The sequence below is a fragment of the Nostoc sp. genome (genome assembly GCF_036916735.1).
Taxonomy (GTDB): domain Bacteria; phylum Cyanobacteriota; class Cyanobacteriia; order Cyanobacteriales; family Nostocaceae; genus Nostoc.
Window position 1 is genome coordinate 1 of record NZ_JBALFV010000016.1, and the last position, 115,343, is coordinate 115,343.

Annotated in this window: 94 protein-coding genes, 1 other RNA gene, 6 pseudogenes and 2 riboswitches (1 of these 103 running past the window's edge); of the genes and pseudogenes, 55 read left to right on the forward strand and 46 right to left on the reverse strand. The window is 41.2% G+C overall.

The annotated features are described in order from the left end of the window. Positions 1-358: 358 nt before the first annotated feature. Positions 359-1,732: a phosphomethylpyrimidine synthase gene (gene thiC, locus V7L20_RS04100; protein ID WP_334742841.1), complete on the reverse strand. Its 1,374-nt coding sequence runs from the start codon at positions 1,730-1,732 to the stop codon at positions 359-361. Between the two features lie 7 nt (positions 1,733-1,739). Then, positions 1,740-1,836: riboswitch (TPP riboswitch) on the reverse strand. Between the two features lie 45 nt (positions 1,837-1,881). Next, positions 1,882-1,995 (reverse strand): annotated as a pseudogene (locus tag V7L20_RS32490) (molybdopterin-dependent oxidoreductase); the annotation flags it as partial. Between the two features lie 130 nt (positions 1,996-2,125). On the opposite strand from V7L20_RS32490, the gene zwf reads away from it, so the two are divergent. From zwf to V7L20_RS04115, 3 genes are all read left to right on the forward strand, one after another. Next, positions 2,126-3,664 carry a glucose-6-phosphate dehydrogenase gene (gene zwf / locus V7L20_RS04105; RefSeq protein WP_334742842.1) on the forward strand — a complete coding sequence of 513 codons (1,539 nt, stop codon included), beginning with the start codon at positions 2,126-2,128 and terminating at the stop codon, positions 3,662-3,664. 66 nt (positions 3,665-3,730) lie between these two features. After that, positions 3,731-4,132, forward strand: coding sequence for a fasciclin domain-containing protein (locus V7L20_RS04110; RefSeq protein ID WP_334742843.1), 402 nt, complete (start codon positions 3,731-3,733; stop codon positions 4,130-4,132). A 294-nt stretch (positions 4,133-4,426) separates the two neighbouring features. Next, positions 4,427-4,588 carry a hypothetical protein gene (locus V7L20_RS04115; RefSeq protein ID WP_334742844.1) on the forward strand — a complete coding sequence of 54 codons (162 nt, stop codon included), beginning with the start codon at positions 4,427-4,429 and terminating at the stop codon, positions 4,586-4,588. On the opposite strand, the gene V7L20_RS04120 is transcribed toward V7L20_RS04115, so the two are convergent. From V7L20_RS04120 to rplU, 8 genes are all read right to left on the reverse strand, one after another. After that, complete coding sequence (locus tag V7L20_RS04120) at positions 4,563-5,756, reverse strand: NADH:flavin oxidoreductase/NADH oxidase (RefSeq protein WP_334742845.1); 1,194 nt, start codon at positions 5,754-5,756, stop codon at positions 4,563-4,565. The two genes, V7L20_RS04115 and V7L20_RS04120, sit on opposite strands and share 26 nt — an antisense overlap. Before the next feature lie 385 nt (positions 5,757-6,141). Then, positions 6,142-6,858, reverse strand: a complete 717-nt coding sequence (locus V7L20_RS04125; RefSeq protein WP_334742846.1) for a molybdopterin-dependent oxidoreductase — start codon at positions 6,856-6,858, stop codon at positions 6,142-6,144. A 7-nt stretch (positions 6,859-6,865) separates the two neighbouring features. Continuing rightward, on the reverse strand, positions 6,866-7,462 hold the full coding sequence (locus V7L20_RS04130; RefSeq protein WP_334742847.1) for a cytochrome b/b6 domain-containing protein: 597 nt from the start codon (positions 7,460-7,462) through the stop codon (positions 6,866-6,868). Between the two features lie 101 nt (positions 7,463-7,563). Continuing rightward, the gene (locus V7L20_RS04135) at positions 7,564-8,256 is read right to left on the reverse strand and encodes a cytochrome c biogenesis CcdA family protein (protein WP_334742848.1); all 693 of its coding nucleotides are present in this window, start codon (positions 8,254-8,256) and stop codon (positions 7,564-7,566) included. Between the two features lie 8 nt (positions 8,257-8,264). Continuing rightward, positions 8,265-8,873, reverse strand: coding sequence for a thioredoxin family protein (locus V7L20_RS04140; protein ID WP_334742849.1), 609 nt, complete (start codon positions 8,871-8,873; stop codon positions 8,265-8,267). 137 nt (positions 8,874-9,010) lie between these two features. Continuing rightward, positions 9,011-9,322, reverse strand: a complete 312-nt coding sequence (locus V7L20_RS04145) for a hypothetical protein (protein ID WP_334742850.1) — start codon at positions 9,320-9,322, stop codon at positions 9,011-9,013. Between the two features lie 681 nt (positions 9,323-10,003). Then, positions 10,004-10,300: a 50S ribosomal protein L27 gene (rpmA, locus tag V7L20_RS04150; protein WP_334742851.1), complete on the reverse strand. Its 297-nt coding sequence runs from the start codon at positions 10,298-10,300 to the stop codon at positions 10,004-10,006. A gap of 27 nt (positions 10,301-10,327) precedes the next feature. Beyond that, positions 10,328-10,735, reverse strand: coding sequence for a 50S ribosomal protein L21 (rplU, locus tag V7L20_RS04155; protein ID WP_334742942.1), 408 nt, complete (start codon positions 10,733-10,735; stop codon positions 10,328-10,330). Between the two features lie 454 nt (positions 10,736-11,189). Here rplU and V7L20_RS04160 point away from each other — a divergent pair, with 454 nt between their 5' ends. Then, positions 11,190-11,423, forward strand: coding sequence for a Nif11-like leader peptide family natural product precursor (locus V7L20_RS04160; RefSeq protein WP_334742852.1), 234 nt, complete (start codon positions 11,190-11,192; stop codon positions 11,421-11,423). 385 nt (positions 11,424-11,808) lie between these two features. Continuing rightward, a complete protein-coding gene (locus V7L20_RS04165; RefSeq protein WP_334742853.1) occupies positions 11,809-12,897 on the forward strand; it encodes a nucleotidyltransferase domain-containing protein in 1,089 nt (362 codons plus the stop codon). A 92-nt stretch (positions 12,898-12,989) separates the two neighbouring features. Here the strand turns inward: V7L20_RS04165 and V7L20_RS04170 are convergent, their stop codons facing one another. Both V7L20_RS04170 and bchI read right to left on the reverse strand, forming a co-directional pair. Then, the gene (locus V7L20_RS04170; RefSeq protein WP_334742854.1) at positions 12,990-13,286 is read right to left on the reverse strand and encodes a hypothetical protein; all 297 of its coding nucleotides are present in this window, start codon (positions 13,284-13,286) and stop codon (positions 12,990-12,992) included. 161 nt (positions 13,287-13,447) lie between these two features. Then, positions 13,448-14,572: a magnesium chelatase ATPase subunit I gene (gene bchI / locus V7L20_RS04175; protein WP_334742855.1), complete on the reverse strand. Its 1,125-nt coding sequence runs from the start codon at positions 14,570-14,572 to the stop codon at positions 13,448-13,450. A 346-nt stretch (positions 14,573-14,918) separates the two neighbouring features. Between bchI and V7L20_RS04180 the strand changes: the two genes are divergently transcribed. Then, positions 14,919-16,184: a glycoside hydrolase family 10 protein gene (locus tag V7L20_RS04180; RefSeq protein ID WP_334742856.1), complete on the forward strand. Its 1,266-nt coding sequence runs from the start codon at positions 14,919-14,921 to the stop codon at positions 16,182-16,184. A 567-nt stretch (positions 16,185-16,751) separates the two neighbouring features. Here the strand turns inward: V7L20_RS04180 and V7L20_RS04185 are convergent. After that, positions 16,752-17,489 carry a Ycf66 family protein gene (locus V7L20_RS04185; protein ID WP_334742857.1) on the reverse strand — a complete coding sequence of 246 codons (738 nt, stop codon included), beginning with the start codon at positions 17,487-17,489 and terminating at the stop codon, positions 16,752-16,754. 541 nt (positions 17,490-18,030) lie between these two features. On the opposite strand from V7L20_RS04185, the pseudogene gndA reads away from it, so the two are divergent. Then, a pseudogene (gndA, locus tag V7L20_RS04190) lies at positions 18,031-19,452 on the forward strand (NADP-dependent phosphogluconate dehydrogenase); the annotation flags it as partial. A gap of 178 nt (positions 19,453-19,630) precedes the next feature. Beyond that, a pseudogene (locus tag V7L20_RS04195) lies at positions 19,631-20,005 on the forward strand (NADP-dependent phosphogluconate dehydrogenase); the annotation flags it as partial. Between the two features lie 156 nt (positions 20,006-20,161). Here the strand turns inward: V7L20_RS04195 and V7L20_RS04200 are convergent. From V7L20_RS04200 to V7L20_RS04235, 8 genes and pseudogenes are all read right to left on the reverse strand, one after another. Then, positions 20,162-20,332: a hypothetical protein gene (locus V7L20_RS04200; protein WP_334742858.1), complete on the reverse strand. Its 171-nt coding sequence runs from the start codon at positions 20,330-20,332 to the stop codon at positions 20,162-20,164. A gap of 42 nt (positions 20,333-20,374) precedes the next feature. Beyond that, complete coding sequence (locus tag V7L20_RS04205; RefSeq protein WP_334742943.1) at positions 20,375-20,773, reverse strand: JmjC domain-containing protein; 399 nt, start codon at positions 20,771-20,773, stop codon at positions 20,375-20,377. Between the two features lie 520 nt (positions 20,774-21,293). Then, positions 21,294-21,452, reverse strand: a complete 159-nt coding sequence (locus tag V7L20_RS04210; RefSeq protein ID WP_334742859.1) for a hypothetical protein — start codon at positions 21,450-21,452, stop codon at positions 21,294-21,296. A gap of 776 nt (positions 21,453-22,228) precedes the next feature. Beyond that, complete coding sequence (locus V7L20_RS04215) at positions 22,229-23,506, reverse strand: mechanosensitive ion channel family protein (RefSeq protein ID WP_334742860.1); 1,278 nt, start codon at positions 23,504-23,506, stop codon at positions 22,229-22,231. A 108-nt stretch (positions 23,507-23,614) separates the two neighbouring features. Continuing rightward, positions 23,615-24,017 (reverse strand): annotated as a pseudogene (locus V7L20_RS04220) (hybrid sensor histidine kinase/response regulator); the annotation flags it as partial. A 167-nt stretch (positions 24,018-24,184) separates the two neighbouring features. Further along, the gene (locus V7L20_RS04225; RefSeq protein ID WP_334742861.1) at positions 24,185-24,589 is read right to left on the reverse strand and encodes an EF-hand domain-containing protein; all 405 of its coding nucleotides are present in this window, start codon (positions 24,587-24,589) and stop codon (positions 24,185-24,187) included. Next, positions 24,526-25,119: pseudogene (locus V7L20_RS04230) on the reverse strand (urea transporter); the annotation flags it as partial. The pseudogene V7L20_RS04230 and the gene V7L20_RS04225, both read right to left, overlap by 64 nt. A gap of 275 nt (positions 25,120-25,394) precedes the next feature. Continuing rightward, a complete protein-coding gene (locus V7L20_RS04235; protein WP_334742862.1) occupies positions 25,395-25,577 on the reverse strand; it encodes an urea transporter in 183 nt (60 codons plus the stop codon). A 967-nt stretch (positions 25,578-26,544) separates the two neighbouring features. Here V7L20_RS04235 and V7L20_RS04240 point away from each other — a divergent pair. The 4 genes from V7L20_RS04240 to V7L20_RS04255 all read left to right on the forward strand — a co-directional run bounded on the left by V7L20_RS04240 (position 26,545) and on the right by V7L20_RS04255 (position 29,054). After that, positions 26,545-27,540, forward strand: a complete 996-nt coding sequence (locus V7L20_RS04240; RefSeq protein ID WP_334742863.1) for a nucleoside hydrolase — start codon at positions 26,545-26,547, stop codon at positions 27,538-27,540. Between the two features lie 115 nt (positions 27,541-27,655). Further along, positions 27,656-28,282 (forward strand): hypothetical protein, encoded by a 627-nt coding sequence (locus V7L20_RS04245; protein WP_334742864.1) that lies wholly within the window; start codon positions 27,656-27,658, stop codon positions 28,280-28,282. 184 nt (positions 28,283-28,466) lie between these two features. After that, positions 28,467-28,619 (forward strand): hypothetical protein, encoded by a 153-nt coding sequence (locus tag V7L20_RS04250; RefSeq protein WP_334742865.1) that lies wholly within the window; start codon positions 28,467-28,469, stop codon positions 28,617-28,619. A gap of 120 nt (positions 28,620-28,739) precedes the next feature. After that, complete coding sequence (locus V7L20_RS04255; protein WP_334742866.1) at positions 28,740-29,054, forward strand: metallophosphoesterase; 315 nt, start codon at positions 28,740-28,742, stop codon at positions 29,052-29,054. Between the two features lie 400 nt (positions 29,055-29,454). On the opposite strand, the gene V7L20_RS04260 is transcribed toward V7L20_RS04255, so the two are convergent. Next, positions 29,455-31,026, reverse strand: coding sequence for an adenosine deaminase (locus V7L20_RS04260; protein ID WP_334742867.1), 1,572 nt, complete (start codon positions 31,024-31,026; stop codon positions 29,455-29,457). A gap of 736 nt (positions 31,027-31,762) precedes the next feature. Here V7L20_RS04260 and cobW point away from each other — a divergent pair. The 3 genes from cobW to V7L20_RS04275 all read left to right on the forward strand — a co-directional run bounded on the left by cobW (position 31,763) and on the right by V7L20_RS04275 (position 37,071). Next, entirely contained in the window at positions 31,763-32,821 is a 1,059-nt protein-coding gene (cobW, locus tag V7L20_RS04265; RefSeq protein WP_334742868.1) for a cobalamin biosynthesis protein CobW, read from the forward strand. Between the two features lie 420 nt (positions 32,822-33,241). Further along, on the forward strand, positions 33,242-34,216 hold the full coding sequence (locus tag V7L20_RS04270) for a helix-turn-helix transcriptional regulator (RefSeq protein WP_334742869.1): 975 nt from the start codon (positions 33,242-33,244) through the stop codon (positions 34,214-34,216). Positions 34,217-34,407: 191 nt separating this feature from the next. Continuing rightward, the gene (locus V7L20_RS04275; RefSeq protein WP_334742870.1) at positions 34,408-37,071 is read left to right on the forward strand and encodes a TonB-dependent siderophore receptor; all 2,664 of its coding nucleotides are present in this window, start codon (positions 34,408-34,410) and stop codon (positions 37,069-37,071) included. Positions 37,072-37,450: 379 nt separating this feature from the next. On the opposite strand, the gene V7L20_RS04280 is transcribed toward V7L20_RS04275, so the two are convergent. Beyond that, entirely contained in the window at positions 37,451-37,684 is a 234-nt protein-coding gene (locus V7L20_RS04280) for a hypothetical protein (RefSeq protein WP_334742871.1), read from the reverse strand. Positions 37,685-37,846: 162 nt separating this feature from the next. Here V7L20_RS04280 and V7L20_RS04285 point away from each other — a divergent pair, with 162 nt between their 5' ends. The 15 genes from V7L20_RS04285 to V7L20_RS04355 all read left to right on the forward strand — a co-directional run bounded on the left by V7L20_RS04285 (position 37,847) and on the right by V7L20_RS04355 (position 62,171). Next, a complete protein-coding gene (locus V7L20_RS04285; RefSeq protein WP_334742872.1) occupies positions 37,847-38,857 on the forward strand; it encodes an AraC family transcriptional regulator in 1,011 nt (336 codons plus the stop codon). Between the two features lie 192 nt (positions 38,858-39,049). Beyond that, positions 39,050-41,773 (forward strand): TonB-dependent siderophore receptor, encoded by a 2,724-nt coding sequence (locus tag V7L20_RS04290; RefSeq protein ID WP_334742873.1) that lies wholly within the window; start codon positions 39,050-39,052, stop codon positions 41,771-41,773. A gap of 29 nt (positions 41,774-41,802) precedes the next feature. Beyond that, positions 41,803-42,942: a PepSY-associated TM helix domain-containing protein gene (locus V7L20_RS04295; RefSeq protein ID WP_334742874.1), complete on the forward strand. Its 1,140-nt coding sequence runs from the start codon at positions 41,803-41,805 to the stop codon at positions 42,940-42,942. Between the two features lie 677 nt (positions 42,943-43,619). Beyond that, positions 43,620-44,624, forward strand: coding sequence for a helix-turn-helix domain-containing protein (locus V7L20_RS04300; RefSeq protein ID WP_334742875.1), 1,005 nt, complete (start codon positions 43,620-43,622; stop codon positions 44,622-44,624). Positions 44,625-44,743: 119 nt separating this feature from the next. Beyond that, complete coding sequence (locus V7L20_RS04305) at positions 44,744-47,290, forward strand: TonB-dependent siderophore receptor (RefSeq protein ID WP_334742876.1); 2,547 nt, start codon at positions 44,744-44,746, stop codon at positions 47,288-47,290. A gap of 23 nt (positions 47,291-47,313) precedes the next feature. Continuing rightward, complete coding sequence (locus V7L20_RS04310) at positions 47,314-48,360, forward strand: PepSY-associated TM helix domain-containing protein (protein WP_334742877.1); 1,047 nt, start codon at positions 47,314-47,316, stop codon at positions 48,358-48,360. A gap of 265 nt (positions 48,361-48,625) precedes the next feature. Then, positions 48,626-49,621 carry a helix-turn-helix transcriptional regulator gene (locus V7L20_RS04315; RefSeq protein ID WP_334742878.1) on the forward strand — a complete coding sequence of 332 codons (996 nt, stop codon included), beginning with the start codon at positions 48,626-48,628 and terminating at the stop codon, positions 49,619-49,621. Between the two features lie 152 nt (positions 49,622-49,773). Further along, positions 49,774-52,389: a TonB-dependent siderophore receptor gene (locus tag V7L20_RS04320; RefSeq protein ID WP_334742879.1), complete on the forward strand. Its 2,616-nt coding sequence runs from the start codon at positions 49,774-49,776 to the stop codon at positions 52,387-52,389. 282 nt (positions 52,390-52,671) lie between these two features. Continuing rightward, on the forward strand, positions 52,672-52,854 hold the full coding sequence (locus tag V7L20_RS04325) for a helix-turn-helix domain-containing protein (protein WP_334742880.1): 183 nt from the start codon (positions 52,672-52,674) through the stop codon (positions 52,852-52,854). A 150-nt stretch (positions 52,855-53,004) separates the two neighbouring features. Beyond that, entirely contained in the window at positions 53,005-53,652 is a 648-nt protein-coding gene (locus V7L20_RS04330) for an AMIN domain-containing protein (RefSeq protein ID WP_442943505.1), read from the forward strand. 96 nt (positions 53,653-53,748) lie between these two features. Then, positions 53,749-54,852: a PepSY-associated TM helix domain-containing protein gene (locus tag V7L20_RS04335; protein ID WP_334742881.1), complete on the forward strand. Its 1,104-nt coding sequence runs from the start codon at positions 53,749-53,751 to the stop codon at positions 54,850-54,852. Positions 54,853-55,258: 406 nt separating this feature from the next. Continuing rightward, entirely contained in the window at positions 55,259-55,324 is a 66-nt protein-coding gene (locus tag V7L20_RS04340; protein WP_334742944.1) for a hypothetical protein, read from the forward strand. Positions 55,325-55,568: 244 nt separating this feature from the next. Further along, positions 55,569-58,145 (forward strand): TonB-dependent siderophore receptor, encoded by a 2,577-nt coding sequence (locus tag V7L20_RS04345; RefSeq protein WP_334742945.1) that lies wholly within the window; start codon positions 55,569-55,571, stop codon positions 58,143-58,145. A gap of 80 nt (positions 58,146-58,225) precedes the next feature. Beyond that, positions 58,226-60,916, forward strand: a complete 2,691-nt coding sequence (locus tag V7L20_RS04350) for a TonB-dependent siderophore receptor (RefSeq protein ID WP_334742882.1) — start codon at positions 58,226-58,228, stop codon at positions 60,914-60,916. Positions 60,917-60,968: 52 nt separating this feature from the next. Then, positions 60,969-62,171, forward strand: coding sequence for a PepSY-associated TM helix domain-containing protein (locus V7L20_RS04355; RefSeq protein ID WP_334742883.1), 1,203 nt, complete (start codon positions 60,969-60,971; stop codon positions 62,169-62,171). 227 nt (positions 62,172-62,398) lie between these two features. On the opposite strand, the gene V7L20_RS04360 is transcribed toward V7L20_RS04355, so the two are convergent. The 3 genes from V7L20_RS04360 to V7L20_RS04370 form a co-directional block, all read right to left on the reverse strand. Then, a complete protein-coding gene (locus V7L20_RS04360) occupies positions 62,399-62,545 on the reverse strand; it encodes a hypothetical protein (protein ID WP_334742884.1) in 147 nt (48 codons plus the stop codon). A 436-nt stretch (positions 62,546-62,981) separates the two neighbouring features. Continuing rightward, complete coding sequence (locus tag V7L20_RS04365; protein WP_334742885.1) at positions 62,982-63,392, reverse strand: DUF1636 domain-containing protein; 411 nt, start codon at positions 63,390-63,392, stop codon at positions 62,982-62,984. A 333-nt stretch (positions 63,393-63,725) separates the two neighbouring features. Next, complete coding sequence (locus tag V7L20_RS04370) at positions 63,726-63,848, reverse strand: hypothetical protein (RefSeq protein WP_334742886.1); 123 nt, start codon at positions 63,846-63,848, stop codon at positions 63,726-63,728. Positions 63,849-64,103: 255 nt separating this feature from the next. After that, a riboswitch (cobalamin riboswitch) is annotated at positions 64,104-64,246 on the reverse strand. Between the two features lie 302 nt (positions 64,247-64,548). Between V7L20_RS04370 and V7L20_RS04375 the strand changes: the two genes are divergently transcribed. From V7L20_RS04375 to V7L20_RS04400, 6 genes are all read left to right on the forward strand, one after another. Then, positions 64,549-64,704: a hypothetical protein gene (locus V7L20_RS04375; RefSeq protein ID WP_334742887.1), complete on the forward strand. Its 156-nt coding sequence runs from the start codon at positions 64,549-64,551 to the stop codon at positions 64,702-64,704. Positions 64,705-64,746: 42 nt separating this feature from the next. Next, on the forward strand, positions 64,747-65,055 hold the full coding sequence (locus V7L20_RS04380; RefSeq protein ID WP_334742888.1) for a hypothetical protein: 309 nt from the start codon (positions 64,747-64,749) through the stop codon (positions 65,053-65,055). A 333-nt stretch (positions 65,056-65,388) separates the two neighbouring features. Beyond that, positions 65,389-65,580 carry a CbtB-domain containing protein gene (locus V7L20_RS04385; RefSeq protein ID WP_334742889.1) on the forward strand — a complete coding sequence of 64 codons (192 nt, stop codon included), beginning with the start codon at positions 65,389-65,391 and terminating at the stop codon, positions 65,578-65,580. 38 nt (positions 65,581-65,618) lie between these two features. Continuing rightward, a complete protein-coding gene (locus V7L20_RS04390) occupies positions 65,619-66,836 on the forward strand; it encodes a hypothetical protein (RefSeq protein WP_334742890.1) in 1,218 nt (405 codons plus the stop codon). Between the two features lie 173 nt (positions 66,837-67,009). Further along, entirely contained in the window at positions 67,010-67,411 is a 402-nt protein-coding gene (locus V7L20_RS04395; RefSeq protein WP_334742891.1) for a DUF1636 domain-containing protein, read from the forward strand. 905 nt (positions 67,412-68,316) lie between these two features. Then, positions 68,317-68,517, forward strand: coding sequence for a hypothetical protein (locus tag V7L20_RS04400; RefSeq protein ID WP_334742892.1), 201 nt, complete (start codon positions 68,317-68,319; stop codon positions 68,515-68,517). 1,387 nt (positions 68,518-69,904) lie between these two features. On the opposite strand, the pseudogene V7L20_RS04405 reads toward V7L20_RS04400, so the two are convergent. Then, positions 69,905-70,064: pseudogene (locus V7L20_RS04405) on the reverse strand (IS66 family transposase); the annotation flags it as partial. A gap of 374 nt (positions 70,065-70,438) precedes the next feature. Here V7L20_RS04405 and V7L20_RS04410 point away from each other — a divergent pair. Further along, positions 70,439-70,918 (forward strand): hypothetical protein, encoded by a 480-nt coding sequence (locus V7L20_RS04410; RefSeq protein WP_334742893.1) that lies wholly within the window; start codon positions 70,439-70,441, stop codon positions 70,916-70,918. Positions 70,919-71,295: 377 nt separating this feature from the next. Here the strand turns inward: V7L20_RS04410 and V7L20_RS04415 are convergent, their stop codons facing one another. Both V7L20_RS04415 and V7L20_RS04420 read right to left on the reverse strand, forming a co-directional pair. Next, positions 71,296-72,432 (reverse strand): glycosyltransferase family 4 protein, encoded by a 1,137-nt coding sequence (locus V7L20_RS04415; RefSeq protein WP_334742894.1) that lies wholly within the window; start codon positions 72,430-72,432, stop codon positions 71,296-71,298. Between the two features lie 63 nt (positions 72,433-72,495). Further along, positions 72,496-73,662: a glycosyltransferase family 4 protein gene (locus tag V7L20_RS04420; protein WP_334742895.1), complete on the reverse strand. Its 1,167-nt coding sequence runs from the start codon at positions 73,660-73,662 to the stop codon at positions 72,496-72,498. A 516-nt stretch (positions 73,663-74,178) separates the two neighbouring features. On the opposite strand from V7L20_RS04420, the gene V7L20_RS04425 reads away from it, so the two are divergent. Both V7L20_RS04425 and V7L20_RS04430 read left to right on the forward strand, forming a co-directional pair. Continuing rightward, the gene (locus V7L20_RS04425) at positions 74,179-76,554 is read left to right on the forward strand and encodes a hypothetical protein (RefSeq protein WP_334742896.1); all 2,376 of its coding nucleotides are present in this window, start codon (positions 74,179-74,181) and stop codon (positions 76,552-76,554) included. 530 nt (positions 76,555-77,084) lie between these two features. Next, positions 77,085-78,452, forward strand: coding sequence for a pentapeptide repeat-containing protein (locus tag V7L20_RS04430; protein ID WP_334742897.1), 1,368 nt, complete (start codon positions 77,085-77,087; stop codon positions 78,450-78,452). Positions 78,453-78,464: 12 nt separating this feature from the next. On the opposite strand, the gene V7L20_RS04435 is transcribed toward V7L20_RS04430, so the two are convergent. Next, on the reverse strand, positions 78,465-79,343 hold the full coding sequence (locus tag V7L20_RS04435) for an aspartoacylase (protein WP_334742898.1): 879 nt from the start codon (positions 79,341-79,343) through the stop codon (positions 78,465-78,467). A 172-nt stretch (positions 79,344-79,515) separates the two neighbouring features. Between V7L20_RS04435 and V7L20_RS04440 the strand changes: the two genes are divergently transcribed. The 7 genes from V7L20_RS04440 (at position 79,516) to pstS (ending at position 86,442) form a co-directional block, all read left to right on the forward strand. Next, positions 79,516-80,760 (forward strand): AGE family epimerase/isomerase, encoded by a 1,245-nt coding sequence (locus V7L20_RS04440; protein WP_334742899.1) that lies wholly within the window; start codon positions 79,516-79,518, stop codon positions 80,758-80,760. A gap of 167 nt (positions 80,761-80,927) precedes the next feature. Further along, positions 80,928-81,077 (forward strand): hypothetical protein, encoded by a 150-nt coding sequence (locus V7L20_RS04445; RefSeq protein ID WP_334742900.1) that lies wholly within the window; start codon positions 80,928-80,930, stop codon positions 81,075-81,077. A gap of 402 nt (positions 81,078-81,479) precedes the next feature. Then, entirely contained in the window at positions 81,480-82,121 is a 642-nt protein-coding gene (locus V7L20_RS04450) for a hypothetical protein (RefSeq protein ID WP_334742901.1), read from the forward strand. A 10-nt stretch (positions 82,122-82,131) separates the two neighbouring features. Next, a complete protein-coding gene (locus tag V7L20_RS04455; RefSeq protein WP_334742902.1) occupies positions 82,132-82,938 on the forward strand; it encodes a pentapeptide repeat-containing protein in 807 nt (268 codons plus the stop codon). Between the two features lie 72 nt (positions 82,939-83,010). After that, positions 83,011-83,751: a cytochrome c biogenesis protein CcdA gene (locus tag V7L20_RS04460; RefSeq protein ID WP_334742903.1), complete on the forward strand. Its 741-nt coding sequence runs from the start codon at positions 83,011-83,013 to the stop codon at positions 83,749-83,751. A 30-nt stretch (positions 83,752-83,781) separates the two neighbouring features. Then, entirely contained in the window at positions 83,782-85,182 is a 1,401-nt protein-coding gene (locus V7L20_RS04465; protein ID WP_334742904.1) for a cytochrome c biogenesis protein, read from the forward strand. Between the two features lie 180 nt (positions 85,183-85,362). Further along, positions 85,363-86,442 carry a phosphate ABC transporter substrate-binding protein PstS gene (gene pstS, locus V7L20_RS04470; RefSeq protein ID WP_334742905.1) on the forward strand — a complete coding sequence of 360 codons (1,080 nt, stop codon included), beginning with the start codon at positions 85,363-85,365 and terminating at the stop codon, positions 86,440-86,442. 261 nt (positions 86,443-86,703) lie between these two features. Here the strand turns inward: pstS and V7L20_RS04475 are convergent, their stop codons facing one another. From V7L20_RS04475 to V7L20_RS04515, 9 genes are all read right to left on the reverse strand, one after another. Further along, positions 86,704-86,859 carry a hypothetical protein gene (locus tag V7L20_RS04475; RefSeq protein ID WP_334742906.1) on the reverse strand — a complete coding sequence of 52 codons (156 nt, stop codon included), beginning with the start codon at positions 86,857-86,859 and terminating at the stop codon, positions 86,704-86,706. 171 nt (positions 86,860-87,030) lie between these two features. Continuing rightward, complete coding sequence (gene queF / locus V7L20_RS04480; RefSeq protein ID WP_334742907.1) at positions 87,031-87,450, reverse strand: preQ(1) synthase; 420 nt, start codon at positions 87,448-87,450, stop codon at positions 87,031-87,033. Between the two features lie 116 nt (positions 87,451-87,566). Next, on the reverse strand, positions 87,567-87,956 hold the full coding sequence (locus tag V7L20_RS04485; protein WP_334742908.1) for a hypothetical protein: 390 nt from the start codon (positions 87,954-87,956) through the stop codon (positions 87,567-87,569). Between the two features lie 156 nt (positions 87,957-88,112). Beyond that, complete coding sequence (locus tag V7L20_RS04490) at positions 88,113-88,499, reverse strand: phasin family protein (protein ID WP_334742909.1); 387 nt, start codon at positions 88,497-88,499, stop codon at positions 88,113-88,115. Between the two features lie 25 nt (positions 88,500-88,524). After that, positions 88,525-88,621: signal recognition particle sRNA small type (ffs, locus tag V7L20_RS04495), an RNA gene on the reverse strand. Between the two features lie 38 nt (positions 88,622-88,659). Continuing rightward, positions 88,660-88,926 (reverse strand): YciI family protein, encoded by a 267-nt coding sequence (locus V7L20_RS04500; RefSeq protein ID WP_334742946.1) that lies wholly within the window; start codon positions 88,924-88,926, stop codon positions 88,660-88,662. A gap of 266 nt (positions 88,927-89,192) precedes the next feature. After that, positions 89,193-90,638, reverse strand: a complete 1,446-nt coding sequence (locus V7L20_RS04505; RefSeq protein WP_334742910.1) for a PQQ-dependent sugar dehydrogenase — start codon at positions 90,636-90,638, stop codon at positions 89,193-89,195. A 254-nt stretch (positions 90,639-90,892) separates the two neighbouring features. Then, the gene (locus V7L20_RS04510) at positions 90,893-92,236 is read right to left on the reverse strand and encodes a DVUA0089 family protein (RefSeq protein ID WP_334742911.1); all 1,344 of its coding nucleotides are present in this window, start codon (positions 92,234-92,236) and stop codon (positions 90,893-90,895) included. 786 nt (positions 92,237-93,022) lie between these two features. Then, a complete protein-coding gene (locus V7L20_RS04515) occupies positions 93,023-93,148 on the reverse strand; it encodes a hypothetical protein (protein ID WP_334742912.1) in 126 nt (41 codons plus the stop codon). A gap of 327 nt (positions 93,149-93,475) precedes the next feature. Between V7L20_RS04515 and V7L20_RS04520 the strand changes: the two genes are divergently transcribed. After that, complete coding sequence (locus V7L20_RS04520) at positions 93,476-96,061, forward strand: GAF domain-containing protein (protein ID WP_334742913.1); 2,586 nt, start codon at positions 93,476-93,478, stop codon at positions 96,059-96,061. Positions 96,062-96,505: 444 nt separating this feature from the next. Here V7L20_RS04520 and V7L20_RS04525 read toward each other — a convergent pair whose 3' ends face one another. Next, complete coding sequence (locus tag V7L20_RS04525; protein ID WP_334742914.1) at positions 96,506-96,691, reverse strand: hypothetical protein; 186 nt, start codon at positions 96,689-96,691, stop codon at positions 96,506-96,508. A 76-nt stretch (positions 96,692-96,767) separates the two neighbouring features. On the opposite strand from V7L20_RS04525, the gene V7L20_RS04530 reads away from it, so the two are divergent. From V7L20_RS04530 to V7L20_RS04540, 3 genes are all read left to right on the forward strand, one after another. Next, positions 96,768-98,213: an MFS transporter gene (locus V7L20_RS04530; RefSeq protein WP_334742915.1), complete on the forward strand. Its 1,446-nt coding sequence runs from the start codon at positions 96,768-96,770 to the stop codon at positions 98,211-98,213. Positions 98,214-98,589: 376 nt separating this feature from the next. Next, complete coding sequence (locus V7L20_RS04535; RefSeq protein ID WP_334742916.1) at positions 98,590-99,393, forward strand: phytanoyl-CoA dioxygenase family protein; 804 nt, start codon at positions 98,590-98,592, stop codon at positions 99,391-99,393. Positions 99,394-99,407: 14 nt separating this feature from the next. Then, a complete protein-coding gene (locus V7L20_RS04540; protein ID WP_334742917.1) occupies positions 99,408-99,530 on the forward strand; it encodes a hypothetical protein in 123 nt (40 codons plus the stop codon). Here the strand turns inward: V7L20_RS04540 and V7L20_RS04545 are convergent. Beyond that, positions 99,527-100,438: a beta-1,6-N-acetylglucosaminyltransferase gene (locus tag V7L20_RS04545; protein WP_334742918.1), complete on the reverse strand. Its 912-nt coding sequence runs from the start codon at positions 100,436-100,438 to the stop codon at positions 99,527-99,529. The genes V7L20_RS04540 and V7L20_RS04545 overlap by 4 nt on opposite strands. 162 nt (positions 100,439-100,600) lie before the next feature. Between V7L20_RS04545 and V7L20_RS04550 the strand changes: the two genes are divergently transcribed. After that, entirely contained in the window at positions 100,601-101,866 is a 1,266-nt protein-coding gene (locus V7L20_RS04550; protein ID WP_334742919.1) for a glycosyltransferase family 4 protein, read from the forward strand. Between the two features lie 88 nt (positions 101,867-101,954). Here the strand turns inward: V7L20_RS04550 and V7L20_RS04555 are convergent, their stop codons facing one another. From V7L20_RS04555 to V7L20_RS04570, 4 genes are all read right to left on the reverse strand, one after another. After that, positions 101,955-102,998, reverse strand: coding sequence for a D-alanine--D-alanine ligase family protein (locus V7L20_RS04555; RefSeq protein WP_334742920.1), 1,044 nt, complete (start codon positions 102,996-102,998; stop codon positions 101,955-101,957). A 230-nt stretch (positions 102,999-103,228) separates the two neighbouring features. Next, complete coding sequence (locus V7L20_RS04560; RefSeq protein WP_334742921.1) at positions 103,229-104,626, reverse strand: ATP-grasp domain-containing protein; 1,398 nt, start codon at positions 104,624-104,626, stop codon at positions 103,229-103,231. A gap of 59 nt (positions 104,627-104,685) precedes the next feature. Next, entirely contained in the window at positions 104,686-105,519 is an 834-nt protein-coding gene (locus V7L20_RS04565) for an O-methyltransferase (protein WP_334742922.1), read from the reverse strand. A 4-nt stretch (positions 105,520-105,523) separates the two neighbouring features. Next, the gene (locus tag V7L20_RS04570) at positions 105,524-106,753 is read right to left on the reverse strand and encodes a sedoheptulose 7-phosphate cyclase (protein WP_334742923.1); all 1,230 of its coding nucleotides are present in this window, start codon (positions 106,751-106,753) and stop codon (positions 105,524-105,526) included. Between the two features lie 1,702 nt (positions 106,754-108,455). Here V7L20_RS04570 and V7L20_RS04575 point away from each other — a divergent pair. Then, entirely contained in the window at positions 108,456-108,947 is a 492-nt protein-coding gene (locus V7L20_RS04575; RefSeq protein ID WP_334742924.1) for a hypothetical protein, read from the forward strand. 1,496 nt (positions 108,948-110,443) lie between these two features. Beyond that, complete coding sequence (locus tag V7L20_RS04580; RefSeq protein WP_334742925.1) at positions 110,444-111,526, forward strand: response regulator; 1,083 nt, start codon at positions 110,444-110,446, stop codon at positions 111,524-111,526. A gap of 483 nt (positions 111,527-112,009) precedes the next feature. Here the strand turns inward: V7L20_RS04580 and V7L20_RS04585 are convergent, their stop codons facing one another. After that, entirely contained in the window at positions 112,010-112,981 is a 972-nt protein-coding gene (locus V7L20_RS04585; RefSeq protein WP_334742926.1) for an SGNH/GDSL hydrolase family protein, read from the reverse strand. Positions 112,982-113,536: 555 nt separating this feature from the next. Here V7L20_RS04585 and V7L20_RS04590 point away from each other — a divergent pair. Together V7L20_RS04590 and V7L20_RS04595 are read left to right on the forward strand one after the other, a co-directional pair. After that, a complete protein-coding gene (locus tag V7L20_RS04590; protein ID WP_334742927.1) occupies positions 113,537-114,889 on the forward strand; it encodes a helix-hairpin-helix domain-containing protein in 1,353 nt (450 codons plus the stop codon). A gap of 217 nt (positions 114,890-115,106) precedes the next feature. Beyond that, positions 115,107-115,343: the start of a hypothetical protein gene (locus tag V7L20_RS04595; protein ID WP_334742928.1), read on the forward strand. Its footprint extends 360 nt past the window's final position; the window shows 237 of its 597 coding nt (coding positions 1-237); its start codon is at positions 115,107-115,109; its stop codon lies beyond the right edge, outside the window.

The following is a 115,343-nucleotide window of genomic DNA, read 5'->3' on the forward strand; positions in this document are numbered from 1 at the left end:
GCAGCTTCCGCCTTGACGTTTCGGTGTTACGCGCAGTCTGTAGGAACTTTCGTCTTGACGTTTCGGTGTTACGCGCAGTCTGTAGCAGCTTCCGCTTTGACGTTTCGGTGTTACGCGCAGTCTGTAGGAACTTTCGTCTTAACGTTTCGGTGTTACGCGCAGTCTGTATCAACGCAATTGGATTACTCTTGTACAAAGTAAAAGTGCGATCGCAAAACCTAACCTTACATTTTGAGAGAAGCAAAACCATTTTGTCTCATTCCCAGTCCGAGACTGGGAATGAGGTTTTAAAAGAGTTTTAACTTATAGTTGATACCAGTTACAGAGGTTTTTCGACTTTTGCAAGAGGTCTAATCTGTTAACTTTGAGTCACAGCCTCTTTCGCCAAGAACTTCTCTAATTCTGTCAGTGCATCAGCATCAACCTTAGTTTGCATTGGGCAAAACTTAGGCCCACACATCGAACAAAACTCAGCAGTTTTATAGATATCTGCTGGTAAAGTTTCATCGTGATATTCCTTAGCTCTTTCTGGGTCGAGCGATAATTCAAACTGACGGTTCCAATCGAAGTTGTAACGCGCCTTAGAAAGTTCATCATCTCTATCTCTTGCACCAGAGCGATGTCTAGCAATATCAGCCGCATGAGCCGCTATTTTATAAGCAATCAACCCATTCCGCACATCTTCGGCATTTGGTAGACCTAAATGTTCTTTAGGTGTTACATAACACAGCATTGCAGTACCGTACCATCCAGCCATCGCAGCTCCAATAGCTGAAGTAATATGGTCATAGCCGGGAGCAATGTCTGTTACCAATGGCCCCAAAACATAGAAAGGTGCTTCAGAACACTCTTCCATCTGCTTACGGACGTTGAACTCAATTTGATCCATTGGGACGTGTCCAGGCCCTTCCACCATCACCTGTACATCATCTTCCCAGGCTTTGCGAGTTAACTGTCCAAGAGTTTTCAATTCAGCTAATTGTGCTTCATCTGAGGCATCATGGGTGCAGCCAGGACGTAGGGAATCTCCTAAACTGAATGAGACATCGTACTTTTTGAAAATCTCAATAATATCTTGGAAGTGGGTATAAAGCGGGTTTTGTTTGTGGTGATGTAGCATCCACCGCGCCAAAATCCCGCCGCCGCGAGAGACAATACCAGTGATGCGGCTTCTCACCAAAGGTAAATGCTCAATCAAAATCCCAGCGTGGATAGTTTGATAGTCTACTCCTTGCTGGGCGTGCTTTTCGATGATATGGAGAAAATCATCAGCAGTTAGATTCTCAATAGTGCCGTGGACGCTTTCTAAAGCTTGGTAAACCGGCACTGTACCAATGGGAACAGGTGAAGCCTTGATGATGGCGGTACGAATTTCATCCAAATTACCGCCGCCTGTGGACAAATCCATCACGGTATCAGCACCGTACTTCACGGATAGATTCAGCTTATCAACTTCTTCCTGAAGATTAGAAGAGTTGGGAGAAGCACCAATATTAGCATTTACCTTACATTTAGAGGCGATGCCAATAGCCATCGGCTCTAAATTAGTGTGATTTATATTAGCCGGGATAATCATTCGTCCCCGCGCTACTTCGTCACGAATTAGATCAGTAGGGAGATTTTCGCGCTGGGCGACGTAGTGCATTTCTTCGGTGATAACACCTTGGCGGGCGTAGTGCATTTGAGATACATTACTGTGCCCACGTCGTTTAGCAACCCATTCTGTCCGCATATTGTAATTCCTCAATAAACAGCTTCCCTCCGCTGGTATTACCCAGACTCAGGTGTTAAGGGTGTGATCTCAGCCTGCTTATATAGGCACCCCTAGCATGGATGTAGTGTACCACTTTGGTTCTATCTGGGGGCAAGAGTATTAAAAATTTATCCCTTACGAGGTAACAAATTGCTGAGGAATGTAATTTGAGTTACCCACTTGCTTTACTTATAGCCGAGTTTAATTGGGGATGCTAGGCGCATGGGCGCACCATTATCAACTGATCAGGTGTACTCGGTGCCTCACTATACTAGCATAGCTCTACAGGTGAAGGTAAGTTTGCAGATAAACTGCTGTCTGCAATGCGCTATAGTTTGGTGGATATCTTGAAGAACATGCGGAGATTTTATCATGACGGCTGCCACTACACCTCAGGTTCCTGTTGAAGCCTCAATCCGTCCGGCAGAACCCTGCGTGATCGTTATCTTCGGAGCAGCAGGAGATTTGACCAAGCGTCTGCTGCTTCCCGCCCTCTACAACCTCAAACAAAGCAATTTGCTGCCGCAGGAATTTGCGATCATTGGAGTCGCACACACTTCAATGAGTCAGGACGATTTTCGTAGCAAACTCGCCCAAGACATTCAGGAATTTGCAACGGTTTCGGTAGAGGATGATCTCTGGCAATCGCTTGAGCAACGACTCTACTATCTTGCTGGTGAGTTTGAGTCAGCTGACACTTACCATCAGTTGCAAGACTTACTCACTCAAATTGATCAAGATTGTGGCACTCAGGGAAACTATTTGTTCTACCTGGCAACTGGCTCTAACTTTTTTTGCGACATCATTACGCAGCTTGGCGCGGCAGGATTAGTCCGCGAAGAGGGCGATCGCTGGCGGCGAGTTATCATCGAGAAACCGTTTGGGCACGACTTGGACTCGGCTCGTAGCCTGAATAAATCCATTGGTGCTGTCCTTCAGGAAAAACAGATTTACCGCATTGATCACTACCTGGGCAAAGAGACTGTACAAAACATTCTGGTGTTTCGGTTTGGTAATGGCTTGTTTGAACCGATTTGGAATCGTGAACATATCGATCATGTACAGATTACCGTAGCTGAAACGGTTGGAGTCGAAGGCAGAGGCAACTTTTATGAAGGCACAGGCGCAGTGCGAGACATGGTGCAAAACCATCTGTTTCAACTGCTGGCAATGACGGCGATGGAACCGCCAGTATCGTTTTCAGCCGATGAGGTGCGTGATGAAAAGTCAAAACTATTGAAGTCCATCATTCCGCTCACTGCTGAAACTGTGCAAACTCATACTGTACGGGGACAGTATGGTGCGGCAACGGTGAAGGATACCCAAGTACCTGCTTATCGGTCAGAGCCACGAGTTGCGTCAGACTCTACCACTGAAACTTATGCTGCCTTAAAGCTGAACATCGACAACTGGCGCTGGGCAGGAGTGCCATTTTATCTCCGAACCGGCAAGCGTTTGGCTAAACGCGTGACTGAAATTGCAATTCAGTTTAAACAAGTACCTTCATTACTATTTCGCCAAACCTCAATTGAGCGTCTCACGCCTAATTTCTTGACCATCCGCATTCAACCACAGGAAGGAATTCATCTCCAATTTGGTGCAAAGGTGCCTGGCCCCGCTATGACAATGGATGCAGTGGAAATGGACTTTTGCTACAGTGATTACTTTGGCAAGATTCAGAGTACTGGCTATGAAACTTTGCTGTACGACTGCATGATCGGTGATGCGACTTTGTTTCAGCGATCAGATAACGTAGAACTGGGCTGGAGCGTCGTCACCCCCATTTTAGAGGCTTGGGCAACCACATCACCTGAAAACTTTCCCAACTACGCAGCAGGCTCATGGGGACCATCGGCAGCAGATGATTTGTTGATGCGCGATGGTCGGCAGTGGCACAAGATTGACCCATAGTCTAAACATACACTTATGTGCTAAATCTCTTAACATCAGGTTTTTGCACAATTGAGGTGACATCAGATGCCAGATATTATAGATACTGCAATTAATGCGGGTTCTTTCAACACCTTGGTAACAGCTATTACTACCGCTGGTCTTGATACTGCACTTAAGGGAGATGGACCATTTACTGTCTTTGCCCCAACAGACGAGGCCTTTTCCAAGCTTCCATCAGGAGCCGTAGAAGAACTTTTACAGGATGTGATTAAGTTAAGACAGGTTTTAGAGTACCATGTGGTTTCTGGCAAGATTAATGCAAGTGAACTAAATCAGGCGCAAAATATAACAACAAGCCTGGGAAAAGATATCAAAGTTAATACTGAGAATAATGTTAAGGTGAATGATGCTTACATTGTGACTCCGGATGTGGAAGCTGACAATGGTGTTATTCATGTTATTGATAATGTATTATTCCCTGAATAACTTTGTTTAGATGACTCGCTTTGATTGAATTTTGTCATTCAGATCGGATGAGCATTTAATTTTTTGCCTTTGTTAGCAATCAAAATCACCCAAACCAAATATGCTCATTCAGATTGAGTAGTTAATGTTGTATATTTGTTGCTGATAATTGGATTTAAATAGTTAAACATTTTCAATGAATCGTCAATAGATATACAACATATTTATATCGTTCAATATTCACCGCCCCTTTTGCTGAACCGTCGGGAGCAAGTACTCAAAGGCTGTAAATAGTTGGAAACAATCGTCTAACTTGTGAAGTTGCAAAAATTACATTGGGAGCAGGAGGCGATCGCCATAATATCATCTGCGGTTAAACACAAATCAATTGCGATCGCAGCGTGGCAATCTCAAACCTTACCATTGCGATCGCACCACCTGCTGTTTAGATTTATTTCCCCTGTCTCCGTTGTTTAACTGCATAGCCGTAGGGCAAAGCCCAGTTCGGTTCTTCATCTAAATGGCAACGCGCATGAATCGACCAATATGGATCGCGGAGCATTTCTCGACCGATGAGAACTAAATCCGCACATCCACGAGTAATTACTTGGTTGGCATACTCAGCCTCCTTTATCATCCCCACAGCCCCTGTTCTAATCCCAGCCTCTTCTCGGATTTTGGCAGCAAAAGGCACTTGATAACCTGTCTGCACGGGAATCCTGGCATGAGGGACTAAGCCTCCTGTGGAAACATCGATCAAATCAACGCCTAATTCCTTTAGTTCACGGGATAATATCACTGACTGCTTGAGATCCCAACCTCCCTCTACCCAGTCGGTAGCAGAGAGGCGTACAAAAAGCGGCATCCCGCTTGGCAGAATCTCTCTGATTCGTGTTGTCACCTCTAGTAACAAACGCATTCGGTTTTCCAACGAACCTCCATAACGATCTGTTCGTTGATTACTTAGCGGTGAAAGAAAAGAATGCAGTAGATATCCATGAGCCGAGTGGATTTCGATAATTTGAAAGCCCGCTTGAACCGCACGCTGCGCTGTGGCAACGAAGGCTTCAATCACCTCTTCAATCCCAGCCTCATCGAGGGGTATGGGAACGGGGCCGCCCTCTTGAAACGGGATTGGGCTTGGCCCGACTACCGGCCAAGCGTCTTGGTCTGGTGTCAAGGGTGTACCACCCAGCCAGGGAAGATTGCAACTTGCCTTCCGCCCAGCATGGGCTAATTGAATTCCTGCGATCGCTCTTTGCTCACGAAGAAAGCGGACAATGCGAGCTAGTGGCTCGATGTGCATATCGTCCCAAAGACCAAGATCGCCGGGGGTGATTCGCCCTTGGGCTGTCACGGCTGTCGCTTCTACTACAATCAGGTGAGTACCTCCAGCAGCCCGACTTCCCAAATGGACAAAGTGCCAATCATTTGCGAATCCATTCTCTGCCGAGTATTGACACATGGGTGACATCGCTATGCGATCAGCCAGCGTGATATCTCGAATTTTCAGTGGACTAAACAAGTCCACTTCCGGTACATCCGAATCGTGCAGACTGGTTGATTGACAACCGGGAGAATCTATGAATTCTATTTCGGTCTGGGCTGGGGATGATGGTAAGGTAGTTAGGTTCTCTGTAGTCATGCTGTTACTTTTGTGTGCTTTGTGGATTAACACCCGTGTCCTTTGTTAGCTCGTCAACATCAATGCTGGATAACGAGTCCAGATATTGGGTGTCCGATATTGTGTCACTTCCCAAACGATTTTTAACTAATCCCCATAATTCCCCATCCCTCTATAGTGTAGAGATGTAAGGAACTTCCAAATAAAAAAGCATCCTATCGCTGTGGAGGCAGGGGGGCAGGGAGCAGGGAGCAGGGGGAGAAAGAAAAATATTATCTGAGTAAATTGGATAATTTATTTTCTGGAAGTCCCCTAAAGAACTTCCAAATAAAAAAACATCCTATTGCAAACAGACAAGGAGAACAAGGTAAGATTTCCTTCCCATCTCCCCCTGCCCCCTGCTCCCTTATAGCCCTGCAAACCACTCATAGCCCTGATCCTCCCAATAGCCTTTACGAGGTAATAAATTGCTGAGGAATGTAATTTGAGTTACCCACTTGCTTTGCTTATAGCCAAGTTTAATTGGGGATGCTAGACGTATAGGCGCACCATTATCAACTGATAAAGGTTGTCCATTCTTTTGATAAGCCATGAGAGTTTGCGGATGTACAGCAGAGGCAATATCCCAGCTTTCATAGTAGCCATCAGCAGATTTGAAGTAGACATAGCGGACGTTTGGCTTCGGCTGTACCAGTGCTACTAAGTCTTGTAATCGCACACCTCCCCATTGAGTGATCGCAGCCCAGCCTTCAACACAGACATGGCGAATTACCATTGAAGTCAAGGGAAGTTTTTGAATATCTGCCATACTCAATTGCATCGCGTTACTAACTTCGCCATCAATTTTCAAGCGAAACTGCGCCGGATCAATTTGCGGCGTGAAGTCAAAGGTATTAATCAGCAACTTGTCTGGTTCTATGGCACTAACAGGAAATTCACCTACTGGTTTTTGACTTAGCAAGAGTGCTTCAAGATTTTGGTTTAGTGGCTCAGATATTTGCCGCAGATTATCTGAGAACAAATTTGTTCCACAGCCACCTAAAAGAAAACCTACCCCTGAAAGTCCAGATACTTGCAGTAACCGACGACGGGATAGGGTGCGTTTGGGAAGAATCAGACTCATATTACCTCTACAGGAACATAGACTTAACTAGACGGATGCTTCCTACCTTTAGGGCAAGTAAGGAATGACCAATTGTAAACAGTATGACTGTGGGAACAGTGATAAAGTGAACAGTGCGTAGAGTTTGCCAATTACCAAACAACTCGGAAAGCCAATGCAGTTGAGCAGGTTTATACATCGCCAGACCACTCAAGATTGCTAGCAGCAGCACTGGAATAATAGCAGTATAGACTAGCCGATGCCATGCGTAGTTTTTGCGCTTTGGGTTCTGGCTGACTTGCAATGCTTTTAAGTCACTGCGATCAGCAAAGCGACGCTGCCAACGACGAGTTACAAAGATATAAAGTCCATACCAAAGTAAGTTCAGTGAAAACAGCCACATAGCAGCAAAATGCCAATGTCTGCCACCCGCTAACCAACCTCCTAGCAACAGAAAGTCAGGAAAATGCCAACCTGCACGCCCTCCAAATACCGGATTGGCATTATATATTTGCAGTCCGCTAGCGATCATTAAGATGAGACTGATGATATTAATCCAGTGAAAGGTTTTTGATAGAAAAGTCTGATTTGGTGTTGAGTGGCCTTTGCGTTTAGATGAGATCATACCAATTTTGGATTTTGAATTTTGGATTTTAGATTTTTAGATTGTTCCCAGTTAGACTTTCGGATTGAGTCTTCTAATCTAAAATCTAAAATTGGCACGTTTCACAGAGATTGAGCAGGAAAAAATGGAGCCAGCCAAAGTTGTATCTGGACATCCCAACCGAGAAGAATAGCAATTGCTGTGGCCGCGATCGCTACGCCACCAATCCTCTGCAACACTGCACTATGGGAGCGGAGATTGAGGATTCGTTGGCTGAGTACTCGCCCACCGTAGGCGATCGCTAAAAGAGGCAGACCTGCTCCGATTCCATAAGCAAGCAGTAGCCAAAATGCACCTATGATTTGATGATTAACTGCTGCTAGTACTAAAATTCCCCCCAAAACCGGCCCAGCACAGGGAGTCCACAAAAGCCCCAACTGAGTCCCTAACAAAAACTCTCCCATGAGTCCGATTCGTCGAGTTTTCATAGCCCAATTGCCAACTGGAATGTAAGTAAATATTCGGTAACTCCAGGTAGGGAAAATTGCAAGTAATCCCAAAAATAAAAGGAGTGCGATCGCACCATTTCGTAGTAAATTAGCCAAGCCTGTAAACCAGCTTGCTGTAACACCTAGTAAACTACCTGCCAGTGCAAAACCAGCGATTAATCCCCCTAACAGTGATACTGGGCCATAAGTATGGGATTGGAGCGATCGCCCCAATAGCATAGGCAAAATCGGTAAAACACAGGGTGAAAGGACATTCAAAACTCCTCCTAATAAAGCCAGACTAATTGATAAAGTAGAAGTTGTCATAATTCCTTCTACCTCAATAGCTGGCGGATAGTTTGCTCTATTTTTTCGTATGCCCCTTCACCAATATGGTCATATTGTAGTAAACCCTGGCGATCGGCCAAAAACGTATGGGGCCAATACTGATTTTCGTAAGCATTCCAAGTTTTATACTCGTTATCAACTGGAACCGGATAAGTAATTTGGTGTTGTCGTAACGCCTTTTTTATATTGTTCGGATCTCGCTCAAAAGCAAACTCTGGTGTGTGGATGCCAATCACTTTAAGTCCCTGCGACTCATACTGTCGATGCCATCTAGTAATATAGGGCAGAGTACGCTGGCAGTTAATACAAGCAAAAGTCCAAAACTGGATTAGAACAACACTGCCTTTGAGGTCAGCGATCGACAAAGGAGTAGAATTAAGCCACTGACTAATACCCTGAAACTCTGGCAGACTCTTATCTGTGGAAGTTTTAACTGTAATAGCTTCCAAGTCTTGCGTATTATTACTTTTTGCAGGAGAGATAGAAGGGGCATCCACTTTTCTGAAGTTAGAAAATGTTGTGGCTGCACCAATTCCTACAACCCCCAACCCAAGATAAAAAAGTAACTGACGCCGACGGAGTAGGTTGTGATTCATCAGAATTTCTCCTCTTGAGGTCAGCCCCCTTTGGGAAAGTCAAAAGTCAAAAGTCAAAAGTCAAAAGAATTGTATTTTAAGCTCTTGCAGCATTTAAAATGGTATGTTTATTTACGCGCCCGCTCTACTAGTTGTGGTTAAGGCTTGGTGGAAGCCGGAGGTTGCTTCATAGCATCGCCAGCTTTGTCTTTGCCCATAGCATCTTTGCCCATAGCACCGCCAGCTTTATCTTTGCTCATCGCATCGCCAGCTTTGTCTTTGCCCATAGCATCACCAGTTTTATCTTTACCCATTGCATCTTTACCCATAGCATCACCGGCTTTATCCTTGCTCATCGCGGGAGTGGCTTCAGGAGCAATTTGATTGTTGCTTGCAGGACTGTTAGAGCAAGCAGTGAGACTAGTGGTTAAACTTAAACCAGCAATTAAACAAAGTATTTTCCAGTTCATAGTCTTCTTTTGTCCTTTGGATAGTTGTTTTTGTATTGATTGATTGAGAGGAAATTAAGCTACAACAGATTTATTAAGGCTATTGATCTAAAGAAGATACCTTCTTGTAGAGGACTTCATCAGAATTTTGCTACTGATGTTTGAGTTATCCCGAACATCCAAAGTATCTCAGTTAGAGTTGAGAGCTTATTGAAACGAAGGCATGATTTTCATAAAATTATCCCTTGATAAAATTTAGTTAATTCTCAGCATTTTCTCAGGTATTCATGGTGGCTCAAAGCCAGAATCTAATTTAGGTATTATTTCAGCAAAATCTCATACTGAAGAATGTAGAGACGTAGCAGTGCTACGTCTCTACAAGAGTTGTGGATAACGCACATTTAATTTATAAAGATGTTTAATCTAAAGAGTTTCAGAACAAACGTATCTCTGGCTGCCTATCCTAAACTTTGGAACATCCAAAAAAATTGGTGCTTAAGATTTGATATGGGATGCCTACGGCAGCAAACTACATAACCCAATTTTCTTGTGTAATATTTTTTTCTTGAAGAATATCAGCACTTTGATGCTCCTGATATTAATCTATGGGCAACAGACGAACAAAGCGACTTTTAAGCAACGGCTGGAATATGCGATCGCTAACTAGCAATTAGGGTGGGTAACAGTGCCCACCCTAACACTCTAACTTGCTACTGCCTCAGCAGGGACTGCCTCAGCAGCGGTTATAGGAGAATAAACACTAACTTTTTTACGAGTTTTGCCTTTTCTCTCAAACTTTACAACACCGTCGATTAAGGCAAACAGAGTGTCATCGCTACCAATACCGACGTTGTTACCAGGGTGAAATTTTGTGCCGCGCTGACGCACGAGAATGTTTCCTGCACGTACAACTTGACCGCCATAACGCTTGACACCCAGACGTTGGGCATTAGAATCACGACCGTTGCGTGTACTACCTGTTCCTTTCTTATGAGCCATGATTTCCTCTTGTGTATCTTCTTATTATTATTCAGCAGCGGTTTCAACTTCTTCGGCAGGAGTCTCATCTAAAACGGGGGTTTCCTTCTCCGTTTCTCCTTGGAAAGCAAATACTGCACCATTAAGGGTGATGGAGTCAATCATCAGTCTAGTAATTTCTTGACGATGCCCCCGCTTTTTGCGGGTTTTCTTTTTCGGCTTCATCTTGTATACCAGGACTTTACGACCTCTGTAATGTCGCATTACAGTCCCTTCCACAGTCGCACCTGTCACTAATGGCTGTCCAATGGTAACTTCACCATCGTGCTGCACGAGTAATACAGAGTTTATTGTAACTTTTTCATCTGGTTCAGTCGGAAGCAGTTCAATATCGTAAAACCTGCCTGGCTCTACTCGTATTTGTTTGCCGCCAGTTTCAATAATCGCGTAGGTCATGGAATTGTCCTTGAGGTTGCCGTACAGGTAGCTGGTTTTCATCTCTTATAAAGATGCTTTTAGCAGCTTTTGTAATATGTCTACCTGATCCGAGCGGGAGTTAGACAGACAATCTCACATCATATTTTATTAATATGTGTTAAGTCAAGCTCTTATTTGCCAAAAGTCGTCATGGCTGAATCACCCGCCCAAAGAACCTAAAATCTATTAACAATTGAAAATTGATGTTATTTAATTCAATACTGCTTCCATCTTAGGGCTGAGTTTTAAAAATTAGCAAAAATATTTAGACTAAAACTTATATTTTCTTGACAGAATCTACACAATTTTCTTCATTGTTTTTAAAATTAAACTTAACACGGTTCATCTAAAAGTTCTTCACAAAATTGAGTGATTCCACAGGAGTCAAATTACTAGATTCAAACCTGATATTTAAAACAGGAGATAGATTGTCATGACACAGCAAAATGCTACCCGACTTTTTAAAGCTGTAAAACAAGATCAAGCATTACAGCAAAGACTCAAAGCAACAGCTGATCCAGAAGCCTTCGTCAAGATTGCTCAAGAGCGTGGCTATGATTTCAGCGTCGAAGAACTGGAGAGTGAAATCAGCAAATTGTCTGAAGAAGATTTAGCTGCTATTGTTAATCCAGGATGGGGGAATAGACAGCACCTTAATCCTAGATAATTCCTGTTTTAGGAAAGCGAAAGTATAAGAACAACTGAATTAATAAGTTTTGCTCCTCAAAGGGATAGTGTTGCATCATCTCCTTTAGGAGCATTTCTGTTAAACTAAACAACTTTTGGTATTAATTATTAGTCATTAGGCACTTGTACTGAGCTTGTTCTGAGCATAGCCGTAAAGCCTGCGGCATAGCTACGCTTAGGGCGCAGCCTAAGAAGAGAAGGGCGTAGTCGTAAAGCCTACGGCATAGCTACGCTTAGGGCGCAGCCTAAGAAGAGAAGTATTGGGCATGGGGATTGTTATTCTAAATCCATTGCATCACCATTTCCCACTCACTTACCACCTGGTTAACTCATAAGTTAGGATGGCTATATTTTAATCAGGTGATATGAAAAGAATAGAAGTTGAGCAAAGAACTATTTTAATTGGTTTGGCAGGTAGCCACGGCTATGGTTTAAATCGTCCTGATTCAGACTTTGATTATCGAGGAGTATTTATCGCACCCAAAAGGTACTACTTGGGATTTGATCTTATAGAACAAAAAGATGCTGGTTGGGATGAACCAGGAATATTTCCATTCGTTGATAGCAACAAAGACACAGTTATATATGAATTAAGAAAAATCCTTCAGTTATTAGCAGGTGCGAATCCCAATGTTTTAGAATTGCTGTGGTTAAATAACTATCCTTTTTTAAACGCAGTTGGACAGCATTTAATTAATTATAAACAGCTATTTTTGAGTAAGAAAGTAAAACATACTTACACTGGTTATGCTTTTGCCCAAATCAAAAAAATGGAAACTCATCGTAAATGGTTGTTAAAGCCACCCCAAAAAAAACCAATACCATCTGATTTCGCCATAGAAGACGAAATGCCCCTCAGCAAAGATGAGTTAAATGCTTTTCTGGAATATCTTTATAACCTAATTAGAGGACGGATTGAGTTTTTGGAAGAAGCAGAACAATTATATCAATTGCTGACAGCAGATATTGATTTTAAAGGAGTGTTGAAACAATACACTTTACCTGATGAAACTTTGGAGTATACTCAAAAGTTAACCAATAGCCGTAAAGATTTTATCCGCCTGCTTCAGAAAAGCCAAAATTATCAAATTGCTTTAAGAGAATGGAAGGCTTACTTATCTTGGCAGAAAAATAGAAATCCGGCTAGGGCAGAAATGGAAAGAAAATCGGGTTTTGACCTCAAACATGGAATGCACTGTATTAGATTACTACGCAGTGGAGTAGAAATATTGCGACGAGGTGAAGTGATTGTAGATAGAAGAATAGCTGGTGATTTTGAGGATTTAAAAGCTATTTTGAAAGGTGAGTATTCTTATGAGGAGGTGATGAAAATTGCAGAAAATTTGGTTGCCGAAATGGAAATTGTTTATGAACAATCTACCCTACCTCACAAACCTGATTTAGAGCAAATTAATGATTTGTGTATGGAATTGGTGGAAATGCAGAATTGGTAAATGAAAAGTTAGGAGTAGAGACGCGATTAATCGCGTCTGTACAGGAGTTAGGAGTTTTTAATTAATTTCTTGCTCATAACTCATAACTAATTTTATGGAGCGTACATTAAATCAGCAAAGCCATAAAGGCTGATAATCAGCAATAGCGATGCTGTTAGCTGGGTAATTCGCGTCTGAGGTGAGGGCGCGATCGCTTCCCGCACTAAGATAGAAATAGATGCCCCAACTACTAAGCTCAAGCCTAAAATTAAATAGGGTCTGTCGGGTAAAATACTGGCAATAGCCAGCATAGCGATCGCTAATAAGAGCATCAATAATTCTACAAATCTGGGCGGGTTGTATTGGCTAGATAGAATAAAGGTGTTTAACCAAAAAGACCAAAATCTCATAATCACTTTTGAGTGCTAAATATTGAGTTAGACTCTGCCAAGTTTAGATTTTGAATTTTTGATTTTGGATTGAAGGAAAAATGCAAAATCGTTCGACTGAGCAAAGTGGAAGTCCAAAATCTAAAATCGTTCGACTGAGCGAAGTCGAAGTCCACAATTAATTAGCTCTTAGCCCCTAACTTTTGACCTGTGCCGTTTTTTTGTGCAGTATCACTTTCTGGTAGTTCAACACCAAAAACGCGGCTAAAAACTTTGGCGACTTTGTAGCCAGAATCAATCGATTCTAAGGGGTCTTTCCGCAGCCTGTGACGCAAGCATAGTGTAATTACGCGGTGGATATCATCAAGTGTAACTTCTGTGCGTCCTTCATAAGCTGTTAAAGCTTTAGCAGCGCGGTTACTAACAATGTCACCCCGTAAACCATCTACATCCAGTTCTGAACAGACTTCAGAAATTTTCACCCGTAGTTCATAGTCAATTTTCACTTCTGGCAAAAGCTGTTGAGCATTGACAATTTGCTCTTGCAGTGCTTCTTGCTGGGATTTGTAATTTTCGAGAAATACTAGAGGATTTTGGTCAAAATCCGCCCGTTGTTCCACGATTTGCACCCGCAAGGTTGGTTCTTTTACGGTGTGAATTTCTGCGTGCATCCCAAAGCGATCGAGCAATTGCGGGCGTAGTTCGCCTTCTTCCGGGTTTCCAGAACCCACAAGAACGAAACGCGCAGGGTGACGGATAGAAATACCTTCTCGTTCTACAGTGTTCCATCCACTCGCGGCGGAATCTAGTAGCACGTCTACGAGGTGGTCATCTAGTAAGTTGACTTCATCCACATAAAGAATGCCTCGGTTAGCCTTTGCCAGCAGTCCCGGTTCAAAAGCTTTGACACCTTCAGATAAAGCTTTCTCAATGTCGATTGTGCCACAAACTCGGTCTTCAGTAGCTCCTAGCGGCAGGTCTACCATTTGGACTTTTTTGTGAGTTACAGAAATTTGGGCCCCTTGTTCTAACAGTTGGCGGACTTCATCGCTCATCAAGTCGGGGTCGCTAGGATCGCTACTGAAGGGGTCATTGGCAACCACAGAAATTTCTGGCAGTAGATCCGCCAGCGCCCGGATAGTTGTGGATTTACCGGTACCGCGATCGCCCATGATCATTACACCACCAATTTTGGGGTCAATCACGTTCAATAGGAGCGCCAGTTTCATTTCTTCCTGGCCCACAATTGCCGTAAAAGGAAATACCACGCGACGCGCACTTGCCGTGGATTGAGCAGTTGGACTCACTAAATTACCTTAACAATATTTTTCTTATTACAGTTTTCTATTGTGACACAGGTGGGGTGTGGAGGAGTGTGAATATCAGGGGGCAGGCGGTAGGGAAGGCAGGGGGAGCAGGGAAGGTAGAGGAAGTTAAAGAAGAAAATTTTACTTTGTTCCCCTTGTCTCTTCCCAATCCCTCATGCCCAATGCCCCATTCCAATATCTATTGGGCACAAATGCCTACTAGCTGCGTCAACTATCTTAATTTGTCTGCTTTAGTTTTTCTGGTGCAAAAGTTCCATCCATAGGCAGGAAACGAACAACTACCAACTCACCAATTCAATACTAAGCATAAATACTTATAGACTATATGGTTAGTAGATTCAATCATAAAAACGAGCAATCGCGTGTGTGGGTAGTTAATGCATCATTCAAATTTATGAAATCATCTTTTATTGTTCAAAGTTGGCGACGATTACTCAAGTCTCTTTTTCCGATTCTCATTTTAATATCCTTTTTTACTGTATTGTTGGTGGACAGTTTCACCCCAGCGAGCGCACAGATACCCCGTCAGGAAATTCGTGGGGTTTGGATGACCACTAATGATTTTGACACTCTTAAAAATCGGGACAAAGTGCAGGATGCGGTGAGTCAACTGCGACAGATGAACTTCAACACAATCTATCCTGTGGTGTGGAATTCTGGCTATGTGATGTATCCTAGTGCGATCGCACAACGTGCAGGGATTCAACCTTTTGTCTACAAAGGTTTAGATGGACATGATATTCTAGCAGACCTCATTACCCAAGCCCATAGCCAAGGATTGCTAGTAATTCCTTGGTTTGAGTTTGGTTTTATGGCTCCCCCAACGTCGGAATTGGCAATGAATTATCCTGATTGGTTCACACAAAAGCGGGATGGTAGCCAAACTTCGATTAGTGCGGCAGGTGAGGTTATGTGGCTTAATCCGTTCCTTCCGCAAGTGCAACAGTTTATTACCAATCTCGTGCTGGAAACTCTCAGCCAATATGATGCCGATGGCATTCAGTTTGACGATCACATGAGTTTGCCTCACGAATTTGGCTACGACCAATATACAGTTGCTTTGTACACCAAAGAAACGAAGAATCCTCCCCCAACTAATTCTCAAGATGCGGCATGGGTAAAGTGGCGGGCTGATAAAATTACGGCGTTCATGGTACAACTTAACCAAGCCGTGAAGCAGAGAAAACCCCAGGCGATTTTCTCTATTTCTCCTAATTACTATGATTTTGCTTACAAGTTTCACTTGCAAGATTGGCTCAGTTGGATACGGCAAAATATTGTGGATGAGTTAATTGTGCAAATTTATCGTCCGAATCTGCAAAGTTTTGTAGCTAATCTTTCCTGTCCAGAAATTCAAGAAGCACAACAAATAATTCCGACTGGAATTGGCATTATGACAGGGTTACGAAATAATCCAGTTCCCATCCAGCAAATTAAGTCTCAGGTGCGGGCTGCTCAAGAACGCGGTTTAGGCATAACCTTCTTTTATTATGAAACTCTTTGGAACGATGCTCTAGAACCTTTAAACGAGCGACAAGCTGGATTTGCAACTTTCTTTCGATCTCCTGCACTCCGCGCCAAAGTTGAATAACTTTTCTGTTGAAGATGATGTTATAGTATTTCACTTTAATCATGATACAAATACGCTAGTAAGAGGATGTGTGAAAAGTTTTCTTCTCGGGAACAAAACGTTCTATATACCCCTAAATCCCCCGATAAATTGGGGGACTTTGATTCTGCTTCCCCCCTTTTTAAGCTACCGTGTATACACAAGTCGAATTACCCCCTTTAATCCCCCGATGCATTGGGGGGAAAAAGAAATCTAGTTCCCTTCCCTTTATAAAGGGAGGGTTAGGGTAGGGTAAAATCCAGGTTCGCAAGCTATTCAGACTTATGTATACACGGTAGCCTTTTTAAGGGGGGCTAGGGGGATCAAGTTAGTACCTAAAATCACAGCCAACCACTTTTCAAACAACCTCTTAACCGAACAGTATTGTTAGTAGCCCAAGCTGTAACTATTATCGGTGCAGATGTTGCGATCGCAATAACTAATGTTGGTCATTTATCAAGGTTTATTGCAGCCAATTTATGGCAGAACATTAAAACAAGTTGAGTGAAACCCAACATTATATTAGGTTAACGTTAGGTTTTACTAAATTCAACTAGCTTGATTAGGCGGTATTTTGTCAGGTGGCGTTTCTGCTGGAGGAGCGAGTACCGCATCTGGCGCAATTTCTTCTACAGGAATCGGTTGCTTCTCCTCAATTTCAAAATCTGCTTGCGCTGCTTCCACCAATTCAGGAGATGGGGGATGTGGTGGAATCGCTTCCGGTACACTCTCGGTTTTGACTTCGGTGTCAGTAGTAACTGTCTTTTCTGCTGGTTGTTCTGGTATAGTAGTAGTTTTGTCGATAATCTCAACAGCAGGTTTCTCTACTAGTACAGAGGTAATGTCTTCAGGTTTGGGGGTTGTGGGTGTTTTTTTACTCCCAGTTTGTTGCACTTTATCTTTCACGCCACTAAAGGTGCTACCAAGACCTTTTTGCAACTGGCCCAGCCGTTCCTGAAGGGAGAACTTATTTACCTGTTCCTGAATGCCAGTTTTCACTGTCTCAGGACTGGGTACTTGGGTTTGTTGTGCTTGGGGGGTCAGTTGGCGACGTAATGATAGAGTTTGCCAGCCAAACCAGACCAAAAGAGCCACACTAGCCACATGACCCAGCAACAAACCTCCAGTAATGCGTGGTGCAAACACCCATAAAACTAAGGCATAGAAAAGTCCTACACCACTCCAGATAAAGTCGTTCTTGCGGTGGATTTCTGGAAAAAAGAAAGCTGCTATGTAAATGGCTAAACTACCAAAACCGACTACCAAAGCTAGGACAAATGCCAGCATTATTTGGTTACTCCTTTGACTAGGGACTGGGGACTGGGGACACAACGACTGCGCTCAGTGCATCGCTGGGGACTGGGGATTGGGGATTGGGGATTGGGGACTGGATATTAGGTATTAGGAAGAAAAACTAATTTAGTGAATTATACCAAGTTGTGATAAATAGTATTATTTGCTTGAAGCTAGTCCAGCAGAGCTTAGATACTAAACAATACTAGCTTTGGCAACTTGGTATTAAATTTCTTCCTAGTCCCCAATCCCCAGCGATGCACTGAGCTTCGACTGCACAAAAATCGAGTTTCGGCTACGCTCAACTGCCGCGAAGTCGAGATTCAACTAGCGCTTGTCGAAGTGTCTCCAGTCCCTTAATTAAACAATTTTGCAAGTCAATTGTTGATTTAGATACAAATTAAAATTAATTATCCGTGTTAATTGTGGATTTTTATCATTTATTCAAGTCTTAAGGTCTTCTTTAGGAGAGAAGGGAAAATATCGGACTACCCTTAAAGTAAAAGGATCTGCAAGAGTTAGCCAGAAATTTTTTATGACACTACAAAGCTTTGGTGTGATTGGATTAGCCGTTATGGGTGAGAACATCGCTCTAAACGTGGAGCGCAATGGCTTCCCAATTGCAGTTTACAACCGCTCCCGAGAAAAAACGGATGCCTTTATGGCGCAGCGTGCGCCAGGACGGAACGTCAAAGCCGCTTTTACCATAGAAGAATTTGTTGCCGCGTTGGAACGTCCCCGTAAAATTCTAGTGATGGTGCAAGCTGGTAAGCCAGTAGATGCGGTAATTGCTCAACTCAAACCCTTGTTAGACGAAGGCGATATCATTATCGACGGTGGCAACTCTTGGTTTGAAGATACAGAACGACGCACTCAGGAATTAGAACCCGCTGGACTTCGGTTTATCGGTATGGGTGTTAGTGGTGGTGAAGAAGGTGCGCTAAATGGCCCATCTTTGATGCCTGGAGGTACAGAAAGCTCCTACGAGTATCTCTCACCAATTTTTAATAAAATTGCTGCCCAAGTTGACGATGGGCCTTGCGTAACCTATTGCGGTCCTGGTGGTGCCGGTCACTACGTCAAAATGGTACACAACGGCATCGAGTACGGCGATATGCAGTTAATTGCAGAAGCATACGACTTGCTGAAAAATGTTGCTGGACTAGACCATAATCAGCTACACGAAGTTTTTACCGAATGGAACACCACCGACGAACTCAATTCGTTTTTGATTGAAATTACAGCAAAGATTTTCCCCTACATTGACCCAGAAACAAATCTACCCTTAGTCGATTTGATTGTTGATGCCGCAGGGCAAAAGGGAACCGGACGCTGGACAGTGCAAACTGCAATGGATTTGGGAGTTGCTGTACCGACAATTATTGCAGCTGTGAACGCCCGGATCATGTCTTCCTTCAAAAAAGAGCGGGTAGCAGCATCCAAGATACTCACAGGTCCTTCTGGTAAGTATGAGGGGGATACCAAAGCCTTTATCAATATGGTGCGAGATGCCCTGTATTGCTCGAAAATCTGTTCTTACGCTCAGGGCATGGCGTTGTTAGCTACAGCTTCAAAAACCTACAATTTTAACTTGAATTTAGGTGAAATGGCGCGGATTTGGAAGGGTGGCTGTATTATTCGTGCTGGATTTTTGAATAAGATTAAGAACGCATTTAGCGAAAATCCAGCGCCACCTAACCTGCTATTGGCTCCGGAATTCAGGCAGACAATTCTCGACAGACAAACAGCTTGGCGGGAAGTGTTGGCAACAGCAGCAAAACTGGGAATTCCAGTACCAGCATTCAGTGCGTCATTAGATTATTTTGACAGCTATCGACGCGATCGCTTGCCCCAAAACCTCACTCAAGCCCAGCGCGACTACTTCGGGGCGCACACCTACGAGCGACTTGATAAGCCTGGAGCCTTCCACACCGAATGGACACCGATTTCTGAAGCATCCGTGCACACTTCCACACCGAAACCGATGCAAGCTACACAACCTACAACACCTACAACACCTACAACTTCTCCAAAAGTTTAGAGAGTTTTAGTTGGTAAATTTGAAAGTGGCTCTTTCAGAGTCACTTTTTTTGTCACTTATCACTATTAATTGTTATTGGACTTTGGACAAAACTTTGAATATGGGCGAAATGGCGCGGATTTGGAAAGGTGGTTGTATTATTCGCGCTGGCTTTTTGAATAAGATTAAGAAGGCTTTTAGCGAAAATCTAGCTTTGCCTAACCTGTTATTAGCTCCCAAATTTAAGCAAACAATTCTCGACAGACAGACTGCTTGGCGGGAAGTGATTGCGACAGCTGCAACACTGGGAATTCCAGTACCCGCATTTAGCGCATCTTTGGATTATTTTGACAGCTATCGTCGCGATCGCTTGCCTCAAAACCTAACTCAAGCACAACGCGACTACTTCGGCGCACATACCTACTTGCATCTTGATAAGCCCGGAACTTTCCACACTGAATGGGTACCCATTGCTGAAGCTAAGAAGTAAATTCTTACACATCTACACCAGGATATTGTGAAAAGTTAAAAAGTTTCAGAATACAGTTTTAAGGGTGGCTCTGATTTTCAGAGTCACTTTCTTTTTAGGGATTTCCAACTAAAAAAATATCCTATAGGGGTGTAGGCAGAGGGGCACTTAGCTCTATCACAAGTGAATACTCGATCTAATAGCTTTATATTTTGAATTTTCTGAACTTTTAATAAAATCAATATATTCAGCTGGGATATCATCATTATTAGTAATATCTTTAACAAGATTTTGGATTAAATTATCCAAATGCTCAGAAGCAGAAGCTTCATCTGTAATTAGAGGCATACTTTTACGCCACTCTTCTTTATAAGATAATTCACTAATTAGTCATTCTAAAAAATCAATACCTGTTTTACAGTGTACTCCAACAGTTAAGTGTAAAGAAGGTTGATCGAGAGCAACTGCATAGTGCCAGTGTCTTCGTGGTATATACAAAATATCTCCTGGTTTTAAAACACAATTTAAATATGGCTGTTCATCAGGTGGTGAAAATAAATCTGATTTTTGAATTGGCAATGGATATTTAAATGTATCATTAAATATTTGCCATTCTTTTTGACCATCAATCTGTAATATGAAAACTTCATGGAGATCATAATGACAACTGAAACCTTGTTGTTTTGCAAGTGAACAATATAAGTTCACATGAACTCTACATCCTAGAGAATGCCGAAGTTTTGAAGCAAAAGTAGCAATTTCAGGTACTAATTTATGTATCCTATCAATAACAAGAGTTGCTCACTCTTGACAGTGTTTAAAAAAAAATTATTCTCATTTTTGTCTAAAACTTTTCCATTTTTTGATAAACGCAACCTGGGAAACTCAAACTCATGGTAATTAATTAAATCTGTAAGTTTGTCCCACGAAAAAAGATTATTGAAATTTCTTTCTCCATCACTATGTAAAAAAATGGCTTCTTTTGTCCAGTTTTTTTCTAGGAAAGTATCGATTTGATATGGTTTAATTAAATATTTCAGACTTAGCACAGCTGATCCTACATTAAAAAAATTTAAAATCTAGCTAATTATTTTTTAAATATTTAATTTTAACATTAGAAAATTATCTCTTACTGAATCTAAAACTCAATTAAAAATCACGTTATTAGTGGTCTATCCTTTACCGTAACTTCCATAAAGAAAAATACTGTATAATGAGACTCGATTTTTTTTAACGAATCATTAGTCATTTGCTTTTAAGAAAATTTAATGATTAATGACCAATGACATTCTCTTAGATAAGGTACAGTTTAAATGCTGATTAGCTTAGTACCATTTTCTTCAGAACAATCCGAACCATCAGAACCTTGTCCATAGGAGTTTAAAAGCTGTACATTCTGCTGTAGAACATCCTTAACTTCAATGCTAATTTTGCTAACATTAGCTGTTTTTTTCAATTGAGTTGTCATATCAGAAACTCCTGAAATTACATACAATATGTTTATTTTATATCAAATCTAATTCATTACAAATTGAACGAGAATAAAATTTGTTTAGTATTCTTATAGATAAATTTTCGATACAATCTAAGAGATTGTTTGAAAAGTCGGGAATACTGTAGAATTAGTATGAAATATAACATAAATTTTGTAGAACACTGAGAGAGTGTTTTGGATAAACCACTTCTTCCATCTACTTGAAATATAAGAATGTTGCAAGCAAGGTACTTTAGTTGGTTGCGCGATCGCTTTAAAACTGACAAATCAACATCTACACTGGACTTGCCGTGATACTCAAAAGGATTGTCGAGATCGTAGATGAGGAGCAACAAATATATAAATGATGAAAATAACAAGCCTGAAACAATCAAACTCAGATTAAAATCGTCAGCACGCGTCATTAACAAAGCCAAGCTTGAGGCAACTACCAAAATTTGCAGCTAAGTTATACCAACTCTCTAAAATCTGACTTTCTTAATTACAAACTTGTACTGAGCGTAGTCGAAGTATTACGAATTAGTATTTTCGCCTTGAACAGTGATAGTTGCATTTGATTTTATTACTTCGCTGGCGCTGTGCTTGAGGTATCGCACAACCTCTTCATAAATTTGGCTGCTAACGCGATCGCCCCGACGACCGTTTTCTAGTCTGATATCATCAATGAAGAAATTCAGGTTGAACTGAACGTAAGTTATCGCGTCACTATTTTCGATTCCTTTGATTAAAACTTGTGGCTCCTGCCACTTTTATCGGGGTTCTTTAAACCGTTCTCGTAACCATCGGTTCAGTTCCATTACATAGTCATCTAATCGGGTTTCTTCACTTTGAGGATTAGAAATTTTTTGATATAAACGCTGCACTCTCCGCTTTAACAAATTGATTTTGTGTTCCCATTCTTCAGTAAGAATACTGCTATCATTATCTAAAAGATGAAAATCCCAAATGTAAATACGATACCAATTTCGGATTAGTTCAATCAAACTGTCTTGAGAACGATTTTCTTTAAGTAGAAAAACTGAGCGATTGTGATAGATTTCGGGAACAACTTCTAAACCGAGCGCGCTTAAAATCCCTCGATACTCTTGTTGTACATTCTCAATTTCTTCCTTGGTCATGCCACCTTTTTCAGCAAACTGCAAGGTGACGATAAGTGCCTCAAGTGCAGGTGTAATTTCTTCTAGTTTAAAGTTCACTTCCTGTTCGGCAAGCAGACGCAATTTACCAATCTTCTGTTGGTTTTCTAATCCTTCTAACTGATAGTAGCGATCAATCTGTGCTAATTTCTGGTCAATATCGCCTAAAGTATCGGGATGAGCCTGGATAACCTCTACCATCACGTACTTTACTTGTTCAACATTCAGCGGGATCGGCACTTTCATGTCGGTAGAGTAATGATAGTACGAGGTCGGACGGCTGAGATTTGTAATATTTTGACTTTGCAGTGTGCTATTAGGAATATAAATATCACAATGCTTAGATGGTATATAAAGTTGAGTTACTCGCACCCCAATTTTTCGCAGCATGGCAATGGAGCCATTCTCCAGCAGCAAGACATCACCAAATTGAAAGGGAGTATCAATCAGTAATACAACTCCACTAAAAAAGTTAGCTAAAATTCCCTGAGCCGCAAAGCCAATTACAAAGGTTGCTCCACCTAAAGCTACCCGAATTCCTGTTAGATCCACACCAAAGGATTTCAGCACAAAAACAGTGGTCAGCGTGAAAACGATTACGGGAACAACTGCTTCTAGCAGGGGCAAAAGTACATCATCCCACATAGATTCAGTTTCTTGGGTATACCCCCACAGGTAATAGATGAAAACCTGAGTAAATAGTTGAACTAGCCAATAACTAATCGAAACAATTAAACTAGCTGCTAATAAATTTTCAATGCCGTCAATTAGCTTCACAGAGGGCAACTGATGGAAGGTAAATTTAAGAATACCTAGAATAAAAACCGCGAGAGCCGGATACGCAGATACATTCAGTGTCACCAAGGCAATGTCTCGTTCAAAGTCCTTCAATTTCCAATTCTTCTGGTTGGGGCAAAATCATCTGTTGCAACCGTTTAGTCACCTCTAGTTCAGCACCCATTCGGAGATTTTCAGCTGTGAGTTTTTCATTTAAGAGTTTGATTTCCTGATTTGCTCGTTCTAATTCAGCTGGGCTAGGAAGTGCTAAGACTTGTGGAACTAAGGGGATAAGTTGTACGGTTGTAAATACAGATATTATTGCTGTTAGCGCTTTGATTAATCCTGATACCTAATAAGTTGGAAACCAAAGCGTCCTAATCTCCATGATGTGAGTAGTGCCACAAGCTACGATAAATCCACTAAATAGCAGAAAAATCCAATTAAAAGGCAAATCCTTACGCTTACTAACGAAGTAGAAAAGTGTAACGGGAATAGAGTAATAAGATAAGGCAATGAGTGCGTCAGAGATAACGTGTAGCGAAACTAAACTGGGTTTCCAAAGATAGCAATGACCATGAGGAATAAAATAAAATGTCAACAATTCAGAGCCAAGATGCCACATAAAAAAATTCTCTGTACTAATAAAATTCAACACATTGAGTTATTTTCTTGAAAAATGCCCAAGCTGCGTAGGCGTAGCCCGCACTTCTCTACGAGACGCTGCGCGTAGCTTGGCTTGCTTCTCCGTAGGAGTACGACAAGCTCAGTGACCATCGTAGACATCGCTATTTAAATCACTAGTATCGCTTCAATAAATTGATTCCAAGTCAATAGTTGCCCTTTGCGATCACACAGAAACATAATTTCATCTTTTGTCAGTGGTGATTCTCCGACACTTGCCATTGCGATATTCATTTCATCAAGGCTGATAAGATTGTCTTCATCAGCATCGATTGGTAAAAAATAAGTGAGAAAATCGTTGTATTCTGCCATCAACTGACGATGACGCAGCATTAACTCACCGAATTCTTCAAAGTCGATTGTGTTGCTGCGATCGCTATCCATACTTGTGAATAACAGCGCGATTTCGTTATCCGACAACCCCTTGCCTGCCTGGTTTAAATGATTGGTTAATTCTTCAATACACAGATGTCCGCTTTGGTCTTGGTCGATGGCATCGAAGATATAGCGCAAGTCTCCTTTAAAGCTAGAAGACGCTTGTTTAAACAGCAGTTGACGCGGCTTGCTTTGAATGGCAGCTGCAAGATACGGCGAAAGTTAGAAATAATCCGCTTTGCCACTAAAAACCTTTGCCGATGTTCTTCGGGACTGGCAACTGTATGCAGTGCTACTGGTACGAGCGAGGGTAGCGATCGCCGTAAAATCAGAAAACAGCTAATAGTTACAATTACAAATGGCAGCGCCAGTACAGGCAATTTTAACGGAGCAAACAACGCTGCCAAGCCCCAACTAGCAAGCGATGCAACAAAGGCACAACCCAAACCAATAGAAATACTGAATAGATTTGGCGTGTAGAATACTCCACCAATGGCGATCGCCGTTAGCACAGCATTATAACCCCATAGCCCAGTATACAAATCGTCAGGAGTCACTTGCAGGTTTACTGCTGCAAGTAAATACATTACGCATCCCAGCAAGCCAACAATCGCACTAATCGGGGTGCAGATGACAATCCCCAGAACAACCAAAATTCCTACAACCCAGCTATTGGAAAAAACACCTGCCCAATACTAAGCGGTAGCGACCCTGCGAGTCGCAAACCGTTAAATTGACTAGGAGAAACAGGCGGTAAAGATCCAAAATTAAAGAAAGTTTGGGGTAGAAATAGCACGATCATCACAAAACTCAGCAACACGATATGAAATGGAATACCGAGTGGAGCTACTCGGAATTTACTAGCAAACCAGACTCACACAGTTTCCATTAATACCGTTGACAAAGAAGCGAATATAACTACTGCGATCGCCCAATTCAGATTCTATGTACCATTGCCAAATAGCCCCAATGATGCGATTGCCGCTCCAGTGAGTAATCCATTCAGACCAAAAATGCCATTTTGAATGTCATCCCGATTCATCTGGAAAGTTTTCGCAAAGTGTTTTTGTAAAATAATTGCTGTTAATGTTGCGATTGCAGTTCCTAGCAAGCTCATTGTCCCCAACCAAGGAGCCTAAATGAACATGGCAATTAAAAATAGTAGACCGCTTACAGGATTATTCACAAAAATCTGTAAGAGGTTATTTATAAATTCAATCTCAAGATAAGTAATTAATTAAAGTTGTATCATAAAATAATAGTTATACAAGGAGTTTACATACATTTAATTACTATAAACACTTACTATTATATGGACTTAGCAGCGTTTTTGTAAAAATATAGTTTTTATAAATTGTCTAATTTTATACAAGTATTTTTTAAAATAATCTTTATGACATTGTAATAAAATCAGCGTTAAAAAATCAACCTATGTAATGAAATGCAAAATCAGCAAACAGCATATAAATAAGTGATTTTACAGCTTTTACAAAACTAAACATAGATGCATTTTATCATGCAGACTTACTTATCTTCAAAGTTAGAATACTTATGTATTGACAAAAAAACTAGTCTGTAAAACATTAACGAAAAATATCTGATAACAGAGAAAAATATATGACATTCATATGCTTGTTTTGTCTCATATAAAAATGCTTTAATAAACTGCTAAAGCAAAGGTATTTGCAAAATTGCTCTAAAAGTCATAACCGAGGTATAAAATTTTTATGTTTGCTTAAGACAGTTCAAGACTCAGTTGTACTTACGAATAAACTAAAAAGATACATAGCTTTGTAATTAGACCCTTGAGCAAATCATCACCCTCCAGGGCTGCTTGACCAGAGCGTAGGCGTAGCCCGTCGTAGACATCGCCTAATGTCAATAAAATAATTTATTCTCAATAAGCTAAAAAATAGTCGCATTTATCGCTGCTTATTGACACAAGTATAGTAATTACTTTGAATTTAGAGAATTAACCCAATTCAGAGCAGTTCTATGGAGCAGCAATTAGCATGATAACTCGGCAAAAGTTGCTTTTGATAATGCCCGATTAGACTTTTATACAATCATCCTTTACTTAAACAATTTTTACAATGACAACTCAACTTAAGCATCACAAAATTATTCTCGACACCGACCCAGGCGGAGATGATATCTATACCTTACTGTGGCTTCTGAGCTTGGTAAAAAGAGGACTCGCTGAACTTGTCGCTGTTACTTCCGCAGATGGTAATGTCGCTGCCAAATGCACGTTTTCTAGTGCTAGCCAAATTTTAAATTTAGCAGGATTTCCACACATTAAAGTGGGTCGCGGTGTCCTTGCAAAAAGAGAAATTATAGAAGATGCCAGCCATATTCATGGGTCGGATGGGATGGGCAATCTTTCTCATACTTTACCCCCTGCCACACACAACATTAAAGACGCTCCCTACTCCGATGAACTGATTATTGAGGAGTTGAATGCTGCTCCAGGAGAAATTACCATTGTAGCGATCGCACCCTTGACCAACCTCGCGGCAGCGGAAACAAAAAGTCCCGGTATCCTTAAAAAAGCCAAGGAAATCGTGATTATGGGGGGTGCTTTCTTCTGTGCTGGTAATGTGACTCCCCATGCAGAATTCAATATTTGGTTCAATGTTGAAGCTGCTCAGATAGTATTTGATAGCCGAGACGATATTGTTGTGCTGCCATTAGACGTGACCCGACGCTTAATTTTTACGCGAGATATGACTGTGGCAGCCACTCAGGCGAATCTAGAGAGTAAACTTTCTCAGTTCATGAGGGATCTTTGTGAGTTCATGATTGGCACAGCCTTGGATTATCGAGAGACAGCAGGAATTCCAGCTTTTCTTGTTCATGATGCGGCAACATTAGGATACTTGTTTTATCCAGAAACCCTGATGTTGAAAAGAGCAAAAGTCCAGGTTGAAACAAAGGGACAGTGGACACTAGGACAGACATTGATTGATAGTCGTCCTGCCACGAAAACAACAGCAAATGCCTGGGTGGCGTTACAGGTAGATGAAGGTAAATTTTTTACTAGCTTGATTGAAGATTTGAAGCACCTATTTATAACCGCCAAACTCTAAGCTTCTCTTGTAGAGTCGCTCTCTCTTGATTTTGGGTTAGTAGTTAGTGGCTATTATTGACTAGTTATTTCACAAATGTGACCACTGGCGATCGTAAGAAGGAACTTATTCAAACATGGAATTCTTTAGACAACTAATTTTCTATTTGACATTTGCTTCACTTGGATTCACGATTACAGATATTTATCTGCGGGCAAACAAGCTCTGGAAGCGCAAGCATGATAAAACGGTTGCTGAGAGTATTTCGATTACGGCGATGTTCGTTAGTATAGTGCCAGGTAGCGTATTTACATTAAATTATCTGTTTGTTGGTCAGTGGCAGGGATTTATTCAAGAGGCTCTATATCTATTGCTCGTGACATTTAATATTTCAGTGGGAATAGAACTATGGGTTCCTGGAGAACGTCATAAAAACTTTTTCACATTACTAAAGCAAGCTCTCAATTTAGAGCGAAAGGAAGTTGGAGATTTAACAATAGCTTTATTTAAACCGCCTCAGCATAAAACAATCATTGATATTCTCTGCCAGATTGCATTAATTGATGAAAGGTTGGATGAACGGGAACAAAAATTTATTAATACGTTCGCACATAAATGGAATATTGAATTTTCTTGGAATATGCTTCAGTCACGAAGCTATGATTCAGATATGAATTTTATTAGGCTGTGGCAAGATGTTGAGAACTACCTAGAACACCGATTCAGTAATCAGATTTATCATGATAAAACCAAGTCTTGTTAGGTTTCAATAAGAAAAGTTTAATTGGAAAAGACTTAAAAACAAGGCTTTTCAATCTTATGTTTTATTAATGAATCGGTGTTCTAGCAACCTCTCCTCCAACTGAACAGATAATTCAATTACAGGACTTGATTAACATACTCATTAGGATTGATAAAAATGTTTAGTAACGACAGAATCGCTGTATATGATGGTTGAAACCGAAGGACGATTCACAACAGGAATGTCACTAGCCGATCGGCGCGATCGCAGAGATGAGGAAACCAATCCGCCCAATGTAGAGGCTTGTTTAGATGTAGATACTGAACGGTTTATGCAGCTATTCGCTCAACTTGTCTGACGAGTGACAAAGGTTGGGCAATGTCCAATCGCACTTTTACACAATCATTCCAAAATTATTCTGGACACCGATTTGGGTGAAAATAATATCTATTTAGTTTTACAAAGATAAAAGATGATAATGACCACAGAGCGGTTTAAAAAGTTCACGATTTTGCATTCAAATGATATGCATGGAGACTTTCTGGCAGAGGCTGGAGGTGAAGAAGGTCATCTGATTGGCGGAGTGGTGCTGCTTTCTGGCTATATTAATCAGGTGCGCCAATCAGAGAAAAACGTGCTTTTTGTAATTTCTGGTGATATGCTCCAGGGTTCTCTGATTGATAAGGAATATAAAGGTCTTTCAACCATAGAAATCATGAATTACCTCGCTCCAGATGTAGTGACTCTGGGGAATCACGAATTGGATTATGGATTGCCTCACTACCGCATCTGATTTAGCACAAGTTAATATTGATACTTGGCTCGAATTAGCTCTCAATTGCAAAAATACCACAAAGCTAGAATTGAACAGTATCGATTTCGCACAGACCCCAAGGGTTAATTGGCTAATTTAGAGAGTCGTTTTTTCTACTAAATTTTACCACACTAGTACCGCAAGGCAGAATTCAAAAATCACGCATTCAAAAGTCAAAAGTATTATAAAATAAGCTCTTTAGGGATTTTAGATGGTTACTCTATTTACGCCGTGGCGTACTAGTTTATTAGTGATTGTCTCCTTGAATCATCTAAACAGAGTCCAATACTGGCTCTTCCTAAACTTAATTGTCTGAAATAATTTTTAAAGAGTAAATAGAGATTAGTAACTTTACTGAGTTATGTCGCTGGGTTTTAAGTTATAACCAGTTTTGCAATGACTCAAACCGAGCAAATTCCGACTCTAGTTGCCATTGAATCCGTGCGTGTTCGCTCTTTTGCAAAAAAGCACTGCACCCAGTAGAAACAGTGGTATCACCAGGGGTATCGCTTGCACAAGCTGGAACCCTTGCCTTAAACTCAGGCGACTTCCAGAGACTATTTCCAGGAGCGAAACTATATTCTAAGCTATTGCGAGCTAGTCGCTTGAGGTCTTTATATCCCAGCCCATATCTAGTTGCCGCTAACAAATACTCATGACTTAAATCGATGCGGGAAATGCCTTCATCATCTGAGGCAAGAGTCATTGGTACTCCAGCTTTCCAATACTCCATAAAAGGATGCTGATTTCCCTGGACATTCAAAATGACCTCATTACTGGTCAGGCAGATTTCTACCAACACACCGCGTCGTTGCATTTGCGCCATTAACTCGAAAGGACGCTCTTCAAAAAGAATATCCACACCATGTCCAATGCGAGATGCGTGTGCTACTTCTACAGCTTGTCGAATATGAAAACGTAAATCCTCGGTCGGAACCAACCCTAAGGTTAACTCTCCGGCATGGAGTGCGACCTTAACATTAGGAAATTGGCGTTTTAAAAATTGCAGCATCTGCATTTGCAGGGTGTAGTCACGTAGTGCAATCGGGTTGTCTTCTGGGGCGACGAGATTGATACCAACAACTCGCTTTTGTGATGAAGCTAGTGCAAAGGCATAAGCTAACTGAGCAAATACTTCAACAGGCGATTTTGTTCTTGTAGTTTGCTGCAAATAGCGCACCGTCACTGTACATCCAGGCTGTGCCGATGGAGTGCCGCAACTGAGTGTTTTGGCAACTTCACGCTCCAACTGTGTTAATTGCTGATTGCCGAGTGTCACTAGCTCGGTTAATCCTCGCTTGAGCAATTGACGGTGCATCAGAGCAAAATCTTGATTCCAACCAACTTTACGCCCTAGCTGTCGAACCTCACTGCCCCCAACGGTAAGCATTAATTCTAGATAGGTAATATGCTGCGAAGCTGCCCGATTTGCAACTTCCGCGACCATATCATCCCGACGGCTTGCAGAATCTGATATTGCCCCAAAACCAGTAAAAGCGTCAAAAAATTGGTCATGTCCGGATTTTCCAGCAAATTGGAGGTTGCGAGTAGACCAACGATTTATTAGGGAATCATAAACAGATGTTCGGTTTAATAATTCTGAGGCGGGAAAATAGCTACTGTCTTGACTGCAAGCACTAGGTTCAACTAAAGCCCCCACCTTTGGATTCACACAATATCCATCGGTGGCAGCCCACTCCAGATAGTGTTCTGCGTACACAGCCCCGCTTAGATGACTGTGGATATCTCCTCCCTTCGGCATTCGCTGTACAAATGCTCGTAAAGCGGCAGGTTGCGCGCGATGGGCTTCAAACCAACTAGCAGCTTGAGCTTCACTCCGAGTCGAGGACTGCTGCGAATTAGATGGGACTTGGGCTGCTACACTGAAGATAAAACAGCTAGAACTCGTTAATACTCCTAAAAACAAATATAAGCGCGATCGTCTATGCATATAGATTTATTTTTTTTGTAAAATATGCCTAGAATTATCTGGTTTAATTGCCGCGTCATTGTAGCGTTTATCTGCGGTAATAAGCATTGAAACACTGATAAAATGTCCGGCATAGGCTGCAAGTAGTTTTTGAGTTGTCATGGTGAGAAACAATAACTCTACTGCGAAGTTCTTACCTCTTCATGCTCTTATTTGGGCAACGCTATTGTACTTATGATCTAATCTCATGGTTTTTAAGTTAAGAATATATGCTTATAGATTGAAAAGGATGATACTCAGTATGAGTGTAGTTATCATGCTGTTCAAAACCATCAACTATCAATTTTTCTAAGCTAGATAAACTATAACCTAAGATAGATACGTATTAATTAATTTTATATATTTTAATTAGAAATTATCATTTTTTAACATTGTATTAAACTCTGAAAAGAAGATTATTCCTAAAAATCAGGATACTGTTAGGCGTTGATTTGGGTTTCGTTATTATAAATTTATGATTGGATTGGCAGTTTGTTTTTCCTTCTAGTAGCATTTCCTTTGGCAAGCTTTGGTAAAGAATGAGACTTGCCGCGATTAATGACGAATGCCAGTATAGATCGACCATTGATTTTTATGCAAGCAGATCGCAGTTGTGTTAGTATTCATTTGAATTTTAACGCCTGCTGAATATGTGATATCTGCGGTTTGAACAACCTCTAACACATCGCAAAATTAATCAACAAACGACACACTTTATATGCAAAAAATTCCCGTCACAGTAATTACAGGATTTCTAGGTGCAGGCAAAACGACGTTAATTCGCCATTTACTCCAAAATAATGAGGGACGACGCATTGCTGTTTTGGTGAATGAATTTGGAGAAATCGGCATTGATGGCGAACTTTTGCGTGACTGCCGAGTTTGTGACGATGAAGAAGACCCCAACAATAATATTGTGGAACTCACCAACGGTTGTCTGTGCTGTACGGTGCAAGAAGAATTCCTCCCAGCGATGCAAGAATTACTGAAACGACGCGCCAGCCTTGACTGTATGTTGATTGAAACCTCTGGACTAGCACTGCCAAAACCATTGGTGCAAGCATTTCGCTGGCCGGAAATTCGCACAGGCGCAACAGTAGACGGCGTAATTACTGTGGTGGACTGTGAAGCGTTGGCAACTAATCAATATGTAAGTGATTTAGCAGCCCTAGAAGCACAGCGACAAGCCGACTCTAGCCTAGAACACGAAACGCCCATCGAGGAACTGTTTGAAGATCAGCTGGCTTGTGCTGACCTAGTATTGTTGACTAAGAGCGATCGCGTTGATTTGCCAACGCAAGTTAAGGTGCAGGAGTGGCTAAAACAGAACTTATCCCCTGGTGTAAAAGTCATTCCTTGCCAGGATGGGAAAATTAGTAGCGATTTATTACTCGGTTTCAACGCTGCGGTAGAAGACAACTTAGATAGTCGTCCCAGTCACCACGACAACGAAGCCGAACACGAACATGATGACGGGATTAATGCCGTGCAACTACTCTTAGACCAAGCATTTGAGCCGACTGTACTAGTCAAACGCTTGCAAACATTAGTGCAACAGCAAGAAATTTATCGAATTAAGGGATTTGTAGCAGTTCCGAACAAAGCCATGCGTCTGGTATTACAGGGTGTCGGTAATCGATTTGACTACTTTTATGACCGGATTTGGCAACCCCATGAACCGCGTCAAACGCGATTAGTATTGATTGGACGGGAGCTTGAACAGGTTCGCATTGAGTCAATTGTATTGGGGGAGGAAGTCAATGCGACCATCCAATAGTGTTTGGCAAGGAAATATTTGGCTACTGGTAAAACAGCTTTAAGCTGTTACGCATTTAATTTGTATATTTAGTCGTGAGAGTTGTCATTGGTCATTGGTCATTAGTCATTTGTATTTCAAAGGACAGATGACCAATGACAAAGGACGGTCTAAATGCAAAAATGTACAATATAGACGCGCATCAGCTTATCCATAACAATATATTGAGTAATCGGTTACACAGGATGGAAAGGATTTCAGTCATTTGGGTGGGGAGTTGTTATTTGTATTGAACAATTATTTTGACAATTTTTCAACTTGATTGAAGTATGAATTGGGCGATGTCTACGACGGGCTACGCCTACGCACAGATGTAATATATCTAAACAACAGCGATCGCCACCGGAAAGGGCGAGTACGCCATCGCATAGTACACCCACGATGACAATTAACATCACTGTATATGATTTTTGGGATTTGAGAAAAGCAGCAAATCCACAACTCTTAATTGATCCAATTCATCAAGAAGATCGTCTTTGTCGGTATCCTAAAGAACTTGGTTCAGGCTATTATCGCTGGATACCTCTGCGTGAAGGTATTCTCATTGAAATTCTTGAAACCTATTTGCCACAGTCAATCAAGTGGATTACTCATCATCACCAAAACAGTTTAGAATTTGGATTTATTTTAGCTGGAGCGGGACAAGATTATGCTGGACAACCGACAAAGTCAGGAGAAGACTATATTTTTGGCGGTGTGTATCCACAGTCGAATAACAGCATTGATGGAGCAGGTAATCTGAGGTGGGTAAGTTTGATAATTAAACCAGAAACGCTAAGGACGTTGATCGAAAGTTATGGAGAACAACTACCGCAAGATTTAGAAAAAGCGATCGCAGGTGTACCAGAGTATTTTAATCTACGTCCTAGTCTGATTACCCCAGCCAAACAAATCGCGCTCCAGCAAATTCTTCATTGTCCTTATCAGGGACTAACGCGCAAAATGTATCTGGAGAGCAAAGTGCTAGAATTAGTTTCCCTCAAGTTAGCAGATCGAGTAGCAGCACCAACAGAAAAGCTGTTACGGCTTCAAGAAATTGATCGCATCCATCACGCTAGAGAGATTCTATTACAAAATATCAATAACCCACCTTCATTAATTGATCTAGCTAAACAGGTAGGTATTAACGAATACACTCTAAAACGCGGGTTTCGTCAAATTTTTGGGACTACAGTGTTTGGTTACTTATACGACTATCGCATGGAACAAGCCAGGCAATTACTGCTGTCAGGGCAAATGAAAATTGAACAAATTGCTCAAATTGTTGGTTATGTTAACCGCAGTCGCTTTGCGAGTGCGTTTAGGAAAAAATACGGTGTAAATCCCAAAGCGTATCAAATGCAAAAGAATATTTAGACCTATTACTTGTATTAATCTACCCCGAAATTCCAATTAGGGCGCAAAAAAATTCCGTTTTGGAGCCATTTTTTTTACATAAATGCTGTATTGTACTAGCAAGAGCAATTTGAGAAAACTTCTCGACTAACGAGCAAATATTTTTGCTCTGTTGCTAACGCCTGCTCTCTTTATCTTGGTGTGAGGAAAATATGTGGAATTTGCAACTGCCATTGTTGGCGGCTACTTTAGTATCGGTGTTTTTTGCACAGACTGTATTGGCACAGGAAATGAATCCTAGCCAGAATCTCACAGACAACCAAGAAAATCCAAGCTTACACCAGATAAATTTGACAACAACTCATGCAAATAGGAAAATTAGGCAATTAAGTGAGCTAGAACCCGTTTTTACTAGCGCCCAAATGTTATTAGTGCAGTCGCCAACACCTACATCAGAAATTGTCCAAGTTACCCAAGTCAAAGCAAACCCCACCTCCAAAGGTGTGGAGGTAATTTTACAGACATCTAAGGGGCAACAGTTGCAGCTAGTAAATCATTCTACTGGCAATAATTTTATCGCTGATATTCCAAATGCCCAACTGCGCCTACCGTCGGGCGATACCTTTACTTTTCGCTCGAATAAACCAATAGCGGGTGTTAGCGAAATCACGGTGACAAACCTTGATGCCAATACTATCAGGGTGAGTGTCACAGGTGAAGTGAGTCAGCCAGTTGTGGAGTTATTTGATAGTCCAGATGAGGGGATAATTTTCTCTGTTGCAAGTGCTTTATCTGCCACGCCTTCACAGCAGCAACCGCAAACACAACAGCCACAAACTAGTCAGCCAGAGAATCAGACACAACCAACTCAACCATCAGCTTCGGGTGATGAGCCAATTGAGTTAGTAGTGACTGGTGAGCAAGATAATTATCGTGTCACAGATAGTTCAACTGCAACCAGAACCGACACACCGTTGCGCGATATTCCTCAGTCGATTCAAGTAATTCCGCAAGAGGTAATCAAAGACCAGCAAATCACACGGATTAGCGATGCGACCCGCAATGTGTCCGGCGTGTCCCCGTTAACAGGCTTTGCCAATGCATTTGATATCTACACGATTCGAGGATTTACCAACTACAACATTCTGACAAATGGTTTCAAAACCGGCAGCTATCCTCCAGCTACAGCCAGCGTAGAGAGAGTTGAAGTTCTTAAAGGTCCTGCTTCTGTATTGTATGGTCAGATTGAACCGGGCGGTGTCGTCAATTATGTGACTAAGCAACCCTTAAGCGATCCCTACTACGCAGCAGAATTTACAGTAGGTAGTTTCAGTTTTTATCGGGGTACCATCGACTTTTCTGGACCACTCACCACCGACAAAAAATTACTCTATCGCTTGAATGTTGCTTACGAAAATTCCGGCAGTTACCGGGATTTCTATAATTATGATAATTTCACTGTGTCCCCTGTCATCACTTATAAGCCTAGTGAAAACACAGCTCTCACTTTTGAATACCAGTATGGTAGACGACGTGGAGGATTTGATCGCGCCTTTCCACCGAACAGCCCCGCTCTGACGCTTCCCATCACTCGCAACTTCGGAGAGCCTAATGACTTTAACAATCTAGACTATCATCGCGCATCTTTAACGCTGGATCAGCATTTCGGTAAAAGTTTACAACTGCGAAGCGCTCTTTTTTTCCAATCATTTGTTGATAACAGTGCCTATGTCAACATTAACATCATTGAACCAGATGGTCGTACTTTGGAGCGCGACTACTCAGTAAACGACAATCTCCTCACTAAATACTACTCCTGGCAAACTGATTTAATTGGTAAGTTCAACACTGGTTCAATTGCCCATCAACTCCTGCTAGGTTTGGAGTTGAGTCGAAACACATCACCACCTGGTCTTTTATCTAACTATAACTATAGTACTGGCTTAATCAATATTTTCAATCCTGTCTATGGTGCTGGCCGTCCTACAACCCTAGAAAATGCTACTTATTATTCTGGCAAAACCGACACACTAGGTCTTTATTTGCAAGATCAGATAACTCTACTATCTAATTTGAAGTTGCTGGTTGGTGGTAGATACGATTTTGTTGATAGCGTCAATAGTACAAGACCATTAGGTGGAGACATCAATAGCTCTGAGTTTAACGGTAATGCCTTTTCGCCCCGTGTGGGATTAGTCTATCAACCCATAGAGCCGATTTCGCTCTATGCTAGTTACAGCCGTTCCTTTGTTCCCAACACTGGCAGAACGGCTAGTGGAGAAATACTCGAACCTTCTCGCGGTACACAGTACGAAGTTGGTATCAAATCTGAGCTTTTTGATCAACGGCTTTCAGCAACGCTAGCCGCCTATGATATTACCAAAACAAACATACTCACAACAGACCCTAACAATACCGACTTCTCAATTGCGGTGGGAGAAGTGAAAAGTCGAGGGATTGAACTGGATGTAGCAGGAGAAATTTTACCAGGTTGGAAGATTATTGCTTCTGGGTATTTGAATGATGCATTTGTTAGTAAGGATAACAGCATTCCAGTAGGACGCAGACTGGAAAATGCAGCCTATCATGGCGCTTCTTTATGGACAACTTATGAAATTCAAAAAGGTGACTTGCAAGGATTACAGTTTGGTGCAGGTATCTTTTTTGTTGGCGATCGCATTGCCAACCAGAGCGATCCCTTTACTATTCCTTCTTACGTCAGAACTGATGCCGCAATCTCCTACAAACATGATAATTGGCGGGCTGCGCTCAACTTTAAGAATATCTTTGATGTCAAATATTACGACACGAATGGCTACTATGCTTTCCCTCAAGCACCATTGACTGTGCTGGGAACGATTTCATTAGAGTTTTGACCTTAGTAGTTAGAGCCTTCTTCTCAATACATTGGGCGATCGCATTACTACCACCTAAACAACCAACTATATGATAATTAGGAGAAAATATCAATAAATTACAAAGCATTCCCTACTATGTAGCATAATTTACCGTAGGCAGCTTTAGTTTCTATCGCAGTTCTGTAGACTTTTCTGGACCACTCACTGACGACAAAAAATTACTCTATCGCTTGAATCTCGCTTATGAGAATTCTGGCAGTTTCTGAGATTTCAATATGTAAATTCTTGGTGGTTACCCGAATTCAATCAACGACTGCCCGAATTCAATAAACGACTGTCCGAATTCAATAAACGACTACCCGAATTCAATAAACGACTCCCCGAATTCAATAAACGACTACCCGAATTCAATAAACGACTGTCCGAATTCAATAAACGACTGTCCGAATTCAATAAACGACTGCCCGAATTCAATAAACGACTGTCCGAATTCAATAAACGACTGCCCGAATTCAATAAACGACTGCCCGAATTCAATCAACGACTGCCCGAATTCAATAAACGACTGTCCGAATTTAAGAGGTTGTTTGAAAAGTGGTTTGCTGTTGCTTGATTCGACCGCTTCAATCATCGCGATCGCTTCTAGAGTCAGTCTAAACTGATAGCACGCTACAAACAATTTTCAAAACTGCCTCTACCAGACTTGCAAATTCGCAAAGGTATTATTTAACCTAGCAAAAAACATGAGATTATTTTTCAATAAACTTAATAAAAAACTTAATTAACTGCAACAATGACAATTACCCTTTCATCCTCAAACTATGATGAACTATGGGAGCAAAGCTGGCAGAATACCCATCGTTTATACCAATCAGACGACTTCGACGATATCTTTGATTACCCTAAACAGTTAGGAACAGGATACAGGCGATTAATTTGGCTTCAGGATGGGTTTTGGCTTCGCGTTCGGGAATTTGAATGCCGAGAATTTATTTGTTGTGATGATTATGAAGAAGGATGGACGGCATCAGTTCTGACATTTTTTATTTGCGGCGATGCTGGAGTAGTGATTCACAAGACAAACGACTACTTCAACGAAATTGCTGGACAGAATTGTTTCGGATTTGGCTCTGCTATGGAGACAGAAGAGTGGCCTGCCAATCAACGAATCTTCAGAGTCCAGATTTGCATGGAGCCTTCTTTCCTCAAATCATACGGCAGCAACCAGCTTGACTCTCTGCCATTGCAGTTAAAAAATTTGATTGAAGGAAACAAACAGGAAGATTTCAATCTACTGGGAACAACGACTCCAGCGATGCAGCTAGCAATTGGGCAGATTCTAACTTGCCCTTATCGAGGATGGATTAAACAGCGATATCTGGAAAGCAAAGCCCTAGAATTATTAGTTTTGCACTTAGAGCAAACTGTCAAGCGCGAACAGGGTTTAAATTTGGTCACAAACCTCAAGTCTACTGATATTGACCGCATTTATGATGCTAAAAAAATTTTACTGCGGCATTTGGATAATCCGCCATCTTTACTAGACTTGGCAAAGCAAGCTGGAATTAATCACAACAAGCTTAAGCGAGGCTTTCGTGAGATTTTTGGCACAACTGTATTTGGCTACCTGCACGATTATCGTATGGAGAAAGCCCGGCAGTTGCTTTGTGAAGGGAAGTTGAGCGTAGCGACAGTGGCAAATATAGTGGGCTATGCCAATACTGGTCATTTTGCTGTGGCTTTCAAACGCAAGTTTAGCATTAGTCCTAGTGCATGTCGCTTAGGAGAAAAACCTGATATTTAAAATTTATCAAAGATTTAGTCTTCTTAGAGTCGCAAGCGGTCTTCTTGGAGCGGAAATAGTCGCTGAAATCCTGTATGCTCCCTATAACTTGATTATTTGCCAATTAATTTCAACAACTTTGTGAGTCAAAGAGGAAGTTTTCCTGGATGAGTTGCCAAGGAGGGTATTGGCTTTTTTGATGTGTGAGGAGCTATGAAGGTTCAGCGATCGCCTAATTTCTTATTTTTTGTTGTCAGTTTATCTGGATGCATCACGAGTATCTTGATGTCACTTGTTGCTCAACCTGTTTGGGCGCAAAGTACAAGAACTGCTTCTATTACAGCATCCACTAAGGTTAGTGGAAAATCTACTCAACTGATTACCAAAGCACAGGTTATTGAACCAATTAAAAAGATTCAGCAACTCAGGCAGATAAAGCATTTTTTCACCAGCGCTCAACAGTTAGTGCAATTGCCAACACCAGTAACAGTGCCAACTCCTGAATTAGTGCAAGTGACTGGAGTTAAGGCAAATCCTACCTCTAAAGGTGTGGAGGTGATTTTACAGACTAGCAAAGGGCAAGAGTTGCAAATCACAAATCGCAGTGCTGGCAATAATTTTATCGCTGATATTCCCAATGCTCAACTGCGTCTACTTAGTGGTGAGGCGTTCACATTCCGCTCCCAAAAACCAATTCAAGGGGTTAGAGAAATCACAGTCACAAACTTTGATGCCAATACTATCAGAGTAACGGTGACAGGTGAAGCGAGTTTGCCTGCTGTTGAGTTGTATGATAGTCCAGATGAAGGTGTTATATTTTCTGTGGCGAGTGCAGTATCTTCCGCACAACAACCTCAAACGCAACCAAGTCAGCCAGGGAATCAAACACAGCCAAGTCAACCATCGGCACAAAATGATGAACCAATTGAATTGGTGGTAACGGGTGAGCAAGATGGATATAATATACCAGATGCTTCATCTGCAACTAGAACTGATACACTCATCCGCGATATTCCTCAATCGATTCAGGTAATTCCCCGCCAGGTGATTGAAGACCGGGTAGTTACCAACCCCGATGATGCAGTTAGAACAGTGAGCGGTGTGATTCCATCCAATCCCTCCTATGAAGGAGGGTTAAGTGCCTTTTCTATTCGGGGCTTTGATTATGGCTCGAATGTTCTTAGAAATGGTGTCAGAGATATCGATTTCGGCTCAATATCTAGAAACGATCTCACCAATATAGAGCGCGTTGAAATCTTGAAAGGCCCGGCTTCTGTGTTATATGGTCAGGGATCTTTAGGTGGCGCAGTGAATATTGTTACCAAACAACCATTACGTGACCCTTTCTATAACCTTGAGTTTCTCGCTGGAAGTTACGACCTCTACCGGGGTGCAGTAGATTTTTCCGGGCCACTCAACGATAGCCGCACTGTGCTATATCGCTTAAATGCTTTTTACCAAGACTCAAATACCTTCATTGACTTTAGTCGTAATAATCGTTGGTTAGTCAATCCGGTTGTTAGCTGGCAGATTAGCCCTAATACCAAACTGACTATCGAAGGAGATGTGTCGAAAACGGTAAATCAAACTTCTGCCGGCTTACCTGCTGTGGGTACAGTGCTGCCCAATCCTAATGGTAAGATTCCCATTAATCGCTTTATAGGTGAACCAAATGACATCGAGACTGCCTCGTTTGCCAGAATTGGGTACGACTTGCAGCATCAGTTTAGCAAAGATTGGTCAGTACGAAATGTATTTCGGTATGAAGTTTTAAAAAGAGGAGGGGCTGAATTTACTGCTGGTAGCAGCCTTGACCCTAATGGTCGAACTCTTAGCCGCTTTTACTTCGACGATCCAAACCCAAAAACAGATGATACCATAAACGGCTTTATTGTGGCGACTGACTTAACTGGTAAATTCCAAACTGGGTCGATTAAACATACACTTTTGTTTGGAACCGAGGTATACAACACCAAACGCACAAATAATGAGTATATCTCCGGCGATGCTGCACCGCTTGACCTGTTCAACCCTGTCTATGGCTCTCCCAGAGGTGCTATTGAAGATAGAGGTAATAGTACTCAATCAGGGGGGTTTGTTGGGGTTTATCTTCAAGATCAGATTGCTTTAGCAGATAACTTGAAATTAGTGCTAGGCGGACGGTATGACTGGGCTAATCAGGACTCGAAAGATTTGATCACAGACACAAAAACTAGCCAATCTGATCAAGCTTTTAGCCCACGGGTCGGGATTGTCTATCAACCCCTACCGCCAATTTCCCTTTATGCTAGCTACAGTCGCTCGTTTAACCCTAACAGTGGCACTGATGCCAATGGCAATTTATTCGAGCCAGAAAGTGGAACTCAGTATGAAGTGGGCATTAAGGGAGATTTGAGTAACAAACTGTCTGCAACTTTGGCATTGTTTGACTTAACTCGCTCTAACGTGCTGACGACCGATCCCAATAATTCTAACTTTTTGATCCAAACTGGCAAACAACGCAGTCGCGGTATTGAGTTGGACATTAGTGGTGAAATCTTGCCAGGATGGAGCATTGCGGCTGGTTATGCCTACATTGATGCCCGCATCAGCGAGGACAACGATTATCCTGTAGGCAATCGCTTGGTTAATGCGCCAGAAAATTCCTTCGGCTTGTTCACATCCTACAAATTTCAATCCGGTAGTTTACAAGGATGGGGGTTAGGCTTGGGTTTATTTTATGTTGGCGAAAGAGAAGGGGATCTGAATAATAGTTTTACCCTACCGAGCTATTTTCGCACTGATGCTTCTATTTTCTACAAACGCGATCGCTTGCGAGCTGCTGTCAGCATCAAAAATCTCTTCAACGTTGATTACTACGAATCATCTTCTGACATTCTAAGAGTCTTTCCAGGCGAGCCACTGACGGTACAGGGAACAATTTCGTGGCAGTTTTAACCCCAATAGAATACAAAGGAGTATTCTTTATGCATTCAAAAAAACTCCGAGACTTTGTATTCAGGCTACACCGTTATATCGGGTTAGTTGTAGGTCTGATTGCAATTATCATCGGTCTAACAGGTAGTTTGTTAGTCTTTCATGATGAGATTAGTGATTTTTTATTGCATCGTCAAATTGCAACGATTACTCCTGGTGGCGAACGCTTGCCTGTGGAAGTTATCCTTAATCAGGTGAAAATATCGTATGCAAATCAACCAGGCGTAACAATTGATCGGATTTATATATCTGCAAAGCCAAATGCTCCGGCGGTCGTTGTTCCCAGGAAACAGGACACCGATTTGGCTGAACTCTATGTCAATCCTTATACCGGAGTAGTTATTGGAAACAGTCAGGAAATTTTTTCAGAAAAATTTTTTTATGCTGTCTACGAACTCCACTACAGTTTGTTAGCAGGCAAAACTGGATATGCGACCGCTGGGATTGCTGCCTTATTGATGTGTATCCTCAGTATTACAGGCATCCTCCTCTGGCCTGGTTGGAGAAAACTGTTCAACGGCTTCAAAATCAAACTTGATGCTCATCCGAAACGGGTTAACTTTGATATTCACAAAGTAGCAGGTATTGTTACAGCTATATTTATTGCTCTTACAGGCTTCACTGGTTTCTGCTGGAATTTCTCTGATTTTACTAAACCCATCATCTATGCAGTGACATTTACCCACAAGCCAGCATCGGAACCTGTCTCTGTACCTGTTGCTGGTAAAACTCCACTGCAACTAACAGATCAATTAAAAACTGCTCGTGCTACATTCCCAAATGCAATGTTGGGTACAATTTACTTTCCTCGTAAACCAGAAGATGCTTTGAGTATTCGCTTTAAGTTGCCCCAGGATGATGATGAAAATGGGCAAAGCTATGTTTATCTCGACCAGTACAGTGGTAAAGTGTTGCGAGTGGATAACATACTGGAGATCCCGTTGGGCGATCGCATTCTCAATTCATTTACTCCCTTACACTACGGTACTTTTGGAGGATTGCCTACACGCATTCTCTACGTGTTCGTAGGACTTGCGCCGTTAATTTTGTTTATTACTGGCTTGGTGATGTGGCGGTATCGCAAAAGACCTACAACTAATTTACTCACAGAAGCATTCACGCAAAAGTAGAAACGCTGCGATTTTATCTGTTAAAAATTTTTACATAATCAAGAGAATTGCCAGCAAATCTTTACCTGTGCTGATCAGAGTGTTGTTACCGTTTTGGCTGATGATCGAGTTGCCAAGGTTAAACCATCAGTTATACCAATTCTCTAAAATAAGACAACAGATGTAAGCAGGGATTGCCTTGCTACATCTAAATTTCTCAATTGCGAACTTGTACTGAGCTTGTCCTGAGTTTAGCCCGAGCTTGTCCTCTTGGTAGTCGTAAAGCCTGCGGCATAGCTACGCTTAGGGCGCAGCCTAAGAAGAGAAGGGCAAAGTCGAGGGGCGTAGTCGTAAAGCCTGCGGCATAGCTACGCTTAGGGCGCAGCCTCTGGTAGAGTTGGGCATAGCCGAAGTATTGCGAACTTGTACTGAGCGTAGCCGAAGTATTGCGAATTGGTATTAAACTGATGCGATCGCTTTCTTCAAACTTAATAATTGTTGCAATGCCATGCCCCTTAGGGAAAGCAAGCTACGCGTAGCGGCGACCACAAAAGAAGCGGGAACACTTCAATAAAAGAGACATTTTCTTTCTCTGCGTCTTCGTGATGATACATAGATATATTTTTACATCATCAGTTAGCCAAAAAAATTATGAGATAATTTCTCAAGAATATTGAGAAAAAGCTTAATTGACTAAAATGGCGAAAGTTTATACAAGTGCCCAATGGGCTGAAATTTGGGAAGAAGGCTTACAAACTAAAAAGATTACTTACTATTCTGATCAGATTGAAAGCGTTGAGATTTGGCAGCATCTACTCATAAAAGGTCAAATTAGTAACATTCCACTTTGTCTGGGACTGCGAGCAGACATTGCTAATTTGGAGTTACCAGAGACTGTTGGTTGGGATTTTGTGGATGGTGATACCTACATGACTCTGGTTTTTCGTAGCGCAGGGGTACTGAAAGAGGAAATTGAAGATATTTGCGAACAACCTGGAGAAAGCTATTTATCCTACAGCTTAGGAGAAGTCAGAGAGATTGAGAAATTGATGGCCGGACAAAATGTCAATGTCAGAGTCCGTTTGGAACCGCATCTGCTGAGATTATTGAGTATGGGTCAGGAAGCATATTTACCCAGCAAACTCAAACCATTTTTGGAAACAGATACACCACCTTCTTTTCATCAATCACTCGGCAAAATGACCCCGGCAATGCAATTAGCATTACACCAACTGCTTCACTGTCCGTTTCAGGGAATCATGCGACGTACTTATTTAGAAGCTAAGACACTGGAACTAATTACCTTACAATTTGCTCAACTGTTTAATGATGGTACACCCTCCCAGCAATTGGTTAATTTTAAGAAAAATGATGTTGAGCGCATCTATCAAGCCAAAGATATTTTGCTTCGAGATATTACCAACCCACCCTCATTAATTGAATTAGCAAAACAAGTAGAGTTAAACGATCGCAAACTCAAGCAAGGATTTCGTCAAATTTTCGGTACAACAGTGTTTGGATATCTGCATGATTATCGTTTAGAAAAAGCTTGTCAATTCCTTATGGAAGGACGGATGAATGTAGCTCAAGTGTCCTATGCTGTGGGATTTGCCAATAGAGGTTACTTTGCTGCTGTATTCCGCAAAAAGTTTGGTATGAATCCCAGCGATTATCAAGCACAATGGCAAAAACAGTCCGGCTAGCGATCGCTTTTGACCCTGTAGAGATCACCTGAAATCAGAAAATGCCCTATTGTACCTAAAAGTTATTGAAATTGAGTTGCAACTGTTCTAGGAGTGCTGCGATCGTGGTGTGTGGAGCAATGGGTCAAAAATCTTATATTCTTTTCCTAGTGGGTGTGTTCTCAATTTTGACGATGCAACCTGCTCAAGCAGATTCAGATATTTCTCGCCTTCAGGATGTTATTCATCCCCAGAGAAGTGCTGCACTGCTGGCTCAAGATGGTGTAACGGTAGTACAGGTGACGGGAGTGAAAGCCAATCCCACGAATCAAGGCGTGGAGATAATTTTACAAACGACTAAGGGGCAACAGTTGCAAGTTATAAATCGCAGTGGTGGTAATAGCTTTATCGTTGATGTTCCCAATGCTCAACTGCGTTTACCGTTGGGTGAAGCCTTTATATTTCGCTCCAATAAACCAATTGCAGGTATTACTGAAATAACAGTTAGTAACTTTGATGCCAATACTATTCGGGTGACAGTTATCGGTGAGGGGAGTGTCCCAACAGTTGAGTTATCTGACAGTCCAGACGAGGGTCTAATCTTCTCTGTTGCTAGTCCTGCATCTAGAGCGCAAAATCCCACCCCGCCTGCACCAGGGTCACAACAAACCCAGCTAGAGCAACCAACACCTCAGGATGAGCAGCCGATTGAATTGGTAGTCACAGGTGAACAGGATACAGGATATAATGCGCCAGACGCGTCAACTGCTACTAAAACCGATACACCCCTGCGGGACATTCCCGCTTCAATTCAGGTGATTCCCCAAGAGGTGATCCGCGATCAGGGTGCAATCAGCGTCAGAGATGTAGTGCGTAACGTCAGTGGTGTCACCTATGGCAGTTCATTTGGCAATCGTACAGAGGGTTTTACTGTTCGGGGCTTTAATGCCGAGACTTTCCTGAATGGATTTCGTGGTGAAGGCTTCTCGCGAACTCAAGAGGAGAGTGCAAACATCGATCGCATCGAAATCTTGAAGGGGCCTGCATCCATTCTGTATGGACGGGTAGAGCCATCGGGAATCATCAATCGGGTTACCAAGAAACCGCTATTTGATCCTTTCTACGAATTGAATTTTACAGCCGGGAGTTATAGTTTTTACCGTCCAACCTTAGACTTTGCTGGCCCACTCAACGACGAGAAAACATTAGCTTATCGCTTGAACATTGCTTACGAAGATGCAGGGAGTTTTCGCGATCGCGTACAAACTGAACGATTCTTCTTTGCGCCATCTTTTACCTATCAGTTAGGCAAAAATACGACCTTAAACCTAGATGTATCGTATCTAAGAGACGCACGACCGATTGATCGGGGCCTAGTGGTACTGAGTGACAATAAAGTTCCTAATATTCCAATCGGTCGCTATCTGGGCGACCCGACCAGGCAAGAAAAATTCACCCAAACCCTAGCAGCCCTCTACCTTGACCATCGCTTTAATCCTAATCTCTCACTCCGGTCTTTATTTCGCTATACCGCAAGTACTGAAAGTGGTCCCGGTGCTACTCTACAAATCTTCGGTGATACAGAAGATGATCGCACCTTTGAACTGGGCGATTCTATTGGCGATCAATACTATGAAACCTACTCCTGGCAAAATGACCTGACTGCCAAAATTAAAACGGGATCAATTCAACATACGGTATTGTTGGGCTTAGAACTCACACGACAGAAGAGCTTCTTCTATGGGACAGGTCGCTCGGCAGGATTCATTGATGTTTTTAACCCCAACTACGACTTTACTTATGGTGAGTTTGCTCCCTTGAGTACTGGTAATGATGTCACCGAGACTTTTGGTATCTACTTACAAGATCAAATTACCTTGCTGAATAACCTCAAACTGCTGGTAGGTGGAAGATTTGATACTTATCACTATGAATCCACTTCCAACGATATTGCAAATGCACCCGACAATGCAGATGCATTTACCCCGCGTGTAGGCATTGTTTATCAACCGATTCAAGAAGTGTCACTTTACACCAGCTATAGCCAGTCTTTTACCCCTAGTAACGGTAGAAGTATCAGCAATCAACCCTTTGATCCCCAACGTGGTACAGGCTATGAAGTTGGAGTCAAAACAGAGTTGCTCAATGGTCGGTTATCTTCAACATTAGCGTACTACAATACGACGCTGAAAAATGTTCTCATTGATGATCTAGATAATCCTGACTATTCACTTCAAGTTGGTGAACAACGCAGCCGAGGTGTTGAGTTTGATATTGCAGGTGAAATTCTTCTAGGCTGGAAGGTGATCGCATCCTACGCTAACACCGATGCAAAAGTTATTGAAGACAACATATTGCAGGTCGGCAATCGACTCAATAATGTGCCGCGCAATAGTGGCAGTTTATGGACAACCTACACCCTGCAAACAGGTAGTTTGAAAGGATTAGGCGTTGGGTTTGGGGCATTTTTTGTCGGTGAGCGAGCAGGAGATTTAGCTAATTCCTTTTTGCTTCCCGGTTATACTCGCTTGGATGCAGCGCTGTATTACCAAAAAGATAATTTGCGAATTGGACTTAATTTCAAGAACCTCTCTGACATTAGGTATTTTGAGGGGTCACAAGGTCGAAATCAGGTTATTCCAGGCGCACCCTTTATCGTGCAAGGTACAATTTCATATTCATTTTAATTGGTACAGCAGGAGTATCTACTATGACATCTAAAGCAGTACGTAAAGCGATTTTTGGTTTACATCGCTACATTGGGTTAGCGGTGGGAGCGATTACGATTATTATTGGTTTAACTGGTAGCTTGCTGGTCTTCCAATCCGAAATTAGTGATTTTCAACGGCATAACCAGATTGGAATGATTACGCCTAAAGGGGAAATGCTGCCGATCGAGGTGGTTCTGAATACAGTCAAAAAGAGCTATACCAACCAACCCGATGCCAAGCTCAACCGAATATATGTGCCGACAAAACCAGATGAACCATTTGATGTCATCTATGTAATCAAGGAAAATGATTGGATTGACAATTACGTTCATCCTTATACAGGAGCAGTTCTCGGTAATAGTCTCAATCCCAACTCCATAGACAGCCTTTACAAGGTTATTTATGCACTCCACTACAGTTTGCTAGTAGGCGACATTGGATACAAAATTGTTGGCACTGTTGGTTTACTAGTGTGCATTTTAACGATTACAGGAATATTTCTTTGGCCTGGGTGGAGGAACTTACTCACAGGCTTTAAAATCAAGTTTAATGCTCATCCCAAGCGAGTGAACTTTGATATTCACAAAGTTGCTGGTGCGATCACAGGTGTGTTTCTTTTTTTCACATTTTTCACAGGCTTTTGCTGGAATTTTAATGAATTTAGTGAGCCTGTGATTCGGGCAATTACCTTTAGTTTGAAGCAAGAAGCTGTTTCTCAAGTTATCCCCGGTAAGTTACCTCTAAAGCTTACTGAGCAATTGAAGACCGCTCAAGCTCAATTACCGAGTGCAGAACTCAGAAGCGTTTATTTTGCTCAAAAACCAGACAGCGCTTTGATGATTCGCTACAAGTTTCCTCAAGAAATAGAAGACGGTGGAAACAGCTATGTCTACCTCGACCAGTATAGCGGCAAGGTTTTGCGAGTAGACAATGCTTTAAAACCGTTATTGGGCGATGGCATCCTCGACTCCTTCACTCCCCTACACTACGGGACATTTGGTGGTTTGCCCACCCGCACTATGTATTTGTTGGACTTGCGCCGTTAATTCTATTCATCACTGGTTTTGTAATGTGGCGGTATCGCTATCGGCAAAACTTAGTACAGCACGGCATGAATAAAGCTACCATCACCAGATAAGTAAGAAATTTGCAGAATCTTGATTCATTCTTTTGACTTTTGCCTTGTTATATTAGCTGCGATCGCCTTAATTGTTCGGATACGCCATTATACTCATGTTGCACAATATTTCAGTTGCGATCGCTTTCCTTACTAATAGATACTTTTCTCAATAATTAGTTGAGAGTATTACCATGACTATTCGCCTAACTGGGACAGAAGACTTTGGGGAATTTTGCCAGGATGAGCAGTTTAATGACTATGAAGGAAAAGCACAATTGTCTACTTGGTTTGGTCAAAGCAGCTTTCACTGGACTTTTCTTCGTTCTAACCTTGAGCTAGTAATCTCTGATAATAACTATTCTCAACCAGTGATTTCTGAGGAAAAACACGATGATTCGCCTTTTCTGACATCTAAATTTTTTATGTCTGGTGGTACAAGAACTGTGACACCAAATGTAACTGGAGTCAGTAACGATTACGAAGAAGTTGCAGGCTACAACTACTTGTTTTTCTTACCTGATGTTCGAGAGTTTGAGCATCATACCGCAAACCAGCACGCTCAAAATATTAAAATTTATTGGCATCTTAATTTACTTGACAGTTTTCAGGGAAGCTTTGAAAATTTGCCTGCTTTGCTTGAGCAGTTGAGAGAAAATCCAATCAAACAGCCCTTCCATCAGCCGTTAGGAGTGACTACACCTGCAATGCAGTTAGTACTCAAACAAATATTGCAATGTCCGTTTCGAGAAACACTTAGACTAATGTATTTAGAAGCAAAAGTTTTGGAATTACTGGTACTTCAAATTGCACAGTGGGGGGAGAATTATCAGGTCTTGAGGCGATCACTCCATTTCCGTGCTGATGAAATTGAACGTTTACATCACGCTAAAGCTATTTTAAATCAAACGCTGCCGCATCCACCTTCTCTATTAAATTTAGCTAAACAAATCGGACTCAATGACTTTAAGCTCAAGCGGGGATTCCGAGAAGTATTTGGGACTACAGTGTTGGGATATGTGCAATCTCTACGACTAGAGCAAGCACAACAGCTACTTCGAGGCACTAATCTCACAGTTACAGAAATTGCTTCTCAAGTAGGGTACGAGAGCATAGGTCATTTCGGCTATCTGTTTAAGCGACAATTTGGCATCACACCCAGAGAATATCGTCATCACAAAAGCTTGTAGCAAAAAGGACATCCCGATTCCGCTTAAAAAAATCCGGTTTCAGTATATATGCGATCGCTCAAATTTCTGTATTCTCAATGAAACAGAGTTATCTAAAAATAATTCTCAAGTGATTGAGTGTGTTTTGAAAATTCGGTTGAGTGGGTGGAGTTATGAAACTGTGGCGTAGGCGTAGCCCGTCTTTGACATCGCTGTTTATTTCCTGTTTTTTTCTTGCTGTGGTTATAGAACCAACTCAGGCAAAGCAAGTAACTGCAATTCATAGCGTGCAAGAACTAGACCGGACAGCGAGAACGGTCAAAGAATGGTTCGCTCAGATAGAACAGCAGAACCCACCTGCTCAAAGCCAGCAAGGCGAAGTTGTACAAGTGACTTCAGTGAAGGCAAATCCTACCAATAAAGGCGTGGAGGTGATTTTACAGACATTGAAAGGGCAACAATTGCAAGTAGTCAATCGCTCGAATGGCAATAACTTTATTGCTGATATTCCTAACGCTCAACTGCGTTTACCATCTGGTGATGCATTCACATTTCGCTCTACTAAACCAATTGCAGGTGTTAGTGAGATAACGGTAACAAACTTTGATGCTAATACTATCCGCGTGAGTGTGACAGGCGAAACAGGTGTACCAATTGTTGAGTTGTTTGACAGTCCAGATGAGGGTATTATCTTCTCTGTGGCAACTGCTGCATCTTCTGCACAGCAACCTCAAACGCAACCGACTCAGCCACAAGAGCAGCCAGGGAGTCAAACACAGCCAAATCAACCATCGCCAGAAAGCAATGAACCAATTGAACTTGTGGTAACGGGTGAACAAGATCAGGGCTACAACCCCTCGCAAACGAGCGTGGGAACGCGCACTGATACGCCCTTGCGAGATATTCCCAATACCATTCAAATTGTGCCGCAACAGGTGATTAGAGATCGCAATGTTACTGATGTTAACAGTGCTTTGGAGAACGTTAGCGGTGTTCAACAGAACTTTGGCAATATTACAATTCGCGGCTTCAACGCACAACAAACAGTCAATGGTGGTTTGTCAGGTGCGGCAGATTTTTCTAACGTTGAACAGCTTGAAGTGCTGCGCGGGCCAGCAGCAGTTTTGTTCGGAGCAGGCGGACTGGGAGGCATCATTAACATTACGACCAAACAACCGCTATTTGAGCCATTCTATGAGTTGGGCTTGAATGTCGGCAGCGATAGTTTCTATCGGGGGACAACCGATCTTTCAGGTCCACTAACTTCAAACAGAAATCTGCGCTATCGCCTGAACATTGCGCTCCAAGATGCTGAAGACTCGCAAAACTTTTCGAGTTCCCAGAATTACTTTATTGCACCGACCATTGCCTGGGATATCAGCGATGATACAAAGCTCACCCTCAACTTTGAATACCTCAATCAACCCTCAGATTCTACTGGAGTACGAGCGTTGAATGGTTCATTTATGGGACGAGATCCTAATTATGATTTTCCTGATGATGGTCACACTGACAATAGAACAGTGCAAGGAGGCTATAACTTTGAGCATCGATTCAATAAAAATCTTCAGCTTCGCAATGTGCTATCCTTCAGCTCAGGACCTGTTGGACATATAAGAGGAATTAACTATGGTGTCTTGTCTGACGATCAATTTATTGACAGGACATTCGGTGAAGATATATATGTGTATGAAACCTATACGACGCAAACCGGGCTGTTAGCAAACTTTAATACCGGATCAATCAGCCATCAAGCTCTGTTTGGCGTTGATACAAAACTTAATAGGCAAAGATTTGTGGGTTTCGGTATATCCTTGCCATCCCTGGACATTTCCAACCCGGACTATGATATCGCACGACCATCCGTTTATACACCCCACACTTCTGACTATAATCAACAATACAACACTGACGCGTATGGGGTTTTCCTGCAAGATCAGATTAAGTTTCAGGGTAACCTCATCCTAGTAGTAGCTGGACGATTTGATTGGGTAACAGTCAAGGCGAGTGACTATGTTGCAGGTACTATTGGTATAAACTACTCACAGACATTTAGTCCCCGTATTGGCATTGTTTATCAACCGATCAAGCCTCTTTCACTCTACGCCAACTACAGCCGTTCCCTTGACACTGACGATACAGGTGGTCGTTCAAGAACGGGTGAAGCTTTTGCTCCACAGCGCGGTACTCAATATGAAGCGGGCATCAAAGCTGATTTTCTTAATGGTAAACTCTCAGCAGTTTTAGCAGCTTACCAAATCACAAAAGCCAACGTGTTGACACCCGATCCTCTCAATCAGGCGGACGAAGACTTTAGTATTCAGGTTGGAGAACAGCGCAGTCGCGGCATCGACTTAACTGTGTCGGGTGAAATTTTACCGGGTTGGAATGTGACAGCAGGGTATTCTTACATTGATGCGATCATCACTAAAGATAATAATTATGAAGTGGGCAGTCCGGTAGTATTTACGCCACATAATTCTGCTAATTTGTGGACAACTTATCAAATTCAAAGCGGCAATTTGCAAGGCTTGGGCTTTGGGTTAGGCGTATATTTTGTTGATGAGCGTCCTGGTGGTGAATTTCTTTTGCAGGATTACCCGGATTACAAGATACCTGCTTATACTCGACTTGATGCGGCTCTGTTTTACCGACGCGACAACTGGGAGGCTGCACTCAACTTTGAAAACTTGTTTGATTCGGAATATATCGTCAATTCACGCGGTCCTCAAGATATTACTTTTGGTGCGCCTTTTACAATTCGGGGGTCACTTAAATTGCGGTTTTAATTCTCTCAATTTCTGCGGCTGATACCAATTCTGTATAAAGATGCGCCAAATTATATAAGGAACGAACCGCAAAGGGCGCAAAGGAGAGGCAGCGCGGTCTTCTCCCAAGGGGAGACGCCAAGGGCGATGGGGGTTTCCCCCATCAGCGACTGCCGTCACAAAGGAAGAAAGAAAATTTGGCGCAGCCTCACAAAGAAATGGTATGAATCCACTTTAATCATGATGACAGTTTCTCAAAATAATCCGGCCGATCTGTTTGATGAGTCTGAATCTTAAATTACGGTGTTGGAATATGTGCAATCTCTACGACTAGAGCAAGCACAAAAGCTACTTCAAAGCACTAATTTAACAGTTATAGAAATTATCTCTCAGGTGGAATATGAGAACATAAGTCATTTTGGCTATCTGTTTAAGCGGCAATTTGGCATAACTTCTAGAGAATATCGCCAGCAAAAAGGCTTGTAGCAAAAGGCAGATATCGATACAGATAAAAAAATCGGTTTCAGTGTAGGTGCGATCGCCCAAATTTCTGTATTCTTAAATAATAGAGTTAATTAAGAGTAATTTGCAAATAGCAAGCTTTGTTTTGAAAAATCCGATTAGGTGTGTGGAGTGATGAAACTGGTGCGTAGGCGTAGCCCGTCGAAAACATCGCTATTTATTTCCTGTTTTTTTATTACTGTTGTCGTACAACCAATTCAGGCAAAGGAAGTAACTGAAATTCAAAGTCTACAAGAACTGAACCGTTCTGCAAGAATAGTCAAAGAATGGTTTGCTCAAATAGAACAGCAGAACCCGCCAGCCCAAAGTCAGCAGGGTGAAGTTGTACAAGTGACTTCAGTCAAGGCAAATCCCACATCTAAGGGTGTGGAGGTGATTTTACAAACATCAAAAGGAGAACAGTTACAAGTAGTTAATCAAAGTTCTGGCAATAATTTTATTGCCGACATTCCCAATGCTCAACTGCGTTTACGATCAGGTGAAGCATTCACATTCCGTTTTACTAAACCAATTGCAAGAGTTAGTGAAATAACGGTAACAAACTTTAATGCCAATACTATCCGGGTGAGTGTAACGGGGGAAGCAGGTGTATCAACTGTTGAGTTGTTTAACAGTCCAGATGAGGGTATTATCTTTTCTGTTGCAACTGCTGCACCTGACACACAGCCACAGCAGGCAGAAAGTCAAACACAGCCAAGTCAACCATCGGCAGAAAGTAATGAACCGATTGAACTTGTGGTGACGGGTGAACAGGTTCAATAAAAATCTTCAGCTGCGTAATTCACTATCTATCAGCTCGCAACATTTAATTGAGAAAACCAATCTCGTATTTTGACATTATGCAAAGGAGCGTCTACCTTGAGTTCTAAAAAACTGCGTAATATATTATTTACTCTGCACCGCTACTTAGGTCTAGTGCTAGGAGTGATTGCAATCATCATTAGCTTGACGGGTAGTTTACTGGTTTTCCATACAGAAATTGACAACCTCGATCAGCATCTTCAAAGTGGCATCATTATCCCTCAAAGGGAACAACTACCAATCGAAGCTGTCCTTAACACCGTCAAAAAAGCCTACGCCAACCAACCAAATACAACTATTCAACGGTATTATCCGCCCGCAAAACCAGATCAGTCAATCAAGGTTATCCTCAAAACAAAGGAATTTGACTGGCTGCCAATCTACGTTAACCCTTACACAGGAGTAATCCTCAACCCTAACTCCAAGCCAAGCTCGATCCAAAAGATATTTTTTGACATTATCTATCCACTCCACTACAGTCTTTTAAGTGGTGACATTGGTCTTAAGTTTGTGGGCATTGTGGGATTACTGTTTACAATCTTGAGCGTTACAGGCATTATTTTATGGCCTGGTTGGCGCAAGTTGATTGCTGGCTTCAAAATCAAGCTTGACGCACATCCCAAACGGGTTAATTTTGATGTTCATAAAGTTGCTGGTGTGATTACAGCCACGTTTCTGGTCTTTACCTTTTTTACAGGCTTTTGCTGGAACTTTTCTGAATTTGTCAACCCGATAATCTACGCTGTCACCTTCTCCAAACCTCAACCCGATTTAGTTTCTGTAGCTATTTCCGGTCAGTCTTTGCTAAGAGTAAAAGACCAATTGAAAATCGCTCAAGCTACCTTGCCCAATGCATCACTCAGTCTAATTGGCTTTCCAAGTAAACCAGAAGAGACTTTTTGGTTTAACTTTAATCTTGGCGATGTTTTTCTTGACCAGTATAACGGCAAGGTTTTACAAGTATCTACGAAAGCGAGTGCATCATTAGGCGATCGCGTCCTCAATTCCTTTAACGATTTGCACTACGGCACTTTCTGGGGACTTCCATCTCGGATTTTCTACCTCTTTGTTGGACTTGCACCGTTGATTCTATTTATCACTGGCTTTGTGATGTGGCGACATCGTTATCAGGCAAAACCGATTACAAAAAATAATATTTAGACAACTTCAATTTGAAGCTTTACGAATTGGCATTTTTATTTACTCAGTGGTTTGGTGATCACGCTACACAAACCGAAGGCGATCGCCTTAATTGTGCGGGTACGCGATTATACTCAAAACAGCCCCAATAAACCACTAAGTGGGGTAGTACACAGCTCAATACGGTTCAGTTAAAGCTAAAACTCTTAGTGAAAGTGAATTTTTTTAACGAACCGCCAAGAACGCCAAGGACGCAGAGAGAAGAAATAAATTCTTAACCCAAGCGTATTGGTACACAGCTTTTTATCGACCAATTTAGTGGCAAAGTACTGCGAATCCAAGATGGATTAAACCCAAACCGTGCTGAGGTTGTACTAAACTCATTTTCCCAGTACATTATGGTACATTTGGCGGCTTACCCACTCGCATTCTCTATGTCTTTGTTGGACTTGCACCGTTAATTCTATTTATTACTGGTTTTGTGATGTGGTGATATCGTTATCAAACTAAGCTCTGACAAAAGATAGCATTTATACAACTTCAAATTCACTTTATAAATAAACTTTCGTCGCTGCAAAGGCTTGATAATAAAAGCAAGATCCCGATTTAGATAAAAAAATCCAGTTTCAGGATATATGCGATCGCTCAAATTTTCCTCTTATCCTGATAGAGTTAATTAAGAATAACTTGCAAATAATAAGCTCTGTTTAAAGAAATCCGGTTAAGTGTGTAGAGTGATGAAACTATTGCAATCTTTGTTTATCTGCTGTTTTATTATTGCTGTCGTCATACAACCAACTCAGGCAAAAGTAACTAAAGTTCATCGCGGACAAGAGCTAGACCGCTTTGCCAGAACAGTAAAAGAATGGCTGGCTCAGATTGAACAACAAAACCAAACACCACAAACAGAAGTTGTACAAGTTACCTCAGTCAAGGCAAATCCCACCAATAAAGGTGTGGAGGTAATTTTACAAACCTCGAAAGGACAACAGTTGCAACCAGTTAATCGCAGTACTGGTAGCAATTTCATCACTGATATTCCTAATGCTCAATTGCGTCTACCATCGGGCGAAGCATTCACATTCCGCTCAGAAAAGCCAATAGCGGGTGTTACACAAATAACAGTGACTAACTTTGACGCCAATACTATCCGGGTGACAGTCATAGGTGAAGTGGGTATACCAACTGTCGAGTTATTTGACAGTCCAGACGAGGGTTTAATTTTTAGTGTGGGAACTGCTGCATCCACAGCACAACAACCTCAAATCCAACCAACTCCCGAACAACAGCCGCCTGAAAATCAAACACAACCTCAACCATCAACACAAGGTGATGAACCAATTGAGTTGGTGGTGACTGGCGAACAAGATGGATATCGTGTACCAGATGCAACAACCGCAACTAAAACTGATACACCTTTGCGCGACATTCCCCAATCGATTCAGGTGATTCCACGACAAATAATTGAGGATCAAAAAACAACTCGATTGCGGGATGTTCTGCAAAATGTCAGTGGCGTAACACCAGGTGCAGGCTATCAAAACTCTTATGATAGAGTGAGAATTCGGGGATTTGCTCAAGAAACAACTTTTCGAGATGGAATTCGTGACAACTTTCCATCCACAGACTTTGCTAATGTAGAACGGGTTGAGGTACTCAAGGGGCCTGCTTCTGTGCTGTTTGGACAAACTGAACCAGGTGGAATTATCAATCTGGTGACGAAGCAACCTCTAAGTGACCCTTACTACAATCTCGATTTGGATGTTGGAAATTATGCTTTCTATCGTTCAGCTTTGGATTTATCTGGGCCTCTGAATACAGACAAAACCTTACTGTATCGCCTGAATGTTGCCTACGAGAATGCTGGTAGTTTCAGAGATTTTATTAGTTCCAAGAACATATTTGTTGCACCAGTCATCGCTTGGAAGCTTAGTAAAAATACTGATTTAAATCTATTTTTTGAATACAATGACAGAGATTATAAACCCGATCGCGGAGTGCTTGCAATTGGCGATCGCCCTGGTTCGGTTCCCATCAACCGATTTTTTGGCGAACCATCGATTAACGAAGGTACTACTACAAACTACAAGTTCGGGTACAATCTCGAACACCGCTTCAGTCAAAATTGGCAATTGCGTCAGGCTTTTTCTACCAACATCTTTAAAAGTGATGAAATCCGCGTTCAGATAGACGAACTGCAAGCAGATGGAAGCACAGCAACTAGAGATATCGCTAATTTTGGTGGAACCACCCAAGAAGACTATAGACTCCAGACAGATGTTATTGGTAACTTCAAAACAGGAACAATTTCTCACAAACTGCTGTTTGGCGTAGACCTGAACCGTTACACTGATGTCTCTAATGGCTTTACTAACGCGCCTTTTGCATCTATTAATGTTTTCAATCCTGTTTACTTTGTTCCGATTACCCGTCCCACTACTCCTTACGTAGTTCAAAATTTCACAGATACATTCGGCTTTTATCTGCAAGACCAGATAACTATTGCTGACAACCTCAAGCTACTGCTAGGCGGTCGTTTTGATACGGTGAATATTTTACAGAAGGATTTAGCAGCTCAAAGTTCAACCAACGACAATAATTCTGCTTTTACCCCGCGTGTTGGCATTGTCTATCAACCCACCCCTCCTGTTTCTTTGTATGCCAGCTATGCAGAATCTTTTGTACCACAGTATGGACGGTCTAGAGATAATTCAGCTTTTGTTCCCGAACGCAGCAAACAGTACGAAGTAGGTGTAAAAGGAGAGTTGTTTGACGGCAGACTTGCAGCAACATTGGCAGCTTACCACTTGACAAAATCCAACGTTTTAACTAGCGATCCCATCGATTCTAATTATTTGATTCAGGTGGGAGAACAAACTAGCAAGGGGATTGAACTTGATATCGTTGGGCAATTAACACCAGGTTGGAATGTGATTGCTACCTATGGTTATACAGATGCCAGAGTTACCCGTGATAATGACTTACCTGTAGGCAGTCGCCTGCAAAACGTGGCAGAAAATACTGCCAGTTTATGGACAACTTACGAACTTCAAAAAGGTAATTTTAAAGGGTTAGGCTTTGGTTTAGGTCTTTATTATGTAGGCGATCGCCCCGGAGAAATTGACAAATCCCTTACCTTGCCTAGTTATTTTCGCACAGATGCAGCGCTGTTTTATAAACAAGATAACTGGAGGGTTGGTCTCAATTTCAAAAATCTTTTTGACATTAATTACTATGTGGAAACCCAAGGACGCGAAGTTGTTTATCCAGGTGCACCGTTTACGGTAATTGGCTCTGTTTCTTTTACGTTCTAAGCTCAATAAGCATCTGCATCAAAGCTACGCATGGAGTGAGGTTTTTTGTTATCTGGAATACTACGGTGTGTGGAGATAAAATGAGTCAGCTAGTATCTAAATTCAGTTACAGAATAGAGTGGTTGTTGATACTTTTAATTTTGCTGGTTCAGCCTGCAAAAGCGCAAGATATTCCCAAATCTAATAATCGGTTCAATCTAGCGAAAACACTACTACGAGCCAAGCCACCTCAAGCAACTGGGAAGATTAGGCAATTAAGTGAGCTAGAACCTGTTATTACCAGCGCCAAAATGTTATTAATGCAGTCGTCAACACCAGCAAACACGCCACAAACAGAAGTTGTGCAGGTAACAGGAGTTAAGGCAAATCCGACTGCTAAAGGTGTGGAGGTGATTTTACAGACATCTAAAGGCGAACAGCTGCAAATCACGAATCGCAGTGCTGGTAATAACTTCATTGCTGATATTCCCAATGCACAGCTGCGTTTACCTAGTGGTGAGGCATTTACATTCCGCTCGGAAAAGCCAATTGCGGGTGTTAGTGAAATCACAGTTACTAACTTTGATGCCAATACTATCCGGGTAAGTGCGATCGGAGAAATAGGTGTTCCAACTGTCGAGTTATTTGACAGTGCGGATGAGGGTTTAATTTTTAGTGTGACGACTGCTGCATCCACAGCACAACAACCTCAAACCCAACCAACTCCCCAACAGCAGTCAGAAAGTCAAACACAGCCAAAACCATCAACACAAGGTGATGAACCGATTGAATTGGTAGTCACGGGTGAACAAGACGGATATAGTGTACCAGATAGCACAACTGCAACTAAAACTGATACTCCTCAACGTGACATTCCCCAGTCAATTCAAGTAATTCCCCAACAAGTCATCAAAGACCAACAAATCATAAGGATCAGTGATGCTGTACGAAATGTCAGTGGTGTGACTCTGCAAGGAGGGTTTGCGGGACTGGTGGACAATTACAACATTCGAGGATTCTCAACCTACAACAATTTGAGGGATGGTTTTTTCTCTGAGGGTTCTTTTACCTTGACAAATCCGACAAACATTGAGCGGATTGAAGTGCTTAAGGGCCCAGCATCCGTGCTGTATGGGCAGTTTGAGCCAGGAGGAGTGGTAAATTATGTCACCAAAAAACCACTTGATTATCCTTATTACTCCGCTGAGTTGACAGCCGGAAGCTTTAGCACCTATCGTCCTTCGCTCGATTTTTCTGGGCCGCTTAACTCAGACAAAAGCATTCTGTATCGCTTGAATGTTGCCTATCAAAACTCTGGTAGCTTCGTTGACTTTTTGAATGAAAAATTCTTCAGCATTGCTCCCGCACTCACGTTTAAATTCGGGGATGCAACCACGTTAATGTTTCAATATGAATACCTCAACGCCGATCGCACTTTCTACGACGGTTTAGTACCCGACCCCAACGTTTTCAAGGTGCCAACTAATCGCTTCTTGGGAGAGCCAGGAGATTATGACTCAGTTCAATCACATATCATTAATTTGACTCTGAATCACAGTTTTAACAAAAATCTACGGATCCGCAGTGCCTTTGCCGTTAAGCTGGCCGATGGTGATGACTTAGCGTTTCGACCGGACTCTCTTGATCCAGACGGTCGTACTGTGTTACGACGGTATGCGGTAGATAGATCCCTTTACCGCAACTACTCCCTGCAAACGGATCTAATTGGCAACTTCAATACAGGGTCTGTGCAACATCAAGTTTTGCTGGGGTTGGAGTGGAATAAAGACCTCCAAGGCTTCGATTATCTCCGCAGTAGCACTTCCGTGACTCCTAGAATTGATTTGTTTAATCCTGCGTATGGTGCTTCTCGACCACCAGAGTTTGATGAAGCCTCAGATCGCGAGCGCTACGGTCGCGACACGATCGCCTTTTATCTACAAGATCAAGTCACATTGCTACCAAACCTGAAGCTATTAGCGGGTGGCAGATATGACTTTATCAATCGGAAGAATACCGTTCGACCACTAGATCCTACGGGTAATAATTTTATTGGTGATGAGAGCGTTGATCGTTTATATGATGAAGCTTTTTCACCTCGTGTTGGTATTGTTTATCAGCCAATTGAACCAATTTCCATTTATGCCAGCTATACCCGCTCGTTTAATCCCAGCGACTCGCGGACAGTAGATAAAACTCAACTGCCACCAGAACGCGGCACTCAGTATGAAGTAGGACTGAAAGCGGAACTGATTAAAGACAGGCTATCTGCTACTTTTGCCGCCTATGATATCACCAAAAAAAATGTCGCTGTAACTGATTTAAACAATTCTGACTATTCGATTGCGGCTGGAGAAGTGAAAAGTCGCGGTTTGGAATTTGATGTTTCTGGGCAGATTCTACCAGGCTGGAATGTGATTGCGTCCTTATTCCACAACGATGCTTTTGTGAGTAAAGATACTACTCTACCAGTGGGCGACTCCCTGGTAAATGCTGCTGGTATTGGGGGGAGTTTGTGGACAACTTATGAAATTCAAAACGGGAATTGGAAAGGATTAGGTTTTGGTGGAGGACTATTTTATACTGGCGATCGCGAAGCCACGCTTCCCAACACTTTCAAAATCCCCTCTTATGTGCGCGCTGATGCCTCAATTTTCTACAAACGCGATCGCTGGCGGGTTGGATTGAACTTTAAGAATCTTTTTGGTACTCAATATTACGATTCTCAAGGCTACTATCTGCGTCCTGGTGCGCCTTTGACTGTGCTGGGAACAGTTTCAGTTGAATTTTGATTTTCAATTTCTTAACTCATAAAGTCTTGTATAGTCTCACGCAGCTTCTACCATGAACTCTAAAAAAATACGCGATCTAACATTTATTCTGCACCGCTATCTTGGTTTAGCAGTAGGACTGGTGTTAATTATAGTCGGCTTAACAGGTAGCTTGTTGGTGTTCGAGCAAGATTTTGACCGCTTTGCGATCGCTCAACAGTATGGACAGATTACGCCTCAAAAGGTGCAGTTAGTATCCCCTGAGTCTGTGATGAATACAATTAAGACGAAGTATGCTGCACGAAGCGATCTCCATCTTTTTCGGATTTATTTACCACATACTCCTGCTTCTCCCTACATAGGACAGTTGTCAACAACCAAGGATCAAAGGACAGAAGTTTTTCTCAATCCTTATACAGGCAAAATTATTGGTGAGCGGATATCAGATAACACCCTAATAGGTATGATCCTTAGTCTGCACTACAGTCTGATGGCTGGTGAAACTGGTACTAAAATTGTTGGCATCATTGCCTTTTTTATGTGTGTCCTCACCATCACAGGTTTAGTTCTTTGGCCTGGTTGGCGTAGATTGATTGCAGGCTTCAAAATTAAGCTTGATGCTCATCCTAAACGCGCCAACTTTGATATTCATAAAGTGGCTGGCATTATCGCTGTGGTTTTTTTATTCTTTACTGGCTTTACTGGCTTTTGCTGGAACTTCTACGATTTGACTGAACCGATTATTTACGCTGTTACATTCACTCCAAAACCATCTGAGCCAGTCTCCAAGCCAATTCCTGGGAAATCGACTTTAAATCTAACCCAACAACTGAAAATTGCCGATGCTGCCTTACCTAGTGCTGTTACCGAAAGCATTTATTTTCCTAGTAAACCAGAAGAAGCTCTACAAATTCGCATGAAGTTACCACAAGAAAATGAAGAATATGGTAATAGTAATGTTTATCTTGACCAGTATACAGGTAAGGTTTTGCGAGTTGATAATGCTTTAAAGTTGCCATTGGGCGATCGGGTTCTCAACTCTTTTACTCCCTTACACTATGGCACCTTTTGGGGACTTCCATCCCGTATCTTCTATGTATTTGTCGGGCTTGCACCGTTAATTTTATTTATCACTGGCTTTGTGATGTGGTGGTATCGTAAAAGACCTACGACTAATTTACCCACAGAAGCGATGCCTACGGCAACCCGTACCCCTTTGGGGAAGCAAGCCACGCGTAGCGTCTCTGACAGGAGAAGTAGGAACGGCCAAAACTAGAAACGCTCCCATTAGACATCTCCCAAAACTATCAAAGCTTCTGTTTGCAAGAATACAGACAATTATGCCTAGATTTTTGGCACGGCGATCGCATTCTCAAAGAACGATGCGAATTTATCGCTGGACTATATTAAAAGTATGTTGATCACCCCCAATACTGCTCGGTTAAGGAAAGAAAGTAGGCTCGAACCCTTGAAATCTCGTTGTCTATAATGCCCAAAAGAGGCTTAACCGAACAATATTGCACCTTTGCCTAATTGCTTAAGCATTTCATGGATGAATTCAAAGGGTTCTAAGATAGCATCACATAGAACAGTCTGGGCAACCTCATCCCACAGTTCCTCTTCTTCCTGCACTGTCATGGTAATAGTCATTGCTGGCAATTAATGCTAGTAATTAGCAATAATTTTATAGGAGCTAGGGCAAGATGCCATGAGAATTTGGATATTTACCGTTTAAGCAATGCAAGGGTTTGGGAAGCCACCAAGACCGATCGCTAGCTTTAGACTGAGGAATCCTTATAGATTATATGAACAATTCAGGAGCGATGTCTACGATGGTCACTGAGCTTGTCGTTCGCGCAGCGTCTCGTAGAGAAGTGCGGGCTACGCCTACGCATACAAGGATAAATTTTCAAAAATTTCCTAGTACCAAGTATTGAGTCCCCAATCCTAGAGCGACCTCAGTGTGTCAGTCGCTCAGAGGGGTTCACCTGCGTGGAGCAACTGCTGTCCCCCACCAACTTTTTATGTATGGTGGGGGAGGAACGCCGTGACCTATTGAAAACTGTTAATTTTACCCAGTCTTCAATTAACAACAACTTATGTTTAGTTGCGTCCACTTACTTTGTGGTGGAATCTTTGCTAGAATTCCTTTTCTTAGAGGTTCAGGTCGTTCTGACCAAAGTAGTGAACCATCGCCTTTAGCATAGTATTGACTAGCACATTGTAGTATTGCAGATGCACAACTATCATTTGGTAAATCACCAAACAAATACGTTGGTTTTCCTGACGCAACAAAGGCAATTACACAAGAACGGTTACAAGCACTCATACATTCAACTCCCTGAATAGAGAATTTATTTTCCAATTCCCAATTGAATGCAAGTTGTTGCAGATGCAGTAATAGTTGCTGTCCGCCACTTTCTCCAATGCGCTTGCCATTTTGCCACACGCTAGCGCAGGTCGTGCAAACAAATAAAGTATGTTGTTTGTTAAGCATTAAATTTGAAATGTGTAGGATTAAGTCCCAAGCGCAGATATTACGCAGTCTTGCCACCATGAAATCTAACCTTGCTGACTGTGCAATATATCTGTTGCTAACTATTAGTAATAATTGACCAGTAGTTTCTTGATGGTACAATCCGGAGGATTTGTCTATAGAATCAATCCCTTCGGTTTGGTGCAGTCGCACCCTTTGTGAAGGCTAACGTCAACATGGGGAGCCACTGCGTTGCGGGCATTTTGCCCGTTGTTCACTCTTAGCGTTCCCGCAGGGTAGCAAGTGGCGTGGGAACCCCCATCGCCCTTGGCGTCTCCCCTTGGGAGAAGACACTTACGGGTTCAGCACTTTGCTATCGACGGAAACCGCTAAGACAGTAAGTGCTTCACCGTGTTGCTTCACCAAAATCTCAATTTGGATGACTAGTAGGAGGTCAGATGACACGAAAGTAGCCATTTTCAAGTAGCTCTTAATGTCCTTTTAAAACAAGACTGCCACTTTTCACATCTGCGATAATCGTACCAAATAACCCAGTAGTACACACACTTACTGAAAAATACACTTCTAGGTGCAATTTGTATCGCCAATTAACTTTCTATCATCTTAAAAGCAAGCCTTGACCTGAAGTGTATCTTTGGCACGATGAAGAAATAGAATTGATTGATTGTCAAAAAATTCATAGTTGCGCTTATCTATACCTCGTAGATTTCGGCAGAAGTTAACTGTTCGGCGGGCATTCTGACTCACAAGGCAAGCCTTGATTACAGCTGCGGGACAGTGCCGGATTCACACCAGACTTTCCCCCTTGCGTCCGATGGCTGCTTCCCATCAGAACCGAGATTCTTTTGTATATTAACACAACTGTGATTTACTTGCGTAAAAATCAATTGTTCACATAATTCCTGTAAAATTATTACTAATTACTAGCATTAATTCTATTGTTCGCTGACTATGACAGCGTCAGAACAAGGAAATAGAAGCAGCAAATGAACAACCTGCAAAACCCAGAGTCTAATAAATTTATTTATCAAATACCTAGCTGGCGGGGCAAAGGATATGAGCAAAATATAGAAGTCCATCCCAATCTCTAGCTTTCAATTCTGGACATGGAAGAGCATGATGACTTATTAGAAAAACTTGTCAATGGGATCATCTAGTGCAATTTAGTGGTGGTCTTTCAGGTAAATGTGTAGATGAGTATGGAGGACAGCTTAGAGAAGGACACACACTCATCTCTGTCAGCGGCGTGCAACGAGCCATGTTGGTGGAGAGTCCGAAAGGTCGATACTGTGTGAGTGACAGTGGTAGGTGAGAAAGCTTTACCCACAGTTGAATTATTGATCATGATGCTGGGTTGATTTTTGGAATCGCAATTACTGCAACAGCACAGCAGTCACCTCAAACACCACAAACCCAAACACTACAAACCCAAACCCCAGCACTTCGTACACCGCAACAGCAACCACCTGACTCGCAGCAGGATGAGCCGATTGAGTTGGTAGTCACGAGAGAGCAAGATAGTTATCACGTACAAGACGCTACGACTGCAACAAGAACCGACACACCGTTGCGCGATATTCCTCAATCAATTCAAGTTGTACCCCAACAGGTAATCAAAGACCGCAGTGTCAGGGATCTGCGTGAGGCAGTGCTATTAGTATAATATATTACTTCTATATTGTTACGATTGCTCCCGGCACAAGCGCTAACTGGCCTGTTTTGGGAATTCCTGAAAAGTGCAGTCATCCAGTTAGCCACACTTTTGACATAAGATTGCAATACCTTTGTCATTTAAATAGGTTTTACTAAACCTTACGCTAATGTTAATATAAGTAATTTTCATGAATGAAAAGGAAATAGCTGGCTCAGTATGCTAAGACGGCTCATATAGAGTCTTATTCATCTGTTTTCAGGAATTTACTGTTCACTGCTGACTGTAGAAGTCAGAATGCCTGCTGAATCAACCATTAATATCGTTTTATCTGCGAGGTACAAAATGACAGTTCAATCTTCTAGTTCGACCCAGCAACAAGTCACCAGTCAAGTGCTATCAGTGCCTGTACAATCAGCGCTCTATGTCGCACTGTGTTCTTTGATTCTGTGGACAATTTATTTCACTACATATCCCGCTATCCATGACACGACTCACACTCTGCGTCACCACACACTGATGGTGAGTTGCCATTAGTTGATTGAGTCAATGATTAGCAGTCGGAGAGAAATCAAATGATGAGACTTAAGTGGTCTAAGCTACTCGGTGGGATTTGCATAATCGGAATTATCCTGTATGGCTGGATCGGACTTGCCCAATCCCCTCAATCATCGGTGCGGCTAACAACTAATCCACCGATTAATCAGGTTCGACCCCTTGAGGCTGAAGCCACCACAGTGTTGGGATCAGGGCACTACAATCCGCCAGTGCAGCTGAAGCTGCAAGCCTTCGATGCTCAAGGGCAATCTTTAAAGGATGCCAAAATCCACTTGCAATTGTTCACCCCTCCTAAAAATCCCTGGTTCACAACAGATTTTCCGATCGTTGAGGGAACAAAGTTGCTGGACATTGAGGGCAATGCACCAACGGGTCAGTTGCAGGTTCAACAAACCCTACCGATCCGGGGAACGTATCAACTCATAGTAGGGGTTACTCCGCTTGTTGCCAATGCGTTTGAGCCGATTCAGCAAAAGCTGACGCTAACGCTGCCTGAAAATCCCTTAAAGTTCCGCTACTTTGGCATCCTGGTTGTGATTTTGCTCTTGGTTGGGCTACTAGGAGGTTGGGTGATTGGGGGCAGACAAGCGATTCAACCGGGAGAAATTGCCCCACAACGCGTGCGATTGTTGTTGAGTGGATTAATTGTGGTAGCGATCGCCGCGCTCCTCTGGGTTAATATCAGCGCTGAACTTGCTGAATCACACATGTCGATGTCGATGCCAGGTATGGGAGAAGAAGTTCCATCCTCTGGTAAGCCCGCTAAATTGCAGTCTCAAGGACTTTATATGCAATTATCGGGTGACGAGGGTGCAACGGTAGGTCAACCTGCCAGATTGCAGGTCAGCGTCAGTGATCCCAAAACGAGCCAACCCGTGACAGATGTAGTGTTGAAGGTAACAACTACCCAACTCGAAAATAATTGGGTGGCGTTTGCTTATGAGGGGACTCCAGACAGGAACGGGAAATTGACGTGGGAGCAGGAGTTCTTTGACGGTGCCCCCCATAGCATCGTTGTCGAGGCTGCGCCGCAAGCAAACGCAAAAGAGCAATTTCAGCCATTCCAAGTTGCAGAGAATATTCCAGTTAAAGGTGTCGCTCCACCGATGTCTGTCCGGTTGATTTCGCTGACTTACTTCACCGGAATTGTGGTAATTGGTTTGCTGCTGGGACTGTGGCTGCGAAATCGGCAGACTCCGCGTACCGGGTTGACTTGGAATCGTAGTGTTTCTTAATCAGTGTCAAAGGGCATTATTGCTGTGTCATTCGGTTGTAATACATTCGCCTTTAGTTTGTTTGCCAAATGACTGGACAAACTGATTGCCTAAAATCCATGTCGGATACCATTGAGTGTTCGACATGTATTTTTATAGACACAGGATGAGAAATTGAACCGTGTAATTTATCTATGAATCATCAACACATTATATTCGTCTGTACGAGATGTGGAAGTAGTCATAACACAAAACAGTATGTTGCTAAAAGCAGTGGTGAATTGCTGCTAGAGAAATTACAAACCTTATATCATGACTGGGTGTTGCAAGAGGAGTTCTCGATTCAACCTGTTGAATGCATGGGTGTTTGTGATCAGGCTTGTGCAATTGCTTTCGCCTGTTTTAACAAACATACTTACTTATTTGGCAATCTGCCTGCTGATCCCGAATGTGTAGATAATACAGCAACTGCCGTACTTGACTGTTCTAGTCAATATCACGCCAAACCGGATGGTTTGCTACCCTACGCCTTGCGCCCGGAACTGCTCAGAGCCGGAGCGATCGCACGGATTCCACCTCTGCTGCCGTGTCAATAGACATTTTACTAAGAGAACTCCACAGAATAAACATAGGAGTGAAAATTAAAGGGTAGTGAAACACACGCTTGAGGACTTTTCAAACATCCTCTTAGGGCTATTTCGTTCTAGACAGAAACCGCCCATAACTGAAGTTATAGGCTAGTAGCTAAAGTTCATTTTAACAGACTATAACCTTTTATCAGTCGTTTTTAGACGACTTTCGCTATTAGACTCAAAGTTTATTCTAAAGTAGACTAGATGAGAATGAAATAGCCTTGCCTACTTCCTACTCCCTGCCCACGCAAAGAAGTTCATAAATAAAATCGGATTGTTATATATAGTATCAATTAAATTAACTCACTTACTGAAAAGTCTGTTGAAATAAATAGAATTTAAATCATTCATCTGTTCATATACAGTTAAGATAGTCTGTCTATTTCCCTAAATTAACATATTATTTTATCAAAATAGTTATGGTTTTTAATCTAGACAAACCTATCTCTCAATAGCTGTTTATCTGCCAAATATTTCAATTTTTATTAATGCTATTCTTATAAAATATATTATTAAAAACTAAAGTTTTTGTTATAATTTTTAAATCAAGAAAATAAAATATTTTTTATTCTCAAAATACAAAATATCAAAAACTATTTCTTGATATCAGCTATTGTCGTTTGCCAAATTAGTGTAAATAAAGCTAGAGCCAGAGAAAGATTTATATTCATCTTTAGGTTCGTGCTGTTAGTAGCAAAAAATGTACTTATTGACGTGCACGCTACTCGGATTAAAGATTTCAGCTATTCTTTACCTAGAGCCAATTTTAGCTAATAAGTAGTGCTAACAAATAACTTGGCAAAGGACAACGCGTTTTCTATATTCTAAATCTTGACTCTTTTATATTAATCTTCAGTGCAAGGAAAAACATGAAAAATACTCAAGCAAAAATCAACCAACCACTCAACGAAACAGCTTGCAAACATAACCAAAATAAATTGGATGACAAGAAAAAACTAACTTGCACAAAAAATCAAGGAAGTTGTCTTTTAGAGAAAGCGAAGGTTTCTATCAGAGCTATTACTGATGTTGTTCATTTGGTACATGGTGCTATTGCTTGTACTCTGTGAAAGACTTTAAAAATAATGATAATCAAATAGAGGGGGAGAAGGCGAGCGTCGCTCGCCTTCTCCCCCTCTCTCCACACACGATTATCATTGTTATTATGACTATTTTGAGTATTTTAATCAATTTACAAAATGCTCTTTATCTTAACCTCTCACCGATGGCTCTAGGCGATCATTTAGAGCAATAAAAACATAACTCCTTTCTTTACGTAAGGATTCAGGTCATGGGGAAATGACTCAAAAGCATCTCCAGTAAAGGTTTGGACAAAAATATAGCTTTTTTTGATTTGCAATAAAAATCGGTTAAATGGTCATTTCTCGTTGCTTGTTGCGAATATTAAATAATTTATTCTGGAATTCCGGAACTGAAATGCTGTCCAGGCAATAGTTTCAACTACCTAAATCATTACTCCTTTACTTATGCACAAAAAGTTAGTGCAAAACTATTGATTTTATAAATCTAATCTCATAATATTCAAACGGAATTAGCAATTACACTAATTCAACATCAACATGACTCTGGGATGAAGAAAAGCGACAATCAGTAGATCGAAAACTTTTGTAAGTTGACAAAATAATCAGGGTTTCAGACGACGTTTTGGGGCTGAAGATTGCGATCGCTTGCACTTCACTCTTAACCCACTAACAACGCTCGTTCCTCGAAAACCAGACTCTAAAAGGATTGCGGCAAATTGTGTCGCTCAACTCGAATAAACGACTAGTAAGGGTTCTGGAAAACTTTTCGGTCTACTGACAATGTTAAACACAATATGGTTCAGTTTAGCTGCACTATTGAAACTGTTCTCAGTAAGCCTAAGTAGACTGAACAAAAGAACTGGCCTTCCATTCCATCTAAGCTCTCACTTAATCCTTAACTGAACAGTATTGCATCAGTAACTCCTTCTATCAGAACATCATTGCCCTTTCTGCAACGCCAAAAATTTTATGAAACTTTTAAATTCAATAGCTTTTAGTTTATTCTCTATGAGCGCTTCGTTGTTGCTCTTTACGACTGCCTCATCTGCACTGCCCTTTTATGGATGCAAGACTGGAACCGTTTGTATCTATAGAGGAAATGCCTTAAAAGGAGAAGACATTACAAACATATATATCCAGTACCGTGTTTACAAACTCTATAATCAGTACGGAATACATGGCATCTTCAATAACCAGACCGACGGTGCTGTGGTCTTACTATGTACAGACTCGAATGGAACCAAGTGCCCGTATGAATTAGCTGCTAATCATTACGATTTTCCCGATTTAACTCCATACAATTCTATCGTACTTGCTAGTACTCGAAAAGTAAGATTGCTGTAAGGATTCAGGTGCTGGGTTGAGGCAAGAGCGATAGAGCCAGCTTCCCACTGCCTGACTTGGCCATTAAGGCTTACTTGAAAAGCTCCATGACCGACCGTCCCTGTCGACGATAAGTCTGCACAATACTCAGCAGGACTGCGGGCTATCGCAAACCGCTTCATTGAACGGGAACCACCACTGACCTTACGCTTGGTCATGGCTAATCGTAGTGACCGTTCTGTCAGACGGTTACTATAAAGGTTTGGAGTTTCGCACTCTTGACTAGTCTGAACTCCAGATATATTTAAGTATGAAGTATTAATTTTCAGTAGATCGAAAACTTTTGTAAGTTGACGAAATAATCAGAGTTTCAGCCGACGTTTTGGGGCTGAAGATCGCGATCACTTGCGCTCCACTTTTAACCCACTAACAACGCTCGTTCCTCAAAGACCAGACTCTAAAAAGATTGCGGCAAATTGTGTTTATCAACTTGAATGAACGACTGGTAAGGGTTTTGGAAAACTTTTAGGTCTACTGATTTTTGCATACACCCTAAACATCTGAATCTATTTGAAACGATGAAAGATGTTATATCACATCATGTCTATTGAGTAAGGAGAAAATTATGAACCCTAATCACAGCAAAGCGAATTTCATCAAATTCAATCGCATTGTATCTGCTGGAACTGCCACAATCTCTCTTCTGTTTGTTGGCATTAGCAGTCCTACATTACCAGCATACGCTTTTGCTGGTGACTGTAGTAGTATTGATCCTAATCGTGCAGGACCAATAAACGTGAAGACAGTGCTCAAGGTTGACCTAAATGGACGGGAAATCCAATTGCGAACTGGTTTTTTGCAAGATGTTTCCCCACCGCAGCAATTTGGCTGGGCTCGAATGGAAAACAATCAGAATGGCGATGATATTTGGATGGACTTCTCCGAGGACGGTGGTAGAACTTGGAAACAATGCGGTCCTTGGTCACGTCAATATTCTGAAGCAGTCCCTACCAGTCGTGATCGCAACCGAGTATTTCGTGCCTGTGGAACCGTTTCAATTAACATATTTTCACGATCAGAGGTCAAATGCACGACTTGGTTCTAAACAATAGACCTCTTGCATAAATCAAAAATAAAGAACCCCACCCCGCATTTGCTAACGCAAACTCTCCCCTCCCTTTGGTGGGGTTGGGGGTGGGGTATTAAGGACTTTTGCAAGAGGTCTAATTCACTAAAGAATACAAATGTAATAATAGTTTAACATGTAATACAAAAATTAACGGTCTACTCAATTGATCAGTAAGTACCACAAAGTTCATTACTCAAGTCTCCTCGATTCATCAACTTATCCTGTCTGCGATCGCCTATTTTTTAGGATACGACGAGTTTGAAAACACGTCCTAGGGGATGAGGGCAAAACGTCCTCTTAAAGCAGATTTTTTCTTAAGTTGACACTAATGTGCTGGGGGTTAAGTCTGTATTTTATCTGTGAGACAGCAGTTGGGCAATTTGCTGATTAATAATTGCAACATCAAAACGCCCACTAGCAGTAGTCCGGGCATTATTAGCTATAGTTGCAGTTATTTCCGTCTCCTGAAGACAGGTAATAATTATTTGTGCAAGTTCCTGCGGTTCTCCTGGTGTTACTAAAAAACCATTAAGTCCATGTTCTACTAATTCCATTACACCGCCAGCTTTTGCTGCAACTACAGGTTTTCCAGATAGCATTGCCTCTACAATCACTCTACCAAAAGGTTCTGGGGAAGTAGAGGTATGTGCTACTAAGTCACAAGCTGCCATTAACTGAGGAATATCAGAACGAAATCCTAAAAATTTGACGCGGTTTTCTAATCCCAGTTGGGCAACTTGTTGGTGTAACTGTTGAACGTAATCTTGTTCGCCAAACAGTGCATCACCTACTAAAATTGCCGTCACCTCTGGCGGACATTTGGCAAGACCATCAATTAAAATATGCTGTCCTTTCCAAGGTGCAAGACGGCTAAAGTGTCCGACTACAAACTTTCCTTGCAATCCTAATTGTTGCTGTAATTTATTGATGTCAGACTCATCAGTTTGATAATTTTTTGAATCAAAACCGTTATAGACAACTTTTATGATATCTGGGCATCCTCCTGCTTGTACAAAGGCTGTTTGACTAGCTTGGGAATTAGCAATTACTAATGATGCAAAACGATTAGCTAAGTTAATAGCAATACGAAGATTGGTTTTGCTAAAATGTTCTGTGGAAAGAATATCATGTAAATGATAAACCAGAGGGCGACGACTAAAGAAACTTGCTAATGCTCCGACAACTAATGCTTTTTGGGTGTTGGCATAGATTAAATCGTATTCACGCGCTATTTTAACTACCTTAGTAATCAAAGGTGCAAGTTGTCCCAGACTCTTTAATCCTTGTAGCAAACTACTTTCTTTGCGAACTTGGATTGCTTGAGTTGCAAGAACTTTTACTGGAATATTATTTTGCTCCAATAAAGTGCTAAAAGACCCATCTGCAAATAAACCTACCAAAGCGCGATCGCCATAAGGTTTAGCAATATCTATTAAACACAATTCTGCGCCGCCTGGTTTACCACTTTGGTCTAGAAAAAAAATTCTCATTAAACCTCTATTCCATCTAATTTTACCCATGTAGCACCCCTAATATCTATTACAATCACTTGTTTAAGCTAATAAAATCTTCCGTACTTGTTGGGCAATTTGATTCCAGTTGTAATGGGTGGTGGCGTACTCTCGACAAGCTTCTCGTGAAGGTATAGGGATATTTCGTAAAAGCGCTTGCTCTAATTTTTCAGCAATGGCTGAGGCTTCTGTTGAAATAGTAATTAAATCCGGTGAAAATGCTGATAAAATTTCTGGCATTCCTCCAACCGGGGTACATAAAACAGGAGTACCACACGCTAGAGATTCGATTATTACTAATCCGAACCCTTCAAAAGATTGACTAGGCATGATAGCCAATTCAGCAGCTTGATAAGCTATAGGTAATTGCTCATCAGGTAGGAAACCTAAAAATTTAACGTTGTCGGCTAGTCCTAGTTCTGTAGCCTGTTGTTGTAGTGCAGCTTGGATGTGACCACGACCTGCGATCGCTAGCCAAACATCTGGTATTCTGGGCTTAATTATAGCTAGTGCCTGTAATAATTTGTCAACTCCGGTTCGATGTACTAGGCGACGTGATGTAAATAGGATACGGCGATTACTTGGCCAGCCTAGCTTTGCACAAGCATCCTGGCGTGATAAATTTGGCTGAAACCAGTTGATATCAACTCCACCAGGAATAATATTAATTTTGCTCCACGGTATTTGATATTTATCATGTAGAATTTTACCAAATGCTTTGCTCAAAACAATGAAGCGATCGCAGCGATTATAAGTATTTTGTTCTATTAACCAGTGTTTGATTAAAAGACTAAGGTTTTTATTAACCACTTCTTGCTGACTTTCAGAAGCCCAAGGGCCATGAAAGTTAAAAGTAACTGGTACTCCCTTTGGTAAAATATCTAAAATAGGAAAGCTATATAATGCAAAGTGCAAATTAATAGCATCTGGTTTGCTCGTTCTTGTTTTATGGAAATTAGTGCGAATAGACCATAATCTTTGCCAAATAGCACTGTCATGAGAAGCTAAATTAGTTAATTTAATCGGCGAATTTATTTCAGTCTCTGGTAGACCAACTCCGCATAATTCAACCTTGTCTTTATTTGCAGCTAATTTATGAGTCAGTTCATAAATATATCTTTCTAATCCTCCAGGACTTTTAGGAAACCAGCCTAATCCAAGGGTGAGAATAGATGCAGATGATGTAAAATTATCTGGTTTGTTTTCCACTTATGTAGCTCCTATAAATATATTAATACAGGCGCACATTTATGCGCTCTTACTCGTATTCAAACCTGAATCATTAAAATTTACGAATAGACATTACTAATAAAACTTTTTGTATAGAACACCAATTTATAAACTATTTATATATCAACGTCAACAATGAATTACAACTGTGTTTTAATTAACAAACTAGTACTTAAATGGATATATATTATACTTGCAAAATTAAAAAGGTGAATGCTCTATAGGGAGAGATAAAAAGCGCTATTAAATAAAAATATTTAAATTTTTTGGTATTGTTTTTTACCATAATTTTTAATTGATTAGTAAATATTAACAGATTAAATGTATTAGCTGATTTGTAAGGATTCAGATGGGCTTTATAAAGCTTATGTAAAACTTGCTATCAAATGTCATGGCTGTGGATAGCCTGTATCTTAGCCACTTCAAAGCAGTTATATTTTTTGCGGATTACCGAAAAAATGATTGTATATAAATAATTAAAAGCTTAAAAAGTATATGAAAAACAAATTATTGGTACAGTTAATAAAACTTCGTCACCAACTCAACCAGTACCTCAAAAAAATATTTAAGTTTAGATATATCCAAAAAAGTAAAGTTTTCAACTTTTTACTAAGTCTAACTATTGGAGTAATTGTTACTACTCTAGGAATTACAACAGACTGGGCAACAAATGGAACACGCACACTAAGCTCCAAAACATCGTCGATAAGTAATACTATTGGCAGTGAAATGCCGATACCAAACAATACTGAAACACCTACACTTACACATAGTAAATTATTTATAAGTAATACTATTGTTAGTGAAAATAAACGAGTAAAAAACAATACATTAACATCTACACCTAACTACAAAACATCGTGGATAGGTAATACGATTGGCAGTGGAAATCTGCGGGTACAAAACAATATTGAGGCCATGTATGTTTCCCCTGATGGCACAGTTTATACTAACAGCCATTGGGATGAGGCGGGAATGGAAGCAGCCATATATAAAGATGGTAAGGTTATTGGTGCTATTGGGGATACTCACGGCTGGAGTCGTGGTGGTGGCATAGCTGTAACAGCAAATAGTAAATATATTTACATTGCCATGACTCAGGGATCGAAGGGCAAAACCAATGAAGATTATCCAGCAGAAGGAACAGCTTGGCATTGCGTTAGACGCTATGATTTGTCAGGAAAACCTGCGCCTTTTCCTGAAGGGCGTGGCTGGGATAAAAGTATGTTAATTACCAGTACTAAAAGTGAACTCACTGGATTAGCAACTGTGGGAAGCGAGTTGTATGTGAGTGATTCTGCTGCTAACCGGATTCGTGTCTATGATACTGATACGATGAAGGAACTCCGCAGCTTTACCGTTGCTAATCCGGGAGCAATAACTATTGATCCGCAAAAAAATCTGTGGATTATTCAAAGCAAAAATGGCAGTAAGCCTGCCAAGATTCTCCATTATTCGCCGAGTGGAAAGCAATTACCCCAACAGATTGCAGATATCATTGAACCAACTGCGATCGCAGTTGATCATCAAGGTAAGCTGTTAGTGGCAGAAAATGGGCCACGTCAGCAAATCTTGATTTATGACATCAAAGATAAGCCGATGCAGGTGGGTAGTTTCGGTTCTAAAGGCGGTATCTATACAGGAGTTCCTGGTGAAATTCAAGATTTGAAACTTTATGGACTTACCGGAGTTGGTGCAGATGCTTCAGGTAATATCTATGTAAATAGTAATGGTTTCAATAAATCAGGCACAGATTTGCGGAAATTTTCGCCATCGGGAAAACTAATGTGGCGATCGCTGGGATTGATATTCGTCGATAATGCAGATGCCGATCCTAAAACTGATGGTGTAGATTTATTCACCAAACAAGAACACTATTTGATGGATTACAGTAAGCCTGCTGGTAAGCAATGGACTTATAAAGCCTATACTTTAAATCCTTTCAAATATCCTCAAGATCCCCGTCTGCATACATCGCCAGACGGAACCTTTGTACGCCGCATCCAAGGAAAGCCGTTTTTGTTCCTTACAGATATGTATAGCAGCTTTCTGCAAATATATCGTTTTAATCCAGACACAGATGGTAAAGTAGCTATCCCAGCCGGAATGTTTGTCGGTAGCAATGGCGCAGATAAACCATTTCTCACCGGAAATTGGCCAGCGAATCAACCGAAACAAGGGGAATGGATCTGGCGCGATCGCAACGGTAATGGCAAATTTGAAAAGAACGAATATGATACCAGCAAAGATTATCCCTATATTGGCGGTTGGTGGGTAGACAGCAAAGGAGATGTTTGGAAAGTTTTGCGAACAGAAGATGGCATCCGACACTATCCTTTACAGGGAATAGATGCTAAAGGCAACCCGATCTACAACTATAGTTCGATGAAAAAGCAAACTACTCCCAAGATATTTAACGATTTGCGGCGAATTGAATATTTCCCCCAAACAGATACTATGTATTTGTCAGGCTTTACAGGAGATCACCCAGCATTCGGTGACGATACAGGAGTTGCTGGATCTGAGATTGCCCGTTTTGACAACTGGAGTAAAGGAAATCGTACTCCCCGTTGGCGGATTGTAATTCCTCACGACACCACAGGTAAACGCGAAATGTCTACGGCGGCTATGAGTGTAGCGGGAGACTATGTATTTGCCGTGACAGTTAAAACCGCAGAGGTATATGTCTATAATGCCAAAACGGGAGCGCAAGTACAACAGTTAAAACCAGGCCCAGAAGTTGGCAGCGAAAGTGGCTGGATTGATATACCCTATGGTATCCGCGCTTTTCGGCGTTCAAATGGTGAACATCTAGTATTTGTGGAAGAAAATTGGAAAGGAAAAGTGATTATGTATCGGCTGGCGGGGTGAGTATTTATATTATGTCCGCTTGATTAGTTATTAAACCCCAAGAACCCACCCCGCCTGCGGGGCTACCGTGTACACACAAGTCTGAAATAGCTGATTAACTGAGGTTTAGCGTCAGTTTTACCCCACCCTAACCCTCCCCTTGGAAAGGGGAGGGAACTAGAAATCTTGTTTTCCCCGCGAAGATTGGGGAGGGAACAAGAAATCTTGTTTCCCCGGCGAAGATTGGGGAGGGAACAAGAAATCTTGTTTCCCCCCTTTCCATTTTCTTCGTCACAATTCGCCAAGGAATAGTAGCCGGAGCCGGAGCCGGAGCCGGAGCCGCAGCCTTCGCCGTCGCCGTCGCCGGAGCCGCAGCCGTCGGCGTAGCCGTCGCCGTCGCCTTCGCCGTCGCCGCAGCCGGAGCCTTCGCCGCAGCCGCAACCTTCGCCTCCACCGCAGCCTTCGTCTTCACCGCAGCCTTCGCCGGAGCCTTCGCCGTCGCCGTCGCCGTCGCCGGAACATTACTTAGCATCTACATCAGTTGGCGAGCCATGAAAGGAGACGAAAAGTACTCCTTGATTCGTAATATCGCTGTTACCTTTGCTGCAACAGGAGGTACAAGTTTTCGTTACGCTGACTTAACAGGTGCTGATTTCACCCAAGCTACGCTCAAAAATACAGATTTGCGAAACACTATCCTTATCTGTACCCATTGGCATCAAGCCAAAATGCTTGACCGGGTTCGTCCTGGTTTAACTTATCTGCAAAACTCACAAGTACGTCAACTGCTGGTTACAGGACAGGGACAGGACAAAAACTTTGACCGTCAAAACCTCCGAGGTATCAACTTAAAAAAAGCTAATTTAGCAGATACCAGCTTTATTGGCGCTGATCTCAGTGAAGCTAATTTGCAAGATGCCGATTTGTCAAGAGCCAAGCTGAAGCAAATACAACTAGACGGCACAGATTTAACAGGTGTAACTCTCACCGGAGCGTACATTGAAGATTGGGGCATTACAAATACAACTAAATTACATGGGGTGAGGTGTGAATATGTCTACATGCGCGTCCCCACCAAAGAAAACCCTGACCCCCTCCGCAAACCTGACAATAATAAAGAAGTATTTGCAGACGGCGATTTTGCCGACTTTATCAAGCCTATTTTTGACACCCTCGACCTTTACCATAATCAAGGCGTTGACCCCCGCGCTGTTGCCATAGCTTTCAAAAACCTTGCCGAAAATCATCCCGAAGCTGAGTTAGAAATCGTGGCAATGGAGAAACGCGGCGATGATAAAATCTTGCTCAGAGCCAAAACAGCCGCAGGTAGTGATAAATCTCAACTGAGTACAGAATATTTTGACGATTATAATCAACTCAAAGCTCTATCGCAGAGTCAGCAATTATTACTTGTAGAAAAAGATAAACGCATTATTAGTTTAGAAAACATGGTAGATACTGCTCTCAAGCAGCCCAAATTTTATACACAAGGAGATACCAATATGTCAAATATCAGTGGCATCAATATTGAAGGTAGCAGTAATGTTAGCGGTATCGCTGGCAATAATTCTGTTGCTAATCTGGGAACCATTAGCGGTAATGTGAGTATTGCCCTCACTCAGTTACCTGATTCACCAGATGCCGAGAAACCAGGAATTAAAGAATTATTGTCGCAGTTGCAAGATGCAATCATACAATCCACATATTTACCAGAAGAAGAGAAAGCCGAAGCGCTAGAACAAGTGAAGACTTTGGCAGAAGCGGGTAAAAATCCTCAAGAATCGACTAAGCAAAAGACGGCAAAAACGGCAATCACCATGTTGAAAGGGATATTTACAGGCTTACCTGCTGTTGCTTCGCTGGTGGAAGCGGGTAATAAATTATTGCCTGCGATCGCAAAACTATTCGGTTTGGGATAATTTAACGTCAGTTCAACAAACCTCTTGTTGTTTTTGACTTAGATACATCGCAATTCCTTTCTCGTAGTAAGCTGCTTCATTAATGAAAATAGGATAAACAGTAGACGCTCCCTCATATAAAATATCTTTTCCTGCAAAACTCAGAAACATTGGATCACCTGGATTCAAAGGTTCATAATCCCGAAACTGAAGCTGGGGATGAATCATGGCTTGAATTTCTTGGCGATCGCTTCTAGGATAATCGATAGTTCCAATGTATTGATAGAATATAAGCGTGCTATTTTTTTGCGGAATATTACCTTGGTTGTACTTTTCAAAATAATCCAAAATTGCATAAATAAGCTGTTCTGTTTTCTGAAATAATTCAGCGTTTAAAATATTCTGAGCTACAGCACCAACTTCTATAACAAAACCTAATTCGCACAGAGAACGGAGAAAACCACCTTCTCTAGATTGTTGATTCACAAAAACCTTTACCATCGGATTTATAGAACTCAAATAAGCGCCTAACCGAAGTAAAAAAGGATGCATATCACAAAAAATTAAACTTAACCCCATGTTGGCAGTTGTACTGTGCAAATCAACAATTACATCCACAAAAGGCTGATTTTGCGGTTGCAATATCTGTTGAATTGCTTTTGCCCGCATATCTTCATAACTTGAGAGTTGAGGATTTTGTAAGCCTTGAATAGTGAAGCAACGATTTAAATCTTTCTCAATGTATCGTTTGCCTTCTTCAATAGCTTTGAGATTGCCAAGTAATGCCAGAGTTTCAAAACTTGTTCTGTTGATTAAATTTGGATAATGCTGAAACTTTTTGACTAAATGTACTCCTGTTAACTCATTACCGTGGTTTCCTCCAACGATCGCAACTCGTTTAATCTGACTCATAACAACCTCATCTCTAAAAAACTACGGTTCTTGAGAATGGTGCAAGATACAAGATAAAAGTATACCTGCTGCTGACTAAATCTTGTAAAAGACTGACGCGAGCGCTCCATTTTAAAGCCAAAATATGATAACTGTTAAGCTGTTGGTTCTAGCACAAAAGGGGAGGGAATTTATGGAGTATAATTTTCAAGCGATGCCTCCGGTGGTCACTGAGCGACTTGCCTTGAGCGAAGTCGAAAGGAGCCGAAGTGCGGGCTACACTGAACTTTACAAAAACGCTCTCCTCAACGATGTCCTCCCCTTTTGGGAAAAATATTCTCTCGATTGGCAGCAAGGCGGCTATTTCACTTGCCTTGAACGCGACGGCAAAATTTATGATACGGACAAATTCATTTGGCTGCAAAACCGTCAGGTGTGGACTTTTTCCATGCTTTACAACCAGTTAGAAAAGCGCGAAAACTGGTTAAAAATTGCTAGCAATGGCGCTAATTTTCTCGCCAAACATGGCAGAGATAGTGATGGTAATTGGTACTTTGCCCTCACCAGTGAAGGAAAACCACTAGTTGAGCCTTACAACATCTTTTCTGACTGCTTTGCAGCAATGGCATTTAGTAAATATGCACTCGCTAGCGGCGAAGAATGGGCAAAGGATGTGGCAATGCAGGCTTACAACAACGTATTACGCCGCAAAGATAACCCCAAGGGCAAATATAATAAAACCTATCCCGGCACACGCCCCATGAAATCATTGGCTGTACCAATGATTTTAGCCAACCTGACTTTAGAAATGGAATGGTTGCTGCCAAAGGAAACACTAGAGAATGTCTTAGCTGAAACAGTCCGGGAAGTAATGAGCGATTTTCTCGACCAAGAAAAGGGACTAATGTACGAAAACGTTGCCCCTGACGGTTCTCACATAGATTCTTTTGAGGGACGGCTGATTAATCCAGGTCATGGTATCGAAGCTATGTGGTTCATCATGGATATCGCGTCTCGCCAAAACGACACTAAAACTATTAACCAAGCCGTTGATGTGGTGCTAAACATCTTAAATTTTGCTTGGGATAACGAGTATGGTGGGTTGTATTACTTTATGGATGCAGATGGTCATCCCCCACAACAATTGGAATGGGATCAAAAGCTGTGGTGGGTTCATCTAGAGTCTTTGGTTGCATTAGCGATGGGCTATCGCCTTACTGGGCGTGAGGTGTGTTGGGAATGGTATGAAAAGATGCACGATTACACTTGGTCACACTTTGCTGATTCAGAATACGGCGAATGGTTTGGCTACCTGAATCGGCGTGGAGAAGTATTGTTGAACCTTAAAGGTGGCAAATGGAAAGGATGTTTTCACGTACCGCGTGCATTGTACCTTTGTTGGCAGCAATTCGAGGCATTGCGATGCCTGCGGCAGTAAACAAAACAAGTCTGTTATTTCCTTGTTTCCACCTAATACCAATTTAATGTGAAGCTGCATTAAATGAGTAACTTTCTATTCTTGGCGTTCCTAGTACAGCTTTGCGTAAAAACGTAGCGTTTTTAATGCAAGGAGATGCATTGGCATTGTGATTCGATGCGTTAGCATTGTTAGCTGATGCGTTGGCATTGTCATTTGATGCATTGGCATTGTCATTCGATGCGTTGGTATTGTCAGTCGATGCATTGGCATTGTCAGCCGATGCGTTGGCATTGCCAAATTTAATTCGTTACAAATTAATGAAATGCTGTACTTAGTGTACTTGGTGAATCGGCACTCTAGGCAACCTTGTCAATGTGTAAATCCTAGCCCTATCAGTTTGATAGGCTGCGGTTTTGGCAGCATTTTAAAGATATCCGCAGAAGTCCAGTGAACTTTTCCCGCTTCATTTTAGCTAAATACTTTTTTGCAACATTAACTTGTATTCAGTAAATCAAGACTAGTTGAGCATTATAGACAGCCATTTGTGGGTAATAAAGCTTGTACAATTGTCAAGGCAGTTTTTCTTGCCAGAATACTTCTCAGGCGTAAAATTTATCGACAGCAAAATTTTTCTACTTTGTGTTTTTCAATCCTTCACTTGTGGCAAAAATGCCCCAACTGAGGCGCTCATCTCTTGCAATAGATAACTTTTACCCTTATGACTGGAGAGCAAAATCTTGGGAATAGAACTACGCAGTTTCGTATTTCTCGACAGCCTGCAACCTCAACATGCAGCATATATGGGAACAGTAGCTCAAGGCTTCTTACCATTACCAGGGGATACATCACTGTGGATTGAAATCTCTCCTGGTATCGAAATTAATAAAATTACGGATGTAGCCTTGAAAGCTGCTTCTGTCCGTCCGGGAGTACAAGTAGTTGAACGACTCTACGGACTATTAGAAGTTCATTCTAGCTCCCAAGGTGAAACGCGAGCTGCTGGGCAAGCAATTTTGGCTACATTGGGAGTCCGAAAAGACGAATGTCTCAAACCGCGCATTGTTTCTAGCCAAATTATTCGCAATATCGATGCTTACCAAACACAACTTATTAATCGCACGCGACGGGGACAGCTATTACTAGCGGGGCAAACGCTATATGTGTTAGAAGTGGAACCTGCTGCTTACGCTGCACTGGCTGCCAATGAAGCTGAAAAAGCGGCATCGATTAACATTCTTGAGGTACAAGCTGTAGGTAGTTTTGGACGGCTTTACTTAGGTGGACATGAAAGAGATATTCTAGCAGGTGCGGCGGGAGCATTAACGGCAATAGAAAGTGTAGCTGGTCGGGCAAATCCTTTGGGTATGCGTCAGGAATAAAGGAGAGAAAATGGCAAATCGAGAGCATCTAGCTTTACTCAAAGCAGGTGCAGTTACATGGATTGAGTGGAGAGAGAAAAATCCTCAGATTGAACCAGACCTCAGCGCCGCAAACCTGCAAGGGGATAACCTCAGAGGCGCGAATCTCCAGGGGGTAAATTTGAGTAAGGCGGATTTGGGTAATGCTTTACTCGTGCGAGCAAATCTCAGTGGTGCTGACCTAAGTAGTGCCAACCTCTACAAAGCCTTCCTGATTGAAGCTAACTTAAGTAATGCTAACTTCAGTGTTGCTAACTTGAGTGGTGCTACCCTTAGACAGGCAGATTTGAGTCATGCTAATTTCATTGGAGCAGACTTGAGTGAGGCAAATCTTAAAGACGCTGCGATCGCTCATGCTAATCTAATTGGAACCGACTTAAGAGGCGCTAACTTGAGAGATGCCGATTTAGGTGCAGCGAAGCTAATACGGACTAATCTATGTTTTGCCAACCTCATTGAAGCTAACTTGATTGCGGCTGACCTCAGCGAAGCGAGTTTGTACGAGGCGGAAGTGTTGGGGGCTTATCTTTACAAAACTGAGCTGTACAAAGCTAATCTAAACAAGGCTCACCTCAGTGGTGCTTACCTGTTGCAAGCTAATTTAAGTGAAGCTAACTTAAGTGAAGCTGACTTGAGTTGGACTAACCTCAGAGGAGCAAATTTGGCAGGTGCGAATCTTAGAGGAGCTAACCTTAGAGGTGCCGACATTAGGGGAGCTAACCTTAACGGCGTAAATCTTCAGGAGACAATAATGCCTGACGCTTCAAGGCACAATTAATTAAGAAAAATAATTAACAAAAAATAAGCTAAAATTCAAGCAGAGTAAGCATTTCCCGCTCAGAAACTCCCCATGCTTGATAACCTGCAAACCCAAGTTTACCAACTAGAACAATTTGCTAACAGCCTTGTTTCTAACCAACTGACACACCTTAGCGTGGTGAGTGTTGGTATCATCTTTGCTGCTGGCTTGCTTACCAGCCTTACACCCTGTATGCTTTCTATGCTGCCAATTACAATTGGTTACATCGGCGGTTATGAAGCTAAAAGCCGACTCCAAGCAGCTGCCCAATCAACTTGGTTTGCTTTAGGATTAGCAACCACATTGGCAGGAATGGGTATAGTAGCAGCTTTTGTCGGAAAAGTCTACGGTCAAGTAGGAATTGGTTTGCCGATTATCGTCAGCATTATTGCCATTCTTATGGGGTTGAACTTATTAGAAGCACTACCTCTGCAATTTCCATCCTTGGGCGAAACGAATTGGATTTCGCCAGATTTACCATCTGGATTGCGTTCTTATTTGCTGGGGCTGACTTTCGGTTTAGTCGCATCCCCTTGTAGCACACCTGTCTTAGCTAGTTTGTTGGTTTGGATTGCCAATACACAAGACTTGATTTTAGGTGCTGTTTTACTACTTTCTTACACAGCCGGTTATGTAGCACCATTGATTTTGGCGGGTACTTTTACAGCTTCAATTAAAAAGTTACTAGAATTGCGTCGCTGGTCTGGTTGGATTAATCCAGTTAGTGGGGCGCTGTTGGTAGGATTCGGTGTATTTTCCTTAATTTCTCGGATTCCTCTTGGCAGTTTTTAATATCAAGATAAAAGTTATATTTTATACATAATGACTTTAGAAGATTCGGCGTCAAAAGAATTAAAATCGTGGGCAGTACCTGGGCAGTTCTTACGCCAAGAGCTTTTGCCTGTACTGACTAACTTACGATTAGCGATCGCACTACTGCTATTGATTGCAATCTTTAGCTCTACTGGTACCGTAATTGAGCAAGGTCAGTCACCCGCATTTTACCAAGCCAACTACCCAGAACATCCAGCTTTATTTGGTTTCTTAACTTGGAAGGTAATTCAGGTAGTTGGGTTAGACCATGTATATCGTACTTGGTGGTTTTTGGCATTGCTCATTTTATTTGGCACCAGCTTAACTGCTTGTTCATTTACCCGTCAGTTACCAGCCTTAAAAGCTGCCCAGCGCTGGAAATATTATGAAGAACCACGGCAATTTCAAAAGTTAGCTTTAAGTGCAGAACTAGATACTGGTTCCTTAGATTCTTTGAACCAGATATTACAAAAACACCGCTATAAAATTTTTCAAGATCCAGAAAAGGAAAATCTCCTTTACGCCCGCAAGGGAATAGTCGGACGCATCGGGCCAATTATCGTTCATATTGGCATCGTCGCTATTCTGATTGGGGGAATTTGGGGGGCAATGACTGGGTTTCTGGCTCAGGAAATGGTTGCCAGTGGCAATACATTTCAAGTGACAAATATTGTCAATGCTGGTCCTTTAGCAGCAGCCCAAGTTCCGAAAGATTGGTCTTTGCGCGTCAATCGTTTCTGGATTGACTACACACCATCTGGCGGCATTGATCAATTTTATTCGGATATGTCTGTCTTGAATAAGCAGGGAGAAGAAGTTGAGCATAGGAAGATTTTTGTCAACGAGCCTCTGCGCTATCATGGCGTAACTTTCTACCAAACTGATTGGGGAATTGCAGGTGTTCGCGTCCAATTTAACAACAGCCCGGTTTTTCAGCTACCAATGGCGCAATTGAACACCAAGGGACAAGGGCGCATTTGGGGAACGTGGGTTCCTACAAAACCGGATTTGAGTGAGGGTGTCTCCCTTTTAGCCAAAGACTTGCAAGGGATGGTATTAATTTATGATGCCACTGGCAAACTCGTCGATACTGTCCGCGCCGGGATGTTCACCGAAGTTAATGGCGTGAAGCTGAAAATTCTGGATATCATTGGCAGCACTGGCTTACAAATTAAAGCCGATCCAGGTATACCAATTGTTTACTCAGGGTTTGGTTTACTAATGCTGGGTGTGGTAATGAGTTACTTTTCTCATTCGCAAATCTGGGCATTAGAAAAAGGCGATCGCTTGTATGTGGGTGGCAAAACTAATCGCGCCCAAGTTGCTTTTGAACAAGAGGTTTTGGAAATTTTAGATCGACTGAGTTCACAGCCAAAAGGTGAAGAGAAAAAGGCGGCGATTGAAGTTTAAACGCTTCAGGAGCGCAAAGTAAATTGCAGAGGAACGCAGAGGATTACTTTGTGTTCCTTTGCATTAACCTCTGTATATTTATGCGTTTCAAAGTTCTTTACAATTAATAACGCCACTTTCACGGCTACAAATTGAAAAACTACTAGAGGTATTTATTAAACATTGGAATAAAAAATTTCTATGTCTGTTCAGCTTCAATCCAAAGAACGTGTTTACCTTCTACCGTTAATTGCAATCTTATTAAATTTTGCTTCTTGCACTACAAATAATCGAAACATCAATCGTGTTTCTCTTGTAGGTGCTGGGGCAAGTTTTCCGGCACCTTTGTACGAACGCTGGCTTTCAGATTACAATCAGAAAAATCCCAATGTAAAAATTAATTATCAAGCTATAGGAAGCAGTGCTGGAGTGCAACAACTTATCGAAGGTACTGTGGACTTTGCAGCTAGTGATGTAGGAATTACAAATCAACAAGCAGCCAAGATAAAACGGGGAGTAATAGCTTTACCCATAACTGCTGGTTCTGTTGTGCTGGCTTACAACCTCACGCCTGTCGCCCGCCAGTCGCCTCAAGTCAATCTGTCAACTGGTTTAAAACTACCACGCCAAGTCTACGTAGATATCTTTCTTGGAAAAATTACGAATTGGAATCATCCGAGAATAGCCACAGCTAATCCAGGTGTAAATTTGCCTGATTTACCAATTCAGGTTATACACCGAACTGATGGTAGTGGGACTACAAGCATATTGACGCAACATCTAAGTGCGATAAGTCCAGAATGGAAAAGCAAAGTTGGAGCTGGTAAAGCTGTAGCATGGCCAGTGGGAATTGGTGGAAAGGGTAACGAGGGTGTTACCGCCCTGATTCAACAGATACCAGGAGCTATTGGTTATGTAGAATACATCTACGCCAAACAAAATAAACTCCCTATGGCTGCTTTGGAAAATAAATTTAGTAATTATATTACACCAACACCAGAATCTGTAGCTCAAACCTTAGAGGCAGTGAAATTACCCGCCGATAACTTGATTGCTTTTATCACCGATCCTACAGGTGTCCAATCTTATCCCATCGTTACTTACACCTGGTTTTTAACTTATCACCAATATCCAAACCGAGTTAAAGCTCAAGCGCTGAAAAACTTTATTGATTGGGCTTTAATTGAGGGGCAAAAATCCAGTTTGGAACTCGGATATATCCCTTTGTCTAAAAAAGTTGTAATTCAAGTGCAATCTGCTGCAAAGAAAATTGCAGAATAATTAATAGTCTGTCAAGTCAACAATGCTTAGTAAACCAAGTTTTAGAATCTTTCTCTCTGCGTTCTGTGTGCCTCTGCGGTTCTTTCTCCTATCCCTCAAATTTAATCAGACAGACTACTAGTTTTTAGTTTAGAGTGGGCGATCGCCATATATCATGTCCGCTTAGAAACTTATATATAATACATCTATGTTGAGTTGACAAACGTAGCAAGATCCCATACGGTAAACCAACATTGAGATACTTATTAATGTTAGGTTTCACTACCGTACCCCTACGGGGAAGCAAGCTACAACCCAACCTATATTTATTGAAAGCGACGGGAAACTCCATTCGCTGGTGGGTGAACGAAGTTGTTCTCCCCGTTGCTTGGGGCATTGAGCATTAGGCATTGGCCAAACAGGTAGTTTCTTCCCCATGCCCCATACCCAAAAACTCCATCACCTTATGGGTGGAGTTTTTTATAAATTTTATTATAAATAATCACCCGAACTTGATATTATTTAATCAACCTGAGTAAAAGTCCTGATTTTCCTAGCCTAGCGTCTCGTAGTGAGGACTTTAGTCCTCTCTACAAGCTAAAGTTTTCATTATGGGTACTTATGATGACGCACTTCAACTACGGTATGTACATTACCGCGAGGTGTGAAATCTGCTTTCACAGTGGCTTCTAACGGATCGCAAGCAGCTACAAAATCATCCAAAATTTGATTAGCTGATTCTTCGTGAGAAATGTAGCGATCGCGGTAACTGTTAATGTAAAGCTTAAGCGCCTTCAATTCTACTACCCGTTCATCAGGTATATATGTAACGTAAATTGTCGCAAAGTCAGGATAACCAGAAAACGGACATTTACAAGTAAATTCCGGCAAAGTAATATTAATGTCATATCGCCTTCCTACACGCGGATTCGGAAAGGTAATTAGTTTACCTTCAGCAATATCGCGTTCGCCATACTTCATTTCTTGGCTGGCCTGGGTTACAGTTTCAGATAATTTGTTATTTGTCATTTGTTATTTGTCATTTGTCATTAGTTATTTTACTTATCTTTACGTCCTTTTAGTAATGTTTATTCTTAACTCCTGTACAGATGCGATTAATTGCGTCTCTACTCGCCCCTCCTAACTCAATATTCTTCCTTCTCCCAGTCTGGACAATTCTCATCTTCACAACCGTGGGGATGCATGGCACAAACTAACAAATTACCACTATAAACTTGACCGTGGTAGTGAGTACAACCTATACAGGCAGGATTTTTTTCGGCTGTGGGTTCAACTGAATAAGGAAAACCTGGATCTACATCTGCTACAATGTCTTCCAGTTCCCAGTAAGCTTCAAACATTGGTTCAGTCAAATCCTGTAAATACTGATTGGCAATGTTAGGGACTTGCTCGGTGATTTCTTCCGTTAGCTCAAAAAAAGCGTCTACCATTTCACTCATTCCCAGGAAGAAACGCTCTACTTCATCAGCCACTGTTTCGACAATCTCTACTAAATCTTTTTGCCACTGTTCCATAAACTTGACACCTTTGCAGGCTATAAACAGGACGTTTTGTGTTATCTGGCTTGAAGGACTAGAGTACACACTAAGCAATGTATCTTATCAAGTTTCTATCTGAAGTGCCATGTCAAAATGCCACTTATTACTGATATTTTGCTCTAAAAATGCTTTTTATTGATCGCGTTGCAATCTTTTTAACTCATTTTGTAGCTTTAGCACTTCTTGGCGTAATTTATCCACATTTTCATCATTTGCTTCCTCTTTCACCGTTAGTTCTTCATCTTCCTCTAAAATTTCAATGCGGCGAGGTTCAGAAGGAGATGTTTTTTCAGAGGTTTCACTAGATGCTTGGGGCTGTTGGGCTTGCTTCATCATCTCTTCAACGAATCGGCGAGCTTCTTCTGTGTTCATTTCGCCTTTTGCCACCATTTCATCTGCCAGTTTTTGGACTTGCGATCGCACTTCGGCTAATTTTCCCCCTGCTTTCTCACCCGCGTAAGAAGCTAATCCAACACCGAGGTAAAAAGCTTTTTGAACAATATCTCCAAAACCAGCCATTGTCCCTGACCGCTCCTACAAATAGGGCGACCCGGAGACTACGCCTACCACAAGCCTCCCGTGTTGCTGCTACCTTCCGGTTCTGACAAGATTTGGGTGTTGCAATCGCATAGATCCAGGTCTACTTCAAGAATAACATTAAAAGTCAGTAATGTGTGTGTTATTCCATAACAATCCGCCATTCATAAAGCTGATAGTTGACGCAGCCGTGTTTCACCAATGGGTCATCAGCTACAATTGCTTCTGCTTCCTCCTTTGAGGCTGCCTCAAACAGTAACATCCCGCCTCTTTGCTTTGCCCAATAGCCTGTTCGCGCTTTGTGTCCTTTAGCAATTAAATGCTGAATGTAGGCTTTATGGGCAGGTACATATTGGTCAAAGGTAGGTTTATCGACTTTCCCTTCTTCAATCTTGACAAACCAAGGCATCTGCTTGTTATCTCCCATTGCTAAGGACTTGATACCTCAACCACATTCAAGTAGCAGTAGAAAAGTAAGACTGTAAGTAAATCGGTACAATAAAACTAAATTGTGTGAAGAAAAGTAAACAAGGCTCAAACTCTTTTTTCCCTTGCTCCCTGCGCCTCTTGTACTGAGCGCAGCGATGGACTGAGCTTGCCGAAGTGTCGAAGTATGCCCCCTGCCTTCTTCCAACCATAATTATTGACGCCGACCTACTTAATACTTAGTCTGCTTCATCTAGTCGGCATAGTGATTTCCCAAATTCCTTGATTTCCACCATATTCTATAACATAAATTTTATTGCCGATAATCGCAGCGTCAATGGGATTACTAAAACCTTCAACAATGCGGGTAGCATTCAATTTATAGTTGGTATTTCCTACTTTAGTTAACTTTAAATGCAGTAGGTCTTGGCCAGAATCATTAAAAGGGCCTACTTGTGTTTCGCCAGTGGGATCGCCTGTTGTAAAACTTAGCATGAATCCATCTCTGTTGAATTCTGGACTCATTACTCCTTGTGTATCAAAAACTAAGCCCAAAGGAGAACGGTGTGCTGTAAAAGTACTCAAACTTTCCCCAAGAACACTAGCGTCTTTGACTTTGCCATCTACAGAATCGCGGAATTTGTCTGCGTCCGGCCCCAAATTAGCAATTGGTTCAATTAAGTTTTCAGGCCGAGCAGGAAAGGTTGGATCGTTACGAAAGTAGCCCCTTTGGACAGCGTTAAATTTGGGGTTTAACAAAAGGTCTTTGGTAGGATCGTAATTGGGAAATTGTTGTGGGTTATCTGTCCCGCCAATCCGCCAGGGAAAACCGTAATTACCACCTGGACGGAGCCAATTTAATTCTTCTGACATGTCGCGATCAGGGCCATTTTCTGTGCCAAATAAATCCCCATTGGGCGCAAAAGCCATATCGAAAGTATTACGTGTTCCTTCTGCAAAAATATAGCCAGCTGTCTTTAAAGCTGCTCGATTGTTTGGAAGAAAAAGGTTTTTGCCATTAGTAGGAAGACGGAGTATACAGGCGGTTAACCCGACTTCACGAGTATTAGGATATAGCCCATTAACAGACTGAACTTCACCGTGATCGGTACGAGAACCGCTATTTACATAGATAAAGTTACCATCCGGGCTAACAACTACGCCGTTGAAGCGATGGTCATAGGCTGTTTTGCTCTTGGGATAGCCTGCACTCTTAGCTAATATAGACCAGACGCGCTGTTCTGTACCCGACTTAATTTCGCCTTTAACAATAATTGCTTTGGTCTGGTTATTCACAAGGTCTGCATTGCCAACCAAATAAATTGTACCGTTAGGACCAATGGCCATACCTTGAGTCTCACCTAGATTATGATCGCTAGAGGTGTACACAAGTGTACTGTTAGACAAGCGTAAATTGACTCGATAAATGTCACCATTTTGTTTGAGGTAATAAAGGGTATTGTTTCGTGGATCTTTTACAATCCGAACAGAAGGAGAGACGGCTAAGGTATCTATAATATTGCGAATCTGAATATCAGGACGCAGGGCTTTAGGTGCAGCATTTACTCCAGTGGCGCCATAATTTAATAGAAATATTGTAAATAACAGCGCTTTTGCAGCGACAAAGTAGGTTTTGAGAGCAAACTTGCTGAGAAATCTGCGTTGCTTTTGGTTGGATGAGTTAATGCTATTCATTATTTTGTTCATAAAATAGTGAGATAATTTTGTTGCTAGTACCATTTTTTGGTGAAGCTGCGCCAAATCTCTTAATTTATTATTTCTTGGCGTACTTGGCGCTCTTAGGAGTTCGTTCGTTATTTCTTACACTCTAGGCACATCTTCATACTGAATTGGTATAAATCTTTTGACAAAGCAAACAATACCACTGCCCACTCCCCGTATCATCCGTGGTCTAAATACCTAAAAAATGCTGTAAGTTAACAACGTTCTTATGCCAAACTGACCTCTAGTGTATAAGGAGCAGGGTTGCTATCACTAGAGCCAGAGAAAGTTCCGCCATCTTGGGGGAAGAAAGCATATTTACTCACTGTAACTGAGTAGGTTCCAGCACCCAATGAAGCAGTGATTAATGACCCAAAGTCGGGGCCACTATCGTCATCACTTTGTAGTAAAATCCCAGCATTGTTAAACAGTCCGATAACTGTATCATCGGTTGTTGCCGCAGTGATAGTGACAGTCCCAGGATTTGCTAGAGAAAATGTAAAAAAGTCGAAATCGGGATTGTCCCCTGGTTGAACTGTTACTAACTCACCTGAGAGATTAAGGTCTGAGCCTGATGATAGAGAACCTAATCTTTCAGCACTGGCTAGTGTATTGTTTGTAGCTTGTCCAGGATTTTCCGGCTCATAGAAAAGGAAATTGTCACTATCAAGTCTGAGATTTACTACTCCTTGCACAATACCTATGATCTCATCTGGCTCTGCTCCAGGTTTGTCTAGAAATATTTGTGTATTGTCTCCAACAGATTGCAAGCGGTAGTTTTTTGGCAAGCCTTTTAGTTCTATTCGATCTTCACTAGGTTTGAAGTCAGTAATAGTAGCCAAGTCCCCAAAACCAGCATTCGTAGTGTTTTTATCGTCGTAGAAAACATTTGCAGCGTCCCCAAGGACAAATGTATCTAGCCCAACGCCGCCAGTTAAGGTATCAGTCTCTCCTAATCCAGGTGAAAGGGGACTGCCAGGGAAAACACCGATGAGGATGTCGTTTCCAGACCCCCCATTGAGTACGTCATTACCGGGCCCGCCCTGTAGACTATCATTGCCCTCGTCACCATTAAGGGTATCATTGCCATTACTACCATCTAGCGTGTCATCGCCTGCTCTCCCATTCAGAGTGTTGTTAGCAGTATTACCAAATACTATGTTATTAAGACTGTTACCTGTCCCGTTGATGGCGCTACCTTCCCTGAGTCTCAGGTTCTCCAGATTGGCACCCAGTTTATAGGGGACAGAAGACCGAACGGTATCTATGCCTGAATTAGTAGTCTCGGTAATGGTGTCGGTAGCACTATCAATGACGTAAGTATCGTCGCCTACTCCCGCATTTAAAGTGTCAGTACCCAAGCCACCATCAAGTGTGTCATTGCCAAGTCCACCGATTAAACTGTCGTTTCCCGTCCCGCCAAGTAGATTATCATTACCATCTGCACCATTTAGGATATCGTTACCAGACAAACTATTGGGATTACCACCATTAGCCCAACCATATATTGTATCGTCTCCTGATGTTCCATTTATGGTGTCAGGATCTATAGTGCCGAAAATAATTGCCATATTATTTTTTCCTGAATTTATAAATAATGCCTAACTTCGGCCTCAGTCACAGAACTCTTTATAAGTTCAATGTAGATTACTTAAAACTTTAAGATTAAAAAAAGTTTTTTATTAACTTAATTAATAATAATATTACTTATAAAATATGATTAATTATTGATTTGGTTAATCATTGATTATGCAAATGGTAAGTAATTGAGTCAAAATTTATTTTAATTATTTTCCATATTTAACTTAGCTGTAATTGCTGTAATCGCTGTAATTACTTAATTAACATGAATGAAAAGTTACGTCAACTTCTTTATTAAATCTTAAAAATGTAATCTTTTGGATTTCTAATACTGTTAACAATGTTTATAAATTTTAATTAAGTATTTTTTGAAACCTACTGTTTTTTGAGAAGAAGTTACGAGATTTTTTAGATTAATGCAATAGTATTGTTAAGTTAGGTTTCAATATCGTTTTTATTTTGTAAAATTGATATTTTTATATTAAAGAAATACATTTTAAAATATATAAGTTAAATTTATAGATCATCAATAAGGTTTTTGAGCTTAATAACACTTAAGCTTTACATAAATTTTATATAGCAGTCCGCTTTAATTTTTGAAATTAATTATTTTCGTGGTGCGCGTTCGCAAAGCGTCTCGCACAGAAGCGCAGCGCAAGGGCAATAGACGGGAAGTAGGGAGTGGGAAAGAAGCTTTTTCGAGGTGTGATGACAATGAAAAACTCCACCCCACTTGCAAAATGGAGTTTTTGAGCATAAAGAAGATCGTATTGCCACTATGTCCAATGCCCCAAGTGACGGTGAGAACAACCTCCTCCACCTAACTCTTGGGAATTGAGTTTCCCGTCGCTTTCAATAGACTTGTCGCCTAATAAGGTTTTTAAATTTTTCGAGCTAGACACAAAAAGGCTTTCAGACACCAATTTTTTATAAAGCGACAAGTCTAATGAAATAGCCCTACTTGACTCTGATTTCTGACTTCTTGTCAATACAAAATTGACGATTCCCTGAAGACTTATGGGTAAACGGTAGCAGGGGTTCGGACTATTACTGCATCTGTACTGTAGTCATAAGTAATTGACTTCTACCTTGCTTCCCAGGATGACGCTAGCTAAACAAGCGATTAAACTATGGATAACATCAAGGAACTGTTGCTTTTAGCACCACTTACATAAATTTAATTGCATTGTTACATCTAAAGTCTCATCCTGCTATATAAAAAACCTATTATGTCAGTGTATCAAGGAAGTTGTGGGGAGACCACCGATTTAATTGTTGGTGTTCACAACCAAGAAAACCTGGAATTACAAGCAAATTCTGCTCCTGTGGGTGCTCTTGCTAGAAGACAAGGAACTTTTTCTACGTTTCTTGCTCCTCTGACTCAAGATACTTTTAAACAGGTCGTTCAGGATGTCGAGCAAAAACTACAGATTGTCCATCAAACCCTGTCAATGCTGGATTCTCAGGGATTTGAAACTCTTCTGCAAGAAATGTTGCATTCGATCACCTTAAAAACCGGGGAATTACTGGGAGCAGACCGGACGACGATATTTTTATTGGATGAAGAAAAACAAGAACTCTGGTCAATTCTGGCTGAGGGGGAGGGCGATCGCTCTTTAGAAATTCGTATCCCCGCCAATAAAGGCATTGCTGGGGAAGTCGCCACCTTCAAGCGAGTTATTAATATTCCCTTTGATTTTTATAACGATCCGCGATCGCATTTTGCCCAAGAACAAGAAAAAAGAACTGGCTACCGCACCTACACCATGCTGGCTTTGCCGTTATTGAATGAACATGGACACTTAGTTGCGGTAGCGCAATTATTGAATAAATTAAAATCTGGGAATAATCCCGATGCTCCACTTGCAGAGCGCATTGATACCAAAGGTTTTATCTGTGCTGACGAACAATTATTTCAAGAATTTGCCCCTTCGATTCGCTTGATTTTAGAATCCTCACGCTCTTTTTATGTAGCCACCCAAAAACAAAGAGCAGTGGCGGCGCTGATGAAGGCGATCAAGTCTCTATCTCAAAGCAGTCTCGACTTAGAAGATACCCTCAAGCGGGTGATGGATGAAGCCAAAGAACTGATGAATGCTGATCGCAGTACACTATGGTTAATAGACCGCGATCGCCATGAATTGTGGACGAAAATCACCCAGGATGATGGTTCAACTAAGGAGTTACGAGTCCCTGTAGGTAAAGGCTTTGCTGGTATAGTAGCGGTTTCTGGCAAGAAATTGAATATTGCCTTTGATTTGTACCACCATCCTGACTCTGATACTGCCAAACAACTTGACCAGCAAAATGGTTATCGCACCTGTAGCTTGCTTTGTATGCCAGTATTTAACGCCGATCAACAACTGATTGGCGTTACCCAACTAGTAAATAAAAAGAAAAATGGTGATTTTCCACCTTATAATCCAGTTGATTGGCCCAAAGCTCCCGACTGCTTCCAAGCTAGCTTTGACGGCAACGATGAAGAATTCATGGAAGCTTTTAATATTCAAGCGGGAGTAGCGCTGCAAAATGCCCAGTTGTTTGCCACAGTCAAGCAACAAGAACAAATGCAACGGGATATTTTGCGTAGTCTTTCTAATGGAGTAGTTTCCACTGACAAAGCTGGATTAATTATCGCCGCCAATGAAAGTGCCAAGCGTATGCTAGGACTGGAGCTAGAAGACCGTTTAGAAGGTAAATTAGTTACTGATGCGATCGGCATCAAAGAAGGTGACTTTAGCAAGTGGTATCAGGATGCTTTACATGCTGCCGACTTAAGAGGCCGCCAGCAATATTACCCCGATCGCACACTCCTAACTACTGGTACAGAACAGCATAGTATCAATTTATCGATTAACACAATTGCTGATGCTAGCGACCAAGAGCAAGTCCGGGGGGCGCTGGTAGTAATGGAAGATATCAGTGATGAAAAGCGGCTCAAGAGTACGATGTACCGCTATATGACCCAGGAATTAGCCGAAGAATTGCTGAAATTGGATGACGCTAAACTAGGAGGCGATCGCAAAGAAGTTTCGATTTTATTTTCGGATATTCGCGGATATACCACTTTAACGGAAAACTTACAAGCAGAAGAAGTGGTGAGTATGCTCAATGAATATTTTGAATCAATGGTGGAGGCAGTCTTTAAACATAAAGGCACTCTTGATAAATATATTGGCGATGCCATCATGGCTGTATTTGGTTCTCCCCTACCGTTAGAAGAACACGCTTGGATGGCAGTGCAAACATCCTTAGAAATGCGCGATCGTCTGCACGAATTTAATCAACGTCGCTATGCACATGATAAGCCTAAAATCAAGATCGGCATTGGGATCAACTCAGATACCGTAATTAGTGGGAATATCGGCTCTAGTAAGCGGATGGAATTTACCGCCATTGGCGATGGCGTCAATCTTGGCTCTCGATTAGAAAGTGTCAGTAAACAATATGGTTGCGACATTATTATTAGCGATAACACTTTTAAGCCATGCCAAGATCAGATTTGGGCTAGGGAACTGGATTACATTCGTGTCAAGGGCAGAAACGAACCAGTAGCCATATACGAATTGCTGGGTTTGCGTTCCAATCCTATTGAAAGCCAAAAATTGCAAGTGATTGAGCATTATCACAAAGGGCGCGAGTATTACCTCAAGCGGCAGTTTTCCCATGCTAGAGCCGAGTTTGCCAAAGTTTTAGCAGCAGACAACCGTGACAAAGCTGCTATGTTGCATTTGTTGCGTTGTCAGCATTGGTTACAGTCACCCCCAACAGAATCAGATTGGGATGAAGGAGTCTGGACGTTTCAGGAAAAATAAGTCTTAACAATTTAAAAATCAAAAATAACTAATTATCGGAACATAATATAACTTCTGTGGTGAGTCCAATGAGACTTTAATTTAGGATGCTTTGCTATTATTAGGACTTACATACTGTACAAATTAACCATAATATGTATTATGCGAAATGTACATTTTAGGTGCTGACTGCAACTCTGATTTAGTCGTATATTACAAAAAAAGGCTCCAACGCTGAGGGCAGAAGGCAGCTATGTAAGAAGTATTAATAAAAACTTTAGTTGTGGATCTAAAGCCGCACTATTATAAAAAAATTGTATCGATAGCGCAGCGTTAGCGAGTCAGACGCTCCTACGTTGCTAACGCAACGCTTACGAGCGTCGCATCAAGTGCCACGAGATACAAGAGAGGCAGTGCGCCTTTGCGGTTTCCCAACTTGTACTCCTACAGAGAAGCAAGTTACGCCTAGCCTCTCCCCTTCTCCCATTCGTGAAAGGCTAGCGCCTGCCGTAGGATGCCCGTTCGCGTAGCGTCTCCTTTAGGAGAAGGGCTGTAAAAGAAGGATCTGCCGTCGTCTTGGTTTAATTTCACGCTTTTAAGCGTGGGTTCATAAAAGCCTCTGTCCTTCTGAATATTTTGGGTGTTAGACATGGCTCAAAAGCCCAAATTTAGTATAGTACATATGTATGATGCGTAAATCCTAATTATTTTCTTAAATACTACATTTATGGATTCTTCTCAAATTGAAACAGGTGCGCCTCTTTCTATAGAAATTGCTCAGATTGCCTCGCCATCAACAACACTTTCTCCGACCTCAACACCTAGCGATCGCATTTCTAAAGATGCTATTCGCACCAGTTTGAGGGCTTCCACTATCGATGGTGTTTTCGCGGCAATTTTCTCTATTGGCACTGGTGGAGTTTTGCTAAGTAATTTCTTGGTGGAGTTGGATGCCAGCCCGATAGTGTTTGGGATGCTGGCTTCTATCCCGATGTTGGCGAATCTTTTTCAGCCAATAGGTGCTTACTTGTCTGAACGCAGCACTAGCCGCTTTCAGTATTCCCTTGGCATTTATGGGATTGCTCGGCTACTGTGGCTGATTTTAGTAATTGGCATTGTTAGCTTTAGTTGGGGATGGCTTAATTCCAACCAATTAGTGGTATTGTCGCTCCTGATTCTCGTATTCAGCCATCTTTTGGGAGGACTTGGAACTGCATCGTGGTTGAGTTGGATAGCAATGTTAGTCCCACGGCGATTGCGAGGTAGATATTTCGGGCTACGTAATAGTATTGCCAACTTAACCGAGTTAATCAGCTTGCCAATAGCCGGTCTAGCTGTATCACATTGGTACGGGGGGACTATCCAAGGTTATGGAGTGATTTTGCTCTTAGGCATTATCTTTGGAATTGTCAGCTTGGGGTGTCAATATTTCCAGGTAGATATAAATCCCCAATTACAAAACACTTATTATGCTAACTCATCTAAAACCAGTGAAATTCAGTCAGACTCGGCACCAAATGAACCTGGTGAGATATCTGAAGCAATCTCTCTGCCGCAAATACCAACTCCCCAAAACCAGATAGATAGCAGCATTTGGAAAAACTCTAATTTTTTGGTGTTTCTGCTTTATTTCGGCTTATGGACGTTTGCTATTAGCTTGAGTGCCCCGTTTTTTAACTTCTACTTGCTAGATACGCTGAACCTGGATGTAAGTTGGGTAACTTTCTACAACAGTCTACGATCAGGGGCACATATGGTGATGCTCATTGTGTGGGGTAGATTTGCAGATAAAATAGGCAATCGTCCAATTCTAATTTCTACTGGAATTCTAATTGCAGTCATACCCTGGCTGTGGCTGAGGATGGGTTCTAGTCCTCTGGATCTTTGGCTGTGGTTACCGCTGTTACACATTTTCATTGGGGGTAATTGGGGAGCAATTGACTTGTGTAGCAACAATCTCCAGATAGAGATTGCACCACTGAAAAATCAGTCTATCTATTTTGCAACAGCTGCTGCTGTTGCTGGGGCAAGTGGTGCTTTAGGAGCAACTATAGGTGGCTTCATCGCTCAATTTGCTGGGTCTTTTGGCATAGAGGAAGTGTTCATTTTGTCTGGTATATTACGATTAGCCTCACTTGTGCCACTCATTATTAAAAAGGATCTGGGTAGTTAGGTGAAATTGGTTGGCTAACAAACAGTCTTGCACTTTGATTGCGGATTTCTCCACCTATGGGAAGAATTGCTAACTTAATATCTACTTTATACTGAGATTTTGAAAAACTTTTGTGAGAGAATTACAAAATTTATACTCAGTAAAGGAGGTTGCAGAAATCCGTTGTCAAATAAAAGATGCGTTGATGAAAAAAATATTGAATGACCACAAAAAAGGTTCATCGAACTCGCATCTATATTACTGGAGCTAAATTCAACTTCGTTCAAGCTGACAAAATTAACCCCCCTATTTTCTTGCTCCCAAAGTCGCTAATTCTCAATACCGACTCTTTACTCTAACTCAAATTAGTTAAATTTCAAAATCTGAAAAAGTTACGATGCTCAAGGTAGACACATCAAAAATTAGCCCGGAACAAGTTGAAGCTTTCGAGCAAGACGGCGTTATCTGCGTCAAAAATGCCGTGGATGACATCTGGGTAGAACGGATGCGAACAGCCGTTGAAAAGAATATATTAATCCCTGGCCCTTTGGAGGTGAAGGACACCGACAAAGCAGAAGGTCATGTAGAGCATAGCAGTAGCTTATGGCTGGTTGACGCTGATTTTCATGCTTTGGCTTTTGAATCTCCCCTAGCGACGCTTGCGGCTCAAGTATTGAAATCGAAAAAACTTAACTTTTTGGGTGACGGTTTCTTTGTTAAAAAGCCGAAAGCAGACAGCCGTGTTGGCTGGCATAACGACAAATCTTACTGGCCTATACAAGGCGAGCAGTGTTGTAAAATTTGGCTGGCTTTAGATAGTGTTAACCAAGAGAATGGTAAATTAGAGTACATCAAAGCCTCTCATTTATGGGGCAAGGAGTTACGTGAAGGATCTGACCCATCGTGGTTTGTAGAGCCAGAGCCTCACGAAATTCTATCTTGGGATATGGAGCCTGGAGATTGCTTGGTTCATCATTTTCTGACAATTCATCATTCAGTAAAAAACACATCTTTTACACGACGACGCGCAGTGGTGATTAATTGGACTGGCGATGATGTTACTTACGATCGCCGCTCCAATGCTTGGCCTTTCAGACCTCTTGAGGAAATTGATATCCCAGAATTTGAGTCTCTCAAAGCCAAAAAATCTGGGGAGCCAATAGACTGCGATATCTTTCCGAGGGTTGAACTGCATCGCTAGTCCGTAATTTACACGTGGTTGCTGCTATTTTCTTGGATGCGATCGCTATACAAAATCTGATAGTGATTGTCCTCAAAGTAGCAACCATAGCTAAGATTTATTTAGCTGAGTTTATCAAAATGTTAGGTAAGTACTAGGATGTAATTTTGTCAAGTTCATCAAGAATATTGCTATCTATATCGATGTCAAATTTCCGAGCAAAATGAGCAGATGATGCAACCAAATTAGGCAAATCTTCCATTAGCAATATTTTGGGATGAGGGCCTCCAGTTGACCAATCAACATATCGCCGACAGTCATTTTTTAGTTTCAGGTGAGGTGCATTACCAAGTATAGTTTGAATATACGCCTCCTCTGGATATTTCAGCTTACTGTAATGTAAGCTTACGGCATTTTTCTGTCCGTGGAAATCGATAATGTACTCAGCAGCTTTGCGATTGGCACAAAACCATTGACTTCCACTAAAACAAGCAAGTTTATTTGAAAAAGGAAGAAAAGGTTTCGTTAATAAAGGATGTTCTAAGCGTATTTCTATATTCAGTTGAGCAAAGTATTTACTTAAGTAATGAAAAGAAAACGACTTTGTACAGTATCGTTCATAAGAATTTTTTAGCCACAACATACCTTGTATTACATTATGTTTATAAATATCATATGTAATCTGCTCATGCTCAACATAAGCATCGTATGGACTTGAGGCTAGCTCATCCAATATTTGCTTTGCGGTTTTAATAGGATAGTCTGCTGCACTAAGGTATACAAACCAATCCGGTGGATCTGGTATCTCGTACATTAGTTTAAGTGCCTGTATTGTAGCCTCTTCAACAGAAAAATCTGCCCACTTTGTTTGTATGTAGGGGCGTACTAGTAAAACATTTTTTGATAGAGTATCTATAGATAAATCACTTTTTGAAAAATCATGATGACACACAATTACAGGATGATTGAACATCTTATTTAATTGATTGATTAACCTGTAAATTTGTAGAGGTTTTGCGTGTGTTAATAAAAGAAAGCCTATTGTTGGGCTGGTGTTATCGTGCATTTGTTCAAGTTGTAGAAGTATTAATATTAAGTTGCATTCCACGATATTACTTTTGAGATAATTATGGAATGTAATGATAAAATTACTTTAATACACTACACTATTACGCTACAATTTTGCAATAGTAAACTTTATGTTAATGAATAAACAGTTAAACCAACAATGATTAAGCCTCTATTAGTTAACACTTATGATCCCAAGGGAGGAGCAGGAGCTGCTCGTGCAGCTTATCGGCTACATCAAGAACTACTGAGATTAGAAATTGATTCTCAGATGCTAATTCAAGATAAAAGAATAGCTGACTCTACTGTGGTCAGTTATCCTAATCAGGTAGCCAAAGCAATATGGAAAGTTCGTCCAATATTGGATGCTTTACCACTAGAACTTTATAGAAATATGCCACGTAATCCTGTATTTTTCCGGCTCCAATGGCTTCCTAATACAGTTACGTCGCAAATTGCTAAACTTGACCCAGACATCATTAACCTACATTGGATATGTGACGGATTTATACCAATTGAAGCACTGGCAAAATTCAATAAGCCTATTGTTTGGACATTTCATGATACGTGGGCATTCACAGGTGGATGCTGCTATTCTCTAGGGTGCGATCGCTATACAAAATCTTGTGGAAATTGCCCTCAACTCGGTAGCAACCATAGCTGGGATTTTTCTCGGTGGGTTTGGCATCGTAAAACTAAAGCATGGCAAAATCTTAAGCTTACTATTGTCACTCCTAGTAATTGGCTTGCTGAATGTGCTAAATCCAGTTCACTATTTTCAAATAGCAACATCAGAGTTATTCCTCACGGGTTAAATCTTAGCATCTATAAACCAACTGAGCGTCAAATAGCCAAAAACTTACTGAACCTACCAGAAAATAAGCAACTAATTTTATTCGGAGCAATTAACGGAACTAGCAATCCCAGAAAAGGATTTCATCTATTGCAATCAGCGTTGCAAAAATTGAGTCAGTCTGAGTGGAAAGATAAAATTGAACTGATTGTTTTTGGTTCATCTCAACCTGAAGATTCAGTTGATTTAGGTTTTAAGGTACACTACTTAGGCAAAGTTGATGATGAGAATAAACTAGCGCTTCTCTACTCATCTGCGGATGTGATGATTGTGCCATCAATTGAAGAAGTTTTTGGACTGACTGCTTGTGAATCCCTGTCCTGCGGCACACCTGTGGTTTCTTTTGATTCAACAGGACTAAAAGATTTAATTGAACATCAAAAAAATGGATATCGAGCGCAATGTTTTAGTTCTGATGACTTAGCAAATGGTATTATTTGGGTAATAGAGAACAAAGAGCGGCATCAAAAACTTTGCGTTCGCGCTCGTGAGAAAGCCGAACAAGAATTTGCGCTCGAGCTGCAAGCACATCGTTACTTATCCCTGTTTGAGGAAATGAGTAAGCCCTCGTAGAAAAGCTTCTCGTAAACAAGCGACTCTTAATTAGCGATCGCTCACCTATACATTACGAGCAGAAAAATTTATACCAAGAAATTCACTATCAATTTTGTAACGCTTTTTTATTGCCTAACGTTTCATTAATAGCCATGATTAATAACTCATCTAGAGGGATTCCCACTGCTTTAGCCATAGAAGAAATCACGCTTTTTGGGGCAAAAGAACAATATAAGCCGGCTTCTAAGAACCAAGGTTCTCCCTCTGGGTCGATGCGGAAGTCAAATAAACTGTAATGGCGACAGCCTAAAGCCTGATGACACTTCTTAGCCACTTGCTGAACTTTCTGGGTGATTGGGTCGTTGGGGTCTACGATCCAAGACTTCTTATTATCTTTAGCAGCAAAACCCAAGTTGCCATCATCCGTTTGTTTGAGTTTATCAGCATGGCTGCGGATGGGTTTTTCGTGGGGGTCTAACAGATACTCTTCAAGGGGTAAACCCACTAGCTCCCCGTCTTTGACAATGATACCGCATCTGACTTCTCGACCGAGTTCGATGAATTCTTCCACGATCACCTCATCTTCATATTCAAATGCTTTCTTCAAAGCAGCGTCATAGTCACTAGCCTCTTTGACTAAGGCCATCCCTAAAGAGTTATCGGAGCTTACAGGTTTGACGATTGCTGGAGGTGTAATTGTTGGAATGTCTCCTTGGCAAAGCACTTCTCCACGAGGCACTTTTACCCCTGCTGCTTCGACAATTGCTTTGGTTCTGGCTTTGTGCGCCGTTATTGCCATGATATCTGGAGTATTGCCGATGTAAGGGATCTTCAGCAAGTCGAATAAAGCGCGGTATTCAGTCATTCCAGGAATACAAAACATTTGTGGTAACATGATGTCAATGTTTTGTGCTGTTAGAAACTGTATGGCATCAGACAGAGTTATTGGTTTGGTGTCAGCAATATCTTCAGGGTTGAGGGAGGGAGGAAATCGCCAGTGGCGATCGGGTGTGATGTATGCAATCTGAAAGTCATAGTGCGATAGATCTGCCGTTGCTGCCAAACAGTCTTGGGCGTAAAGGCGTGACAAATCACAGTAAAAATTATTGTATGCAGACCCAACTAAATGAAGGATACGAAGTACTGGCATGATTCATCTTCCTTATATATTGTTATAATTTATATAGCGGTTCTCGGCCCTTGTGAGGTACAAGAACCACACTTCCAACCCCCTCTCTAAGAGCAAGCGAGGAAAGTGCTATTATCTACCTTTGTGATTAGTAAAGGTTACGTATAGCAGTTCTCTATCAAAAAGTGGTTAATTACGAATTACGAATTACGTAGCTTGCTTCTCGCCGGAGGCGAGTATTACGAATTATTTTAATCGCCACCTAATTCCACCAGTTTGCCAATGTTGAAGTCTATTTTTACCCATCCTTTAAGTTGTTGGAGATTTTTCAGCAAAAGCAAGGGAATCTGCCAATGATGTAAAGTCAAAAATGGTATGGGGTCATCAAGACTATAAATGGCATCAGTTCCCCGCATTAAAGTATTAACTGATGTTTGCAATTGTTTCCAAGAACGGATACCAGTTAGTCGCCAGATTTCGTGATATATAAAGTAAGTGGGCTTGCTACTTGCTAGGGGTTCCAGAGGTGTAGGTAGGGGGGTTTTATTAAGATAGGCGTCTGCAACACCGGGGTGATTGTAGAACATTGTAATTGCCGAATGGGTTCGGGGATTGCATTCAATGGCGTAAACTGTACCGTCTTCGGCTTGGATAAAGTCGAAAGAAACTTGCCCAGTCAGTGCCAAACTCTTGACGAAGTGTTGTACCCATTCACGAATTTGGGGATTTTCAACATTTTCATAGTTGATTTGAAACGCAGAAGAATCTGAACAGCAATGCAATCTTAATTCCCCATCCCGCACTGTACTATGTGTGCATAATTCCTTACCAGGAATAAACTCTTGCATAATCCAAGGTCTTTCTGGACTGATGGGTAAACTGTTGACAAAGGCTGCTGTTTCTTCTGGGGTATCGCAGGGAAGTTTGGTTAAATTTAAGCGGCGAACGGAGTCGTAATCAATACTTTTAAGAATATATTTACGAGTTTCTTGACTAAAATCGAAATTGATAACTTGTTGAGGATCTGTGATTTTATAAGATTTGGGGACAGATAAACCAAGTGATCGCGCCCGATCAGTAAGGGCAAATTTATCATCCAACATCTTGGTTATATCTGGATCAAAGTGGAAAACTTCGCAGTATTCTGATAATGCAGCCTTTGCTAAAGATTCATAGTAGCTAGATACAGGACTGGATACAGGTACAAAAACGTCAACCTTTTCCTTTTTAACGATTTCTACTAGCGCCTGAATATAGGCTTCTAAGTCTGATTGCGGAGCCGAAACTGTATAAAAACGACTCACCGCTTTTGAAAATCTATGCCCAGACAACCAGTATTTGTGACCTTCAATTAAAATAACTCTGTGCCCTGCGGCATAGAAAGAGCGGGCAAGTTGCAATGCTTTAGTCATCTTGGCTCCACTCACCAAGATCGTCTGAGGATGAGCAGATACGACAGCTTTTTTCGTAAACGGCGAACGCACAATGCCCCACAACAAAGATATCAACACTATCAAAGCATTGAATGGCAAGGCTATTAGCAATAATGTCAGAGTACCGAGAGTCTTGAATAAAGCTATTAGTTTTACCCTAACACCCGTTGATGAAGTTGGGGATTGAGGCAGAGATAAAGAAATTGATTGTCCCATAAGTCTTTCCTTTGTGTTTATTGTAGAGACGTTACATTGCAACGTCTCTACAAACTTTATTACACTACGCGTCTAATTAGAGTTATACCATCTCGGATGGGTAACAGAACTTGCTCGACACGAGGATCGGCGGCGACAATGCGGTTGAACTGAGCGATCGCTTCACCGTTAGCGGTGCGTTGTTCGGGTGGTAGGTAAACTTGTCCTTGTAACAAAGTGTTATCCACACAAATTAAACCGTCGGGAGTCAGTAAGTTACTATCCAAAATCGTTTGGAAGTACTCTACATACTCTTTTTTATCTGCATCAATGAAGATCAGATCGAATACTTCTTTTCTCGCAGCCAGCTTGTAGAGTGTTTCTAGGGCAGGTGCTACTTCCACAACGATTTTGTTGCCGTGGGGAGACTCACTAAAGCAACGAACAGCAAATTGAGCAACATAAGGATCTACTTCGCAACCGATAAGTTGCCCATCATTTGGTAATGCTTCTGCCATTGCTAAGGCTGAATACCCTGTGAACATTCCTACTTCTAGAATGCGCTTTGCTTTGGTCATATGAACAAACATTTTCAATGTCTGTCCTTCTAAATGTCCTGAGAGCATTTCCTGCTCTAGTTGACGCACTGTTTCACCATCGCTGAAGCGTTTGCTCCAGTCTTCCTTGCTAGTTTTTTGCGCCAATGCTGTCAATGCGCTCGATTCGGGGGTGGTGTAATCATCTAAGTAGGGATCTAAACCCGCCGCTAATTGAACACCCTGCCTTAAAGAATCTAATATCTCTACGGGAATGTTGTTCTCTTGTGCCAATTTGAGGGTTTGCTGTAGCTGGGCTACTAAGATGCTATGTGGCGTTATTGGTCTAGCTGTTTCTCGTCCTACAACACTGGTCATATTTTCAGACCCCTACTAGCTTGGCTTGTTGACTTTCAATGTATGCGTCAACACCTTCTCCGCCACGAGGGTATTTAGTACAAAGACTTTTGTGTTCGGCTAAGGCCGCATCAAGTTCTTCACGAGTCAGATCGTTGACAAAGAAGCACTCACCAATTGGACGAGGCATGGCTGCGCGTTGTTTGCCATCTCGTGTCAAACTTATAGATCGGGTAGCATACCAGAGCAAATCCCCATCTAATAGAGGATGATCGAGTGATAAACCGATACGGCTCATCAAGTCTAAAATGCGATCGCGCTCTTCTGTGGAAATATAACCCCGTTGTGCTGCAATGGTTGCAGACAAAGCCATATCTATATTGACCGCATGACCGTGATATAGGGGTATCTGAGGTGCTAATTCTAAGGTAGGACTCCAAGTGTGACCGTAGGCAATGACGCGATCAAGGTCTATTTCATGCAAGTTAGGAGTTTCTAACTCCAGCATGGTTTTGATTGCCTCGTAGTTGACTTTATGGGCAATCTCTTTAATTTCTGGTGTTGCATTCACATATCCAAAGTGAGTGGAAAGCAGTTCTTCGCCATATTCATATAGCAGTTCAAAGACTTCCGAGTTAGACACTACAGCAATTTTCACTAACTCTGCCATCCCATTGCGAACTTGAGCCGTTGGCAAGGTTTTCAAGAATGAGAAATCTAAGATTACTTTCAAAGGTGCATGATATGCTCCCAAGCGATTTTTTTCCTTACGATGATTAACTGCAACCTTAATTGCTACACCTGCATCAATTAAACCAATCAACGTGGTAGGAATGCGAATGTAGTTACTCTTGCGACGGTAGGAAGCGCAAGCAAACCCAGCCACATCAGTAATTAGACCACCGCCGACAACTAAGACTGGTTCCTTACGAACTAAGCCAAAGTCCGAAAAAGCGTCAATAATTTTTTCAAAAGTTGCCAGGGTTTTAGCTGGCTCTGTAATAATGATTGGAAATACTGTCAGTTCAATGTCATAGTGTTTAAAATATGACTTTATCTGATCGCCATAAAGTTCATGGACGTTGGCATCAATTACAGTCAGACAGCGACCAAATTTTGCATAGCTATCTGCGATTTCTTTGTTTTCAATATCAAATGCACCGTTCACATAGACAAGACTAAAATCGATTTTTTCGTAACCTTGTACGTGAAACGCAGCTTCTGTAGCTTCAAATGATGCTTGAACTTTATTCATGTGTGTTGACCTTATTCAAATTCAAAAAATTGTGAGATTTCGGTAATAATTCCGATTTACCCTAATGTATGCCAGCAGTAAATAATGCTCTTTATCGTTTGAGATTAAAGACATCCTTAAATGAGCTTTCAATAAAAAAGATTACTTATATTTCTGACTGGCAATGTTATTAAACAATACCATTCATTGGAGTAAATTCTGTAGGTGGGCTAGTCTTTAATTTAAGATAGCCTCTTAACTAGTCCCATTAGCAAGATTTCGCCATAATACTTGCATTCTTTATTTCAGGATTATTAACTTTAGTAAGAGGAAAATTTATCTTAATTGAGGTTTATTCCACTATAGTTTAATTTTAATGGCTTTCCAACTGTACGATTCCACAAAAATTCTAATCTAGAAAACTTATCGTATCGTTGATCTCCAAGCTTAAATTTGAGATTAGAACCCTGATTAATCGTTAGTTCGCTTTTTTTTAACATCAGTATAAAACCTTATATTGCTCAACTCGCCATATTCTATTTGCTTGATAATAACAGTGGAGTTTTGGGAAGCTTATCTTAATTTTTATTAACCCCCCTCTGTTTGTTTTTAGTAACTTTACAACCATTAGACTTTGCAAAAGTCTTATCTTAATAAACTAATCATATTGTCTATCTCCAGGCGGAAATTTGAGATTACAGGCATGATTAATTCTCAACTAACTATTTTTTAGTATTAGTCTTAAACCATAAAATGGTTAAAAACGAATATGACTCATTACACTCTCTTCAGAATGGCAGTAGAATTCTTTTTTCATTCACTCAAGTTACTGTTTAGTATTCAACATACCTACTTTGGTAACTTCTAAAGATTCAGAAGTTAAAAATATCTCAGTTACTAGTAACAAAACTTTAACTTTTTTTAAGGAATGGTTTTTTATTAAAAATTTCTAAGTTTGCTTGAATTGCCTTGAATGTTCTAAATTACGCTATTTTAGCTTAATTTAGCAAATAATTTTCCATTGACTAAATTAAAATTACAACACAAATCATAACATATGTAAATAGATTTAAGTCAATCCACCATGCGAAGTGTACTGTATAGGAAGAAATTTTTAAAAAGCTATGTCTAAAGATAGATATTTTAGAGAAAGACGAAATTAATTTATTTAAAAGTGATATAATATAGTATTAAAAAATTCGTCTTGTTTAAAATCAAAATCTCTACTAGACTGGCTGGCGTTGTATAGTTGCGGAATAATTTAGCAACTTCCAAAAGTCTCCCTGTGCCTCCTCTGCAACGCCACCTTACCCCGATTCATCCCACTGTTCTGCAAGGCCTGAATTGAAATATATATTGATATTGAAATTTTCTTTTTTACTGACTTACTGAAGCCACAGTGGATGCTTTAGAAAGCAGAAGGCTGTAACAAATTAAGGATTTTGGCAATCTGTCTGTGTATTAATTTAAACTTAAACCTATCATTTATCATTCCAGTTGCCGCGATCGCTTAGTTGCTTTCGACATAAAAAATTGAGTATTTTTAACAGTCAAAATTTATTTAAATTACTTTTAAAAAATCTTAATATTTTTTAACATAGTCAAAAATCTTGGGATTGAGTCAAAATTTAAGAGCGATCGCTTTGTAAAGGTTAGTTGATATTTCTTGTCAAACTGCTAGTAAAGTTACAAACTAAAGAAATACAACACACGCAATTATTTTATGACTGCTATTTCTAACTTTGAATTCAAGCGACCAATTTGGCAAACCGCCATCATATTGACTTTGGGCTTTTGGCTCAGTGCTAGTCTAGTTTTAGACTGGGTAATTATGCCTAGCCTTTATCTTTCTGGCATGATGAGCCAAGCTGGTTTTACGACAGCAGGCTATACGATTTTTTGGAACTTTAATCGGATGGAATTACTATCTGCTGCGATAGTCCTGACTGGGGCGCTAGCTTTAAGTAAAACCCGATATCACTGGAGTATTGGCAGTATTGTTTTATCTGTGCTGCTGTTAACTATAACTGTGCTTGACACCTATTTCTTAACTCCGCAGATGTGCGCTATAGGAGTTCAACTCAACCTATTTGAAGCTGCTGCTGCTATTCCATCGACAATGAATATACTGCACGGCGGTTATTGGATACTGGAAATAGTTAAACTGGTGGCAGGTGGTACACTTTTAAGCTGGTGCTGGCGGGAGCAATTTTAAATAGATGGAGAATTTTAACAGTGAGACTTTCCACTTCTAAATCTCACACAAAAGACGCAAAGTAATTCTTTGCGTCTTTCTGCTAAAAATCCCTTATGGATAAATGCGATTGGGGACAATTTTCTATTTATATTTGTAACTTTTAAAACTTGAGATTTTCGACGAGCAAGGTTCTGTACCTACTAAGCTGTTAAGCATTTAAGCAAGCACATTGAGGCCGCAGGGGAGCAGTTCTTGCTGGGAACAAGGGAGAGGGTTTGCAGCTTTTTTTGACAATAAAAATAGTACAACTTGTAGGCACGACAGCTTAAACTAAGAACCGCTATAAATATACAAAATTATCTTTAACTGTACATTCTCAGCCTTCCCGGACATCCGATAAAATAAATACTGAAAAATAATATTAATTAGTTTTCATGTTTCCTTTATTGATTTATCATGAAGTTTGTATATTTATGCTAACTTTTTTTGAAAATTATAGTAATCTGAATTTTAGTGGTTACTTACTTGTTATCTACCATCTAGCTGAAAAGAGCTATTTTGCAGGTATCTACTAGCAATCAAGAATTTCGCTGCAAGTTCTTGAATTTGTCACTTCAAATTGTGCAAGGTGACTATCTAGCCCTACACAACCTCAGAAACCGTCTCCAGTAATTATGAAGAGATTCCCTTCTGCTAATTTGGTTGCCTGTTGCATCTCACCACACACCATCATGGTGGCAATTACCAGCTAACTCATCCATTGGTAGGAGGTTTACCATTCTTGTTGTGCAAGTGATAATTTTACCCAATCCCAACACTAAGGGTTGCTCTACAATCACAAACCTAACACAAACCTAAGTAAGGCATTTAACTTTTTTAATGCTTAGTTTCTAATAATACGTTTTCTCTTGAAGAAGTTACTCTCAAGAATAAACTTCTAGCAAAAGTGCCCGACGACTTTCGTCACGACTGCAAAAACATAGTTCGTCAGCGTGGATTTAACGCTTAAAAGCCTTGAAAAAGAGCTATTTTCATTTGCATGACAGTAGATTTTGGTCGTTTTTGACTTTAGTCATCAGGGGCAAAACAACTTTGGCACTAGAACTAAAGTATCTATAATTTTAGACCGCTTAATACGGATAACAATGATGCTTTTGTGACTGATGGGCGAGAGCCAATGGTCTATGCGTTGCACTTGAGTTACTCTTAGATTGGCTAGATTAGCGAAAGATACAGAAAACCAATCTAATTTTTGAAATACTATATCCTGGCAACCAATCAGGCCATTTTGCTATTGGGCAATAACATGGATTGGTTTATTTGTAACTCGTGCTTTATAGCTTAACAGAGATTGGTGAATTAAGAGTTGGGGGGTGTGGAATCTCTGTACTAACTCAAATGTGACCGCTATATTTATCTGATAGTGCTTCCAATAAAGTCGCAGTGAATTCCGAAAAGGTAATTTACTAATTTTACGTGCAAACAAATGTTAATTTTATTCCAAAGCCATCCCAATGAAGACACTTCCGATTAGTAGATACAGATTCTTCCAAAAGCTTCAGCCTTTATCTTTGTTGAAAAAAATCACTGGTAAGTCGGTTACTGGTTGTTTGCAGGTATTTAGCACATCAGGCTCTTGGTCAATATATGTAGACGAGGGTAAACTAATTTATGCCTGCTACTCAGAGAAAATGTTTGAGCCACTCTACAGAAATTTGCAACGCTTGAGTCAGCAAATTTCTACTCTTCCTCATGAAATTCACGAACAGTTGCGGGCGATATTTGAAACTGGTGTTGAAAATCAGGCCATACCAAACCCAGATTATTTGGCTATTTGTTGGTTAGTCAATCAGAAATATATCAGTCCCTCTCAAGCGGCGATACTGATAGAGCAATTGGCGCTAGAAGTTCTAGAGTCATTTCTGAACTTAGACGAGGGGAGTTATGAATTTATTCCTGAAAGCTTTCTGGATGACATGCCAAAGTTTTGCCATCTAAATCTCCGCTTACTAGTTGAACAATGTCAAACACCCCGAAGGGAAGCGGCTTATCGTCAGACATCACCAACTTCTCAATCAGACCCCTCAGAATTATTCAAAATAAATGAGCTAAAACCTAAAAGCAAAAGTACACCAAACTCGTCTACAACAAACGGCTATAAGCCACTAAAATACTCTATTAATACCAATGAATATAGAGGTCAACGAATCATTCAACCATCTGCTGACAAAAAAATCTACACAATTTTCTGTATTGATAATAGTCTTACTGTATTGAATACTATTAAAAGTTATTTAGATGAGCAAATATTTTCTGTTGTGGGAGTCACCGATTCTTTAAAGGCTTTAATGCAGATTGTTCACACGAAACCAGACATTATTTTGTTGGATATTTCAATGCCGAATTTGGATGGATATGAACTCTGCTCTTTGCTACGTAAACACTCAAATTTTAAAAATACACCTGTGATTATGGTGTCAGAAAAATTAGGATTTATAGATAGAGCTAAAGCTAAGATAGTTAGAGCATCAGGTTATTTAACTAAGCCTTTTTCACAAGGAGATTTACTAAAAATAATATTTCAACATATTGTTTAATTTCTTAATTTAAAAAATAATACTATAAATTCCAAGATATTTTTTGGATATTTCAGGTTGAGTATTACCTGAATCGCTACTATTTTAGTTAGAAAATATTGTCTGATCGAATTAAAATTAGTTGGTCGTTATCTCACAGTTAGGGGTAAAATATTATTAAAACGACCAGTGCGAAAGAAGCTCTAAGAATAATCTTAGAAGAAAAGCCAAATGCGAACGCTATTGATGTAGTAATGCCGAGGATAAGTAGATTTGAATTGTATCGCTTCATTAAAACAAATTCGAGTCATTGATTAGGGAACTCCAAAAATAAATTATCCAATTTATGGACTTCACTACGACTTTCTTTTCCCCTGCCTCCTGCCCGCTCCACCCTGCCTCTAAAACGATGGGATATTTTTTATTTGGAAGTCCTTTATAGGCACTTGAAATTGAGCGACAAATCCCTCAATACGAAGCTTTTTTTGGATATAATTGACAACTTTAGTAACTTTGAGGAAGTGGTATCTCCCTTAAAATTTCTAAAAGTGATCGCTCCATAACTTCACTGACAAATTTGTTACCTTCTAAGTTGAGGTGAATGTGGTCGTGATACAAAGCTTGAGGGTTGGTAGTTGAATTGAATGTCGGTAAAAAGTCTATATAGTTAATTTGTTGGGCTTTAGTATAATCATTCAAGCGCTGCCGTGCAATAATTTCGTAATCGCGGGGGCCTGGTTCAACAATTTCTCGCAGTAAGGGAGTCATGGCTAGGAGAAATTGGCTGTTACTTTGACGAGTCAGAGCTTGAATTTTGCCGATCACCTCCAAATTAATCCCTACGCGATCGCCTGGTTCATTTTGCACTGCTTTCATTTCAGGAATTGGCTGTTGCTTGACGATATAACGTTGCCACACTTCCACCAATGCTAAGGGCGGTTTACTATTGGGATAGTTGCGCTCGCGTCCTATCGGTAAAGAAGTGGGAGCAGTTGCAAACAAATCATCCGTATTAATTAATAACACTATCGCTTGAGCATTGAAATTGCCAAACTTCTCTAAATAAGCTAACTCGTTCCTTGGCCCCCAAGAGTTAGCTGAAGCATTTAGCACTTCTACTTCCTGATAATTACTATTAGTGGATGATGCCAAAGAACGCATCATCATCATGGATATTGTATTAGTCTGATCCGTCCACCAGCCACCATTAGCAATAGAATCGCCTAAGAGTAAAATTCGCAGCCCAGAAGGCGCAGATGTCTTCTTAATCGGACTACCTCGCATAGAATACTCATTAATTTCAATGCGATTACCAAAACGACGGGTACGCTGGTTAGGAGCCAATAAATAACCAACCTGCTCATCGCCAATGTAAATCAGGGGATTACCAAAGCCAAAAAGCGATCGCAGTCCGATCTCGACTACCACAAACAATCCCACAACCACCACTAAAAATACGATCAACACGACTTGCACCTACCTACACCCTCTCATACTGAGTTGCTTTTCAACGATAGTAACTGACGCATTAGGCATTGGATAGAGGCAAAGGCACAAGCAGGGGGCAGAAAGAAGAGGGCACTTTCCGTGACGCTCGTAAGCGTTGCGTTAGCGACGTAGGAGTGTCTGACTCGCTAACACTGCGCTATCAACATAAATCTTTTTATACTAGTAAGCTTTATACCCACAACTAAAGTTTTCATTAATACTTCTTTTCTCCAGCAAGAACTGCCTTCTCTTGTAAAATTTTTCTCCCCCGTGAAGAGCTCCCCTGCTTCTTCCCCACTCTCCAGGCATCTGATTAAGTGGATTAATATGTATTGGAACGGTTTAATAAGCGTTAAAACAGCAATTGTATAGCTTTTAACTGTCTATCTAATGGTTTGACAAAAGATTGATATATTTTGACTATTTTTGTGCAACAGTATAGCAGTGTTTTATAATGATATAACTTTTTGTTATGGTATTACAAAAATTACAATTGTCATCATTTGATCAATTTGGGAAAAAATTTTTTGAGGGTAAGCTAGGATGATTAAAATAGTCACGCGCAAATATTTAGGAAAACAAAGTGTTTATGACATTGGGGTTGAACATGACCATAATTTTGCAATCAAAAATGGGTTAATAGCTTCCAATTGTTTCAATAAATCCCATTCGACTGCCTATGGTTATGTAACTTATCAAACAGCATATTTAAAAGCTAATTACCCACTAGAATATATGGCAGCGCTGTTAACGGCTAACAGTGGCGATACCGATAAGGTACAGAGATATATTACTAACTGTACAAATATGGGTATTTCCATAGATCCGCCAGATATTAATCGTTCTGGCGTTGATTTTACGCCAACGGCAGGAAAGATTCTATTTGGATTTTCGGCGGTGCGTAACGTAGGACAGAGTGCGATCGCCTGTATTTTGGAGGCAAGAAATGAGACAGGAGAGTTCAAATCTCTCGCTGATTTTTGCGATCGCGTGGATTTACGTGCTGTTAACCGCCGGACTCTGGAATCGTTGATTTACTGTGGAGCCTTTGACAAAATTGAACCCAACCGTCAACAGTTAATTAACGACTTAGAATTAGTGTATGATTGGGCACAATCTCGCGCTAAAGACAGAGCTAGTGGTCAAGGAAATCTTTTAGATTTATTAGGTGACGGATTTTCTTCTACTCCCACCAAAAGAGCAAATAATGCCTTTGAAACTGCTCCAAAATCTAAACCTGTGATGGACTTGCCACCACAGAAAAAGTTGCAGATGGAAAAAGAATTATTAGGATTTTATGTATCAGATCATCCATTGAAATGCTTACGGCAAATAGCACCACTTTTGACTCCAATTAACCTTTCGCAAATGGGAGAGCAAAGGGAAGAAACAAGACTTTGTGCAGTTGTCATGTTGAATAACGTCAAAAAAGTAGTTACTAAAAAAGGCGATCAAATGGCAATTTTGCAAATAGAAGACCTCACTACACAATCAGAAGCTGTAGTCTTTCCTAAAATCTATGAACGCATTAGTTCCCTACTCCAAGTTGACACTAGATTGATTATTTGGGGAAAAGTAGATCGACGCGACGAGCAAACTCAATTTATTCTTGAAGATGCAGAGCCAGTGGAAACAGTACAAATGGTAATGGTGGAATTAAATCCCCAGCAAGCAGGTAATATCGATGAACTACATCGCTTAAAAATAATTTTGCAAGAACAGTCAGGAGATAAAGAAAAGGCAAAAATGCCAGTAATTGGAATTATACAAACTGAAAATTCTCGAAAACTTGTTCGCTTGGGTTGGCAATTTTGCGTACAAGATTCTAGAATAGCCGTTCAAGCTTTGCAAAATGCCAGTTTTCCTGCTCATCTCAAATCGCTGACTGGTATCTAAAGCCAGAGGTGAAAAGTCTACCATTACTGAAAAGCAGCTTAGTAAAAAATCGCTTAGTGATTAGTTTTACTGAACTGTCAACAGTAAAATAGCTTAAGTATTCAGGCTTTTAATCGTTTTTTTAGTTACTTATGCGGATGATGATTTCCTTGAGGTAATGGTATATTTTTATGCTAAGACCCTTAAGGCTGCGACCGGGGGAAGGAGTTAGAACTTGATGATCGTGAACGAGCTACATAAATTTGTTTCATACTGTAAAATCATTCAACCCCAAACTCAGGAGGATATTAAAAAATTTTTTGAAGGAGTTATTTTATTTCCTTATGATAAGGAACTTCTACTGCAAGCTTATTTATTTCTGAATATTAAAGACTTATTTCCCTCGTGCGCTGAATTACTGTTATTTGAAAAATCTCCAATTTCAGATTATACAGATTTAGGAAAGTGTGATTTT

Excerpts from the sequence above, each read along its gene's own strand:
- V7L20_RS04360 (WP_334742884.1), bottom strand. The coding sequence starts at position 62,545 with ATGACTATTACCATGACAGTGCAGGAAGAAGAGGAACTGTGGGATGAG.
- V7L20_RS04120 (WP_334742845.1), bottom strand. The coding sequence starts at position 5,756 with ATGACTACAGAGAACCTAACTACCTTACCATCATCCCCAGCCCAGACC.
- V7L20_RS04275 (WP_334742870.1), top strand. The coding sequence starts at position 34,408 with ATGTGGAATTTGCAACTGCCATTGTTGGCGGCTACTTTAGTATCGGTG.
- V7L20_RS04465 (WP_334742904.1), top strand. The coding sequence starts at position 83,782 with ATGACTTTAGAAGATTCGGCGTCAAAAGAATTAAAATCGTGGGCAGTA.
- V7L20_RS04300 (WP_334742875.1), top strand. The coding sequence starts at position 43,620 with ATGGCGAAAGTTTATACAAGTGCCCAATGGGCTGAAATTTGGGAAGAA.
- V7L20_RS04560 (WP_334742921.1), bottom strand. The coding sequence starts at position 104,626 with ATGGGACAATCAATTTCTTTATCTCTGCCTCAATCCCCAACTTCATCA.
- V7L20_RS04170 (WP_334742854.1), bottom strand. The coding sequence starts at position 13,286 with ATGAGATTTTGGTCTTTTTGGTTAAACACCTTTATTCTATCTAGCCAA.
- V7L20_RS04485 (WP_334742908.1), bottom strand. The coding sequence starts at position 87,956 with ATGGAACAGTGGCAAAAAGATTTAGTAGAGATTGTCGAAACAGTGGCT.
- V7L20_RS04440 (WP_334742899.1), top strand. The coding sequence starts at position 79,516 with ATGGAGTATAATTTTCAAGCGATGCCTCCGGTGGTCACTGAGCGACTT.
- V7L20_RS04550 (WP_334742919.1), top strand. The coding sequence starts at position 100,601 with ATGATTAAGCCTCTATTAGTTAACACTTATGATCCCAAGGGAGGAGCA.
- V7L20_RS04390 (WP_334742890.1), top strand. The coding sequence starts at position 65,619 with ATGATGAGACTTAAGTGGTCTAAGCTACTCGGTGGGATTTGCATAATC.
- V7L20_RS04180 (WP_334742856.1), top strand. The coding sequence starts at position 14,919 with ATGGTTAGTAGATTCAATCATAAAAACGAGCAATCGCGTGTGTGGGTA.
- V7L20_RS04545 (WP_334742918.1), bottom strand. The coding sequence starts at position 100,438 with ATGCACGATAACACCAGCCCAACAATAGGCTTTCTTTTATTAACACAC.
- V7L20_RS04145 (WP_334742850.1), bottom strand. The coding sequence starts at position 9,322 with ATGAACTGGAAAATACTTTGTTTAATTGCTGGTTTAAGTTTAACCACT.
- V7L20_RS04130 (WP_334742847.1), bottom strand. The coding sequence starts at position 7,462 with ATGATCTCATCTAAACGCAAAGGCCACTCAACACCAAATCAGACTTTT.
- V7L20_RS04350 (WP_334742882.1), top strand. The coding sequence starts at position 58,226 with ATGAGTCAGCTAGTATCTAAATTCAGTTACAGAATAGAGTGGTTGTTG.
- V7L20_RS04555 (WP_334742920.1), bottom strand. The coding sequence starts at position 102,998 with ATGCCAGTACTTCGTATCCTTCATTTAGTTGGGTCTGCATACAATAAT.
- V7L20_RS04270 (WP_334742869.1), top strand. The coding sequence starts at position 33,242 with ATGACAATTAACATCACTGTATATGATTTTTGGGATTTGAGAAAAGCA.
- V7L20_RS04575 (WP_334742924.1), top strand. The coding sequence starts at position 108,456 with ATGACTGCTATTTCTAACTTTGAATTCAAGCGACCAATTTGGCAAACC.
- thiC (WP_334742841.1), bottom strand. The coding sequence starts at position 1,732 with ATGCGGACAGAATGGGTTGCTAAACGACGTGGGCACAGTAATGTATCT.
- V7L20_RS04590 (WP_334742927.1), top strand. The coding sequence starts at position 113,537 with ATGATTAAAATAGTCACGCGCAAATATTTAGGAAAACAAAGTGTTTAT.
- V7L20_RS04525 (WP_334742914.1), bottom strand. The coding sequence starts at position 96,691 with ATGTCTAACACCCAAAATATTCAGAAGGACAGAGGCTTTTATGAACCC.
- V7L20_RS04365 (WP_334742885.1), bottom strand. The coding sequence starts at position 63,392 with ATGCTTAACAAACAACATACTTTATTTGTTTGCACGACCTGCGCTAGC.
- V7L20_RS04310 (WP_334742877.1), top strand. The coding sequence starts at position 47,314 with ATGACATCTAAAGCAGTACGTAAAGCGATTTTTGGTTTACATCGCTAC.
- V7L20_RS04330 (WP_442943505.1), top strand. The coding sequence starts at position 53,005 with ATGAAACTGGTGCGTAGGCGTAGCCCGTCGAAAACATCGCTATTTATT.
- V7L20_RS04355 (WP_334742883.1), top strand. The coding sequence starts at position 60,969 with ATGAACTCTAAAAAAATACGCGATCTAACATTTATTCTGCACCGCTAT.
- V7L20_RS04305 (WP_334742876.1), top strand. The coding sequence starts at position 44,744 with ATGGGTCAAAAATCTTATATTCTTTTCCTAGTGGGTGTGTTCTCAATT.
- V7L20_RS04400 (WP_334742892.1), top strand. The coding sequence starts at position 68,317 with ATGAAAAATACTCAAGCAAAAATCAACCAACCACTCAACGAAACAGCT.
- V7L20_RS04425 (WP_334742896.1), top strand. The coding sequence starts at position 74,179 with ATGAAAAACAAATTATTGGTACAGTTAATAAAACTTCGTCACCAACTC.
- V7L20_RS04295 (WP_334742874.1), top strand. The coding sequence starts at position 41,803 with ATGCATTCAAAAAAACTCCGAGACTTTGTATTCAGGCTACACCGTTAT.
- V7L20_RS04110 (WP_334742843.1), top strand. The coding sequence starts at position 3,731 with ATGCCAGATATTATAGATACTGCAATTAATGCGGGTTCTTTCAACACC.
- V7L20_RS04535 (WP_334742916.1), top strand. The coding sequence starts at position 98,590 with ATGCTCAAGGTAGACACATCAAAAATTAGCCCGGAACAAGTTGAAGCT.
- V7L20_RS04415 (WP_334742894.1), bottom strand. The coding sequence starts at position 72,432 with ATGAGAATTTTTTTTCTAGACCAAAGTGGTAAACCAGGCGGCGCAGAA.
- V7L20_RS04160 (WP_334742852.1), top strand. The coding sequence starts at position 11,190 with ATGACACAGCAAAATGCTACCCGACTTTTTAAAGCTGTAAAACAAGAT.
- V7L20_RS04370 (WP_334742886.1), bottom strand. The coding sequence starts at position 63,848 with ATGGCTACTTTCGTGTCATCTGACCTCCTACTAGTCATCCAAATTGAG.
- V7L20_RS04505 (WP_334742910.1), bottom strand. The coding sequence starts at position 90,638 with ATGAATAGCATTAACTCATCCAACCAAAAGCAACGCAGATTTCTCAGC.
- V7L20_RS04125 (WP_334742846.1), bottom strand. The coding sequence starts at position 6,858 with ATGAGTCTGATTCTTCCCAAACGCACCCTATCCCGTCGTCGGTTACTG.
- V7L20_RS04285 (WP_334742872.1), top strand. The coding sequence starts at position 37,847 with ATGACAATTACCCTTTCATCCTCAAACTATGATGAACTATGGGAGCAA.
- V7L20_RS04530 (WP_334742915.1), top strand. The coding sequence starts at position 96,768 with ATGGATTCTTCTCAAATTGAAACAGGTGCGCCTCTTTCTATAGAAATT.
- rplU (WP_334742942.1), bottom strand. The coding sequence starts at position 10,735 with ATGACCTACGCGATTATTGAAACTGGCGGCAAACAAATACGAGTAGAG.
- V7L20_RS04290 (WP_334742873.1), top strand. The coding sequence starts at position 39,050 with ATGAAGGTTCAGCGATCGCCTAATTTCTTATTTTTTGTTGTCAGTTTA.
- V7L20_RS04135 (WP_334742848.1), bottom strand. The coding sequence starts at position 8,256 with ATGACAACTTCTACTTTATCAATTAGTCTGGCTTTATTAGGAGGAGTT.
- V7L20_RS04165 (WP_334742853.1), top strand. The coding sequence starts at position 11,809 with ATGAAAAGAATAGAAGTTGAGCAAAGAACTATTTTAATTGGTTTGGCA.
- V7L20_RS04565 (WP_334742922.1), bottom strand. The coding sequence starts at position 105,519 with ATGACCAGTGTTGTAGGACGAGAAACAGCTAGACCAATAACGCCACAT.
- V7L20_RS04260 (WP_334742867.1), bottom strand. The coding sequence starts at position 31,026 with ATGCATAGACGATCGCGCTTATATTTGTTTTTAGGAGTATTAACGAGT.
- queF (WP_334742907.1), bottom strand. The coding sequence starts at position 87,450 with ATGACAAATAACAAATTATCTGAAACTGTAACCCAGGCCAGCCAAGAA.
- pstS (WP_334742905.1), top strand. The coding sequence starts at position 85,363 with ATGTCTGTTCAGCTTCAATCCAAAGAACGTGTTTACCTTCTACCGTTA.
- V7L20_RS04185 (WP_334742857.1), bottom strand. The coding sequence starts at position 17,489 with ATGCTGGCATTTGTCCTAGCTTTGGTAGTCGGTTTTGGTAGTTTAGCC.
- V7L20_RS04580 (WP_334742925.1), top strand. The coding sequence starts at position 110,444 with ATGAAGACACTTCCGATTAGTAGATACAGATTCTTCCAAAAGCTTCAG.
- V7L20_RS04385 (WP_334742889.1), top strand. The coding sequence starts at position 65,389 with ATGACAGTTCAATCTTCTAGTTCGACCCAGCAACAAGTCACCAGTCAA.
- V7L20_RS04570 (WP_334742923.1), bottom strand. The coding sequence starts at position 106,753 with ATGAATAAAGTTCAAGCATCATTTGAAGCTACAGAAGCTGCGTTTCAC.
- V7L20_RS04250 (WP_334742865.1), top strand. The coding sequence starts at position 28,467 with ATGATGGTTGAAACCGAAGGACGATTCACAACAGGAATGTCACTAGCC.
- V7L20_RS04430 (WP_334742897.1), top strand. The coding sequence starts at position 77,085 with ATGAAAGGAGACGAAAAGTACTCCTTGATTCGTAATATCGCTGTTACC.
- V7L20_RS04510 (WP_334742911.1), bottom strand. The coding sequence starts at position 92,236 with ATGGCAATTATTTTCGGCACTATAGATCCTGACACCATAAATGGAACA.
- V7L20_RS04255 (WP_334742866.1), top strand. The coding sequence starts at position 28,740 with ATGACCACAGAGCGGTTTAAAAAGTTCACGATTTTGCATTCAAATGAT.
- V7L20_RS04240 (WP_334742863.1), top strand. The coding sequence starts at position 26,545 with ATGACAACTCAACTTAAGCATCACAAAATTATTCTCGACACCGACCCA.
- V7L20_RS04315 (WP_334742878.1), top strand. The coding sequence starts at position 48,626 with ATGACTATTCGCCTAACTGGGACAGAAGACTTTGGGGAATTTTGCCAG.
- V7L20_RS04520 (WP_334742913.1), top strand. The coding sequence starts at position 93,476 with ATGTCAGTGTATCAAGGAAGTTGTGGGGAGACCACCGATTTAATTGTT.
- V7L20_RS04280 (WP_334742871.1), bottom strand. The coding sequence starts at position 37,684 with ATGATTGAAGCGGTCGAATCAAGCAACAGCAAACCACTTTTCAAACAA.
- V7L20_RS04410 (WP_334742893.1), top strand. The coding sequence starts at position 70,439 with ATGAACCCTAATCACAGCAAAGCGAATTTCATCAAATTCAATCGCATT.
- V7L20_RS04200 (WP_334742858.1), bottom strand. The coding sequence starts at position 20,332 with ATGCCTCTAATTACAGATGAAGCTTCTGCTTCTGAGCATTTGGATAAT.
- V7L20_RS04345 (WP_334742945.1), top strand. The coding sequence starts at position 55,569 with ATGAAACTATTGCAATCTTTGTTTATCTGCTGTTTTATTATTGCTGTC.
- zwf (WP_334742842.1), top strand. The coding sequence starts at position 2,126 with ATGACGGCTGCCACTACACCTCAGGTTCCTGTTGAAGCCTCAATCCGT.
- V7L20_RS04395 (WP_334742891.1), top strand. The coding sequence starts at position 67,010 with ATGAATCATCAACACATTATATTCGTCTGTACGAGATGTGGAAGTAGT.
- V7L20_RS04490 (WP_334742909.1), bottom strand. The coding sequence starts at position 88,499 with ATGGCTGGTTTTGGAGATATTGTTCAAAAAGCTTTTTACCTCGGTGTT.
- V7L20_RS04475 (WP_334742906.1), bottom strand. The coding sequence starts at position 86,859 with ATGGGGAAGAAACTACCTGTTTGGCCAATGCCTAATGCTCAATGCCCC.
- V7L20_RS04460 (WP_334742903.1), top strand. The coding sequence starts at position 83,011 with ATGCTTGATAACCTGCAAACCCAAGTTTACCAACTAGAACAATTTGCT.
- rpmA (WP_334742851.1), bottom strand. The coding sequence starts at position 10,300 with ATGGCTCATAAGAAAGGAACAGGTAGTACACGCAACGGTCGTGATTCT.
- V7L20_RS04140 (WP_334742849.1), bottom strand. The coding sequence starts at position 8,873 with ATGAATCACAACCTACTCCGTCGGCGTCAGTTACTTTTTTATCTTGGG.
- V7L20_RS04435 (WP_334742898.1), bottom strand. The coding sequence starts at position 79,343 with ATGAGTCAGATTAAACGAGTTGCGATCGTTGGAGGAAACCACGGTAAT.
- V7L20_RS04245 (WP_334742864.1), top strand. The coding sequence starts at position 27,656 with ATGGAATTCTTTAGACAACTAATTTTCTATTTGACATTTGCTTCACTT.
- V7L20_RS04455 (WP_334742902.1), top strand. The coding sequence starts at position 82,132 with ATGGCAAATCGAGAGCATCTAGCTTTACTCAAAGCAGGTGCAGTTACA.
- V7L20_RS04320 (WP_334742879.1), top strand. The coding sequence starts at position 49,774 with ATGAAACTGTGGCGTAGGCGTAGCCCGTCTTTGACATCGCTGTTTATT.
- V7L20_RS04210 (WP_334742859.1), bottom strand. The coding sequence starts at position 21,452 with ATGACAACTCAATTGAAAAAAACAGCTAATGTTAGCAAAATTAGCATT.
- cobW (WP_334742868.1), top strand. The coding sequence starts at position 31,763 with ATGCAAAAAATTCCCGTCACAGTAATTACAGGATTTCTAGGTGCAGGC.
- V7L20_RS04500 (WP_334742946.1), bottom strand. The coding sequence starts at position 88,926 with ATGCCTTGGTTTGTCAAGATTGAAGAAGGGAAAGTCGATAAACCTACC.